The organism is Virgibacillus salinus (assembly GCF_900102415.1).
GTDB classification, from domain to species: Bacteria; Bacillota; Bacilli; order Bacillales; family Amphibacillaceae; genus Lentibacillus; species Lentibacillus subterraneus.
Map to the genome: position 1 here is coordinate 749,727 of NZ_FNKD01000002.1, position 115,343 is coordinate 865,069.

Annotated in this window: 114 protein-coding genes and 1 other annotated feature (2 of these 115 cut by a window edge); of the genes, 16 read left to right on the forward strand and 98 right to left on the reverse strand. The window is 36.6% G+C overall.

Going from position 1 to position 115,343, the window contains the following annotated elements:
- From rnc to sdaAB, 9 genes are all read right to left on the reverse strand, one after another.
- Positions 1 to 393: the 5' portion of a ribonuclease III gene (gene rnc / locus BLS02_RS10620; RefSeq protein ID WP_092492980.1), read on the reverse strand. It extends 291 nt beyond the left edge of the window; 393 of the gene's 684 nt are visible here — the first part of the coding sequence; it begins with the start codon at positions 391 to 393; the stop codon falls past the left edge of the window.
- Positions 394 to 495: 102 nt separating this feature from the next.
- Positions 496 to 732, reverse strand: a complete 237-nt coding sequence (gene acpP / locus BLS02_RS10625; RefSeq protein ID WP_092492981.1) for an acyl carrier protein — start codon at positions 730 to 732, stop codon at positions 496 to 498.
- 336 nt (positions 733 to 1,068) lie between these two features.
- Positions 1,069 to 1,809, reverse strand: a complete 741-nt coding sequence (fabG, locus tag BLS02_RS10630; protein WP_092492982.1) for a 3-oxoacyl-[acyl-carrier-protein] reductase — start codon at positions 1,807 to 1,809, stop codon at positions 1,069 to 1,071.
- Entirely contained in the window at positions 1,809 to 2,750 is a 942-nt protein-coding gene (gene fabD, locus BLS02_RS10635) for an ACP S-malonyltransferase (protein ID WP_092492983.1), read from the reverse strand. The genes fabG and fabD overlap by 1 nt, the downstream gene beginning before the upstream one ends.
- Positions 2,747 to 3,754 carry a phosphate acyltransferase PlsX gene (plsX, locus tag BLS02_RS10640; protein WP_092492984.1) on the reverse strand — a complete coding sequence of 336 codons (1,008 nt, stop codon included), beginning with the start codon at positions 3,752 to 3,754 and terminating at the stop codon, positions 2,747 to 2,749. The genes fabD and plsX overlap by 4 nt, the downstream gene beginning before the upstream one ends.
- Positions 3,751 to 4,332 (reverse strand): transcription factor FapR, encoded by a 582-nt coding sequence (gene fapR, locus BLS02_RS10645; protein WP_092492985.1) that lies wholly within the window; start codon positions 4,330 to 4,332, stop codon positions 3,751 to 3,753. Before fapR ends, plsX begins: the two co-directional genes overlap by 4 nt.
- A gap of 419 nt (positions 4,333 to 4,751) precedes the next feature.
- Positions 4,752 to 6,785 carry an ATP-dependent DNA helicase RecG gene (gene recG / locus BLS02_RS10650; RefSeq protein ID WP_092492986.1) on the reverse strand — a complete coding sequence of 678 codons (2,034 nt, stop codon included), beginning with the start codon at positions 6,783 to 6,785 and terminating at the stop codon, positions 4,752 to 4,754.
- Positions 6,786 to 6,799: 14 nt separating this feature from the next.
- Positions 6,800 to 7,675 (reverse strand): L-serine ammonia-lyase, iron-sulfur-dependent, subunit alpha, encoded by an 876-nt coding sequence (gene sdaAA, locus BLS02_RS10655; RefSeq protein ID WP_092492987.1) that lies wholly within the window; start codon positions 7,673 to 7,675, stop codon positions 6,800 to 6,802.
- 27 nt (positions 7,676 to 7,702) lie between these two features.
- Positions 7,703 to 8,365, reverse strand: a complete 663-nt coding sequence (sdaAB, locus tag BLS02_RS10660; RefSeq protein ID WP_092492988.1) for an L-serine ammonia-lyase, iron-sulfur-dependent subunit beta — start codon at positions 8,363 to 8,365, stop codon at positions 7,703 to 7,705.
- A gap of 256 nt (positions 8,366 to 8,621) precedes the next feature.
- Between sdaAB and BLS02_RS10665 the strand changes: the two genes are divergently transcribed.
- Entirely contained in the window at positions 8,622 to 9,905 is a 1,284-nt protein-coding gene (locus BLS02_RS10665) for an NCS2 family permease (RefSeq protein WP_092492989.1), read from the forward strand.
- 533 nt (positions 9,906 to 10,438) lie between these two features.
- Here BLS02_RS10665 and BLS02_RS10670 read toward each other — a convergent pair.
- Positions 10,439 to 12,103, reverse strand: coding sequence for a DAK2 domain-containing protein (locus tag BLS02_RS10670; RefSeq protein WP_092492990.1), 1,665 nt, complete (start codon positions 12,101 to 12,103; stop codon positions 10,439 to 10,441).
- Between the two features lie 334 nt (positions 12,104 to 12,437).
- Positions 12,438 to 12,800, reverse strand: coding sequence for an Asp23/Gls24 family envelope stress response protein (locus BLS02_RS10675; RefSeq protein ID WP_092492991.1), 363 nt, complete (start codon positions 12,798 to 12,800; stop codon positions 12,438 to 12,440).
- Positions 12,801 to 13,037: 237 nt separating this feature from the next.
- Between BLS02_RS10675 and rpmB the strand changes: the two genes are divergently transcribed.
- Complete coding sequence (rpmB, locus tag BLS02_RS10680) at positions 13,038 to 13,226, forward strand: 50S ribosomal protein L28 (protein ID WP_092492992.1); 189 nt, start codon at positions 13,038 to 13,040, stop codon at positions 13,224 to 13,226.
- A 204-nt stretch (positions 13,227 to 13,430) separates the two neighbouring features.
- On the opposite strand, the gene spoVM is transcribed toward rpmB, so the two are convergent.
- The 15 genes from spoVM to BLS02_RS10755 all read right to left on the reverse strand — a co-directional run bounded on the left by spoVM (position 13,431) and on the right by BLS02_RS10755 (position 29,871).
- The gene (gene spoVM, locus BLS02_RS10685) at positions 13,431 to 13,514 is read right to left on the reverse strand and encodes a stage V sporulation protein SpoVM (RefSeq protein ID WP_092492993.1); all 84 of its coding nucleotides are present in this window, start codon (positions 13,512 to 13,514) and stop codon (positions 13,431 to 13,433) included.
- A 120-nt stretch (positions 13,515 to 13,634) separates the two neighbouring features.
- A complete protein-coding gene (locus BLS02_RS10690; RefSeq protein WP_092492994.1) occupies positions 13,635 to 14,303 on the reverse strand; it encodes a thiamine diphosphokinase in 669 nt (222 codons plus the stop codon).
- A gap of 4 nt (positions 14,304 to 14,307) precedes the next feature.
- A complete protein-coding gene (gene rpe, locus BLS02_RS10695) occupies positions 14,308 to 14,970 on the reverse strand; it encodes a ribulose-phosphate 3-epimerase (RefSeq protein ID WP_092492995.1) in 663 nt (220 codons plus the stop codon).
- Positions 14,971 to 14,972: 2 nt separating this feature from the next.
- Positions 14,973 to 15,857, reverse strand: a complete 885-nt coding sequence (gene rsgA, locus BLS02_RS10700) for a ribosome small subunit-dependent GTPase A (RefSeq protein WP_092492996.1) — start codon at positions 15,855 to 15,857, stop codon at positions 14,973 to 14,975.
- Positions 15,858 to 17,864, reverse strand: a complete 2,007-nt coding sequence (gene pknB / locus BLS02_RS10705) for a Stk1 family PASTA domain-containing Ser/Thr kinase (protein WP_092492997.1) — start codon at positions 17,862 to 17,864, stop codon at positions 15,858 to 15,860. It abuts the gene before it with no gap.
- Positions 17,864 to 18,619: a Stp1/IreP family PP2C-type Ser/Thr phosphatase gene (locus BLS02_RS10710; protein ID WP_092492998.1), complete on the reverse strand. Its 756-nt coding sequence runs from the start codon at positions 18,617 to 18,619 to the stop codon at positions 17,864 to 17,866. The genes pknB and BLS02_RS10710 overlap by 1 nt, the downstream gene beginning before the upstream one ends.
- Before the next feature lie 46 nt (positions 18,620 to 18,665).
- A complete protein-coding gene (rsmB, locus tag BLS02_RS10715; RefSeq protein WP_092492999.1) occupies positions 18,666 to 20,012 on the reverse strand; it encodes a 16S rRNA (cytosine(967)-C(5))-methyltransferase RsmB in 1,347 nt (448 codons plus the stop codon).
- Positions 20,013 to 20,951, reverse strand: coding sequence for a methionyl-tRNA formyltransferase (fmt, locus tag BLS02_RS10720; protein ID WP_092493000.1), 939 nt, complete (start codon positions 20,949 to 20,951; stop codon positions 20,013 to 20,015).
- Positions 20,952 to 20,967: 16 nt separating this feature from the next.
- Positions 20,968 to 23,379, reverse strand: coding sequence for a primosomal protein N' (priA, locus tag BLS02_RS10725; RefSeq protein WP_092493001.1), 2,412 nt, complete (start codon positions 23,377 to 23,379; stop codon positions 20,968 to 20,970).
- The gene (gene coaBC, locus BLS02_RS10730; protein ID WP_092493002.1) at positions 23,376 to 24,584 is read right to left on the reverse strand and encodes a bifunctional phosphopantothenoylcysteine decarboxylase/phosphopantothenate--cysteine ligase CoaBC; all 1,209 of its coding nucleotides are present in this window, start codon (positions 24,582 to 24,584) and stop codon (positions 23,376 to 23,378) included. The genes priA and coaBC overlap by 4 nt, the downstream gene beginning before the upstream one ends.
- Positions 24,585 to 24,743: 159 nt before the next feature.
- Positions 24,744 to 24,950 (reverse strand): DNA-directed RNA polymerase subunit omega, encoded by a 207-nt coding sequence (gene rpoZ, locus BLS02_RS10735; protein ID WP_281243709.1) that lies wholly within the window; start codon positions 24,948 to 24,950, stop codon positions 24,744 to 24,746.
- Positions 24,947 to 25,567 (reverse strand): guanylate kinase, encoded by a 621-nt coding sequence (gene gmk / locus BLS02_RS10740; RefSeq protein WP_092493003.1) that lies wholly within the window; start codon positions 25,565 to 25,567, stop codon positions 24,947 to 24,949. The genes rpoZ and gmk overlap by 4 nt, the downstream gene beginning before the upstream one ends.
- A gap of 15 nt (positions 25,568 to 25,582) precedes the next feature.
- On the reverse strand, positions 25,583 to 25,843 hold the full coding sequence (gene remA / locus BLS02_RS10745; RefSeq protein WP_092493004.1) for an extracellular matrix/biofilm regulator RemA: 261 nt from the start codon (positions 25,841 to 25,843) through the stop codon (positions 25,583 to 25,585).
- 132 nt (positions 25,844 to 25,975) lie between these two features.
- A complete protein-coding gene (locus BLS02_RS10750; protein ID WP_092493005.1) occupies positions 25,976 to 26,857 on the reverse strand; it encodes a YicC/YloC family endoribonuclease in 882 nt (293 codons plus the stop codon).
- Positions 26,858 to 27,216: 359 nt separating this feature from the next.
- Positions 27,217 to 29,871 carry a calcium-translocating P-type ATPase, SERCA-type gene (locus BLS02_RS10755; protein WP_092493006.1) on the reverse strand — a complete coding sequence of 885 codons (2,655 nt, stop codon included), beginning with the start codon at positions 29,869 to 29,871 and terminating at the stop codon, positions 27,217 to 27,219.
- Between the two features lie 882 nt (positions 29,872 to 30,753).
- Here BLS02_RS10755 and BLS02_RS10760 point away from each other — a divergent pair.
- A complete protein-coding gene (locus BLS02_RS10760) occupies positions 30,754 to 32,460 on the forward strand; it encodes an Rqc2 family fibronectin-binding protein (RefSeq protein WP_092493007.1) in 1,707 nt (568 codons plus the stop codon).
- 36 nt (positions 32,461 to 32,496) lie between these two features.
- Here the strand turns inward: BLS02_RS10760 and BLS02_RS10765 are convergent, their stop codons facing one another.
- The gene (locus tag BLS02_RS10765; protein WP_092493008.1) at positions 32,497 to 32,919 is read right to left on the reverse strand and encodes an organic hydroperoxide resistance protein; all 423 of its coding nucleotides are present in this window, start codon (positions 32,917 to 32,919) and stop codon (positions 32,497 to 32,499) included.
- 193 nt (positions 32,920 to 33,112) lie between these two features.
- Positions 33,113 to 33,973 carry a LysR family transcriptional regulator gene (locus BLS02_RS10770; RefSeq protein WP_092493009.1) on the reverse strand — a complete coding sequence of 287 codons (861 nt, stop codon included), beginning with the start codon at positions 33,971 to 33,973 and terminating at the stop codon, positions 33,113 to 33,115.
- 113 nt (positions 33,974 to 34,086) lie between these two features.
- Between BLS02_RS10770 and BLS02_RS10775 the strand changes: the two genes are divergently transcribed.
- The gene (locus BLS02_RS10775) at positions 34,087 to 34,857 is read left to right on the forward strand and encodes a class I SAM-dependent methyltransferase (RefSeq protein ID WP_092493010.1); all 771 of its coding nucleotides are present in this window, start codon (positions 34,087 to 34,089) and stop codon (positions 34,855 to 34,857) included.
- A gap of 56 nt (positions 34,858 to 34,913) precedes the next feature.
- Here the strand turns inward: BLS02_RS10775 and pyrE are convergent, their stop codons facing one another.
- From pyrE to BLS02_RS10970, 39 genes are all read right to left on the reverse strand, one after another.
- Positions 34,914 to 35,528 (reverse strand): orotate phosphoribosyltransferase, encoded by a 615-nt coding sequence (gene pyrE / locus BLS02_RS10780; protein ID WP_092493011.1) that lies wholly within the window; start codon positions 35,526 to 35,528, stop codon positions 34,914 to 34,916.
- The gene (pyrF, locus tag BLS02_RS10785) at positions 35,515 to 36,225 is read right to left on the reverse strand and encodes an orotidine-5'-phosphate decarboxylase (RefSeq protein WP_092493012.1); all 711 of its coding nucleotides are present in this window, start codon (positions 36,223 to 36,225) and stop codon (positions 35,515 to 35,517) included. Before pyrF ends, pyrE begins: the two co-directional genes overlap by 14 nt.
- The gene (locus BLS02_RS10790; RefSeq protein ID WP_092493013.1) at positions 36,222 to 37,136 is read right to left on the reverse strand and encodes a dihydroorotate dehydrogenase; all 915 of its coding nucleotides are present in this window, start codon (positions 37,134 to 37,136) and stop codon (positions 36,222 to 36,224) included. The genes pyrF and BLS02_RS10790 overlap by 4 nt, the downstream gene beginning before the upstream one ends.
- Positions 37,133 to 37,885 (reverse strand): dihydroorotate dehydrogenase electron transfer subunit, encoded by a 753-nt coding sequence (locus BLS02_RS10795; protein WP_092493014.1) that lies wholly within the window; start codon positions 37,883 to 37,885, stop codon positions 37,133 to 37,135. Before BLS02_RS10795 ends, BLS02_RS10790 begins: the two co-directional genes overlap by 4 nt.
- Positions 37,882 to 41,082 carry a carbamoyl-phosphate synthase large subunit gene (gene carB / locus BLS02_RS10800; protein WP_092493015.1) on the reverse strand — a complete coding sequence of 1,067 codons (3,201 nt, stop codon included), beginning with the start codon at positions 41,080 to 41,082 and terminating at the stop codon, positions 37,882 to 37,884. Before carB ends, BLS02_RS10795 begins: the two co-directional genes overlap by 4 nt.
- Positions 41,075 to 42,175: a carbamoyl phosphate synthase small subunit gene (locus BLS02_RS10805; protein WP_092493016.1), complete on the reverse strand. Its 1,101-nt coding sequence runs from the start codon at positions 42,173 to 42,175 to the stop codon at positions 41,075 to 41,077. Before BLS02_RS10805 ends, carB begins: the two co-directional genes overlap by 8 nt.
- Complete coding sequence (locus BLS02_RS10810) at positions 42,168 to 43,451, reverse strand: dihydroorotase (protein WP_092493017.1); 1,284 nt, start codon at positions 43,449 to 43,451, stop codon at positions 42,168 to 42,170. Before BLS02_RS10810 ends, BLS02_RS10805 begins: the two co-directional genes overlap by 8 nt.
- A complete protein-coding gene (locus tag BLS02_RS10815; RefSeq protein WP_092493018.1) occupies positions 43,414 to 44,334 on the reverse strand; it encodes an aspartate carbamoyltransferase catalytic subunit in 921 nt (306 codons plus the stop codon). Before BLS02_RS10815 ends, BLS02_RS10810 begins: the two co-directional genes overlap by 38 nt.
- 13 nt (positions 44,335 to 44,347) lie before the next feature.
- Complete coding sequence (locus BLS02_RS10820; protein WP_092493019.1) at positions 44,348 to 45,730, reverse strand: solute carrier family 23 protein; 1,383 nt, start codon at positions 45,728 to 45,730, stop codon at positions 44,348 to 44,350.
- 158 nt (positions 45,731 to 45,888) lie between these two features.
- On the reverse strand, positions 45,889 to 46,431 hold the full coding sequence (gene pyrR / locus BLS02_RS10825) for a bifunctional pyr operon transcriptional regulator/uracil phosphoribosyltransferase PyrR (protein ID WP_092493243.1): 543 nt from the start codon (positions 46,429 to 46,431) through the stop codon (positions 45,889 to 45,891).
- 242 nt (positions 46,432 to 46,673) lie between these two features.
- Complete coding sequence (locus BLS02_RS10830) at positions 46,674 to 47,582, reverse strand: RluA family pseudouridine synthase (protein ID WP_092493020.1); 909 nt, start codon at positions 47,580 to 47,582, stop codon at positions 46,674 to 46,676.
- Positions 47,579 to 48,049: a signal peptidase II gene (gene lspA, locus BLS02_RS10835; RefSeq protein ID WP_092493021.1), complete on the reverse strand. Its 471-nt coding sequence runs from the start codon at positions 48,047 to 48,049 to the stop codon at positions 47,579 to 47,581. Before lspA ends, BLS02_RS10830 begins: the two co-directional genes overlap by 4 nt.
- 201 nt (positions 48,050 to 48,250) lie before the next feature.
- Positions 48,251 to 51,007 (reverse strand): isoleucine--tRNA ligase, encoded by a 2,757-nt coding sequence (gene ileS, locus BLS02_RS10840; RefSeq protein WP_092493022.1) that lies wholly within the window; start codon positions 51,005 to 51,007, stop codon positions 48,251 to 48,253.
- Positions 51,008 to 51,062: 55 nt separating this feature from the next.
- Positions 51,063 to 51,287 (reverse strand) — a binding site (T-box leader).
- A gap of 61 nt (positions 51,288 to 51,348) precedes the next feature.
- Positions 51,349 to 51,855 (reverse strand): DivIVA domain-containing protein, encoded by a 507-nt coding sequence (locus BLS02_RS10845; protein ID WP_092493023.1) that lies wholly within the window; start codon positions 51,853 to 51,855, stop codon positions 51,349 to 51,351.
- Between the two features lie 109 nt (positions 51,856 to 51,964).
- A complete protein-coding gene (locus BLS02_RS10850) occupies positions 51,965 to 52,741 on the reverse strand; it encodes a YlmH family RNA-binding protein (RefSeq protein ID WP_092493024.1) in 777 nt (258 codons plus the stop codon).
- Between the two features lie 11 nt (positions 52,742 to 52,752).
- Positions 52,753 to 53,028: a YggT family protein gene (locus tag BLS02_RS10855; protein WP_092493025.1), complete on the reverse strand. Its 276-nt coding sequence runs from the start codon at positions 53,026 to 53,028 to the stop codon at positions 52,753 to 52,755.
- A gap of 6 nt (positions 53,029 to 53,034) precedes the next feature.
- Positions 53,035 to 53,469, reverse strand: coding sequence for a cell division protein SepF (locus tag BLS02_RS10860; RefSeq protein ID WP_092493026.1), 435 nt, complete (start codon positions 53,467 to 53,469; stop codon positions 53,035 to 53,037).
- Positions 53,470 to 53,481: 12 nt separating this feature from the next.
- Complete coding sequence (locus BLS02_RS10865; RefSeq protein ID WP_175476799.1) at positions 53,482 to 54,159, reverse strand: YggS family pyridoxal phosphate-dependent enzyme; 678 nt, start codon at positions 54,157 to 54,159, stop codon at positions 53,482 to 53,484.
- A 27-nt stretch (positions 54,160 to 54,186) separates the two neighbouring features.
- Positions 54,187 to 54,996, reverse strand: coding sequence for a peptidoglycan editing factor PgeF (gene pgeF, locus BLS02_RS10870; RefSeq protein WP_092493027.1), 810 nt, complete (start codon positions 54,994 to 54,996; stop codon positions 54,187 to 54,189).
- Positions 54,997 to 55,049: 53 nt separating this feature from the next.
- Positions 55,050 to 55,325: a YlmC/YmxH family sporulation protein gene (locus BLS02_RS10875; protein WP_342729073.1), complete on the reverse strand. Its 276-nt coding sequence runs from the start codon at positions 55,323 to 55,325 to the stop codon at positions 55,050 to 55,052.
- 496 nt (positions 55,326 to 55,821) lie between these two features.
- The gene (gene sigG, locus BLS02_RS10880) at positions 55,822 to 56,601 is read right to left on the reverse strand and encodes an RNA polymerase sporulation sigma factor SigG (protein ID WP_092493029.1); all 780 of its coding nucleotides are present in this window, start codon (positions 56,599 to 56,601) and stop codon (positions 55,822 to 55,824) included.
- A 124-nt stretch (positions 56,602 to 56,725) separates the two neighbouring features.
- The gene (gene sigE, locus BLS02_RS10885; RefSeq protein WP_092493030.1) at positions 56,726 to 57,445 is read right to left on the reverse strand and encodes an RNA polymerase sporulation sigma factor SigE; all 720 of its coding nucleotides are present in this window, start codon (positions 57,443 to 57,445) and stop codon (positions 56,726 to 56,728) included.
- Positions 57,446 to 57,512: 67 nt separating this feature from the next.
- A complete protein-coding gene (gene spoIIGA / locus BLS02_RS10890) occupies positions 57,513 to 58,433 on the reverse strand; it encodes a sigma-E processing peptidase SpoIIGA (protein ID WP_092493031.1) in 921 nt (306 codons plus the stop codon).
- A gap of 448 nt (positions 58,434 to 58,881) precedes the next feature.
- Positions 58,882 to 60,015: a cell division protein FtsZ gene (gene ftsZ, locus BLS02_RS10895; protein WP_092493032.1), complete on the reverse strand. Its 1,134-nt coding sequence runs from the start codon at positions 60,013 to 60,015 to the stop codon at positions 58,882 to 58,884.
- A gap of 137 nt (positions 60,016 to 60,152) precedes the next feature.
- On the reverse strand, positions 60,153 to 61,436 hold the full coding sequence (gene ftsA, locus BLS02_RS10900) for a cell division protein FtsA (RefSeq protein ID WP_092493033.1): 1,284 nt from the start codon (positions 61,434 to 61,436) through the stop codon (positions 60,153 to 60,155).
- Between the two features lie 494 nt (positions 61,437 to 61,930).
- A complete protein-coding gene (locus tag BLS02_RS10905; protein ID WP_092493034.1) occupies positions 61,931 to 62,722 on the reverse strand; it encodes a cell division protein FtsQ/DivIB in 792 nt (263 codons plus the stop codon).
- A gap of 157 nt (positions 62,723 to 62,879) precedes the next feature.
- The gene (gene spoVE / locus BLS02_RS10910) at positions 62,880 to 63,992 is read right to left on the reverse strand and encodes a stage V sporulation protein E (RefSeq protein ID WP_425445157.1); all 1,113 of its coding nucleotides are present in this window, start codon (positions 63,990 to 63,992) and stop codon (positions 62,880 to 62,882) included.
- 73 nt (positions 63,993 to 64,065) lie between these two features.
- Entirely contained in the window at positions 64,066 to 65,415 is a 1,350-nt protein-coding gene (gene murD / locus BLS02_RS10915; protein WP_092493035.1) for a UDP-N-acetylmuramoyl-L-alanine--D-glutamate ligase, read from the reverse strand.
- Positions 65,412 to 66,380, reverse strand: a complete 969-nt coding sequence (mraY, locus tag BLS02_RS10920) for a phospho-N-acetylmuramoyl-pentapeptide-transferase (protein WP_425445158.1) — start codon at positions 66,378 to 66,380, stop codon at positions 65,412 to 65,414. Before mraY ends, murD begins: the two co-directional genes overlap by 4 nt.
- 54 nt (positions 66,381 to 66,434) lie before the next feature.
- The gene (locus tag BLS02_RS10925; RefSeq protein WP_092493037.1) at positions 66,435 to 67,802 is read right to left on the reverse strand and encodes a UDP-N-acetylmuramoyl-tripeptide--D-alanyl-D-alanine ligase; all 1,368 of its coding nucleotides are present in this window, start codon (positions 67,800 to 67,802) and stop codon (positions 66,435 to 66,437) included.
- Positions 67,803 to 67,804: 2 nt separating this feature from the next.
- The gene (locus tag BLS02_RS10930; RefSeq protein ID WP_092493038.1) at positions 67,805 to 69,274 is read right to left on the reverse strand and encodes a UDP-N-acetylmuramoyl-L-alanyl-D-glutamate--2,6-diaminopimelate ligase; all 1,470 of its coding nucleotides are present in this window, start codon (positions 69,272 to 69,274) and stop codon (positions 67,805 to 67,807) included.
- A gap of 231 nt (positions 69,275 to 69,505) precedes the next feature.
- On the reverse strand, positions 69,506 to 71,434 hold the full coding sequence (locus tag BLS02_RS10935; protein WP_092493039.1) for a stage V sporulation protein D: 1,929 nt from the start codon (positions 71,432 to 71,434) through the stop codon (positions 69,506 to 69,508).
- 135 nt (positions 71,435 to 71,569) lie between these two features.
- Complete coding sequence (locus BLS02_RS10940) at positions 71,570 to 73,780, reverse strand: penicillin-binding protein (RefSeq protein ID WP_092493040.1); 2,211 nt, start codon at positions 73,778 to 73,780, stop codon at positions 71,570 to 71,572.
- Between the two features lie 16 nt (positions 73,781 to 73,796).
- Positions 73,797 to 74,171 (reverse strand): cell division protein FtsL, encoded by a 375-nt coding sequence (gene ftsL / locus BLS02_RS10945; protein WP_092493041.1) that lies wholly within the window; start codon positions 74,169 to 74,171, stop codon positions 73,797 to 73,799.
- On the reverse strand, positions 74,168 to 75,148 hold the full coding sequence (gene rsmH, locus BLS02_RS10950) for a 16S rRNA (cytosine(1402)-N(4))-methyltransferase RsmH (protein WP_092493042.1): 981 nt from the start codon (positions 75,146 to 75,148) through the stop codon (positions 74,168 to 74,170). Before rsmH ends, ftsL begins: the two co-directional genes overlap by 4 nt.
- 59 nt (positions 75,149 to 75,207) lie before the next feature.
- Positions 75,208 to 75,639: a division/cell wall cluster transcriptional repressor MraZ gene (gene mraZ / locus BLS02_RS10955; RefSeq protein WP_092493246.1), complete on the reverse strand. Its 432-nt coding sequence runs from the start codon at positions 75,637 to 75,639 to the stop codon at positions 75,208 to 75,210.
- 267 nt (positions 75,640 to 75,906) lie between these two features.
- Entirely contained in the window at positions 75,907 to 77,532 is a 1,626-nt protein-coding gene (gene bshC / locus BLS02_RS10960) for a bacillithiol biosynthesis cysteine-adding enzyme BshC (RefSeq protein WP_092493043.1), read from the reverse strand.
- A 209-nt stretch (positions 77,533 to 77,741) separates the two neighbouring features.
- Complete coding sequence (locus BLS02_RS19420; RefSeq protein ID WP_092493044.1) at positions 77,742 to 78,125, reverse strand: DUF3397 domain-containing protein; 384 nt, start codon at positions 78,123 to 78,125, stop codon at positions 77,742 to 77,744.
- Positions 78,126 to 78,127: 2 nt separating this feature from the next.
- Positions 78,128 to 79,006 carry a 2-dehydropantoate 2-reductase gene (locus BLS02_RS10970; RefSeq protein WP_092493045.1) on the reverse strand — a complete coding sequence of 293 codons (879 nt, stop codon included), beginning with the start codon at positions 79,004 to 79,006 and terminating at the stop codon, positions 78,128 to 78,130.
- Positions 79,007 to 79,532: 526 nt separating this feature from the next.
- Here BLS02_RS10970 and BLS02_RS10975 point away from each other — a divergent pair.
- Entirely contained in the window at positions 79,533 to 80,009 is a 477-nt protein-coding gene (locus tag BLS02_RS10975; protein ID WP_092493046.1) for an N-acetyltransferase, read from the forward strand.
- Positions 80,010 to 80,364: 355 nt separating this feature from the next.
- Here the strand turns inward: BLS02_RS10975 and BLS02_RS10980 are convergent, their stop codons facing one another.
- The 4 genes from BLS02_RS10980 to BLS02_RS10995 all read right to left on the reverse strand — a co-directional run bounded on the left by BLS02_RS10980 (position 80,365) and on the right by BLS02_RS10995 (position 82,561).
- On the reverse strand, positions 80,365 to 80,847 hold the full coding sequence (locus BLS02_RS10980) for an RsfA family transcriptional regulator (protein WP_092493047.1): 483 nt from the start codon (positions 80,845 to 80,847) through the stop codon (positions 80,365 to 80,367).
- Positions 80,848 to 80,937: 90 nt separating this feature from the next.
- A complete protein-coding gene (locus BLS02_RS10985; RefSeq protein ID WP_092493048.1) occupies positions 80,938 to 81,693 on the reverse strand; it encodes an enoyl-CoA hydratase/isomerase family protein in 756 nt (251 codons plus the stop codon).
- Positions 81,694 to 81,808: 115 nt separating this feature from the next.
- Entirely contained in the window at positions 81,809 to 81,982 is a 174-nt protein-coding gene (gene rpmF, locus BLS02_RS10990) for a 50S ribosomal protein L32 (protein WP_092493049.1), read from the reverse strand.
- A 48-nt stretch (positions 81,983 to 82,030) separates the two neighbouring features.
- Positions 82,031 to 82,561 carry a YceD family protein gene (locus tag BLS02_RS10995; RefSeq protein ID WP_092493050.1) on the reverse strand — a complete coding sequence of 177 codons (531 nt, stop codon included), beginning with the start codon at positions 82,559 to 82,561 and terminating at the stop codon, positions 82,031 to 82,033.
- Between the two features lie 297 nt (positions 82,562 to 82,858).
- On the opposite strand from BLS02_RS10995, the gene BLS02_RS11000 reads away from it, so the two are divergent.
- The gene (locus tag BLS02_RS11000; RefSeq protein WP_092493051.1) at positions 82,859 to 84,070 is read left to right on the forward strand and encodes a nucleotidyltransferase; all 1,212 of its coding nucleotides are present in this window, start codon (positions 82,859 to 82,861) and stop codon (positions 84,068 to 84,070) included.
- A 61-nt stretch (positions 84,071 to 84,131) separates the two neighbouring features.
- Here the strand turns inward: BLS02_RS11000 and BLS02_RS11005 are convergent, their stop codons facing one another.
- On the reverse strand, positions 84,132 to 85,154 hold the full coding sequence (locus BLS02_RS11005; protein ID WP_092493052.1) for a SepM family pheromone-processing serine protease: 1,023 nt from the start codon (positions 85,152 to 85,154) through the stop codon (positions 84,132 to 84,134).
- Between the two features lie 214 nt (positions 85,155 to 85,368).
- Here BLS02_RS11005 and ylbJ point away from each other — a divergent pair, with 214 nt between their 5' ends.
- Positions 85,369 to 86,577, forward strand: coding sequence for a sporulation integral membrane protein YlbJ (ylbJ, locus tag BLS02_RS11010; RefSeq protein ID WP_175559487.1), 1,209 nt, complete (start codon positions 85,369 to 85,371; stop codon positions 86,575 to 86,577).
- Positions 86,578 to 86,617: 40 nt separating this feature from the next.
- Here ylbJ and coaD read toward each other — a convergent pair whose 3' ends face one another.
- The 8 genes from coaD to BLS02_RS11050 form a co-directional block, all read right to left on the reverse strand.
- Positions 86,618 to 87,097, reverse strand: a complete 480-nt coding sequence (gene coaD / locus BLS02_RS11015; RefSeq protein WP_092493054.1) for a pantetheine-phosphate adenylyltransferase — start codon at positions 87,095 to 87,097, stop codon at positions 86,618 to 86,620.
- Between the two features lie 16 nt (positions 87,098 to 87,113).
- Entirely contained in the window at positions 87,114 to 87,668 is a 555-nt protein-coding gene (rsmD, locus tag BLS02_RS11020; protein WP_092493055.1) for a 16S rRNA (guanine(966)-N(2))-methyltransferase RsmD, read from the reverse strand.
- A 476-nt stretch (positions 87,669 to 88,144) separates the two neighbouring features.
- Positions 88,145 to 88,420 (reverse strand): YlbG family protein, encoded by a 276-nt coding sequence (locus BLS02_RS11025; RefSeq protein ID WP_092493056.1) that lies wholly within the window; start codon positions 88,418 to 88,420, stop codon positions 88,145 to 88,147.
- Between the two features lie 68 nt (positions 88,421 to 88,488).
- Complete coding sequence (locus tag BLS02_RS11030) at positions 88,489 to 88,932, reverse strand: YlbF/YmcA family competence regulator (RefSeq protein ID WP_092493057.1); 444 nt, start codon at positions 88,930 to 88,932, stop codon at positions 88,489 to 88,491.
- A gap of 58 nt (positions 88,933 to 88,990) precedes the next feature.
- A complete protein-coding gene (locus BLS02_RS11035; protein ID WP_092493058.1) occupies positions 88,991 to 89,224 on the reverse strand; it encodes a YlbE-like family protein in 234 nt (77 codons plus the stop codon).
- A 10-nt stretch (positions 89,225 to 89,234) separates the two neighbouring features.
- The gene (locus tag BLS02_RS11040; RefSeq protein WP_254788755.1) at positions 89,235 to 89,624 is read right to left on the reverse strand and encodes a YlbD family protein; all 390 of its coding nucleotides are present in this window, start codon (positions 89,622 to 89,624) and stop codon (positions 89,235 to 89,237) included.
- A 239-nt stretch (positions 89,625 to 89,863) separates the two neighbouring features.
- Positions 89,864 to 90,928 (reverse strand): CAP domain-containing protein, encoded by a 1,065-nt coding sequence (locus tag BLS02_RS11045; RefSeq protein WP_092493059.1) that lies wholly within the window; start codon positions 90,926 to 90,928, stop codon positions 89,864 to 89,866.
- A gap of 235 nt (positions 90,929 to 91,163) precedes the next feature.
- The gene (locus tag BLS02_RS11050; RefSeq protein ID WP_092493060.1) at positions 91,164 to 91,592 is read right to left on the reverse strand and encodes a CBS domain-containing protein; all 429 of its coding nucleotides are present in this window, start codon (positions 91,590 to 91,592) and stop codon (positions 91,164 to 91,166) included.
- 157 nt (positions 91,593 to 91,749) lie between these two features.
- On the opposite strand from BLS02_RS11050, the gene BLS02_RS11055 reads away from it, so the two are divergent.
- Positions 91,750 to 92,115 (forward strand): YugN family protein, encoded by a 366-nt coding sequence (locus tag BLS02_RS11055; RefSeq protein ID WP_092493061.1) that lies wholly within the window; start codon positions 91,750 to 91,752, stop codon positions 92,113 to 92,115.
- Positions 92,116 to 92,292: 177 nt separating this feature from the next.
- On the forward strand, positions 92,293 to 93,351 hold the full coding sequence (gene ytvI / locus BLS02_RS11060; RefSeq protein WP_092493062.1) for a sporulation integral membrane protein YtvI: 1,059 nt from the start codon (positions 92,293 to 92,295) through the stop codon (positions 93,349 to 93,351).
- A gap of 33 nt (positions 93,352 to 93,384) precedes the next feature.
- Here ytvI and BLS02_RS11065 read toward each other — a convergent pair whose 3' ends face one another.
- The 7 genes from BLS02_RS11065 to cyoE form a co-directional block, all read right to left on the reverse strand.
- On the reverse strand, positions 93,385 to 93,840 hold the full coding sequence (locus BLS02_RS11065) for a DUF420 domain-containing protein (protein WP_092493063.1): 456 nt from the start codon (positions 93,838 to 93,840) through the stop codon (positions 93,385 to 93,387).
- A 73-nt stretch (positions 93,841 to 93,913) separates the two neighbouring features.
- Entirely contained in the window at positions 93,914 to 94,813 is a 900-nt protein-coding gene (gene ctaG, locus BLS02_RS11070) for a cytochrome c oxidase assembly factor CtaG (RefSeq protein WP_092493064.1), read from the reverse strand.
- A gap of 165 nt (positions 94,814 to 94,978) precedes the next feature.
- On the reverse strand, positions 94,979 to 95,302 hold the full coding sequence (gene ctaF / locus BLS02_RS11075) for a cytochrome c oxidase subunit IVB (RefSeq protein ID WP_092493065.1): 324 nt from the start codon (positions 95,300 to 95,302) through the stop codon (positions 94,979 to 94,981).
- Positions 95,303 to 95,305: 3 nt separating this feature from the next.
- Entirely contained in the window at positions 95,306 to 95,929 is a 624-nt protein-coding gene (locus tag BLS02_RS11080) for a cytochrome (ubi)quinol oxidase subunit III (protein WP_092493066.1), read from the reverse strand.
- A 1-nt stretch (position 95,930) separates the two neighbouring features.
- Entirely contained in the window at positions 95,931 to 97,784 is a 1,854-nt protein-coding gene (ctaD, locus tag BLS02_RS11085; RefSeq protein WP_092493067.1) for a cytochrome c oxidase subunit I, read from the reverse strand.
- Between the two features lie 54 nt (positions 97,785 to 97,838).
- Complete coding sequence (coxB, locus tag BLS02_RS11090) at positions 97,839 to 98,891, reverse strand: cytochrome c oxidase subunit II (RefSeq protein WP_092493068.1); 1,053 nt, start codon at positions 98,889 to 98,891, stop codon at positions 97,839 to 97,841.
- Positions 98,892 to 98,957: 66 nt separating this feature from the next.
- A complete protein-coding gene (gene cyoE, locus BLS02_RS11095; RefSeq protein WP_092493070.1) occupies positions 98,958 to 99,899 on the reverse strand; it encodes a heme o synthase in 942 nt (313 codons plus the stop codon).
- Between the two features lie 505 nt (positions 99,900 to 100,404).
- Between cyoE and BLS02_RS11100 the strand changes: the two genes are divergently transcribed.
- Entirely contained in the window at positions 100,405 to 101,313 is a 909-nt protein-coding gene (locus BLS02_RS11100; RefSeq protein ID WP_092493071.1) for a COX15/CtaA family protein, read from the forward strand.
- A gap of 183 nt (positions 101,314 to 101,496) precedes the next feature.
- Here the strand turns inward: BLS02_RS11100 and pyc are convergent, their stop codons facing one another.
- The 3 genes from pyc to BLS02_RS11115 form a co-directional block, all read right to left on the reverse strand.
- Positions 101,497 to 104,940: a pyruvate carboxylase gene (pyc, locus tag BLS02_RS11105; protein WP_092493072.1), complete on the reverse strand. Its 3,444-nt coding sequence runs from the start codon at positions 104,938 to 104,940 to the stop codon at positions 101,497 to 101,499.
- Complete coding sequence (gene ftsW / locus BLS02_RS11110; protein WP_092493073.1) at positions 104,928 to 106,115, reverse strand: putative lipid II flippase FtsW; 1,188 nt, start codon at positions 106,113 to 106,115, stop codon at positions 104,928 to 104,930. The genes pyc and ftsW overlap by 13 nt, the downstream gene beginning before the upstream one ends.
- Positions 106,116 to 106,376: 261 nt before the next feature.
- Complete coding sequence (locus tag BLS02_RS11115) at positions 106,377 to 106,658, reverse strand: Fpa/YlaN family protein (RefSeq protein ID WP_092493248.1); 282 nt, start codon at positions 106,656 to 106,658, stop codon at positions 106,377 to 106,379.
- 174 nt (positions 106,659 to 106,832) lie between these two features.
- Between BLS02_RS11115 and BLS02_RS11120 the strand changes: the two genes are divergently transcribed.
- Both BLS02_RS11120 and BLS02_RS11125 read left to right on the forward strand, forming a co-directional pair.
- Complete coding sequence (locus BLS02_RS11120) at positions 106,833 to 107,321, forward strand: hypothetical protein (protein WP_092493074.1); 489 nt, start codon at positions 106,833 to 106,835, stop codon at positions 107,319 to 107,321.
- 338 nt (positions 107,322 to 107,659) lie between these two features.
- Positions 107,660 to 108,262, forward strand: coding sequence for a YhcN/YlaJ family sporulation lipoprotein (locus tag BLS02_RS11125; protein ID WP_092493075.1), 603 nt, complete (start codon positions 107,660 to 107,662; stop codon positions 108,260 to 108,262).
- A 182-nt stretch (positions 108,263 to 108,444) separates the two neighbouring features.
- Here the strand turns inward: BLS02_RS11125 and BLS02_RS11130 are convergent, their stop codons facing one another.
- The gene (locus BLS02_RS11130) at positions 108,445 to 108,747 is read right to left on the reverse strand and encodes a hypothetical protein (protein ID WP_092493077.1); all 303 of its coding nucleotides are present in this window, start codon (positions 108,745 to 108,747) and stop codon (positions 108,445 to 108,447) included.
- 140 nt (positions 108,748 to 108,887) lie between these two features.
- Between BLS02_RS11130 and BLS02_RS11135 the strand changes: the two genes are divergently transcribed.
- Complete coding sequence (locus tag BLS02_RS11135) at positions 108,888 to 109,091, forward strand: YlaI family protein (protein WP_092493078.1); 204 nt, start codon at positions 108,888 to 108,890, stop codon at positions 109,089 to 109,091.
- Positions 109,092 to 109,126: 35 nt separating this feature from the next.
- Here the strand turns inward: BLS02_RS11135 and BLS02_RS11140 are convergent, their stop codons facing one another.
- Positions 109,127 to 109,432, reverse strand: a complete 306-nt coding sequence (locus BLS02_RS11140) for a YlaH-like family protein (RefSeq protein WP_092493079.1) — start codon at positions 109,430 to 109,432, stop codon at positions 109,127 to 109,129.
- A gap of 160 nt (positions 109,433 to 109,592) precedes the next feature.
- Between BLS02_RS11140 and BLS02_RS18960 the strand changes: the two genes are divergently transcribed.
- Entirely contained in the window at positions 109,593 to 109,763 is a 171-nt protein-coding gene (locus BLS02_RS18960) for a DUF5325 family protein (protein ID WP_175476801.1), read from the forward strand.
- A gap of 15 nt (positions 109,764 to 109,778) precedes the next feature.
- Here BLS02_RS18960 and BLS02_RS11145 read toward each other — a convergent pair whose 3' ends face one another.
- Positions 109,779 to 110,588 (reverse strand): inositol monophosphatase family protein, encoded by an 810-nt coding sequence (locus tag BLS02_RS11145; RefSeq protein ID WP_092493080.1) that lies wholly within the window; start codon positions 110,586 to 110,588, stop codon positions 109,779 to 109,781.
- Between the two features lie 161 nt (positions 110,589 to 110,749).
- Positions 110,750 to 110,941 carry a hypothetical protein gene (locus BLS02_RS11150; protein WP_092493081.1) on the reverse strand — a complete coding sequence of 64 codons (192 nt, stop codon included), beginning with the start codon at positions 110,939 to 110,941 and terminating at the stop codon, positions 110,750 to 110,752.
- Between the two features lie 208 nt (positions 110,942 to 111,149).
- On the opposite strand from BLS02_RS11150, the gene BLS02_RS11155 reads away from it, so the two are divergent.
- On the forward strand, positions 111,150 to 111,767 hold the full coding sequence (locus tag BLS02_RS11155) for a YktB family protein (protein WP_092493082.1): 618 nt from the start codon (positions 111,150 to 111,152) through the stop codon (positions 111,765 to 111,767).
- Positions 111,768 to 111,879: 112 nt separating this feature from the next.
- Here the strand turns inward: BLS02_RS11155 and BLS02_RS11160 are convergent, their stop codons facing one another.
- The 4 genes from BLS02_RS11160 to BLS02_RS11175 form a co-directional block, all read right to left on the reverse strand.
- The gene (locus tag BLS02_RS11160) at positions 111,880 to 112,152 is read right to left on the reverse strand and encodes a UPF0223 family protein (RefSeq protein WP_092493083.1); all 273 of its coding nucleotides are present in this window, start codon (positions 112,150 to 112,152) and stop codon (positions 111,880 to 111,882) included.
- A gap of 14 nt (positions 112,153 to 112,166) precedes the next feature.
- Positions 112,167 to 113,126, reverse strand: a complete 960-nt coding sequence (locus BLS02_RS11165; RefSeq protein WP_092493084.1) for an NAD(P)H-dependent flavin oxidoreductase — start codon at positions 113,124 to 113,126, stop codon at positions 112,167 to 112,169.
- Between the two features lie 194 nt (positions 113,127 to 113,320).
- Complete coding sequence (locus BLS02_RS11170) at positions 113,321 to 113,425, reverse strand: GapA-binding peptide SR1P (protein ID WP_092493086.1); 105 nt, start codon at positions 113,423 to 113,425, stop codon at positions 113,321 to 113,323.
- Positions 113,426 to 113,582: 157 nt separating this feature from the next.
- A complete protein-coding gene (locus BLS02_RS11175) occupies positions 113,583 to 114,470 on the reverse strand; it encodes a polysaccharide deacetylase family protein (RefSeq protein WP_092493087.1) in 888 nt (295 codons plus the stop codon).
- Between the two features lie 366 nt (positions 114,471 to 114,836).
- On the opposite strand from BLS02_RS11175, the gene BLS02_RS11180 reads away from it, so the two are divergent.
- Positions 114,837 to 115,343, forward strand: partial view of a glycine betaine uptake BCCT transporter gene (locus BLS02_RS11180; protein ID WP_092493088.1) — the beginning only. 1,002 nt of this gene lie beyond the right edge of the window; the window shows 507 of its 1,509 coding nt (coding positions 1–507); it begins with the start codon at positions 114,837 to 114,839; its stop codon lies off the right edge, out of view.

Sequence of the window (115,343 nt, forward strand, 5' to 3'; positions counted from 1 at the left end):
CTTATCCAGATACAATGCTCCAAGGAACGCTTCAAAAACGTCTGCCAATAAAGCTGGACGATCCCGACCACCTGTTTGTTCCTCACCTTTTCCTAACCGTATATATTCCCCGAAATTCAATTCACGGGCAAAATTGACTAAAGATGGTTCACAAACAATTGAAGCTCGTAGTTTAGTTAGATCTCCTTCAGCCATGCTATTCTGGTTTCGATACAGATATTGAGAAACACCTAATTCCAAAACGGCATCTCCTAAAAACTCCAAACGTTCATTATCCGAAAACGATTCTTCACGATGCTCATTCACATAAGATGAATGTGTAAAAGCCTGTCTGATTAAGTCATGGTCATTAAATGTAATATCAAGTTGTTCTTGCAACGATGAAATATTCATATCATTATCACCACTCTGTACTATTTATTTTGCTTAGCAAAAAATTAATCTGAAATATTAAATATACGGAAAGTCCCGCATTTGCGAGACTTTCAACTATATTTATGATTGAATACTGTTTATGTAGTTAACAGCATCACCCACAGTATTAATTTTCTCTGCTTCTTCGTCTGCTATTTCCATATCAAATTCATCTTCAAGCTCCATAACAAGCTCAACAACGTCTAATGAGTCAGCTTCTAAGTCATCTTTGAAAGAGGCTTCCATTTTTACTTTAGATTCTTCCACATCAAGACGATCAACGATGATATTTTTTACACGATCAAATACATCTGCCATAATACTTCACCCCCCTTCGAGGATAATATCTTTCATACACTTCGTGATCCTAATTCACTTTTCCTGATCCAGTTCATCGGGCTAGCGACTCATGACGTAAGCAATTGTCACTTGAGTACAAAACCCGTGCTCTACGGACTCTTGCTTACGCATGTCGTCGCTCAGTAAGCCCCATTCGCTTTTATTGATCCAGTTCCGTCTCCTAGCGACTAGTAGACTTCCTTCTCCTCCTTACGATAAGTCAACGTCGAATCGCATACGCTCTTCGCGTTTCCTTTATCTCATACGGATCAGTCCAGTCCATACGTCGCTGAACAGTCGCCTGCACTTTTCTTCCTACATTACCATTCCACCATCAATATGAATGGTTTGTCCAGTAATGTAATTGGCATCATCTGATGTGAGGAAACGTACAACTTTTGCCACATCTTCTGGTTCACCAAGTTTCGCTAATGGAACCATTGCAAGCATACTTTCTTTTTGCTCATCAGTTAGTTCATTTGTCATATCTGTTGAAATAAAACCAGGCGCAACAGCGTTAACCAAGATATTGCGCGATGCGAATTCTTTTGCAGTGGACTTCGTCAGTCCGATAACGCCAGCTTTAGCTGCAACATAGTTAGCCTGCCCCGGGTTTCCACTCACACCTACGATTGAAGCAACATTAACAATTCTACCGGCTTTTTGTTTCATCATCTGTCTTGAAACAGCTTTGGTACATTGGAATACTCCTTTGAGGTTAGTGTTAATCACTTGATCGAATTCATCTTCCTTCATTCGCATTATCAAATTATCCCGTGTAATTCCAGCATTATTAACTAAGATGTCCAAACTGCCAAATTGACTTACAACTTCTTTAACCATTGCTTTAGCGTTTTCTTCGTTTGCAACATCTGCCTGTACCTTAAATGATTTTACACCCAATTGCTTAATTTCATCAACAACAGATTGTGCTTTTTCTTCACTGCCAGAATAATTTACAGCCACATTTGCACCTTGTTTTGCTAATTCCAGGGCAATAGAGCGACCGATACCTCGTGAAGCACCAGTTACTAGTGCGTTTTTCCCTTGTAACATTACAAGTCCTCCTTATACCACGAAATAAAATCGTTTAACGATGCTGGATCCTGTACTGCAAATGTTTTAACGTTACGGTCAATTTTCCTCACTAAACCACTTAATACTTTACCATTACCTACCTCAACAAAGGCATCCACACCATCATCAATCATATTACGGATGGATTCTTCAAATCTAACAGGTGAATAAAGCTGCCTGATTAGTAAATCTTTTATTTCTTCCTTTTCAGTTACTGGTTGAGCAGAAACATTCGCATAAACTGGGATGCGTGCATCATTAAAATCTATATCATTTAACTCTTTTGAAAACTGCTCATTAGCTGTCTTCATAAGTCTGGAATGGAATGGACCACTAACATTAAGTGGTAAAACACGTTTTGCACCATTTTCTTTTAAAAGCGTGCTTGCTGTTTCAATTCCTTCTTTAGACCCGGAAATAACAATCTGACCAGGGCAATTTAGGTTGGCAATATCAACAACTTCATCTTCATCCAGATGTTGAAGAGTTTGTTTTATTTCCCCCTCAGACATACCAAGAACCGCTGCCATTGCTCCTTTTCCCATTGGAAACGCTTCTTCCATCAACTTACCTCGTGAAGCAACAAGAGGTAATGCTTCTTTGAAGGAAATCGAACCCGCTGCGACTAGTGCACTATATTCTCCAAGACTATGACCAACAGCCATGTCAGGCTTTATTCCTTCTTTTAAGAGTAACGTATGTACAGCAAAACCCGAAAGTAATAATGCGGGCTGAGCATTTTCGGTTTCTGTTAATATTTCCTTAGAACCATCGAACATAATAGTTGATATCTCTGAGTCTAAAAGCTGATCCGCTTCACGAAATAATTCTTGTATTTCAGTATATTCATCATAAAATGCTTTTCCCATGCCCACTGTTTGTGATCCTTGTCCTGGGAACATAAATGCTATTCGTTTCATTCGCTCTCCCCCTCCTCCAAATCAATGGATTCCATAGTAGTTTCAATTGTATTAGTTACGTTAAATTCAACCATATGTGCTGCCTGTTTAATTGCATTGTATACTGCACGGCGATTAGACGAACCGTGTGCCTTAATTACAGGTGCAGAAAGACCAAATAATCCAGCGCCGCCATACTCTGAATAATCCAACTTTCCTTGCAGCCCCTTCAAATCACTTTTCACCATTCCGGCGGCAATTTTTGTTTTAACAGAAGACATAAAGGTTTCTTTAAGCATCGAGAACATTGTCATTGCAGTACCTTCAATAGTTTTAAGTGCAATATTTCCGCTAAATCCATCTGTCACAACTACGTCAGCGGTTCCTGATAATATGTCTCGGGCTTCAACATTCCCAATGAAATTAATTGGGGCTTTTTTTAATTGAGAAAACGCCTTTTTCGTAAGCTCATTTCCTTTCCCGTCTTCAGTACCAACGTTTAATAATCCTACTGTTGGGTTAGTAATAGCGCGCACTTTTTCCGTATAAATGGATCCCATAATTGCGTATTGAACAAGATGATGAGCTTTTGCATCTACATTTGCTCCAACATCAAGTAATAAAAAGCCTTTTCCGTCTATTGTTGGCAATGTCGGGCTAAGTGCAGGGCGGTCAATTCCTGATATTCTTCCCACTACAAATAGTCCAGCGCTCATAAGGGCACCAGTATTCCCGGCAGATATACATGCATCAGCCCGATGTTCCTTTACTTCTTTACCCATTAATACAAGTGAAGAGTTTTTTTTACGCCGTACCGCTCGAACAGGTTCATCGGCAGCAGTAATTACTTCATCCGTATGAATAACATTAATATTTTTTGAATTGGTTAAATATTCGTTTATTTTTTTCTCATCACCTATTAAGTTTATCGTTAAATTTTCAATTTGGGAAACAGCATCCATCGCTCCTAAGACAATTTCCTTAGGTGCATGGTCGCCTCCCATGGCATCAATTGCTATTTTCATTTTAGATTGTCCCCTTTTTGATCATTTGAGCGATACATATGAAATAACCCAGTAAACACTTTTTCGTTTTCAACGAAGCTGTTCACCCGGACAACCGTTAAACCTTTATCGCTCACTTCTTCTACAAAGGCTTTAGCAACCACACGTTCTCCCTCATTAACCTGACGGGTAAACTTAAGTTCAGATTTTACTGTTAATGCAAGTTCATCATTAATAACGGCAACAGCAAGTGAGTTTGCTTGAGCAAACAAATGATGTCCCCTCGCTATCTTATTTCTCGAAAAAACATGTTCTTTATTGATTACTAATATTGAAATTGCCCGATTATCTAATTCCAAATCAATAATTTCCCCAATTACTTCATCTAAAGTTAGTGCTTTCACTGTTTCGTTCCATTGGTATGTCGCAACTGACTTAATACGCTCGCGAAGCTCAGGAATCGATAGTTCCATTCGGTCCAGACGAATTGTTTGAATACTAACATTGAATTTTTTTGATAAATCGTCATCAGTAATAAATGGAGTATTTTCAATCGTTTCTTTTAATAATCGCTGCCGTTCCATTTTACTTATCTTCATTTAATGGCACCATCCAAATAACAAAAGCGTAAGTGACCGTTTAGTGACGTATGGCCTGCGCCCGCGCATCGCGGGTGGGTCTGACGTTGCCGCGTATCGCGGCGATTTTAGTCGATCTTCCTTTACCTGAGATAAAGGCAACACGCCCCTTCATAGGGGTGTGCGGACGTTGGGAGCAAAGCCCGTTTTTAGTCGGCCATCCTTCGTCATTCGATTCGATGTTACCTTATCGTAAGGAGGAGTAGGAAGTCCACTAGTCACTGGTCACTGAAGCTGAACATGGCTTATTTATTAAGTTCAGTTATACACAACGCTTCCATTTTATAATATCCTAATAAAAAATGTGGTATTACTGCTAATACTATGACTTGGTACTAATAGTAATATATAATACCAAGTCTAAATATGCAAGTTAACAATTAATCGAGTTTATCATGAAGAAATGTATCGTTTTCCAAGTTAACTCTTAGTTGATAAAATTCACTATTTTCCTCCAGTAAATTCTTCTCAATTATTTCCTGCGCGTCCTGCCTGGCAGTTTCTAAAGCGCGATAATCATGAATCATATCTGCTACCTTGAAGTCTGGCAGACCACTTTGTTTTTTGCCAAAGAAATCACCCGGACCACGGAGCTTTAAATCCTGCTCGGATAACTCAAAGCCGTTATTAGTTTCAGTCATAATACGCATCCGTTCTTTTCCGACTTCTCCTTTTGGATCAGCAATTAGAATACAATAGCTTTGTTTATTTCCACGACCTACGCGCCCTCTAAGCTGATGTAACTGGGATAAGCCAAAACGCTCTGCATCATAAATAACCATAATTGTTGCGTTTTGGACATTCACTCCCACTTCAACAACAGTTGTCGAGACCAATACTTGAATTTCATTTGCTGCATATTGTTTCATGACCTCATCTTTTTCATCGGCTGTAAGTCGTCCATGCATAAGCCCAACTTTTAAAGAATTTGAATAAAATTCCTGTAATTGGTGAAAAAGGTCAACGGCATTTTGAATATCCATCTTGTCTGACTCTTCAATTAACGGACATATAACATAGGCTTGTTCACCTTGATTAACACGTTTTTCAATGAATCCGAGTACCCGATCAAGCGTATTTTCTTTTGTCCAGTATGTTTCAATTTCTTTTCTTCCTGATGGCATTTCATCAATTACTGAAACATCCATATCACCAAAGGCAGTAATTGCTAATGTGCGTGGGATAGGGGTAGCTGTCATAAATAAAACATCAGGATTTAACCCCTTATCACGTAGTGTACGGCGTTGCTTAACCCCAAACCGATGCTGCTCGTCAACAATAGCAAAACCAAGATTATCAAAGAAAACATCATCCTGAATTAGAGCATGCGTCCCTATAACAATATCTACCTCATGATTATCAATTGCGGCAGTCATTTCTTTTCTTTTTTTCCCCTTTACAGAACCGGTCAATAATACGATTGTCGCTTTATCACCGAACAATTCTGTAAGTGATTGATAGTGCTGCTCAGCCAATATTTCTGTTGGTACCATTAAGGCTCCTTGCTTACCAGCAGTTATTGCAGCGTATAGGCAAATTGCTGCCACTGCTGTTTTGCCAGAACCAACATCACCTTGTAAAAGACGATTCATTCGGTAGGGTGATTTCATGTCCGCCAGAATTTGATTTAATGATTTTTGTTGCGCATTGGTTAAAGAGAACGGGAAAGTATCAATAAATTCCTGGACTTGCATCACGTTATAGTGCTGAGCATTACCTTCTGTCGCCTCACGTTTAATTTTTCTTAATAACTGCATTCTTAGCTGAAATAATAAAAATTCTTCATATGTAAATCTTCGTCTTGCATGTTTTAGATCAATTCTATTCTTAGGAAAATGCATAGTAGTTACCGCACTTCGTCGTTCTGGAAGTTTATAAGTTTCCAAATAATAACTTGGTAAAATTTCAGTGATCTCAGCTCCATATTCGCTAATAGCGGACTGTATCGTTTTCTTTAATTTATAGTTTGTTACGTCACCCTTGAGCGGGTACATTGGCTGGATCGCAGTTTGTTCAGATGCCGGGCCTTTTTTATAATTATTGACAGTTATTTGCAGACGGTGTGCATCCCATTTACCAGTTAATGTAATTGTGTCACCTGCATTAATTTGTTTTTTGGCAAATGCACGGTTAAACATAACAGCCTTAATCGCTACATTCTCGACTTCTACATTAAAAGTTAACCGGGACTTTTTCTTTCCATAAAAAGTAAGGGAAGGCTCATTCACTACCCTTCCCTCGATTGTAACTTTATCTTCATGAATTAATTCGCTAAGAGGTTTAATTTCAAATACATCGTAGCGGTTGGGGAAATAATACAGCAAATCTTCCACAGTATGAAGATTCATCTCTGCCAGATTTCCTGCAAATTTATCACCTACCCCTTTTAATTGTATTACTGGATCGCTTAGCACGTTAATCACTCTTTCTAAACGGACATACCGAATATTTTCTCTTTTAATAGACGTCCTGTCGGGGTATCTGCTAGTCCGCCTTCACCTGTCTCACGCAAGCTTGATGGCATTTGCTTCCCAATACGGTACATGGCACCAATTACTTCATCACACGGAATTCTGCTTGTAACACCAGCTAAAGCCATATCTGCTGATACAATAGCAAGTGAAGATCCCCCAGCATTTCGTTTTACACAAGGCACTTCAACAAGACCCGCAACTGGGTCACAAACAAGACCAAGCATATTCTTCAGTGTCATAGCAAATGCCTCAGCTGATTGCTGCGGCGTTCCACCGGCCATTTCAACTATTGCAGCAGATGCCATTGCTCCTGCTGAGCCTACTTCTGCCTGACATCCGCCAGCAGCCCCAGAAATAAACGAATTGTTCGCAACAACAAATCCAAATGCACCAGAAGTAAAGAGATAACGTATCATTTGTTCACGCGTCGGATTCAACTGGTTCTTAACAGCAAATAATGTCCCAGGTACACAGCCTGCACTCCCGGCAGTTGGTGTTGCACAAATTGTACCCATTGCTGCATTCACTTCATTGGTACCCATTGCCTTACTAACAGCATCCATTAATAGATTACCTGATAGTGGAGTCTTTTCCTTCATATAATTTTGAATTAAAACTGCATCCCCGCCAGTTAATCCAGTAACAGATTCTACACCTTTAAGGCTATCTTCTACTGCTTTTTCCATCACTTCCAGATTCTTTTCCATTTCGGAATAAACTTCTTCACGTGATTTATCTTTTACTTCCATCTCTTGACGAATCATAATTTCAGATATTAAAACATCTTCCTTTTCTGCCATTTCTACTAATTCTGCAGCATTACGAAACATATGATGAAAACTCCTCTCTATTGCCGATTAGCTCACTATTTTTGAGATCTGGATAATATGATCAGCACTCTCTAACTCTTTTAAAATAGTATCTTCCACATTTTGGTCGACCTCAATAACCATTAATGCTTCTTTTCCAACATCTTTGCGGTTCACTTCCATATGTCCAATGTTAATCTCATTTTTAGCCAAAATTTTAGTTACAGAAGCAATAGCTCCATAGCGATCATTATGCATGATAAGAATTGCTGGGTGATTGCCTGATAACCGTAATTCGAAACCATTTAATTCAGTGATTTCTACTTTTCCGCCCCCGATAGATATACCTACAAGCTCAATTTGATCTGTATCATTTCCAATAACTAGCCGCGCAGTATTGGGATGGTCAACAGCCGCACTATCCTCAATAAATTGAACATCGATATTTTTCTCTTTTGCAGTTACCAATGCTTGATTCATTCGTGTATCATCTGTTTCGTACCCTAACAATCCACCAACTAAAGCAAAGTCTGTTCCGTGTCCTTTATAAGTTTTAGCAAATGATTCATATAAATGAATTCTTGCCCATTTTGGCTCTTCACCGAATAAGTTACGTGCAGCTTTTCCTATTCTTGCTGCACCTGCTGTATGTGAACTAGAAGGACCAATCATAACTGGTCCAATAATATCAAAGACTGAATTATACTTCACGAATCAACACCGTCCCCAAAATAAATTTATCTCCATTGCTAATTATAACAAAAACCCATCTAATAATCACCCGAGGGTTGAATTGAGCTTTATTTTCCTCAAGTCTAACTTACTGCTTGACTTCATTGACTTTTTTTGAAGGGGAACATATAATAACTATTTGTGGATTATACATTAAGAGTGTATTCATTTAACTATTGAGCACACTATATATAGTCGGGTGGGAGAGGGACAGTTAGAAATTTGAGGAGATTAGATGCCTTATAATAACAACACTGAGTTAGAAGCTACTAATGGTAAATGGCGAACAGAAATTGTTGCCGGTTTGGTTGGCTACCTTACTACAGTCTATATTGTTGCTGTAAATGGGTCTATCCTAAGTGAAGCAGGGATTTCACTTGAAGCTGGAATGCTTGCAACGATAATGGCAAGTTTTGTCGGAACAATTCTGATGGGATTATTTGCTAAGCTCCCATTGATTCTGATTCCTGGGATGGGGATTAATGCATTATTTGCCTATTCCATTGTCGAAGGTGCAGGATTAACGTTTCAAGAAGGCTTAGCAGTTGTAATGATTGCTTCTGTATTATTTATAATTACTGCGTTTAGTCGCTTAGGTGTCCTACTAAAAGAAGCAATTCCTGAATCATTAAAACATGCAATTACAGTAGGACTAGGCTTTTTCCTAATCTTAATAGGCTTAGAAAAAAGCGAACTTGTTATCAGTGGTGAGAACACCATTGTTGCTATTGGTGATTTCACTTCACCTACTGTCATCGTAAGTTTATTAACATTATTCATTGCTATATTTTTATTTATTAAGAATATCCCAGCTAACTTCCTAATTACGATGATAAGCGGGACTATATTTGCGCATTTCTTCGGTATTCTGGACACTGGAAAAAGTACTGTGAGTATTAATATGGGTGAAATGTTATTTATTCCATCATTTACAGCAGTTGATGAGCTTGCATTCTGGCTGGCAATCTTTCCTTTAGCGATGATTCTTATCTTCGAAAACATGGGATTATTGCATGGACAGCTTCATATGTTGGAACGTAACGACAGCTATAAAAAAGCATATCAAGTAACTGCATTCTCATCGCTTACTTGCGCATTTTTTGGTACATCACCAACTGTATCAGCGGCAGAAAATGCGGCTGTAATAGCATCAAATGGTAGGTCAAGAAAAGCTTCTGTAACAGCTGGATTACTTTTCTTAGCAACTATTTTTATTATTCCATGGATATCCATGATACCAAATGCTGCTATTAGCCCAATATTAATCATTGTTGGGGTTTTAATGGCACAGAATATCAGACACGTTCCATTGGATGATTTATCTGAAGCACTGCCAGCCTTCTTAATCGTCGCATTAATACCGTTTACGTACAGTATAGCGGATGGGATGGCATTTGGTTTTATTGCATACCCAATTGTTAAGCTTGCTGTAGGTAAACAGAAGGAACTATCTATCACATTAATTATTATCTCAGCATTGTTTCTGTTTGACTTTATCATAAAAATAACCGGAATTTAAAAGTAAGCAGTTCAATTTCACGTACAAAACGCAACTTGTACCATTAATTGAACTGCTATTTTTTTAATATAGTTGATTTCAGCTTTTGCAAACAATAAATCTTAACAAGTGTTTGATATAAACTGCAAATTAATGCGAGGAAATACTTGAGTGCTATGCCACCGCTCCAGAGATACATCCCGCTTTCCGCGGGCAACGCTTCAGTTTCCTAAGGGATCTTCAGCTGTCTCTTCGATGAGATGGGGCGAGTAATCGCATTCCCAGGAAGTGCCTTACTTAATCGATCATCCTTATATATTTTGCAAGCCTCTTCACTCAGGACGAACGATGGGGATTTCCAAGCTCGTCCACAGAAAATGGGTATATTTCAGTTGTACATTAAAGATCCACCATATCACCTAACATTTTAAAGCAAAATTTAGATGAGAGCTATATACCAAAATATAAAAAAGAGCATCAAATTGCTATCCAATTCAATGCCCAATTTACTCTACGTTTTTACTATTTGTGTACCACAAAAAGACGAGGCTTGTTTATTCTACTGAAAAAATAAACGAATAAATCGGCTGGTTTCCATTGTGTATTTCAATTTCCATATCTTCATACGTCTCTTCAATATACTTCTCAATTAATTCCACTTCTTCAGCACTTGCATCCTCACCTTGAAGAATAGTTAGAATTTCATCATCCTCTGTAATCATTTCATTCAGTAATAATTTAACAGTTTCTATTTTATCTTGATTGGATCCTTTAATCTTTCCATCTGCAATACCCATAAAATGATTCTTTTCAATTGTAATACCATCAATTTGCGTATCGCGTACAGCATATGTAACTTGACCCGTTTTAACCTGTGTACTTGCTTCTTCCATTGCTTCTTTGTTGTTCTTGATATCACTATCTGGATGAAAGGCAAGCAATGCACTTATCCCTTGTGGAATTGTCTTTGTTGGAACAACTTCAGCACTTACTTCAGCTAGTTCTGCAGCTTGCTCAGCAGCCATTACAATATTTTTATTATTTGGAAGTATAAGTACATTTTTAGCATTAGCTTTTTCAATTGCATTTGTAATGTCCTGTGTACTTGGATTCATCGTCTGCCCGCCTTCGATTACAACAGACGCACCAAGGCTTTCAAATAAAGAAGTCAGTCCAGATCCCATAGCAACAGTTACAATTCCATATTCAGCTTGCGCTTTTGGGGTAGCCTCTGTATCTTGGCTTCCAACAAGTGCTGTATGCTGTTCACGCATGTTTTCAATTTTCATATTAATTAAACTGCCAAAACGTTGCCCAAGAGTCATTACTGATCCAGGATATTCTGCATGAACATGAACTTTTGCAATTTCATCATCTGCCACAACAAGAAGTGAATCACCATGCTCACTAAGTTCATTACGAAATGTTTCTTCATCAAATGGATTTTCATTTAATTTATCTTCTTCAAACTTGACCATGAACTCAGTACAGTAACCAAATTCAATTTCGGATGTATCCATGAAATCTTGTGCAATTTTATGATGTTCAGCATTTACCATTTCTTCCATTTCTGCTGCATCAGCATCCTGTTCTGGTAATTCTTCACCTTTTAGAGCAGCAAGAAATCCTTCATAAATTGTTAAAAGACCTTGTCCACCAGAATCTACAACTCCCACTTCTTTAAGCACAGGTAAAAGATCTGGTGTACGTTTCAATGATGCCTTTGCTTCTTTAACGACTTCTTCCATTAAAGCGATTACATCTTTTTCTGTTTTCGCTTTGCTAATCGCTACTTTAGCAGCATCCTTAGCAACTGTTAAAATGGTACCTTCAACAGGTTTCATTACAGCTTTATAAGCAGTGTCTACTCCGCTATCAAATGCATTTGCCATGTCTTTGGATGATACGGTTTCTTTATTTTCTAATCCTTTAGCAAATCCGCGAAATAATTGAGATAGAATCACACCCGAGTTACCTCTGGCTCCCATGAGCAATCCCTTTGCAAATGCAGTAGCGATTTCCGACACATTTTCACTATTAATTTTCTTTACTTCACTTGCACCTGACGTCATCGATAAATTCATATTTGTTCCAGTGTCTCCATCAGGAACTGGAAAAACATTTAATGCATCTATTTTCTGAGCATTATTCGACAAATGGTTTGCTCCAGAGAGAACCATTTGCGTAAACGTTATGCCATTCAACGTTTGTACCTTCAAAATACTTCCTCCTCATTCGAAAAACTTGGCTTGTCGCCAAGAATTAATGGCGAAAGCCTTTATTTCACTTATACTTTATACCACTAGAATTAAAGTGAAAGAAAAGCGTAAGCGCCTCAAGATAATCTGGTGACTAATTTTTTCAAGTTAGTTTAACAATACAAAAAAGTAATTTGTGCGCTCTATCAAATGTTCAATAAAAAGCAGCTGTTTAGTTTTCCAAAGTTATCACATGTTAAAAAACTTGGCTTTTCGCCACGCTTTAATGGCGAAAGCCTTAGTTGTGCTTATGCAGTAAGAAAGTATTAATATTTCCTAACTGCTAATGAAAAGACTAATCCCTTGCGACCCGGACACCTTGAATGTAAATATTAACCGAGTCAATTGCCAATCCTAAGGACTTGTTTAACGTATATTTGACTTGTGATTGTACATTATGTGCAACTTCAGAGATTTTTGTACCATAACTAACAATGATATACATATCGATATGGAGATGATTTTCTTCCTGGCGCACAATTACACCCTTTGAAAAATTCTCTTTACGAAGAATTTCAGCAATTCCATCTCTAATCTGGCTTTTTGATGCCATGCCAACAATTCCATAACACTCTACTGCTGCGCCACCTGCAATTGTAGATATAACCTCGTTCGTAATAGTTACTTGACCATCATTTGTATTAAGTTCAATGGACATTAATTATCCTCCTTTAATACCCAATCATTATAAGAATATTTTACTACAAGCATATTCATTTTAAAAGCTTCAGACACACTTATGTAAAATTTTATCCTCTATAACAATGGATGATTTATATTGTTCTGTCAAGATATTTTTCTTTATATAATTCCCAATAACAATTGCATTCTAGCGATACATGTGATAAATTAATTAAGTAATTATATGACACATGTCAGAGTAGGAGGGATTACCATGGCTAGAAAATGTGTTGTTACTGGACGTAAAACTCGCAGTGGAAACCAACGCTCTCACGCTATGAATTCCAACAAACGTAATTGGAAGGCTAATGTGCAAAAAGTTCGTATTATGGTAGATGGCAAACCTAAACGTGTTTACGTATCTACTCGTGCCTTGAAATCTGGTAAAGTAGAGCGCGTATAAATATACCTGAGATCAGAACAATCGAACATTAGTTAATAGCTTAAAAGCATCCATTAAATTGGATGCTTTTTTAGTTAGTAAAAATACTTTTTTATTGCTAATTACAACTAAGAACTCCGCCATTAAAACAAATCCTTCTAACTTTCAACCTTGTCCAAAAAAAATGAGCTTTTGCCAAATGAATTGACAAAAGCTGATTTTACCCTATCTATCCTTTTTAAAAGTACCAATGACAACTCGAACAAATCCGCCGATAAACCTTGGGAGTTTAATAGTATAAAATTTCATGAGTTCTCCGCCTCCTCTGTATATTAGAAAACTTGGCTTTCGCCAAGCTTTATGGAGAAAGCCTTAGTTACACTTATGCAGGAAGGAAAATTCTAAACTTTTCTTCCTGTTAAACAAAGCTTACATTGGAATCGTATCTGACATAGCATCACGACTCTTTATTATTAATAGTATGCCTTCCTTATACGAAAAAGTACCATAATTTGAAAGAAGCTTGTTTGATATACAGAGAGTCGACCCCCACGTTATCGACTGATTTTGCAATGGATAATAAAAACCATTTAGCGTCAATCCTTTTACATACTGGGTATATGGAATAAAAGAAATATTCGGATATCGTTTATTCTGCTTTATTTCATAACTGCCGGGGAACGTTAATTCAAGCTGATTTTGAATATCAACAATAACTCCTTGAATACCCCGATTCATTATGGAGTAAAGTAATTGAATATTAATTAATGCATGATCGAGACGTCCTCCGGTTACACCGAATAAATAAATTTTTTCTGGCTGTAATTCATATGCCTTTGTTAGTGCAATTTCTAAATCGGTTTGATCCTTTTCAACAGGATAAACTTCATATGAATTTGCATATGCTTGTACAGTGTTTTTTTCTATATCATTTATAGAATCAAAATCTCCTACAGCATAGTCAAGCGGCATTTTACCTTCTGCTAGGGTTAGAGCACCTCGATCCGCTCCAATCCATACATCCACCGTGTGCATATATAAAGAAAGATCAGGAAGTAACTCCGTAGGTCCGTTCCCCATTATTGCAACATATGACATAACATCAATTCGCCTTCTCAATTGACTGTGTAATCTGATCTATTGCCTGACGTCGATTAGATTGCTTAAATATTGCACTGCCTGCAACTAATACATCCGCACCCGCATCAGTACATAGCTTTGCTGTGTCCCTGTTAACACCACCATCTACCTCGATTTCAAAGGACAAATTAAATTCATTTCTCCAATCAGCAACTTGCTCAATTTTTTGTACACCATGATGAATAAATGATTGACCACCGAATCCAGGATTGACCGTCATGATTAAAACCATATCAATTTCATGTAAAATATCTTTAATTGTGTCTACTGGAGTAGCAGGATTCAACACTACTCCTGCTTTTACACCATTATCTTTAATTAACTGTATTGTCCTGTGCAGATGTCTGCTTGCTTCCTGATGAACCGTAATTATTGAAGCACCGGCTTCAGCGAACATCGGAATGTACGCATCAGGATTTTCGATCATTAAGTGAACATCTAACGGTAATTTTGTTTTTGGCTTTATTGCTTCAACTATTAATGGACCAATTGTAATGTTTGGAACAAAATGACCGTCCATTACATCGACATGGATATAATCCGCCCCACCTTGTTCAACATTTTTTATTTCGTCTCCTAGTTTTGAAAAATCAGCTGACAATATGGAAGGTGCTATTTTTACCATAATTAATACCTCGGCTTTCTTGAATTAATTTCATTTAAAAAACTTATATAGTGCTCATACCGCTTATTTGAAATCTCATCTTTTTCCACAGCTTGTTTCACAGCACATTTTGGTTCTTTATTATGCATACAGCCTCGAAATTTACAGTAAGGCTTTAGCTCATTTATTTCTGGAAAGCATTCATCTAATTCATTTGCTTCAATTTCATTGAAATCAAGTGTGCTAAACCCAGGTGTATCAGCTACTAGCCCATCACCCACTTCTACCAATTCAACATGTCTTGTTGTATGTTTACCTCTTCCAAGACTCTTTGAAATATCATCAGTCTTTAATTGCAGTAATGGATTAATTGCATTTAAGAATGATGATTTTCCAACGCCGGACTGACCGGCAATAACAGATACATTATTGGAAAAATAACTTTCCAGTTTGCTTAATTCATTTAGGTTTTCTTTGGAAGACAGTAGTTCCACTTCATAGCCTATTTGCTGATACTCCCTTACATAGCCATCAATAAACTGTCGTTGCGATTCAGAGATAATATCCTTCTTCGTAACAAAAATGATTGGCTTAATTCCCTTCGATTCAATTAAGACAAGAAACCGATCTAATAACAAAGGATTAAAGTCTGGCATAGTAGCAGAACTAACAATGATCGCTTGATCAATATTTGCAACTGGTGGCCGTATCAATTCGTTCTTCCTTGGCTTTACTTCCATTACATAGCCCTCGTCAGGATTATTCTTATCAAAAACTACAAAATCTCCAACTAGTGGGGTTATGTTTTTTTTGCGAAAAACACCTCTTCCTCTGCATTGGTGCACTTCACCGTCAGACTTCACATAATAGAATCCGCTTATCGCCTTTATAATTCTGCCTTCTGCCATTTACTCACCTTCTACATCTTCATATCGAATCGATTTGTCAATATATACATTTCCATCACGGACAACTTTATATTGTGCAATACTATCTGGGTTTATAGTTAATGTAATGTTATATTCCTTGTCTTCGGTTATCGTTTCATCTATTGCAACATCTGATATCTTACGGTTTGCATCACCAATATAGATTTTAACACTCTGCTTTACTGGTTCATCCTGATTCTCTGACTCTTGACTATCGGGATTATAAACAACAGTAAATGTTTCAGAATGGTTTTTAGGTGGTTTTTCCTCAGCACCTTTCGAAATATACAATTTGACTGTATCACCTTTCTCCATTTCGGTTCCAGTTGTGGGGTCCTGGCGGATAACTTCGCCCTCAGATACGGTCTCTGAATATTCTTCTTCTATATTTGCAGACAGACCCTGGTCTTCTAAAGCAGTTATTGCTTCTTGCTCCGTCATTCCTTCAAGGTTATCCAAATAAATTGGTCTCTGCCCTTTACTTACTTCAAATATTACCTTTGTCTCACTTGGCACAACTTCTGTACCTGGCGATGGCTCAATTTGACCAATAATAACCCCGGGTTTATTATCATCAAATATTTCAAATTGTCTAAAATCCGTATATCCCTTAGATTCAAGTAGGGATTTAACCTGATTATAGTCTTCACCTACATAATCACCAAATGCCACTTTCTCTTTACCTTGGCTAACAAATATTGTAACGAGTGATTCTTCTTTCACTGTACTTCCGGTCTGTGGATTTGTTTTAATAACAATATCCTCTTCAACATCCTCTGAATACATTAACTCACGCTCAGTTTCTAAATTAAGATCTCTAAGTTCAGTTAATGCTTCTTCATATTCCATATTTGTAACATCAGGAATAACGACATCTTTTGGCTGGAAAGCAGAAATTATGAAGTAAGCTGCTATTCCTATTCCAAATAAGGCAAATAAAATAATGAAAAAAATAAGCCATTTTTTCTTTCGCTTTCGATTGCCTGTTTTAGAATCAGATTGATTATCATTATTATTTGTGAAATTTTTGGTACTTTCGTTTGCTTGATGGACAAGTGTATTATCATGCACATTATCTTGAAGCTGATTATCCGTAATGATGGGAATTGCTTTTGTTTCTTCTCCTGCTTCACTAGGCGGTACATACTTTTCTTCATCAATTCTATCCGGATCGAGTGCAGTTTCTAGTCCATCTTCTAAATCATATACCGTATCATAACGATGAAATGGATCCTTAGCAGTTGCCTTAAGAACAATATTCTCAACGCTTTGCGGTACATCAGGGTTAAACCTTTTTACGGAAGGCGTATCGTTTTGCAAATGTTTTAACGCTATTGAAACTGGTGACTGCCCCGAAAATGGTAAACGTCCTGTCAACAGTTCAAATAATACAATTCCTAGTGAATAGACATCTGATTTTTTGGTTGCCATACCGCCACGTGCTTGCTCTGGTGACAGATAATGTACAGAACCAAGGATTGAATTCGTCTGTGTAAGTGAAGTTGCACTCAATGCCACAGCAATGCCAAAATCAGTCACTTTAACCCGTCCATAAGAATCTATTAGAATATTTTGCGGCTTAATATCCCGGTGTACAATATCGTTAGCATGTGCATGCGAAATTGCTGCTGTCACTTGTTTCATAATATCCAATGCTTCTTGTACATCTATTGGACCATAACTCTGTATGTATTCTTTAAGTGTCATCCCGTCCACATATTCCATAACCATATATAAAATATGATCTTCTTCACCTACATCATATATATTTACGACATTTGGATGTGAAAGGCTTGTCGCTGACTGGGCTTCTCGGTCAAAACGGGCAATAAATTCTTCATCATTTGCATAATCCAATCGTAATACTTTAACTGCAACATCACGATTTAAAATCGTATCATTCGCTAAATAAACATTGGCCATCCCACCACCGCCAATAGTTTCGCCAATCTGGTAACGATCATTTAACAGGTGACCTTTTAACACTACGACTCACCCTCTTTCTCTGTTGAATCATGGTGTACAATAACAAGGGAGATATTATCCTCCCCACCCCGTTCGTTTGCAAGCTTAATCATCTCGTTACCTGATGATTCCAGTCCTTTTTCCAGTTGAGTAAACTGGAATAGTTCTTTATCTGTTACCTTATTTGTTAAACCATCAGAACACAGCAAAAGTTTATCGCCATGTTCCCAGCCAATTGATTTTGTGTCAGCTATAATGTTTATATCAGTACCCAATGCCTTTAATAATACATTTTTTCGAGGATGTTGTTCTGCGTCATCTTTACTGATTTGCCCCGATCGAACAAGTTCATTAACTAATGAGTGGTCCTCCGTTAACTGCTTAAATCCAGTTTCATTTAATATGTAACCGCGACTATCACCAACATGTGAAATGGTTGCAAAATTTTCTGTACAAACAGCTATAACTACGGTTGTCCCCATCCCCTGGCATTCTTCATCGGTATTTGCCTGTTCAAAGATGGAATTGTTTATTTCCTGTATTGATTTTGATAACCATACTTCGGTTTCTTCAGGAGAATTTAATTGATTACATTCCTCCCATTTTTTCTGAATAACTGATGTTGCCATCTGACTAGCTACATCACCTGCTTGATGTCCTCCCATACCGTCAGCCACAATTACCAGCATTTGATCACTTTGATTATAAAAGACTCCCCCGGAATCCTCATTGTGGTTTCTGATTTGACCCTTATCTGTAAGAAATTTTCCTTTCATCCTATCACCCCATAAAGCAGTGCTACTTTTTAATAGCAAATTTTTATTAAACCTTTGTAAGTCTTGTTAGAAAAAAGCCATCTGTGTAAAATGTTTGTGGATATATCTGCAAGCCCATCTCTGTAATCCCTGGTGAACCTGTTATCATTGCTGGCAAATCTTCAAACAAGGACGTGTCTAAGATGAAATCGGAGTTTTTCTCTAAAAAGGCCTCTACTACATCTTCATTTTCTTTTTTATCTACTGTACAAGTACTGTAGATTAACAATCCACCCTTTTTTAACAATGGTGCTATATGTTCTAGTATATCACTTTGAATTTCTGATAATTGGTAGATATCCTTTTCCTGTTTATTATATTTTATATCTGGCTTTCCTCGGATAACACCTAGTCCTGAACATGGGGCGTCAACAAGAATCCTATCAAAACTTTCTTTTGCATGTTTTTCTTGTAATTTTCTTGCATCGCCTTGTTTAGCATCAATTATCGTTAAATCCAATACAGCAGCTTTGTCTTCAATTAGTTTTGTCTTCTTGGCATGCAAGTCATACGCATCAATTGACCCTTTGTTTTCCATTTTTTCTGCGATATGTGTAACTTTACCACCTGGCGCACTGCAAGCGTCCAACACGTCCATTCCTGGTTTAGCATGAAGCATTTCTGCAACGAGCATGGAGGTTTGATCTTGGATTGTTAGATATCCTTCAGAAAATAACGCCGTCTTTAAAATATTTCCCTTATCAATAATGATTCCCTGGCTTGAAAATTCTGACTCTCGTGTTTCGAATCCGAGTTTATCTAGCTCATCCAACGCCTTTTGTCGAGAAATTTTTAGAGGCTGAACACGTACAGTTAATGCTTTTCTCTTAAGATTAGCTTGGCACATATCGCGTGTAATATCATTACCATACATCGAAATCCAACGCTCTACAAGCCATTCTGGATGACTTGTTTCAATTGAAATACGTTTAGAAGTACTTTCTATTGTAGATGTATCAGGTACTCCTTTTCGTTGGACACTTCTAAGAACACCATTTACAAATGAAGCAATTCCTTTATGTCCTCTCGTTTTAGCAATTTCAACAGCTTCATGAATAACCGCATGATCTGGCACTTTATTTAAAAAAGTCATCTGATAGACAGACATCCTGAGTACCATTCGGACCCACGGCTGAATTTTTTTCTTTTTATCAATAAAAGCAGCTAAATAATAATCTAACGTTAACTTACGCTGAATAGTACCATAGACAATTTCAGTTAAAAGTGACTCATCTTTTGGTTCAATTTTTCTTGACTTTATTTCATTATTAATTAACAAATGGCTATAGCCGCTATCCTGCTCAATTCGTAACAGCAAATCAACAATAGCTTTTCTTACTTGATAGTTACTCATTTAATCACCCATTTTTATGCCAGTTTTTATACGATCAGAAGATCCCTGAAGGTATTGCTTGACGGTCATACGTTTTTTACCTGCTGGTTGAATTTCAGTAATTCGAACTCCTTTTTGATTACCACATACTACTACAAAAGCTTCGTCGTCAATACCTGCAATTTCCCCTGGAGATCCTTTATATTCCGTATCATCCGGTTCTCCCCACCAGATTTTCATTACATTATTTTGATAAGTCGTAAATGCCACTGGCCAAGGATGCAGCCCTCTTATTTGGTTATAAACCGCATCATTACTCTTATTCCAATCTATTTGCTCCTGTTCACGCTTTATGTTTCTTGCAAATGTTGCTTCTTCATCATTCTGTTTAGTAGGTTGTATGCTATTATCGAATACTCGCGGCAATGTATCAATTAATAAGTTTGCCCCTGTTCTGGATAACTTATCATGCATTGTCCCAACATTATCCACTGTTGTAATTGGCTCAGGTCGCTGTGTAAGTATATCACCTGCATCAAGCTTTTCAACCATGTACATAATTGTTACACCTGTCTCTTCTTTACCTTGCAAAATAGCATAATGGATTGGAGCACCACCTCTTAATTCCGGTAATAATGAAGCATGCACATTAATACAGCCAAACTCAGGTGCCTTCAGCAATTCATTCGGTAACAGTTGTCCAAATGCTGCAGTTACAATTAAATCAGGCTCATATGCAAGTATTTTTGTATATTCATCTTTTAATTTTACAGGTTGAAGTACAGGGATTCCATGTTTTTCGGCTTCCGCCTTTACTGGAGTTGGTGTTATTATTTTTTTTCGACCTTTTGGACGGTCTGGTTGTGTCACAACTAATACGATTTCATATTCCGCTTGTACTAGTGATTGTAGAATTGGAACTGAAAAATCAGGTGTTCCCATAAAGACTATTTTTTTCATCAGCTAGTACTCCTTTCTACATCAATTGATACGGTTGCATGTCTACTGTAATCAAAAGATCATTTTTTCGAACCTCATCATCAAATTGACGAATAATTTTTCTTATTAATGTTCTTAAATTCGGTTCATTCTTGTATTTTATCATGCATTGATAGCGATATCTATCTTTCATACGTGCTATTGGAGATGGTGTTGGACCTAGGACAACTGTCTCCTCATTGCTGATATTGTTCAGAAGCAACTGAGCAATTCGCTGTGCTGTTTGAACGACTGTAACATGATTTTGATGTGAGACGGTAATTAATGTAAGAAAAACATATGGCGGATATTGAAATGTTTTTCGTGTACTCATTTCATTCTTATAAAATTGCATGAAATCGTAGTTACTTGCTAGTTCAATACTATAGTGCTCGGGTGTATATGTTTGGATAATTACTTCACCAGGCAAATCGTGTCTGCCTGCCCGACCGCTTACTTGTGTCAACAGTTGAAATGTTTTTTCAGAGGAACGAAAGTCTGGTAAATGCAACATTGAATCAGCCGTTAGAACACCAACTAACGTTACGTTTTCAAAATCAAGACCTTTCGCAATCATTTGTGTTCCTAATAATATATCCGCTTCTTTATCAGCAAATTGGTTTAGTATTTTTTCGTGAGATCCTTTTCTTCTGGTTGTATCGACGTCCATCCTAACGATTCTTGCTTCTGGGATCAACTGTGTCAATGACTCTTCAATCCGTTGTGTTCCAGTTCCAAAAAAGCGGATTAAGTCACTTTTGCATGATGGGCAATTTGTCGGCATTGACTCTTCATAAGAACAATAATGACACTTTAATTGGCTGCTGTTCTTATGGTATGTAAGTGCAATATCACAATGTGGGCATTCGTTTACATGACCACAGTCTCGACACATAACGAACGTAGAATACCCTCTTCTATTTAATAACAGTACAATTTGTTCCCCGCGTTGTATGCGCTGCTCTATATTCTCCTTTAGACTTCTTGAAAACATCGAACGATTTCCTTCGTGGAGCTCGTTTCTCATATCAACAATATTAACCTTAGGCATTTCTTTTTCATTCGTTCGTTTCGATAACGTAGCTAGCTTATATACACCCTTTTGCGCTCGTGCAAATGATTCCAGCGTTGGGGTTGCACTTCCCAATATAACTGGACAACGATGATTCTCACCACGGAAAATAGCTACATCTCGTGCATGATAGCGCGGCTGATCCTCCTGTTTATAGCTATTTTCATGCTCTTCATCAATAATTAGGATACCCAGATTTTCAAACGGAGCAAAAATAGCTGATCTTGCACCAACAACAACTTGAACCTCTTTTCGATGAATACGACGCCATTCATCATATTTTTCTCCGTTTGATAGCGCACTATGTAAAACTGCTACGTTTGAACCAAATCTACCTTTGAATCGTTTGACCATCTGTGGTGTGAGTGATATTTCCGGTACAAGTACAATTGCCTCCTGTCCTTTTTCAATCACATCCTGGATTGCCTGCAGATAAATTTCAGTCTTGCCGCTTCCTGTTACACCATGAATCAGAAAAACATCATGCTTTTCATCTCTAATATGTTCTTGTATAGGTACAATTGTCTCTTGCTGCTGCTCTGTTAAGGTCAAGGCAGTTGTCTGTTCAAATGATTTATCGTCATATGGGTTTCGATAGATCTCTTTCCTGTTTGATTTTAGCAATTCTTTATCTAATAACGTCTTAACAGTAGAACTAGTTGTATTAAACTTTTTGGTTAATACACTTTGTTCTATCTCCTGTTGGTTATCGATAAAAAAGGCAAGCAGTTCTTTTTGTTTTCTGGCATTTTTGGATAAATCCTGAATTGCTTCTTCCAAAAGGTGAGGCTCATGATTAGGCGCAATAGTCGTGACATGTTTTTTGGTTATTTTTGACTTAACAAGATAATTAACAACAACATCCCCATCCTGTACCGCCTTTTGAATTTGTGAATAGCTGACTGCTGAGCCTGTTAGTTCTTCATACGCCACAAAGTCCCGCCCTGCGAAAAAGGATTCCAGTTCATCCGATAAAGGACCATCTGTCACCCGCTCTAACTCTTTTTTATATTGTGCTTTCATAACCTGTGGAAGCATGGCCTGAAACGCAGTAATATATAAACTTAATGTCTGGTTTGCCAGCCATTTACCCAAGCCTATTAATTCATCTGTTAGAACTGGCGTTAAATCAAGGACATCACTAATATTCTTTAGTTTATCAAAAGATGATTCACCTGTTCGCCCGACTACAAACCCCATGATCTTCCTTGGTCCAAATGGGACAATAACGCGCATTCCTACCTTAAGAATATCCTGAAATTGCTCTGGAATCTTATAATCAAACGTTTGATTTATGGAACTGGCCGGAACATCTACTATCACCTTGGCTATATTCACTTCACTTCACCCTTTATATCACGGGCAATAAAAGCCATTAACTGATTAGCGACTTCATGCTTGGATGTTAAAGAAATCTCTTCTGGCTGCTCTAATTTATTTACATATGTGACAATATTTGTATCCCCGCCAAAGCCTGCTCCATCAACTGAAACATTATTTATGACAATAGCATCCAGGTATTTTTTATGTAATTTACTGATACCATTCTGAAGTGCATTTGATGTTTCAGCTGCAAATCCTACTAAAAATTGATCCTGCTTCACATCACCAAGGGATTGAAGGATATCTTTCGTCCTCTCCATTTCAATCTGCCAGTCATTAGGCTGCTTTTTCATTTTGTCACCATAAATTTGTTTCGGACGATAATCAGCTACTGCTGCCGCTTTAATCACAATATCATTTGCCTGAAAATGCTGATGCATTATCTCAAACATTTCTGCAGCTGTTGTTACGTCGATTCTATTAATATTTTTATTAGAGGTTTCAAGATTTACAACACCCGCGACAAGCGTTACTTCTGCCCCCATATTCGCAGCGGCTTCAGCAATGGCAAATCCCATTTTCCCAGATGATTTGTTGGTGAAGAAACGAACAGGATCAACCTTCTCCTGAGTAGGACCAGCTGAAACCAATACTTTTTTACCGGTAAATAATGTATCCCTTCCCTGGTGTTCTACGACAGCATCAATAATACTTTCCGGCTCTTCCAGTCGTCCCTTTCCAACGTATCCACACGCAAGATAACCTGCGCCAGGCTCTATAAAATGGTATCCCCATTTATCCAACAGCTTCATATTCTTAATTACTGCAGGGTGCGCGTACATATGAACATTCATAGCTGGAGCAATATAAACGCTGGCCTGAGTCGCAAGTAAAGTAGTTGAAAGCATATCATCAGAGACACCATTGGCCATTTTTCCGATAATATTAGCTGTTGCCGGAGCAATTATCGCAATATCCGCCCAATCAGCTATATCAATATGAGCTATTTTAGCAGGGTTTTTTTCATCAAATGTATCTGTATAAACAGGGTTCCTGGATAAAGCCTGAAAAGTTAAAGGTGATACAAACCTTGTTGCGCTTTCTGTCATCATCACCTTAACATTTGCACCTTGCTGTGTTAATTTACTTGTTAACGCACATGCCTTATATACGGCGATGCCACCTGACACTCCCAAAAGTATATTTTTATTATGTACCATACCTGCACCCCTTACCTGACTTAAAGTTACTATTCCTAGTTATAACATAATAATTAGCGATTATTAATAATGTACTCCCTATCAGTAATAGAAAATTTATACTTTCTCCTTTGCCAAACAAAACCCCCGCAATTGTCTGAATAGCGAGGGTCGTTGTGATTATTTACTATCTTCTTCTTTTACAAATAATTTTTCTGCGAGAATTTCTTCAAGTGCAACCCCAACAAGCTTATGCGATTTTGGGTTTTCGATTAACATATCTTTCGCATAACGCATTTCTCTTGCCCGTCTTGCTGATAAGGTTACAAGGGTATATTTTGATTTAATCTTTTCCTGCAGTTCATCAATAGATGGCTCTAACATCATTTCATTTCATCCTCCAATAGCTGTTTATATTGTTTTGCAATTCGATCCCGTTTACAATGCTCACTTTGAATAATGGACTGTATTTTTGAAACTGCTGAATCGACATGATCGTTTACGACAACATAGTTATACGCATCCATCATTTCAATTTCTTTCCGTGCTTCACGTAATCGCTGCAAAACTAATTCCTTGGACTCTGTTCCACGACTGACAATTCGATTCTTCAACTCTTCCAAACTAGGCGGGAAAAGAAAAATAAATACACCTTCCGGAAAATTCTCTTTTACCTGCATAGCACCTTGTACTTCAATTTCAAGAAAAACGTCGTGACCGTCTGCCAGTGTATCTTCAACATATTTTCTTGGAGTCCCATAATAATTATTAACAAATTGAGCATATTCTAACAGCTGTTTCTCTTCTATCAGCGTTTCAAACTCTTCTTTTGACTTATAAAAGTAATCAATGCCTTCAGTTTCGCCAGCCCGTTTTTCTCTTGTTGTCATGGAAATAGAATATTTTAAGTCATTTGCTTTCTCAAAAAGTTCTCGCCTAACCGTTCCTTTTCCTACACCTGATGGACCGGATAGGATAAACAATATACCCTTTTCATCAATCAAAATAGTTCCTCCTAGTCATTCATCTGAAATTTCTTCATGACTTAAAACACGTTGTCCAACAGTTTCGGGCTGAACAGCAGATAGAACAACATAATCACTATCTGTAATGATCACTGCTCTTGTACGTCGTCCATAAGTTGCATCTACAAGTTTATTGTTATCACGTGCCACTGTTATAATTCGTTTTATCGGTGCCGATTCCGGTGATACAATCGATATAATCCGATTGGCAGAAACGACATTACCAAACCCTATATTAATTAATCGTAAGCTCAAAATTGCTCCCCCTTAAGTATACTAGCCTTAGTAGCTTGTTAATTATGAAATTACTCCTCTTTCTATGATATAGCTCTTTCTCTCTTTATAATACGACTATTATAAGTAAAATGGAATGCAAAATTCAAATGTTTACTCTATATTTTGAATTTGTTCTTTAATTTTCTCTATTTCACTTTTCAATGAAACAATCCATACTCCGATTTTAGCATCGGTGGATTTCGATCCGACAGTATTTGCTTCCCTATGCATTTCCTGCATAATAAAATCCAGTTTACGTCCAACCGCATCATTTAGTTCTACTGTTTCAAAAAAGTGATCAATATGACTCTGAAGTCTAGTGATCTCCTCGGTTATGTCACCCTTTTCGGCGAGAAGCGCAATTTCCTGATGCATACGTGTCTGATCAATTACATCATTTTCACCAAGATAGTTGTAAATTCGAGACTGGATACGGTCACGATATTCCTCAATCACACTTTCACGACGAGTTTGCAGATGGGAAACCGTTTCTTGAATTTCAAGCATTCTATTACGTACATCCTTTAGCAGAAAGGCCCCCTCTTCTTTCCGCATCAACAGCAATTGTTCACACGCACGCTTCGTACTTGTTGTGATGAAATTTTTTAGTTCATCGGAATAATTCTCTGTCTCCTGAACAGAAAATAAATCAGGAATCTCCGGCATGATCGTAACTGGAATTTCTCCAGCAAGGTTATACCGTGCTTTAGCACTTTTAATTTGGTCTATGTATTTGTCCATCAATTCCCAATCAGTATAAAGTTCTTTTTGGACAAGTCCATCTCCCTGAACATTTATATATACTTCCATTCTGCCTCGTTGAAAGTACGATTGAAGTATTCTCTTGATTTTATCCTCCAGAAACAATAAAGAACGGGGAATTTTCGCAGTGAAATCCAAAAAGCGGTGATTCACACTCCGTATCTCTACGGTCACAGTCGTATTACCAAGGTGAAATACATCCTGACCATACCCCGTCATGCTCATTACCATATTTATCACATCCATCAATTAGAAACACTATATTTCCTTATTATAACAGTCCTTTACAAAAAAATAAAAACCCATCTATTATACTAATTCGATTTTGAAGTTAAACCAGTTGAAATGTAATTGCTATTGGTGGTTGCCGGGAATGTGCCCGCCTTCCGTGAAATCCTCGTTCTGTCGCTCTCTGTAGGAACTCGCCAGCCAGTGTTTTCGCAGGATGTCTCACAAATTCCCATCAAAGTTCTTCTGCTCATTCCATTTGATCTTTTCAGCAATATATTAAAAAGCGGTTCAATTACGGCTGCAAATTGCATTTTTGTACACCGTAACTGAACCACTTTTAACATTAAGGGCTCTGACAATTATTTTTTTGTAAACCCAAATAAAACAGTTGGAAGTGAGCTGAGAACAAGTATTAGCATCCAGTCTCTAACATTTAGAAATGTCGTATGAAAGATTGGCTGCAACGGCTCCCAATAGATAACAACAAGCAACAATAGAAGTGATGAAAGTACTGCTAAAACCAAATATTTATTTTCAAAAGGATTGCGGGCAAAAACCGAATTTTCACTTCGGCAATCGAACACATGAATTAATTGAGCCATTACCAATGTTGTAAATGCAATAGTTTGTCCATAAATTAAATTATCCGGGTTATCCTGATATGTCATCATAAACGCAATCAATGTAAAAACACCAATTAATATGCCACGACTGATTATTTTAAAGCCCAATCCCCTGGCAAATATTCCTTCTCTTGGATTTCTGGGCCCCCTTCGCATTACATCACCTTCTGATTGATCCAGTCCTAGTGCCATTGCGGGAAGTCCGTCTGTTACAAGATTCACCCATAATATTTGTACTGGTACCAATGGCAAAGGGAGTGCTAATAACATAGCAAAGAGCATAACAAGAATCTCACCCACATTTGACGCTAATAAATAACGAATAAATTTTCGAATATTTTCGTAAATATTTCTTCCTTCACTAATTGCAGATTTGATAGTAGCAAAGTTATCATCCATTAGTACTAATGAAGAAGCTTCTTTTGTTACATCTGTTCCGCTCCTTCCCATACTAATTCCAATGTCACTTGCTTTAATGGCTGGCGCATCATTCACACCATCCCCAGTCATTGCTACAATATGACCTTTTTCCTGAAAGGCTTGGACAATTTTTAATTTATGCTCTGGAGTAACACGAGCAAATACGTAAACCTGATCGATGACATTACGAAGTTCTGTGACAGACATTTGGTTTAGTTGGTATCCATCCAAAACCATTCCATTTTCAGGAAGCAGGTTCAGGTTAATCGCAATTGCACGAGCGGTTTTTTCATGGTCGCCAGTAATCATTACTGTCTTAATGCCAGCATCCCGACATTCCATAATAGCTGTTTTTACTTCTTTTCTTGGTGGATCCATCATTCCGCATAAGCCAACAAACGTTAAATCTTTCTCCAGTGTGGCTGAATTTAAAGGATCATCCTTTGAAATTGGCTTCATGCCTATTGCTATCGTTCGTAACGCCTTTTGAGCCATGTTGTTAATTTCATTGTCAATCGTTTGCTTGTCCTCTGAACGCAACAATTTGCGACCACCTTCACCTAAAAAGAAAGCAGAACGTGGCAATAATACGTCTGGAGCACCTTTCGTAATTAGAAACCGCATGTGGTTTTCATCTTCAATAACCATACTCATTCTTTTGCGATCAGAATCAAATGGTATTTCTTTTATAATTTGGAAATTGTCATTCACTTTTGGGGATAACCCAAGCTTTCTGGCAGCAACAAGCAATGCTCCGTCGGTTGGATCCCCGTCAACAAAGTATTTCCCTTTTTTGACTTGTAATGACGCATTATTACATAACAGACCATATAAGAGCATCGATTTAAGATTGGGGTAATCGCGGTCCACTTTTTCTTTATTTGCAAAAAAATCGCCCTGTATTTCGTAACCATCGCCCGTAACATATAAGTTTTTCCCATTTACATAGACTTCTTTTACCGTCATTTGGTTCTCTGTCATTGTACCAGTCTTATCAGAACAAATAACTGAAGCACACCCTAAAGTTTCCACTGCAGAAAGCTTTCGAACAATCGCTTTCTTCTTAATCATGCGCTGAACACCTAATGATAATGCAACTGTAACGATTGCAGGTAGTCCTTCTGGTATAGCTGCAACCGCTAAAGATACTCCTGCAAGAAACATATTATATAAAGGATGACCCTGATAAACACCTACAAAAACGACTAATGCCGTTAAAAAAAGTGCAACGACAATTAGAATTTTTCCCAGTTCTGTAAGCTTATGCTCTAATGGAGTGATAGTCTTCTTTGTCTTCACCATTAATGATGCAATTTGTCCCATTACTGTATTCATTCCGGTTCCAACAACGATACCTAGTCCGGATCCTCTTGTAACCAACGTTCCCATGAAGCCCATGTTGACCTGATCCTGTGCGTCAAGGTGGTCTTTACTTATTGCAGTAGCATGCTTCATTACTGGGAGCGATTCACCGGTAAGTGCCGATTCTTCTGTCTCCATGCTATTTGATTTCGTTATGCGTATATCAGCAGGAATCCGATCTCCACTGTTCATACGCAATACGTCACCCACAACCACATCTTGGGATGGAATCTTTTCCCACTTCCCATCACGGAGAACATTCGCCACAGGTGCAGACATTTCTTTTAGTTTAGCAAGTGATTTTTCTGCTTTTTGTTCTTGAAAAAAGCCAAGAAAACTATTTACTAAAACGATTACCATAATCGCTATTGCATCAACATATTCACCAAGTAATCCAGCAATTAAGGTTGCAGCAAGAAGAACCAGAACCATAAAATCCTGGAATTGTTTAAAAAAGATCAACCACTTAGATGTGTTTTTTTCAGTTTCTAGTTTATTTGCTCCGAATTCTTTTCTGCGTTGTTCCACTTGTTTTTCTGCAAGTCCGCGGTTTGTCGTAACATGCAATTTTTGTTCGACATGGTCTACATCTAATTGATACCATTTCACACTGCATTCCTCCAAATTCATCTACATGCACTATAGTTAAACGTAATCTTTATACGATATCTATGCAGACTCGTCCCAAAAAATGCTATAATTGAATCAAAAGCGGAAGTGCCCGTTTAAGAATGTATTTTACTTTTGGTTCTTTTTTTAAATTTTGTTGCTCTTTAACCCTTGCAGTTGATTATTTAAACTGTGTCTCAATGATATTTTCTTTTGTGACACTTTTTCCCGTTCTAATGATGGTGAGTGCCTTGATTCGTTCCGGCAAAATACTTTGCTTTCACCTCTCCGGGTACAAAGGCGACATATACTCCTTCTATCGCTTTCGTAGTATCTTCTTAGCCATGAGCACGGCATCAGCCTCCTCGTGATGCTAAGAATACTTCTTCCGGAGTCCTCGGAACGTGCTGTTCCCATAGGAGTCTACTTATTCTGCCTCCACCGGTAGAGTTCTTCTGATTAAGCGAGTATCTTTCCAGCTGGACTTAAAAAGAACTGCGTGTTTCTTTAAATAGTTTAAAAAACATTGCTTTTATCCACCAGAATATACATTTTGTTAATTTTCTAGATTATAGTTAGCAAAATCGAGCGTAGGAAATACACGAAGACTCCTGCGTGTCACCGGCTAAAACCGCTCACGTCCTGTGACCAACGCCGGTACTGGAACGTCCTGTTCGTCGAACCAACAGCTGAAGATCCCGCAGGAAGTGATTTTGCTTCCGAGGAAGCTGAAGCGTTGACTGCAGAAAGCGAAGTGTATTTCCGTAACGGTGTCATACACTCAAACCTTTTTCACACTGTGTCACAGTTTATAAATTTTGTGTCAATAACAACAATACTTTAAAAAGCAGCCTTACTTATTAGAAAGCAAGAGGTGATTACATGCCATTTGATGGAATCGTTACAAGAGCAGTAACGAGCGAACTAAATACAACCTTAACCCCAGGAAAAATCACGAAAATTTATCAGCCGACTTCGACAGAATTAGTTTTCACTATACGAAGTCACGGCGAAAACCATACATTGCTATTGTCGATTCATCCTGTATACGCACGGATACACATAACAAGAGATTCCTATAAAAACCCTAAAGAACCTTCGATGTTTTGCATGTTGCTTCGTAAACATTTATCCGGTGCAGTAGTTGAATCCATAGATCAATACGGAATGGAGCGAATTGTTACCTTTTCGATTCAAGCACGAAATGAAATTGGCGACATGACAACGAAAAAACTTGTGATCGAGCTAATGGGCAAACACAGTAACGTTATGCTAGTTGATGGAGAAAAGGGACATATCCTTGATAGTTTAAAACATGTATCTATCTCACAAAACCGATATCGAACAATATTACCCGGTCATGACTATAAACTTCCACCAAGTCAGGATAAGCTGAATTTATTGGATATTGACAAAGAAACATTTGTTCGAAAGCTTGATTTTAATGCCGGAAAAATGGATGCCCAAATCGTCCATACCTTAATAGGTGTTTCACCTTTAATTGCTAAAGAAATCGTCCATCAGGCAAAGCTTGGATCATCTGAGACCTATAAAGCCAGGTTTGAAGCCATACAGGAACTGATACAAAATAATAACTATACACCAACAATTTACCGGTACAAAAAAGAAGATTTTCATGTCCTCCCAATATCTTTTCTTGACGGTCAAGAGGAAGTCTTTTCAGACACTAACCACATGCTTGATAATTTTTATTCCGGTAAAGCAGAGAGAGATCGTGTGAAGCAGCAAGCAAAAGATCTTTATCAGTTTATAAAGAATGAAAAAGATAAGAATCAACGTAAGCTAAAGAAACATGAAAAAACGATCAAAAAAGCTGAAGGTGCCGACCGTTATCAATGGTTGGGCGAGCTGTTAACAGCCAATATGCATCAAGTAAAGCAAGGTGATCAATCAGCTACAGTAATCGATTATTATGATCCAAATCAAAATGAAATGATAATCGAATTAAACCCAAATAAGACACCTAGTGAAAATGCACAAAGCTTTTTCAAAACGTATCAAAAACTAAAAACTTCCATGAAAAAAGTAAAACAGGAAATTAAAAAGGCAAATAACGAGATTGCCTATTTAGAGCAATTGCTCCAGCAAATAGATTCCGCACGTGAGGCTGACATTGAAGAAATCCGAGATGAACTTCGTGAAGAAGGTTATTTAAAAAGGCAAAAACAAGGAAAAAAGAGAAAGAAAGAAGTTAAACCTGAACCAGAAAAGTTTATTGCAACAGATGGGACACCAATTCTTGTAGGGAAAAATAATAAACAAAATGAATATGTAACAATGAAGCTTGCACATCGTGATGATATTTGGCTGCATACGAAAAACATACCGGGATCTCATGTCATTATTCGTGATAAGGAGCCAAGTGAAGATACATTGCTTGAAGCAGCACTGCTTGCAGCATTCTTCAGTAAATCACAGCAATCATCATCAGTACCTGTTGATTATACGAAAATTCGCCATGTAAAAAAGCCGAATGGTGCTAAACCTGGTTATGTTACCTACGACAACCAGAAAACGTTATTTGTAACACCAGATCAAGCTACCGTAGAAAAACTAAAAAACGGATAATCCTGAATTGGATTATCCGTTTTACTTTAATTAGATTTAGGAAACTGCTTTTGGATTTAGGGTTACCTCAACATTTCCACGAGTTGCTTTGGAATAAGGGCACACTTGATGGGCATCTTCAGCCAATTCCTCTGCCTCTTCAGGACTAACACCTTCAATATTAATATTGAGAGTTACCTCAATTTTAAAGCCATCATCCTCAGGGTCCTTGCAAAAACTGACTTCAGCAGTAGTTTCTGAGTCAATCTTCTTTTTTTGCTTTGAGGCAACTAAGTTAAGCGCTCCGTCAAAACACGCTGAGTATGTTGCTGCAAAAAGCTGTTCTGGATTTGATCCTTTTTCATCTTTATTATTTGCCGGATTTACTAAGTTTAAGTCAATTAAACCGTCATCCGATTTAACATGTCCGTCACGTCCATTTTTTGCCGTTGCTTTTGATGTAAATATTACTTCACTCATCTTAAAACACTCCTTTGAGTACTATATATATATTATGTTCCTTTTTATTGTTCTTATTAAACATCTTAGAAAACTTGGATTATCGTCAGACACTATGAAAGCGTATTTTCCCTTAATACCCCTCATACATTGGAATGCAACCATCATGGCGAAAGCATTATATACCAATTAAGAAGGTATGATTTCTTAACTGCTAAAGGAAGTTTTCACTCAATACTGCAGAAATAAACTGATCCACTTGTGGTAATTTACGTACACCTTCCTGATAACAAACCCAGGTATCTCTAGTAACTCGCTCACCATTTAATTTCATAGAGATATGCGGAAACTCATCCATCATCGAATCTGAGACACTTTTTGGGAGAACGCCCATCCCGAGACCTTGCTTCATAAACTGTTTGCATGTTTCGATTTGATCAACTCGAATCGTTTTCACAGGTTTTATCTCATCCTGATGATGATAAAGCCAATTATCTACTAATTCATGCATGCTATCATCACTCTTAAATGATATTAGCGGGCGTTCTTTTAACTTATTTTTTGGAAAAGGTTCGGTATCAAAAATGTATAACGGATCATCGAAAAGATTCGTACAAACACTATCTTTTAACTTCTCACCACGAATAATGCATACATGGTAATTTTTATGGCCCCTTTTAATATCTTCACTAATACCAGTTACTAAATCAATAGCAACCTTGGGAAATTCTTTCGTATAATCTGCCAGAATTGACGGTAAAAAACGCTGACTCACAAGTGATGAGCAAGCAATAGATAGTGTTCCCTGAACTTCTTCGCTTGATTGTGCAAGCGAACTTTTAATTACTTCTTCCTGATCAACCACTTTTCTCGCATGGCTTAATATCATTTCACCGGCCGGAGTCAAAACTAATTTTTTTGGTGTTCGAATAAAAATACTTTCTTCAAAATATTCCTCTATGTACTTAAGTCGTTGGGTAACCGCTGGCTGTGAAATTAATATCGCTTTGGCAGTCCCGCGAATTGTACCTACTTCATTCAATTTTAACAGTAGTTCATAATCTTCTATTTTCATAATGGCTCCTCGTATGATAAGTATTTGTTATTACTTTATATTATAAACTAATATTGTACTTATTGCATAACAAAGCATATGATTAAAGTAGAATATGAAAAGAGGGTGAATCCATGCGAGAGAAAGTTGATGTAAAACGTGTCTTTTCGAAAAATAAAGAAGCCTATGTGACGAGTTCAACACATGCATTTGGTAAAGATTTATCATTAATGATTAACTGGCTGCAGCCTAAGTCAACGATGAAGGTTCTTGATATTGCGACTGGGGGCGGTCATGTTGCCAAGAATCTTGCTAATCATGTTGAAGAAGTTGTAGCTACTGATATTACCGAAGAAATGCTAGAGAATACAGCTCTGTATCTGGAATCGCATAAAAATATTTATTATGCTGTAGCTGATGCGGAAGACTTGCCATTTACAGGCGAAAATTTTGATATTGTTACATGCAGAATAGCTGCACATCATTTTCCCAATCCAGAGAGGTTTATTGCAGAAGTTAATCGAGTATTAAAGCCTGAAGGACAGTTTTTGTTAATAGATAATATTGCTCCAGAAGATTGTAAATTTGATCAATTCATTAATTCACTCGAAAAAATGCGCGATCACAGTCATATACGGTCACGCTCTTTAATAGAATGGAAAAACCTGTTTGTTGATCATGATTTATCTATTATCAAAGAACAAACCCGTAAGAAAGTGTTGCCATACCGCGAATGGGTTCAGCGCACATTGGATGATGATGAAACAATTCAACATGTAGGTCAATTTATTCTTGAATCAGATAATGAAACAAAGAACTATTTTCAGGTGGATACTGAGGATGACATCATCCATTCATTCGCCATTGATGAATGGATGGCATTGGGTGCTAAAAGAACAGATTAGTATAAGGAAGGCTGTCTAAAAGACTTTAAACCATTAGACAGCTATCAATAATAATTTTAAAGTTCATTCCGCCACTCCTGTAACTTTTTATTCTCATATTCATTAATAATGCCGTCTGCTAAAAGTAAATTAAGTATTTCATCATAGTTCGTAATCGTTTGGTGTGATAATTTCATTTCATCAAACTGCTTTTTGGCTTTCGTTAATCCATATGTAAAAATAGCGAGAACACCCAGTACATAAACACCTTCTAACTGAAGTGCTTTGGCTGAATCGATTGATGACCCACCAGTAGAAATCAAGTCTTCAATAACTACTGTCTTTTGTCCGTCTTCAACCTTTCCCTCAATCTGGTTTCCTTTGCCATGTCCTTTTGGCTTAGATCGAACGTAAATCATTGGCAGGTCCAGCTTATCAGCAATCCATGCCGCATGTGGAATTCCTGCTGTTGCACATCCAGCAATAACATCCGGTTTTTCGTCCATTTGCTCGATTAATTCAACAAATGCTTCAATGATTTTTGCGCGAATTTTTGGATAAGACATTGTCAGCCGATTATCACAATAAATGGGTGATTCGATTCCAGATGTCCATGTAAAATAACGATCTGTTCTTATTTGAACAGCTTTTATTTCTAAAAGATCCCTTGCTATATCATTACTTAATACCATTTCGCCACTCCTTCTGCACTTTCTCATATGCTGACTTTGGATCCTGTGCATTTGTTACGGTCCGACCAATCACGAGAAAGTCAGCTCCATTTTCCCTAGCAAGAGCCGGCGTTGCGATTCGCTTTTGATCGTTCCCATCAGATCCTTGCAACCGAATTCCGGGTGTAACAGTTAAAAACGATGAGCCACATACATCTTTAATTTCCTTTGCTTCCTGAACCGAGCAAACGACACCATCTGCTCCATTTTTATTTGCTGTTACAGCAAGCCGAACAACATTCTCATTTACACTTCCGCCAATATTTAACTCTTTATATAAAGAAGTATCATCCATCGACGTAAGAACTGTTACTGCAATTAATTTTGGTTCGTGATTCGAATCCCCAGAAATCAACCCTTCTTTTGCCCGTTTAATCATTTCACTGCCACCTAACGCATGGACATTAACCATATCAACTTCAAGATTCGCAATATTTGTCATCGCCTTCATTACTGTCGTGGGGATATCATGAAGCTTTAAATCAAGAAAGATGTCATGATTATCCTGCTTTAGATTCTCTATTAATCGAGGACCTTCCCGGTAAAATAGCTCCATGCCAACTTTTACAGGAACTCCTTGAAAATTATGAGCATCAATAAACGTTCTGGCTTCATTCCAGGTGGAAAAATCCAATGCTAGATACATGTTATTCCTCATACTCCATGCCCCTTTCCAATGGCATCCTTAACCGAATCGAATCCGTATTTTTGTAATACAGCTGGTAATTCATCAATTATTTCCGGACATGCAAAAGGATTTTGGAAGTTAGCTGTTCCCACGGCTACAGCATCAGCTCCAGCAAGCAAGAATTCCAGTACATCTTCAGTTGAAGAAATTCCGCCCATACCAATAATTGGTATATTGACATGCTGCTTTACTTCATAAATCATCCGAATCGCAATTGGTTTAATTGCCTGACCAGAAAGACCACCAGTTTTATTAGCCAATAATGGCTGCTTATTATCTAAATCGATTTGCATCCCTGTTACCGTGTTAATCATAGATAACCCATCTGCTCCTGCCTTTTCAACTGCCTTTGCCATTGCTGTAATGTCAGTAACATTAGGGGAAAGCTTTACATAGACTGGCAGATTACTAGCTTCTTTAACTTTTTGCGTTACCTCAGCTGCCATATCAGGATTAGTACCAAACTGAATCCCGCCTTCTTTTACATTTGGACAGGAAATGTTAAGTTCTAATGCGTTAACCGATTCAGCATGATTAAAAGCGCTCGCTACCTTCACATATTCTTCGAGGGAACTTCCGGCTACATTCGCAATGATTGGAACAGCATACGCTGCTATAAAGGGTATTTCGGTTTCAATAATTTTTTCTACACCAGGATTTTGCAGACCGATTGCGTTCAACATTCCTGATGTTGTTTCTGCAACACGGGGTGTTTTATTACCGTAACGTACTTCACCTGTTGCAGCTTTCATAATGACTGCACCAAGCTTTTTCAAATCATAAAATTCACTATATTCCCTGCCAAATCCAAAGCATCCGGAAGCAGGCATAACTGGATTTTTTAATTTTAAACCGGGTAAATCTACCGCTAAGTCTGTCATAATACCACCTCATCCGCTGCGAATACAGGTCCGTCCTTGCAAATTTTTTTATAACCGCCATGACTATCTGTAGGAATAACACATGCAAAACACGCTCCAACACCACAGCCCATCCGTTCTTCAAGTGAAATGTAACCACTGTGATCCTGCAATTGCTTTGTAACAGCTTTTAGCATGGGGATGGGACCACAGGAATAATACGTATCAAAATCTTCAATCTGATCCATTACACTAGTTACAAACCCTCGATATCCGTATGTTCCATCATTCGTCACGACATATGTTTTTCCTAGTTCTCTAAAATTCGCTTCGTAAAAAACATGTTCTTTCGACTGGAATCCTAGGACAGCTGTAACTTTGATTCCTTTCTTTTTAAGAGTCTTCCCCAGGTTGTATAGTGGCGGAATTCCAATACCCCCGCCAACTAACAATACTGAATTCAATTTACCCTCATATGAAAATCCGTTACCGCTAGGTCCTAACGCATCAATCGACATACCCGGTTTATATGCTGCCAATTGTTTTGTTCCATCACCAACTATTTTAAATAAAATCGTAATTTCATTATTATTGCGGTCTACATTTGCGATTGAAATTGGCCGACGCAATGTATGGCCATCAACCAACAAATGTAGAAACTGTCCTGGGATCGCAGTTTTGGCTACATATTTATTCACAAGTGTCATTTCAAACGTATCTAGCGCAATAACATCTACCGATTTAACAACCAGTTCTACTTTTCTCTTCATGAAGAAACTACTTTCTTACCTGTCATAGGTCTTGCACTAAAAGTAGTCGAATCAATTACATTCAATATGGCATTTGCTGTATCTAAGTTGGTTAAACAAGCAATACCATGTTCAACTGCTTCCCGTCTAATCATGAAGCCATCAGATCTAGGCTTAATTCCCGAAGTCAATGTATTGATGACAAATTGAACATCACCATTTTCAATGATAGATAAAACATTTGGTGTGCTAGATCCTATTTTTGCAACATCTGTAACTGGAATATCGTACCATTTTATAAATGAAGCTGTTCCAGATGTTGCATACAATTGAAATCCTAATTGATGAAAACGATCGGCAATTTCAATTGTTTCTTTCTTATCTTTATCTGCTATCGTAAGCAGCACTGCACCTTCCTGTGGTACAGATAACCCGGCAGCTATCAGTCCTTTATACAATGCTTTTTCCAGCGTTTTATCATGGCCAATTGCTTCTCCCGTTGATTTCATCTCTGGCCCAAGAATAGTATCAACACTACGTAGTTTTTCAAATGAGAATACTGGAACTTTAACGGATACAGCATCTTGCTCAGGCAATATACCTGACTCATATCCCATACTTTCTAATGTTTCCCCTAAAATGCATCTAGTAGCAATATTTGCCATGGTTACACCTGTTATTTTACTAAGGAATGGAATCGTCCTGCTTGCACGCGGATTCACTTCGAGAACGTAAACATCTTCCTCACAAACAATAAACTGGATATTAATTAATCCTTTTACATTTAACGATTGAGCAATTTTAACAGTTGCATCTAAACAATTTTCCTTAACAGCTTTACTAATTCGCTGTGGAGGATAAACTGCTATGGAGTCTCCAGAATGAACACCAGACCGTTCGATATGCTCCATAACTCCAGGTACAATAACCGTTTCACCATCACTGATTGCATCCACTTCCACTTCAATTCCAGTTATATAGTTATCGATTAATATAGGATGTGCGCTATCAGCCCCATTTGATTTTGCCAAATAGGCATTAAGTTCTTCATCATTGTAAACAATCTCCATCCGGCTTCCGCCGATTACATAAGATGGCCTAACTAATACTGGATAGCCAATATCTTTTGCTACCTCCACTGCATGATCTAATTTTGTTACCGATCTTCCTTCAGGTCTTTTTATTGAGAGGTCATTTAATAAATGTTCAAATTTGTCACGGTCTTCTGCTTTGTCGATTGATTCTAAATCTGTACCTAATATTTTCACACCACGACGTTCCAGCCCTTCGGCTAAGTTAATCGCCGTCTGTCCACCAAACTGGACAATCACGCCTTCAGGTTGTTCTAAATTTATAACATGCATGACATCTTCAAGTGTCAGAGGTTCAAAATAAAGCTTATCTGAAATACTGAAATCAGTTGAAACTGTCTCAGGATTATTATTCATAATGATAGCTTCATAACCCATCTCTTTAATAGCTAATACAGAGTGAACCGTAGCATAGTCAAATTCGATACCCTGCCCTATTCGAATAGGTCCTGACCCGAGTACTAGTATTTTTTTGCTATCTGACTGAACGGATTCATTTTCATCTTCAAAGGTACTATAGAAATAAGGTGTTTCAGATTCAAATTCTGCTGCACAGGTATCTACCATTTTATAAACAGGTTTTATTGCGTTTTCCATGCGAAATTCGTATACGTCATCAATTGTTACATTCCACAATCTCGCAATATGCGTGTCAGAGAACCCTTGTGTTTTTGCTTCTAGTAAAATATCCTGTGAAAGTTTATTAGCAGTTAATATTGTTTCCCAATCAATTAGCCGCTTAATTTTTATTAGGAAAAATCGGTCAATTTTTGTTAATTGAAATACTTCTTCAACCGTCATCCCTTTTCGAATAACTTCTGCTAAAACGAACAATCGTTCATCATCTGCTTTTTGTAATCTCGCTTGTAATTCCTCAACAGTCTTATTTGCTAAACTTGGCAGCCATAATTCCTCTGTACCTATATCAAGAGAACGAATTCCTTTTAATAATGACTCTTCAAAATTACGTCCGATTGACATGATTTCGCCAGTCGCCTTCATTTGGGTGCCAAGGTAACGATCCCCTGTTACAAATTTATCGAATGGGAATCTTGGGAGCTTGGTCACAACATAATCAAGTGCAGGTTCAAAACATGCATAGGTTGTGCCAGTGATTGGATTAATAATTTCATCTAATGTTAATCCTACAGCAATTTTCGCTGCCATTTTTGCGATTGGATATCCTGTAGCTTTTGATGCCAAAGCGGATGACCTGCTGACACGTGGATTAACTTCAATAATATAGTAATTAAAGCTATTAGGATCAAGTGCCAGCTGTACATTGCATCCACCCTCAATCTCCAAAGCACGAATTATTTTTAAAGATGCATTGCGTAACAATTGATATTCGCGATCACTTAAGGTTTGAGAGGGTGCAACGACGATAGAATCACCTGTGTGAATTCCAACTGGATCGACATTTTCCATGTTACAGACGACAATGGCCTGATCGTTTTTATCACGCATTACTTCATATTCAATTTCTTTAAATCCTGCAATGTTTTTTTCAATTAAACATTGATTAACCGGTGACAATGATAATCCATTACGGGCAATTTCTTTAAGTTCCCGTTCGTCATAGCACATCCCCCCGCCGGTTCCTCCTAGGGTGTAAGCAGGGCGCACAATGACAGGAAAACCAATTTCATTGGCAAAATCACATGCATGATCGACAGAATTTACAATCTGACTATCCGGTACAGGCTCATGAAGCTCATGCATTAAAGAACGAAATTTTTCACGATCTTCTGCTTTTTCGATTGCTTCGAGTGAGGTCCCTAGCAATTCAACACCATATTCTCCCAAAATACCCGTATTTTCTAATTCCACCGCCAAATTCAGACCTGTTTGCCCACCAAGTGTTGGCAATATTGCATCAGGCTGTTCTTTGCGGATAATCTTGATTAAGAATTCAACCGTTAAAGGCTCCATATAAACCTTATCTGCCACTGTATGATCGGTCATTATTGTTGCTGGGTTGGAATTAGCAAGAATTACGGTATATCCTTCTTCTGTTAAAGCTTGACATGCTTGCGTACCTGAATAATCAAATTCAGCTGCCTGCCCGATCACAATTGGTCCTGAACCAATGACAAGTATCTTGTTTAGATTCGTATTCTTAGGCATATGATTCCTCCTCACTTTTAGCTTTCGCATTATTAATCAATTGTAAAAATGCATCAAAAAATTGATTTGTATCCTCTGGTCCTGGTGAACTTTCTGGATGATACTGAACTGAAAATGCCTGAAAAACTTTGTGCCTTATTCCTTCAACTGTATTATCATTAAGAGCAATCTGCGTAAGTTCTAAGTCTGTTTGTTTTAATGATTCGTGTGTAACTGCATAACTGTGATTCTGTGATGTCATATATGTTTTATTTTTTTCCAGATCCTTAACCGGATGATTTGCTCCACGGTGCCCAAACTTCATTTTCTCCGTATCCGCACCACATGCTAATGCAAGAAGCTGATGCCCTAGACAAATACCGAATAACGGTACCTGTTCCACCACTGTTTTTATCATTTCAATCGATTCAGGAACATCTTTTGGATCACCTGGGCCATTTGTCAGCATGATCCCTTCAGGTTTTAATCGTAAAATATTTTCTGCCCCATAATTATATGGAACAACCGTAATATGGCAATCTCTTTTTGTTAATTCTCGTAAAATACCATGCTTCATACCAAAATCTACTAAAATAATTCGCGTGCCCCGTCCTGGTACTACATAAGGTTTAATGGTAGATGTTTGTTTTACCTGATCCGTCTGATATGGCAGTTTCTTTACTTTTGCGACCAATTCATAAGCTGAATCGTCGCTGTCCGTTATGATTGCTTTCATTGTCCCATGCCTGCGAATAATTTTCGTTAATTTTCTTGTATCAATACCGGAGATACCAGGAATATTGTTCGCTTTCAAATAATCATGCAACGTTTCGTCGCTGCGAAAATTTGATGGATATTCACATAATTCCTTAACAATAAATCCATGAATAAAAGGTGTAACAGTTTCAAAATCATCCCGATTAATACCATAATTACCAACTAAAGGATATGTCATTGTAACGATTTGGCCACAGTATGATGGATCAGAAATGACTTCCTGGTAACCTGTCATACCTGTATTAAATACAACTTCTCCTGTTGTGCTAGCATCACTGCCAAATCCTTCACCGTTAAATACAGTTCCATCTTCCAGAATAAGCCGACGATTAGTCATGTGAATCCTCCTTGTATACGATTTTTCCTTGAGCTATTGTTGCAAATGGAATGCCTTGTACCTTCCAATTATGAAATGGTGTGTTTTTTCCTTTTGAAAAAAATGAGTATTTATCTATGTGAGCTTCTTTCGTTAAATTGAAAATGGCAAGGTCCGCTGTAGTATTCTCTTCTAATTCCCCAAATGGTAAATTAAAAACCCCAGCAGGCTTTATGGTTAACCAATCTACTAATTGTTTTAATGTGATTTTATCCGTTAAGACTAGATTCGTATATAAGAGTGAAAAAGCAGTCTCAAGACCAACAATCCCAAAAGGAGACTTATGGAATCCTTGTTCTTTTTCTTCATTTGCGTGTGGTGCGTGGTCCGTTGCAATGAAATCAATTGTTCCATCCAACAACCCGTCCAATAAGGCGTTTTGGTCTTCCTCACTCCGTAGTGGGGGATTCATTTTATAATTAGCATCGTCTGTTTTAACTGCTTGTTCATTTAATAGTAAATGATGTGGGGTTACTTCGGCAGTCACATGGATGCCTGCCTTCTTAGCATCGCGTATTACTCGTACTGATTCTTTTGTGCTAACATGGCAAACATGATAATGACATCCGGTCTCTTCTGCTAAAAGAACATCACGAGCAATTTGAACTGATTCGCTTATCGAGGGAATTCCTGGGAGGTCTAATCGTTTACTTACATTTCCTTGATGTACTACACCGCCGTATACGATTGAATTATCTTCACAATGGGCAACTATTGTCATCCCGGAGGCTGCTGCTTCAGTCATTGCCTGAAGCATAAAATCAGCAGTTTGAACACCTACTCCATCATCGGTGAAAGCAAATACACCTAATTTGGAGAGTTCACTAATATTGGTTAATTCCTCACCTTTTAAATTACATGTAATTGCTCCATATGGAAGTACACGAACATGGGCGTCTCTTTTAATTTTTTCCAATAACTCATTTACCGTTTCAACATCGTCAGGAACAGGCGATGTATTCGGCATCGCGCATACCGTTGTAAAACCGCCACGTGCAGCTGCTTTTGTACCAGTCTCAATCGTTTCCTTATGTTCCCCGCCTGGCTCACGAAGATGGATATGTACATCGATGAAACCCGGGAAAACAAAGTTATTCTCACAATCTATGACTTCATCTGCTTCTTGCAACACTTTTGGTGCTATTTGCTTGATTTTCCCTTCATCAATAAATATTTCACATTTCTCTACATCATTTTTACTAATTAATCTTTTTGCATTTGTTAGGATTAGTTTCATTATGATAGCCCCATTCCTTTAATAAGATGATCATTATAGCCATTCGAGTATAAACACCATTTTCCATTTGTTTAAATATACGTGACCGCTGACATTCTACTAGTTCAGTGTCAATCTCAACCCCACGATTCACAGGGGCAGGATGAAGAATAATGGCATGGTCCTTCATTCTGCTTTCCCGTTCCTTGGTGAGGCCAAATTGCACTAAATAAGAAGTGGAATCATATTGCTTTGCTGTATGCCGTTCATGTTGTATTCGAAGTAACATCATGATATCACACTTTTCAACAGCTTCATCGATAGATATATATGGAAAATTCATGGTGTCATCTTTAAACCCAGGAGCTGCAGCAAAGTAAACGTTTGCTCCTAGTGTAGTTAAAGCGTATGCATTAGACCTGGCAACTCTGCTGTGTTTAATATCACCCACTATTACTACGTTTAAATTAGTGAACGTTCCAAACTCCTGATAGATAGTCAACAGATCAAGCATACATTGTGTTGGATGCTCACCTCTACCAGCCCCAGCATTTATCACCGGAAGCGATAGATTTGGAGTGAGTTCATCATACCAATTATCCTCCTGATGACGAATAACCAACAGATTTGCTCCAATCGCCTCACAGGTCTTTGCTGTATCATACAACGTTTCACCTTTTGTAACACTGGACGTTTCCATCTGAAAGTCGAGCGTTTCCATACCTAACTTTCTCTGAGCAACACTAAAGCTCATTTTCGTTCTGGTACTAGGTTCAAAAAAAAGATTAGCCACGAAAATCTGTTCTGGTAACTTTTCTTGTTGGAGCCGTAATTCTTCCGCTTTATTCAAAATAAGAAAAATATACTTGCTAGACAAATTTCTAGTCGATACAAAGTGTCGCATAACTCCTCCTTTTCTAAGCCACATGTTCTTTATTTTCGGATACATCAGTATCATCAAACATGGTTCCATTACCATAGCCGCTTTCTTTTCCAGGTAACAAAAGGTTTAACGTAACACCAATTAGAGCTGATAATGCCATACCTGCAATCTGCAGATTTTCTGTAACCTGTATGAAAGCACCACCAATTCCAATCACGAGAATCACTGATGAGATAATCAGATTACGCTTATCACTTAAATCAATTTGGTTATCAATAAGCATACGCAATCCATTTGATGCAATAATTCCAAACAAGAGAATCGATACCCCACCCATTACAGCTGAAGGGATAGAACTTATTGTTGCGGTGATAATCCCAGTAAATCCAAAGAACAATGCGAGGACTGCCGCTCCTCCTATGACAAAAACACTGAATACACGAGTAATTGACAAAACCCCAATATTTTCACCGTATGTTGTATTCGGAGGGCCACCAAGAAATGAAGCAATTATCGTTGCCACACCATCACCAAGGATAGAACGGTGAAGACCTGGCTTCTTGATGAAATTATTGCCGACAACTTTTGATAACACCATCTGATCGCCAATATGCTCTGCAATTGTTACTAGTGCAACAGGAACCATTATAAGAATAATCTCGCCACTTAGTACTTCAAAAGGTGAATAGTTAACAAACGGAATAATAAAATCCGGTTTTTGAAAGATTGCTGTGAAAAATTCTCCAATCGAATCTGCAGAAGTAATTTCTGCCCATTCAGCCTTGATTTCTGAAGTATCAACAATTCCTTGGAAGATAGAGAAAATATATCCAAATACAATGCCAATTAGAATTGGAATAAGTCCAAAAAATCCTCTAAGAAAAATGGAAGCAATAATTGTTACAGTAAGTGTTACTAGTGCTACCAGAAAGTGTGTACTGCTATATACTTGCTCATCTATTCCTGGAACATACATCGCCATATCAATAGCAGTTGAAGCTAGTCCTAGCCCAATCACAATGATGACTGGTCCAACGACAATTGGTGGCAGAATGCGCATCAGCCAATTCAGTCCCAGCAACCGGATGAATAACGCAACCAAACCATATACAATTCCGGCAAGAAAGCTACCAACCATTGCACCTTCGACTCCACCTGAAGCAGTAGCTCCAATAATAGGTGCGATAAATGCAAAGCTTGACCCAAGATATGCTGGAATTTTCCCTTTTGTAATCAGCAGATATGCCAGCGTTCCAAGTCCACTTGAAACTAATGCTACTGCCGGAGATAACCCTGTAAGAAATGGAACGAGGATGGTTGCTCCGAACATTGCAAATAAATGCTGCAGACTTAAAATAAGCCATTTTTGTGGTTTAGGTACTTCATTAACATTCAAAGCTACTTTTTCTTGTTTCATCTTCCATTCCTCCATTTGTTGGTTTTTGGTTAAAAACTGCCATTAAAAAACCTCTTTGCATAAGGTCGCAAAGAGGTATACGTGTAGTTACAATAAAATACACGTGTTCTCAGGGCAACCTTTTAAATCTCGCTGGATTTAGTTAAAGGTCTCATTATTTACTTTTCGTATATACTTACTTCGTCGTGGTTATCTTCTTCATGTAAGTTTACTACGATAATCTCTTTATCTGATGTTGGTATGTTCTTACCAACATAATCAGCTCGTATAGGCAATTCTCTGTGTCCACGGTCAATTAATACACCTAGCTGTATCTGCGTGGGTCTGCCGACATCCATTACGGCATCCATAGCTGCTCTGACTGTTCTGCCTGTAAATAACACATCATCAATTAATATTACTTTTTTCCCATTAAAGTCGACGTCAATATTGGTTTCCTTTAATTCAGGATCATGATTAGTTGTTGCTTTTTCTAAATCATCACGATACAACGTTATATCCAACTCACCAATTGGAACATTAATTCCCTCGATTTGATTTATCTTTTCCTGTAATCGTTTCGCAATGGGAATTCCTCTTGTTTTAATCCCTACTAAAAGTAAATTTTCCCCACCTTTATTTTTTTCAACAATTTCATGGGCGATTCTAGTTAGGGCTCTGTTCATTGCTGACTGATCCAGTACTTCCGTTTTTTTGTTCACTGCTGCACCTCTTTCTGTTTGAAAACTTGGCCTATCACCAAACCTTAGTTGCATTTATGCGTAAAAAAGGTTTTATACCTTCTTAGCCGCTAAAAAATCCCTTTTCTCCATAAGGAAAAAAGGGATTTAGATATACGTATCTCTACATACTTAATACGTTCCGCTTCCTTCTTCGCCTCACTGGACTCTGTTAAAGGATCTTTTATTCATTTGATTAATTATTACAAACCAGCTTCAATCTGTCAATACATTTTCTCCATTTGTGACAGTAATTCCTTGAAATAAGCTGGTGCTTCCTCCTCAAAAAATAGCCATTCATTTGTTCTCGGATGCTTAAAACCCAGTGATTTAGCATGCAATACCTGTCCATTTGTCTCCAACGTTTTTCTCCGTCCATATTTAGGATCACCAACAATTGGAAAATCTATATATTTCATGTGTACACGTATTTGATGAGTACGGCCTGTTTCCAGCTGGCATTCTACATGTGTGAAATTTTCAAATCGTCGTATAACCCTAAAATGGGTAACTGCTGGTTTACCACTATCTACAACACCCATTTTCTGCCTATCATTTTTGTCTCTGCCAATTGGGGCATCAATTAACCCTGTTTCATGTTCAATAACACCATGAACAACTGCTTCGTACTTTCGCTCAATATCTTTTGTGGCCATCTGTTCTGACAGATTTGTATGTGCGAGATCGCTTTTAGCAACCACTAGAAGTCCACTGGTGTCTTTATCAATCCGATGGACAATGCCTGGCCGTTCTACACCATTAATCCCAGATAAATCGTCACAGTGATAAAGTAACGCATTTACCAATGTGCCATTTTGGTGGCCAGCGGATGGGTGCACTACCATTCCTTTGGGTTTGTTAACAACAAGCAAGTCACTATCCTCATAAACTATCCGTAGTGGAATGTTTTCAGGTTTTATGTTTAATGGTTCTGGTTCAGGAATCGTCCATCTAATCTCATCCGCAGTTTGACATTTATAGTTGGGTTTTATAATTTCGCCATTTACTAATACAAGTTCATTGGTAATCCATGATTGGACCTGTGAACGGGACTCGCTAACCAAATTCGATAACAGCTTATCTATTCTTATTTTGTTTTCAGTTTCTAATACGATGTGTTGGTTTAAAGTCATTTTTGATTTTTTCCTTTCTTCTTTTCATCGATGAATGTTGCAATAAGCACAAGAATCACACCAACTACTAAGGCCGAATCTGCTATATTAAATATTGGATAGTCATATCCAACTAGGTTGAAGTCAAAAAAGTCGACAACTTCTTTTCGAAAAAGGCGGTCTATAAAGTTACCAATTGCACCACCTAAAATAAAACTTAAGGATATAGCCAATAACTTACTATCCTTTGCATATTTTTCCATGTAATAAACAACACCAATGATCACAATTACAGTAACGATATAGAAAAAAATCATTTGCCCTTGCAATATTCCCCATGCTGCACCACTATTTCGATGTGATGTTAGGTAGAAAAAATTCTCAATCACAGTTATTTGTTCCCCAATTTCCATTGTTTTTATAATGGCCCACTTTGATAGTTGGTCAACGGCTATAATAACAAGTGCAATTATGTAATATAAAAACATTTCATTTCCCCCAATTTTCATTTAGAAGACTTGGCTTATCACCAAGCCTTAATGACGAGCGCCTTAACTACTATGTAGTAAGAAAGTAGTTATACTATCTTATCTGCAAACAAACTATTACTTTTGCATTTTACCATAGATATAGCAAAAGCGCCTCTTCCTTGAAAAAATTCAAAAGGAACAGGCGCTCTTAAAATCAAATTATGCACTATAGTGTTCTTTTACTATATCTGCACATCGTGTACATAACTCTGGGTGATCTTTATCTTCACCAACAGTTTCTGAAGCAGTCCAGCAGCGTTCGCATTTCTCTCCGGGATGCTTTTCAACTGCTATATCAACGTAACGGTATTCAGAAGCATCAGCTGATTTTTCTGCAACAACAGCTTCGGAAACAATAAACAGTTGATGAACATTAGAGATTTCCTCTAATACTTCTTTAGTTTTCGGATCTTTTGGAACTAAGGTAATTCTAGCTTCAAGCGACTTACCAATAGTCTTTTCATTTCGAGCCTCTTCTAATGCTTTTAGGACATCATCACGAACTTTCATGAAGTGATCCCATTTATCCTGGGAATTTTCAAAGTCAGTAATTTTTCTTGGTTCTGGAATATCCGTAAGTTGAACACTTTCTTCTTCTACCCCAGGAATATATTCCCATACTTCATCTGTTGTATGTGGAATAATTGGCGTCAGTAATTTAACAAGTGTTGTTAAGATTTCATAGTATCCTGTTTGAATACTTCTCCGACGCTTATTATCTTGTGCCTCGATATATAGGACATCTTTTGCGAAATCCAAATAAAACGAGCTTAAATCAACCGCACAGAAATTATGAATTTGTGAAAAGATTGGTGAGTACTCAAACTTTTCATAATTTGCACGAACATTTGAGACTAAGTTTTGCAAACGATGAACCATATAGCGATCCACTTCTTCCATTTCACTTTCAGGGACAGCATCCTTTGCTGGATCAAAGTCTGACAGATTCGCCAGCATAAAGCGAATCGTATTTCTAATTTTACGATAAGCCTCAGAAATTTGTTTCAAGATTTCCTGTGAGATTCTAACATCTGCTTGATAGTCAACAGATGATACCCATAAACGCAAGATATCAGCACCTAATTGTTTCTGAACCTTAGATGGAACCATAACATTTCCTAATGATTTACTCATCTTTCGCCCATTGCCATCAAGCACAAATCCATGACTGATAATATTTTCATATGGCGCTTTACCTGTCACCGCAACAGAAGTTGATAGTGACGAGTTGAACCAGCCACGATATTGGTCACTGCCCTCCAGATAAACATCTGCTGGACGACGGTGATCCTCCCGCCCTACAAGGACTGCTTCATGAGATGAGCCTGAATCGAACCATACATCCATAATATCCGTTTCCTTGGTAAACTTACCGTTTGGACTATGTTCTGAAGTGTAGCCTTTAGGCAATAGGTCTTTAGCTTCCCACTCAAACCATACGTTCGAACCATGTTCTGCAAATACCTGTGAAACATGTTCAATCGTTTCATCGGTAATAATTGGTGTGTTATCCTCCCCATAAAATACTGGAATTGGAACACCCCATGTACGTTGACGTGAAATACACCAATCTTCGCGGTCACGAACCATGTTATGAAGACGTGTTTCCCCCCATGACGGATACCAATTAATCCGATTAATCTCATCCAAAATATTTTGGCGGAAATCTTTTATGGATGCAAACCATTGTGAGGTAGCACGGAAGATTGTTGGCTTTTTCGTACGCCAATCATGTGGGTATGAATGCGTAATAAATGTAAGCTTCAATAACGCACCAACCTCTTCAAGCCTTTCCGTAATCGGCTTGTTCGCCTGATCATAGAATAATCCTTCAAATCCTGGAGCCTCATTGGTGAAAACACCTTTATCATCAACTGGAGACAGAGCATCCAGTCCATAAGACCTCGATACATAAAAGTCATCTTCACCATGACCTGGAGCTGTGTGGACACAACCAGTACCTGCATCTGTAGTAACGTGGTCACCAAGCATGATAAGTGAATCACGTTCATAAAATGGATGCTTTGTAACAACTTTATCTGCTTTCTCGCCTTTAAATGTTTTAACTACCTCTGGATTTTCCCATTCCAATTCTTCGGTTACCGTTTCTACTAAGTCGGAAGCAATAATATATTTTTCATTATTAACAGCAACAACGGAATACTCAAGATCTGGATGTAAACTAATTCCAAGATTGGCCGGAATAGTCCAGGGTGTAGTAGTCCAAATGATGAATTTGTCTCCAGCATCAAGTACGCCTTTTCCATCGGTTACATCGAATGAGACATAAATGGATGGTGAACGTTTATCATGATATTCAATCTCTGCTTCAGCTAATGCTGATTCTGACGATGGTGACCAATACACAGGTTTAAGCCCTTTATAAATATACCCCTTTTTAGCCATATCACCGAAAACTCTGATTTGTGCTGCCTCATAATCTTTAGTAAGCGTGATATACGGGTTATCCCAATCACCCCGTACACCTAATTGTTTAAATTGTGTACGTTGATTATCAAGTTGCCCCATTGCGTATTCAGCACATTTTTGTCTGAAATCAGCAATACTCATTTCCTTACGCTTAATTTTTTTCTTTTTTGTCAGTGCAGTTTCAATAGGAAGTCCATGTGTATCCCAGCCAGGCACATATGGAGCATGATATCCAGTCATTGATTTATAGCGTGTAATAAAATCCTTTAATATTTTATTTAGTGCGTGACCAATATGCAAATCACCATTTGCGTATGGAGGGCCATCATGCAAAATAAATGATGGACGTCCTTCTGTTCTTTTTTGTACTTTTTCGTATAGTTTTTTATCATCCCACGCTTTTTGGCGCTCTGGTTCTTTATTCGGCAAATTTCCGCGCATTGGGAATTCTGTTTTTGGCATTAGCAATGTATCTTTATACTCCACTTGTTCATCCTCCTATACATTTCAATTTAATTAAAAAAAGCCCTCAAACATCCCCAAAAGGGACGAGAAGACTCGCGGTACCACCCTTATAAATTTAAAATATGCATATTTTAAATTCACTCGATATTCGTAACGTGAACAGACGCCCATTTCTACTTTAGTTGAATTCAAAATGGGTACTCAAGAGTGATTTTCTGAAGTATTACTGTATCAGGCTTCCACCGGTTCCCGACTCGCTAAACAGCAATTACATTCATACTGCCTCTATCATCGTAGTTTTCATTTGCATATAACATTTGTGTATAATGAATTATATGTAAAATTCCATAAAACGTCAAGGCTTATGATTCTTTATCTGCAGCAGCCTCAAGCTCTCCGCCAAACTCTGCGTCGAACAATTCTTCCCAGTCATCTGTACCTATCATTTCTAATTGAGCCTCAACAAGCATTTTTAAACGGGTTCGGAATACTTTAGCTTGTTTTTTTAACTCTTCAACATCCATTGATATACGGCGAGATTTATTAAGGGCTTCATTAATAATGCGATCAGCGTTTTTCTCAGCTTCTTTAATAATTAATTTGGATTCTTTAGTAGCGTTCCCTTTAACTTCTTCCGCTGTTTCCTGAGCAACCAAAATGGATTTATTTAATGTTGTCTCAATATTGGTAAAATGACCAAGCTTTTCATTTAACTGCTCAACTTTTTCTGTTAAATCTTTTTTCTCACGAATTGCCATCTCATAATCTTTTATTACCTGATCCAGAAATTCATTGACCTCATCTTCATCATATCCACGAAAACTTCTTGTAAACTCTTTATTGTGAATATCTAATGGTGTTAATGACACGTAGGCCACCTCCTTAAAAATTTTAACCCAATTATATATTAAAATAAATAAAATCCTATATTACGTCTTTATTCGACATAAAATAAAATTATCCTTCAAATAATCGAAATTAATTTAAAATAGCAGTAGTAATTCTGTGTTTATCTTTTTTTGTAAGCCCATTAATGCGAATAAGCTTACTTCTGCCCTTACCTCTCAAAGAAAGCATATCTCCTTCAGCAAGCATAAACTTCCCATCGTCAACTACTCTGAAATTAACTTTCACATAACGCTTAGCAATAAATTCTGAAGCATCTTTTCTGGAAATGTTGTAAATTGCCTTTAGAACGGCATCTAACCTCAATGCTGACACTGTCTGTTCTGTTTCTATCCACTCTGTTTCCTTTTTAATAATTGATGTCATCGGCTTTTCTACAAGCTTAATTGTTGCCTTCTTGATCGCTGTAAGATTTGCAAATACATATGCAGCTATTTCGTCCGCCACCACGATTTGAATCGTTCCATTATCAACGGTTATATCACCAAGTTTTTTTCGTTTGATCCCTAAAGATAAAAATGCCCCCATGACATCTCCGTGCGTTAAAGTGACAAATTTATCATGATAAGATGCTTGCATTAGTATGAGCTGAAAGGATTCATCAGTCACTTCTTCATAGAATGGGGCAATAATAGCACGCTTTCTCTCTGCGAATTCGCTGCCACCATTCTGATAAAGTTTCAATTCTTCATTGCTCGTCCCAATTAACATAGCAACAATTTGTTGTTCCCTGGGATCGAGAAAATCGGTTACCTTGTGCTGAAATGTTTTCTCAACTTGATCTATCCAGGACAATACATTATCTATAAATGGGTGCTCTTCTTTTCTGAAATGCTGATAAATATCCACGTTTATCTACCTTAAAACCAACCCATTAGCATATTGAATAATACAGGTAACCCATATGCTCGTGCGAAGAACAATACAAAAATCCCTACAATTGGTGATAAATCAATCATTCCAAGTGGTGGTATAATCTTTCGAAAAGGTTCCAGATACGGTTCACAAATCTTTGTCAGAAAACTACCAAACGCGGATTCCCGAGCTCCTGGAAACCATGACATAAAAATATAAATAATTAAAGCATAACTATAAATCTCAAGTGCATAAAATAATACCATATAAATTGATTCCATTAACGCCTACCATCCTTTTTCAAATTCGTCATCCTCGACAAATGATTCTGTAATTGTTCCCGACACATCTACATTCTCAGGGGTACATAGGAATGTTTGTGCACCTAATTTTTGTATATCACCACTAACGGCATATACTGTTCCACTTAAGAAATCAACAATACGTTTTGCCTGCTCATGATCAACACGTTGTAAATTGATAACTACAGCTCGTCTATTGACAACATTGTCTGCTATTTCCTGTGCTTCATTATAATTTCGTGGCTCAGACAATACTACTTTAGATGACGGTTGTTGCATACTAGCCAGGTTAACTACATTTTGATTCTTTCGTTTTAGATTACCAGCAGCATCTGGAACATTCTCTTCTGGTTGTTCCTCAAAGTATTCGTACTCGTCATCCATAGTAAAAAAAGTCTTAATCTTATTCTTCATACTCATTATTTCACCCCGCTATTTGAAAGATCCAACTAATTTTGAACCAATTCGTATATGTGTTGCCCCTTCTTCAATGGCAAGTTGATAATCATTACTCATACCCATAGATAAATACTTACAAGGGGCATGAGCAAGTTGCTCACTCCTAACTTCATCCCTCAATGAAGTAAGTTTTTTAAAAATGTCACGTAAGAATTCTTGGTTTTCCATATGTGGAGCCATTGTCATTAGACCTACTACCCTAATATTCTCAAAAATTGCCAACGAAGAAATAAATGAAAGAACATTTTCAGGACTAAGACCATGTTTGGATTCTTCACCACTTACATTTACTTGAACAAAACAGTCCATTGGGGTTGTCGCGCGTTTGTTAATTTCCTTCGCAAGCGACTTGCGATCCAATGAATGAATCGCATCCACTTTATCAATTATTTCTTTTACTTTTCGTGATTGTAATGTACCGATAAAGTGCCAAGAGGCTTGATCTTGTATGTAATTATATTTTTCCAGAAAACCTTCCAGCCGATTTTCGCCAAGATTTTTAATTCCAGCGTTTATCGTTTCTTCTGTTCGCTCTATTGTAACATATTTCGTGACGCCAATAATGGTTATTTCGTCGGGATTTCGATTACTTTTCTCGCATGCTTGTCTAATATTGCTTTTTATTTCATTCAGATTTGTTACTACTTCCATTATTACCATTGCTCCTCCCAAGTATAATCATGTTGCATAGCCAATATACCCTAGCATTCTACCTGTTTTACCATGATCACGTCGATGTGAAAAAAATAACTCATTATCACTGAATGTGCAATATTTTGTAACCTCTATATTATGACGAAGAACCCCTTGTTGTAAAAGGATTTCGACATTTAATTGCTTTAAGTCCAATAAATAGCGATTATTTTCTTTTGGAATGACAGTTTTTCCAATGTAACTATCTGGTATTTGTCCAATAACCTTTTCATCAACCTCGTAAACCTCTTGAGATATACATGGTCCTATTGTAACTAGAAGGTTATCTGTGTTTACTCCAACTGACTTAAACATATCCACCATTTTTTCACTTATACCGTGGACTGTCCCTTTCCACCCTGCGTGTGCTATACCTATATAACCCGTTTCCGGATCGAAAAAATACAATGGAACGCAATCAGCAAAAAACGCAGTGCACAAAATACCAGCGCGATTTGTTATAAGGCCATCAATGTCATTTAATGAAGACTGGTAAGATGCTGCACCCTTTCCTCTATCCTCTTCCTTAATAATGTGTACATTCGTGTGATGTGTTTGTTCCCCGGAAACCCATGACTCTAAAGGTATATTTATCTCCTTAGCTAAAGTCTGTCTATTCGCTAAAACATCTTCCTGATTATCAGGTACGTGCAAACCAAGGTTTAACGTATTAAACGGGGATTGGCTCTGTCCGCCATTACGAGTTGTAAAACCAACTTTTAAATTCTTATTTAATATCTGCCATTTATCAATTTGCAAATAGGCTTCTTCGTTATGCTGGAAGGTATCAGCCATATTAGTACCTCCTTGATATAGTATGTTAGCACTATCTTATCATAATTTCTCCATCATTCGATAAGCTTTTGTTCTGGATAGAGGGTTGGAGTATTCACGTCCCTTATTAGAATAACGTCTGAGCCAATCGTTTCAATATTGTACCATGGTATTACCAGCTCTCCAGGTTTCCCAAATAATCCTGCTTTTTTATCTTTCGCAATAATAATTAATGCTGTAATTTTACCGTTGTCTCCATTAATTTCTAAATCCGAAATATGCCCAAGCCTTCTGCCATCATTAATGACGATAACCTCTTTAATTTGAAGATCGGTTAACTTTATCATCATGACTCACCTGCCTTAATAATGATATATATGCAAAGAATTAGCAAAAAAAACTTGAAAGTTAGAGCAAAATTAAATTTCCTTCTATTTATACAATCGAATTTAGATTAGAAAAAGTAGCATGAAAAATAAAAATGTATTTATAACTTCGCTTATCACCAAGCTTGTATAGCGAATTCCTTAGTTGCACTTATGCAGTAAAAAGGGATTTATACTTTCTTGACTGCAAAAAAAGACACCAAACACAGTTGGCTTGGCGTCTGAATATATATAAAAGTAACTTTTAGCAAGTCAATCCTTACGTCTCTATTTTCAAAGTACGTGCTAGTACAGTTGTTAGCCCAAAACGGATTAGTTTTAAAATGTAACGGCGCTGCTTCCACTTCTGATCAGACTAGCTCCGTGGGCTAGTGACTAATGACGTAAGCAATAGTCACTTGAGTGCTCTACTGACTTTTGTTTCGCATGTCATCACTGACCAAACCCGCTTCGCTTTTCATCATTCAAACATTTGTTTGTTCATTTGGGAAATAGCTGCTTTTTCCAGGCGTGATACTTGTGCCTGTGATATTCCGATTTCATCTGCTACTTCCATTTGTGTTTTTCCTTGGAAAAAACGTTTATTTAAGATCATTTTTTCTCGCTCATTTAAACGGTACATTCCTTCTTTCAACGATAGCTTATCAACCCACATTGAGTCCTTATCCGAATCATCGCTGATCTGATCCATTACATATATAGGATCACCACCATCATTGTAAATTGGTTCGAATAAGGAAACCGGATCTTGTATGGCATCCATCGCAAAGACAATATCTGAATGAGGGATACCCATTTCCTCAGCAATTTCCATAGGAGTTGGCTCTTTTGAAGATTCACTAATTAACTTCTCCCTCACCTGTAATGCTTTATAGGCTATATCACGTAATGATCTAGAAACTCTAATCGGATTATTATCACGCAAATACCGTCTGATCTCACCAATAATCATCGGAACAGCATACGTGGAAAACCTAACATTATGTCCTAAATCAAAATTATCAATTGATTTCATAAGTCCAATACAACCTACTTGGAACAGATCATCAACGTACTCTCCACGATTATTAAATCGCTGAATCACACTTAATACGAGCCGTAAATTTCCATTAACAAGTTCCTCTCTCGCTGATATGTCGCCTTCCTGCATTTTTTTGAACAACTTGCGCATTTCGTCATTCTTTAGTACAGGTAACTTAGATGTATCAACACCACAAATCTCAACTTTATGTCTAGTCATTCTGTTCTACCCTCCCGGATTGGAGATGCTGTTCATGGACAGTATCTCCCCGTAGAGGATTTTTTATGCAAAGTTATTCAGTACAAAAATGGTCTAAATACACCTAATTTCTTGCCGCAGTATGTCAGACCATTTTATTGAATTCTTTTTGTAAGCGTCTAATAATTTTTTTCTCTAAACGGGAAATATAAGACTGAGAAATTCCTAACATATCGGCGACATCTTTTTGTGTTTTTTCTTCTTGACCTACTAAACCAAAGCGAAGCTCCATAATTTGTTTCTCTCGGGCATTCAATTGTGATAGGGCATTTTTTAATAAAGATTTATCCACATTTGTTTCTATATCCCTTGTAATTATATCTTCATCTGTGCCTAAGATATCTGATAACCTTAATTCATTACCATCCCAGTCTATGTTAAGTGGTTCATCAAACGAAATTTCAGATTTTAATTTATTATTTCTTCGTAAGTACATTAGTATCTCATTCTCAATACACCTTGATGCATATGTTGCTAACTTGATTTTCTTTTCTGGATTAAATGTATTGACAGCTTTTATTAAGCCGATTGTTCCTATACTAATCAAATCCTCAATATTTATACCGGTATTTTCAAACTTTCGTGCGATATATACAACCAAGCGAAGATTTCGTTCGATCAGCACTGCTCTGGCGGATTTATCACCTTTTGGCAGTAATTCAAGTAATTCTCGCTCTTCATCTTTTGATAATGGTGGAGGTAGTGCTTCACTCCCACCAATATAATAGATTTCGTCTGTTTTAAATCCGAGCTTAAATAAAAAATTGTACCACCATAAACGCATTCGTAATTTCCATAATTTCAAATTAAGACGCTCCTTTTAGCATTTATTTCATAATAATTAACGGGAATAGCTAACTTTGCAGAATATTTTATGCAGAATTAGCAGTTGCCATCTTTACAATTTGAGGATGTAATAGACAATGGTATGATTGATCCTTTGTCAAATCGGCAAATTGAATACCAATTAAGATTTTATGAGTAACAATCTTCTGGTCGTTATAAAAAATCACTATATTGTCGGGCTTAATAGCCATCATAAATGATCGATTACCTTCAACACCCTGAAAAGGGATAATATTAATACGGTTTTCCCAATCTTTTGGTAGCTTTTCAAAATCTAACTCATCATGAGCAACCTTCAACATTTCCCATTCAACTGAACTAAACCATTGTTTTAAAAAATGCTCATCACATATAATGACAGGTTTCTTTGTAAAAGGGTCTACAAGCTGGTTGCCGCTATCAATATATCCTGTAGTTGATTTACTTGTATTTCCAATTTGAATAGTTATAGGGCAAAGTTGATCATATCGAATCTTCTCTACTGCATGCTTGTCCATACGACCTTTGGTGAATATCCAGACTAATGGGAATCCAATAACGATAAATAACCAGCTAATCGGATCACCGTAGCCACTATTAAAAGTCAGAATACCATTTGCAGACAAACCAACCGGATTTTGAAGTAAAAAGTGAATCCCTATTAATCCACCCCCTATGGCAAATGTCGTAAAGTAAAATAGAAGAAGCAACTTTATCATTCGATAGATCGACCGAAATTGAAATGCACATAATATAATAATTATCGAATAAATCAGCTTTCCTATTACACTAGTAAAGAATGAATTCGGATAAAAAATAGATAACGGAACTAATAACGAAGCAATAAACGCACCAAAAATAATTCGAACCTTTTGTGTGCTGTCTTTTGCCAGGGCTTGAGTAAGCATTAAAAGCATCAAGTCCAAGAAGAAATTTAATAGCCAGACAGCATCAAGATAAATGGTCACTTCCTTCTTCCTTTCACCTTAATCGAATACCTTATTTAGAAGTATAGTTTGTTTAGCTAGCGAAGTCTGTCACTTCTTGTATGCAAAAATGTGCTAATTTTAACTACTTATCGGAGACTTTGTCGTCTTAAATGAGAGTAAAGGCGCAAGCGCCCATGTAGCAATGTACGGAATGCGCCCTTCGCATCGCGGATGGGTCGACGTTACCGTATAATCCGGTGGTGTTAGAAGATCTTCCTTTATTTCTTATCGTAGACACGGAGAGGAAGTTCACTAGGTGCTGGACGACGAGAACGCCACTTCCTGTGGTCACCGGCACTAGTACGTCCTGTATGTCGAGACGTGGCTGATTCGGAAATCCAATTATCAACAGCAATTAAATTTTATCGTTTCCTAAACAACAAAAAAAGCAACCAGATAATGTCTGATTGCTTTTTGAAATTATTATTTATTTGTTGCGATTACGATTTCTTAAGAATGTAGGAATATCCAATTCGTCATCCTGTGAAGTAGGACGGCTTTGCTGATTTTGTGCCCTTTCTCTAGGCATTTCATCGGTAGATTTGGACGCAGCATGTTGGTTATGATTAATAACCGGGCGTTCTTTAGGCTGTTTATTTACTTTTTGGTTCTCATCAAAACCAGTAGCAATTACAGTTACTATAATCTCATCTTTCAGGTTCTCATTGATTACTGATCCAAAGATTACATTCACTTCGTCATCTGCAGCTGAGGTTACCAAATCTGCTGCTTCCTGAACTTCATACAAGCTTAAATTTGAACCACCTGTTATATTCATAAGAATACCGTGTGCCCCATCAATAGAGGTTTCCAGTAATGGTGAAGAGATAGCTTTTTTAGCTGCTTCAGGTGCACGGTTTTCTCCAGTAGCAACACCAATCCCCATTAACGCAGACCCTTTATCAAACATGATCGTTTTCACGTCAGCAAAGTCAACATTAATCAAGCCTGGTTTTGCAATTAAATCAGAGATACCTTGTACACCTTGTCGCAATACATTGTCAGCTTCACGGAATGCTTCTAGCATTGGAGTATTCTTATCAACAATTTCCAATAAACGGTCGTTCGGAATAACAATTAGAGTATCTACACTGCTTTTAAGTGAATCAATTCCAGTTACTGCTTGTGTAGATCTCCTTTTCCCTTCAAATGTAAAAGGACGGGTTACTACACCAACCGTTAATGCACCAAGTTCTTTCGCGATTTGCGCAATTACTGGTGCAGCACCAGTTCCAGTGCCTCCACCCATACCGGCTGTAACAAATATCATGTCAGCACCTTGCAATACTTCTTCTAACTGTTCTTTATTTTCTTCAGCGGCTTTTTTACCAACCTCAGGGTTTGCACCTGCACCAAGTCCGCGAGTCAGTTTTCCGCCGATTTGTAATTTTGTTTCTGCCATTGATAGATTTAAAGCTTGTGCGTCTGTATTAACGGCAATAAACTCAACACCTTCAACTCCATGTTCAATCATGCGGTTAACAGCGTTGCTTCCACCACCACCGACACCGATAACTTTAATTGTTGCTAGCTGATCCATATTCGTATCAAACTCTAACATATTTCCGTTCCTCCTAATATGCAAAATTACAAGAGTTCTAGAAGCTAATTTATATCCTAGGGTCCTAGAGTATTAATATATATAAACATTAGCAAGAGGCCAGTTACTATTTATCATCGAACTGTTCCGCCTAGTGTTTAGTCAAAAAAATACTTAAACAAATTAGCCATTCCAGATTCTTTTTTCTTTGTTTTTGTTGTTGTTTCATCTGTATTTGTTGATTTTTTTGTACGTTTGGGTTTAGATTCATCCTGATTTACTACTACAGACGGATATAGTTCTTTTCCTTGTATTTTCGCATTACGATAGGCAAATTGCAAGATTCCTACTCCAGCAGTGAACTGTGGCTCTCTTACACCTATGTAATCAGGGATAGCCATGCGTACATTTGACTGGAAAATATCCTGTGCAAGTTCTAGAACACCTGGCATCTTCATTGTACCACCTGTTAGTACATATCCTCCAGGTAGTTGTTGGTATCCCATACGTCTGATTTCACGTTCTGCATAAGCATATATTTCCGCCAATCTAGCTTCTATTATGTCAGCAATTTGCAACTGGTTATGCGTTTGTGTATTATTACTGCCAATAATAGATGCCTCAAACGTTTCTTCTTCTTTTGCATCATCGAAAAAAGCATGTCCATAATTTAATTTAATATCTTCTGCCTCTTCTGTTGAAGTTCTTAACCCAATGGACAAATCCTTGGTAATGTTGTCGCCGCCAAGTGGAACTACACTGGTAGATACCAAGTGTTCATTTTCAAATATCGAAACTGTCGAGCAACCTCCACCAACATCAATAAGTGTCACACCAAGGTTTTTCTCATCTTTGGATAAAGCTACCGTTCCAGCCGAGAGTGGTTGTAAACAAATATCTGAAACCTGTAAATTAGCACGTTCCACACATTTTAAAATATTATGTAAAACTGTCTTGGAACAAGTAATAATTGTTCCCTCCATTTCCAGTCTTACGCCAATCATTCCTCTTGGATCTGTTATCTCATCTAAACCATCGACAACGAATTGTTTAGGAATTACATCGATAATCTCGCGTTCTGGTGGAATTGATATAACTTGAGCACCATCGATTACGCGTGAGATATCCTCATCACCAATCTCCCGGTTTTCACTCTGAACTGCTACAACTCCATGACATGGCTGTAATTGTATGTGATTCCCGTTAATACCTACTACTACACTATCAATTTGCATTCCAACCATTCGTTCCGCTTGTTCAACGGCATTTCGTATGGAATTTACGGTTTGATCAATATCAACTATTGCACCTTTTTTCATGCCATTCGATTTTGCTGTACCAACCCCAATGATATTAAGGGAGTCATTTAATACTTCTCCAATTATAACTTTGATTTTTGATGTACCTATGTCAAGACTCACTAGTACTTCACTGTTGTTCAAAGAAAGGCACCTCCTGATTCAGAAGCATCTGATTCAATCATTATTTCATCAGATGATTTCTCTTATTCCATTTTCTATTATTTGCAGTTAAGAATTTATAACTATTATTCTTACTGCATAAATGCAACTATGACTCTCACCATTAAAGCTTGTACTCCACAGTATAAGGGTTAAGAAAAGCAAAGTACGATTTTCATAAGAAACCCCTTTAACGAAAAGCCATGTTTCTAATTACACTATAATCTACTATTTTAAAGGAATATAACTAAAAAGAAAATATATATTAGTTAATTCAACAAAAAAGCTACTAAATCCTTCTATTTTATCGAGTTTTTATACTAATTTTTCCCAACTACCTTTCAATCAATTAAACATTTCAAACAATTGAAGTTCTTTATTGCTAAAACTTTTTTTGAAGCCACTCCATAGAATTCGTTAAATATATTGAAAATGTGACTTTCTTGTTAAAAAGATTTAGTCACTATATTACCCGATTATCCTTCAGTTTCATTCTGGATCTCATCTTCTTCTGTATCATCGTTAAACGATTCAAAATATGCACCTACACCAATATGAATAATCCCTTTACTTTCTGGTTTTAGCTGAGCAACGATGGATGGATATACATCCATCTTATCTGCAAAATTCCTAATTGTTCCATCAACCATATAGCCATCATTCATATAAAGCAAGATTTTATTCTGGTTATCGTCACTTGGTTTCCAGTGTATTTCTGAGATTAGATTCAATATGCTCTCAGGTAGTTTTTTTAATTCTGCAGTCATATTATCCAAATACGCCTCTTCACTAAAGCCAAGAATTAATGGCGCATCCCCGTTAGCTAATTTCTGCTTCATTTCAGTTAGAACTCTACCATTACCCAAGATTGGATAAAAACTGCCTTCTCTTTTAATATAGCCAACCTGATCGTACTCTTTAAGTTGAATTTCAATTGTCCAAGGTAGCTGTCGATTCACCTCTACGGATTTCACTACCGGGTTTTCTCTAATTGCCTGTACTACTTTTGATTCATTAATCATCCATATATTCGTATCTTTGGAGATATTGCTTTGTTGAATAACTTCCTGGTCTTTAGCAAATGAATTTCCTGATACGTCAATTGTTTTCACATGGCTTAACGGTGATTGAAGGTATACAATTATGGAGATTAAAAAGAAAAAAATAGAAAGATAAAATATGAGACGGCGATTTGCCTTTTTTTTACGTTCCTGTTTCAACATTGGAATGCGATCCTCAATTGAAACTACATTCTTTTTTTTCCCCATTTCTATTTCTTCCTTTATCAGAAAATTTTAATTAAATGAAAAGAGCGAAACGGCACTATATAATGCCGTTTCTCTTTTGTACATGAATTATATCACATAATAGATTTAAATATGTAGTAAACATTACCTAGATTGAAGTGTTTTCTAACAAAAATTATTATAGTTTGGAATATTTGCTGATATTTAGCAAAATACCAACAGAACAAAGCGTTAACGTTAATGATGACCCCCCATAACTAAGAAATGGGAGTGTTATTCCTGTAACTGGGATCAAACCAATTACTACACTTATATTAATCATTACCTGTATCGTTAGCATGGAGACAATTCCAAGCGCAAGAAATCGTCCATAAGCATCTGGTGCTTCAAGTGCAACCTTTACCCCTCGCCAAAATAATAACATAAATAGTCCAATTACAAATGTACCACCCAAAAAGCCCAATTCCTCACCTAATATTGCAAAGATAAAATCATTTTGCGGTTCGGGTAAATAGAAATGTTTCTGTAAACTATTGCCAAGCCCAACCCCTGTTAGACCACCTGGACCAATGGCATATAATGATTGGATAATTTGAAAACCTGTATCAGACGGATCTTCCCATGGATTTAAAAAGGCAGTAATCCGATCTATTCGATATGGAGCAGAAATAATCAACAGCAAGAACCCTGCTATACCAAGAACAGCTAATCCTAAAAAATGGGACAATCTGGCACCGGCAGTGTAAATCATCACCATACATGTAAGCACAAGCACAACACCTGTTCCAAGATCCGGCTGCAGCATGATTAGTCCAAACGATGTAAAAACTAAAAGAAGGGATGGAAAAAACCCCTTTTTGAAAGAGGTAATATACTTTTGCTGAACAGACAAATAAACGGATAAATATATGATTAGACCCAACTTCATAAATTCGGAAGGTTGGATACTAAATGCTCCAACGCCAATCCAGCTTTGTGCTCCACCACGCACCATACCAATTCCCGGAATTAATACAGCCAGTAATAACAAAAAGCACGCGAGCAATATGACTTTACTGTACTTCTTCCAGGTACCATATGGAACGCTCATAATAAAGAACATGGCAATAAGACCCACACTACAGAAGAGGAGTTGACGTTTTACATAATAAAATGAATCTGCATATTTGTATTCAGCCCACACAAATGAAGAACTATAAACTATAACGATTCCTATTAAAAGCAACGACAATATGACAGCCAATAACGTATAATCTGGTGCATACTGGTTTTTAAAAATTCTCCGGAACAAATAAACACCCCGTTTCCAGTTTGATCGGAAGGGGCGTTTATAATTTAATTAAGTATTGAATAGAAACAAGCCCCTACATTAATGTATGCACAGCTTGTATAAACATGTCTCCTCTTTCTTCAAAAGTGCGATATTGGTCCCAGCTCGCACATGCAGGGGATAATAATATGACATCATCACGCTCAGAAATACTGTAAGCTTGTTTAACAGCCTGATTCATATCATTAACTGTTAAAATAACTTCTACTCCAGCATCACTAGCAGTTTTTTTGAGTTTTTCTTTTGTTTCACCAAAAAGAATGACTCCTTTAACGTTATTCAAATATGGTATTAGATCATCAAATTCATTTCCACGATCAAGTCCACCAGCTAACAGGATTGTCGGTTGCTTAAATGAGGAAAGTGCCTTCTGTGATGCAAGTATATTTGTTGCTTTCGAATCATTATAAAATAGCCGACCATCTATGTTTTCAACAAATTGAAGCCGATGTTTGACACTTGAAAAATTAATTAGAACTTCTCGTATTCCTTCATTACTTGCACCACTTAACTTTGCTGCACTTATTGCAGCCAGAATATTTTCAAGATTGTGTGCACCTACTAATACAATATCGCTTTTATCAATAATCTTTTCACTCTTAAAATAGATGCTAGTTTTGTCGACCCAAGCACCCTCATTAAGCCGCTTTTTCAAAGAGAATGGTATCTTCATTGATTTTGCTGAGAGAACTGCTTCTGATACTACTGGATCATCAGCATTATAAATTAAAAAGTCATCCTCAGACTGATTTGCAAATACATTACATTTTGCTTCTTTATAATTTTCAAACGTCTTGTGATAATCAAGGTGAGCTTCAAAGATATTTAATAAAACTGCTATCTTTGGTTTAAAAGTTTTGACTCCCATTAATTGAAACGATGACAATTCCAATACCATCTTTTCTTCTTTTCCTAATGATTTTGCAACATCTGTTGCCACATATCCAATGTTTCCTGCGATTTTAGCAGACTGATTGCTTTTCACCAGCATTTCAGTTGTTAAAGTTGTAGTTGTAGTTTTGCCGTTAGATCCGGTTATACCAATAATCGAACTTTCTACTAAATTACCGGCAATTTCGATTTCAGTGATAATTGATATGTCTCTCTTTTTTGCCTCAACTAATATCGGGTTATCATATGGAATTCCCGGGTTCTTAACAACAATTTCAATACTATCCAAAACACAAAGAGGATGGGAACCTGTAATCACTTCTGCCCCCATCGACTTCAATTCATTAACAGCGTCATCGTTTTCATTTGCATTTTTATCATTTACACGAACTCTTTTCCCACTTTGTAATAAAAGCTTGGCAGCGGCAGTCCCGCTCTTAGCTAAACCTAATACAAGTACATGAGAATAAGGAAAATTATCTAAAGTCTTCAAACTATCCACACCTCAATATATATGCCTAGAGCTGCAAAAATAAGTCCTACTAGCCAAAATGTTGTTACAACACGCCACTCTGACCAGCCAAGTAATTCATAATGATGGTGCAATGGACTCATTTTAAATACCCTTTTACCTGTTGTCTTAAACGATATAACCTGAATAATTACCGAGAGCGTTTCGATTACGAATACGCCACCAATAATCACTAGTATTATTTCAAGTTTTGTTAAAATAGCTATTGCTGCAATCGATCCGCCTAATGCCAGCGAACCGGTGTCACCCATAAATACTTTAGCAGGATGAGCATTAAATACTAAAAATCCTAATAAGGCTCCAACTACAGCCAGTGAGAAGATTGTAACCTCAGATTGAGGGAACCCATACCATGCTAAAATGCCAAACGCACCAAACGCAATTGCGGCTGTTCCTGCTAGCAACCCGTCCAGTCCATCAGTCAAGTTAACAGCATTAGATGCACCTACAAGCATAAATATAATGAGTAATGCATATCCCCAGCCTAGTTCCCATTGAATTGCTGTGCCTGGTATATGGATATATGTCGCAAAGCCGTTATATTGAATAATAAAGTAAAATACAAGTGCGATAATAAGTTGTCCAAGCATTTTTTGTTTGGAAGTCAATCCTAAATTTCGCTTCATTGCTACTTTAATGAAGTCATCTAAAAATCCTAAAAACCCGTAGCCCACTAACACAAAAATAAGCAGCCACAATTCATACCCAATTGAGCCTGAGCTGAATTTACTTACCATAATAATCGAAGTAGCGGTCACACTAATAACAATCATTATACCGCCCATTGTCGGTGTTCCTGTTTTTTTAATATGTGATTGCGGACCTTCATCCCTAATACTTTGACCAAACTTCAGACGCCGTAAAAACGGAATAAAAAATGGTGATAGAAGGACGGTGATTAGGAAAGCTATTGCTATTGTCATCATTAATACATATATATTCACTGTTTCTCCTCCTCTTGCAACAACCGTCCATGCTAATTATGATGGATCTGTAAGTTTTTCAACGAATAATTCAAACTGCATACCTCTTGAAGCTTTAAACAATATAAGCGTATCCTTTGTTAAAAAGTCCTCCAAGGCGTTCAATAAATTTGTTTTCGATGTAAAATGGCTGCAACTTATATCTGATTTACTTTTATTTACGGTGGATGATATTTCTTCTGATTCATCACCAAACGTTAATAAAGCATCTACTGAATTATCAATACTTTCTGCAATCGATTGATGAAACAATTTAGACTCATTTCCAAGTTCAAAAATATCCCCTAGCACAAGAACTTTTTGCTTGAATCCTTCCATTTGTTTCACAACGTTTATTGCTGCTTTCATGGAAGTAGGCGAGGCATTGTATGCATCGTTTATTATAGAAACATCATTTTTACCCTTTAGCAGTTCAAATCGCATTGATGTGCGTTCCAACTCTGTCAATCCCTTTACTACCTTAGATTTTGGTATTTGAAGACGTTCGGCAATTATAATAGCAAATGCTGCGTTCAAGGCATGATGATTACCTAGTAAGGGAATAGAATACTCATTTCCATCTGAAAGCTGAAATTGTGTGTGGTTATATGTTAGCTTTATTTTCTTCACTACTACTTCATTGTCGGCATCAAATCCACATGTTATTACATTATCCCGTTTATGCATTTCTTCTAATAACGGTTCATCACCGTCGATAATAAGATAACCATTATGTTTCATTCCGCTAATAATTTCAAGCTTGGCTTTGGCAATACCTGCTCTTGATCCCAAGTACTCAATATGTGACTCACCAATATTAGTTATAACGGCAATATCAGGTTTTGCAATGTTCGATAGTGTTTCTATTTCACCATATTGATTCATACCCATTTCAACGATAAGTACTTCAGTCCCAGGAACCATTGATAGAATAGTTAATGGCACTCCGATATGATTATTAAGATTACCTTTTGTGTGCTGTGTATTAAATGTTGTCTTTATAACTGATGCCACAATATCTTTAGTCGTAGTCTTACCATTGGATCCCGTTATTGCAATTACAATAGGATTAATGTTATCTCGATAGAAACCAGCCAGCTCCTGTAACGCCTTTAATGTATCTTCCACAAAAAACACAGGGAAATCAGTTGGTAAAAAGCTAGGAAGTTGTTTCTCTTTTTTCCACAGTGCTGCGACAGCGCCTTGATCAAATGCCTGTTTTATATAGTCATGACCGTCAAAGTTTTCACCAATTATAGGAATAAATAATGATTTATGCGTTTTTTTACGACTGTCTGTTACTACCTCACCAATTTCAATCGGATCAGCTGCAACACCTTTGTAATCGCCAAAAATGGATGTAAGCCATTCTGTGGTAAATAACATTATCATTTCTCCTTTATTTTAATTGCTTCTTTCGCAACTTCCCGATCATCAAAATCGTATCTTATATTACCAATTTCTTGATATGTTTCATGGCCTTTTCCGGCGATTAGAATAATATCATCTTCTTCTGCTAGACTTACTGCGTGAAAAATAGCTTCACGCCTATCCTCTATTACCTCGTAATGACTTTCTTCAATCCCTTCAATCATATCATCCAAAATAGACTTAGGATCTTCTGTACGTGGGTTATCCGAAGTAAAGAAAACTTGATCAGCATATTCCAATGCAATAGATGCCATCAATGGACGTTTAGTCTTATCACGATCTCCACCACAACCAACGATAACGTACACTTTTTGTTTAGCAAAGCCCTTAATTGTCTGTAACACGTTTTCCAAAGAATCAGGTGTATGCGCATAATCTACAATTGCAGCGAAATTCTGATCACCATCTACTGGTTCGAAGCGGCCACTGACGCCTTTGATGTCTCCAAGCGCATCTTTTATGACCTGCAGCGGTACGTTTGCAGAAATTGCTGCTGCACTTGCCGCAAGCATGTTGTAGACATTAAACATACCAATTAACTGACTGTCAACTTGTATAGATCCTACTGGAGTGTTCATTCTAAATGATGTTTTCGTAACTTCGAGGTTTATATCAATTGCCATTACTTGTGCATCATTAACACATCCATATGTTACAACGTGCTGAGCGGTACTTCTTTTTAGCACACCATTGTTTGGATCATCCTCATTAATTACTGCATATTTCTTATGTCCGTCATTATAGGTATTCCCTAATTGGGCAAACAAAAGACTTTTTGCATGCCTGTAGTCATCCATGTTTTTATGATAATCTAAATGATCTTGTGATAAGTTTGTAAACACTGCAATGTCAAAATCACAGCCATAGACACGACCCATATCTAACGCATGTGATGATACTTCCATAATTGCTTTATCCACATTTACATTAGCCATCTGCCTGAATGTCTTTTGTAAAAACAATGCATCTGGTGTTGTATTGCTCACAGGATAGGAATCCGGACCAATTTTCATTTGAATTGTTCCTATTACACCTGTTTTCATGTCATTTTGATTGAAAATGGATTCCAACAGATAAGTTACTGTCGTTTTACCATTAGTACCAGTTACGCCGACTAGTGGTAACTTCTTAGTTGGAAAGTTATAAAACTTTGCTGCTATCACTGCTATTGCTCTGGACGAATCGGCAACAAGTATTGTTGGCACGGATGTGTCTACATTTTTTTCAGCTAAAATAGCCTTTGCCCCATTATCAACAGCCTGACTTATAAAATCGTGTCCATCAACCGTAAAACCATTAATACAAATGAATAGACTACCATCAGTAACTTTGCGGGAATCAACTTCTATATTATTGATCTCCACATTTTCAATTGAAGCAGTAGTTTCATAAAATGGTAAGACGGAAAGAATTTCTAATAATTTCATATAAATACATCCTCGTTTCAGTAGTGTCTCACATATGTATTCTAGAAGGCCTCAATTTTTAAGAGGGTACAATGACCCTCTTATTAAAATCTTAAACAGTTAAGAAAGTATAAATACTTTTTTGCTGTATAAGTGCAACTAAGGATTTCGCCACTAAGGCTAGGTGATAAACCAAGTGTTTTACATTAATTATTTCTTGTTCATTATAGCAAATATTTACCGTATTCACGATTAATTTTTATCAGATAGGTAAATTCTTATCTTTTCACCTTGCTCAACCTTCGTTCCCGGACTTGGTGCCTGGTCAATAATATAGTCACCAGAACCACTCGTCTCAATAGATAAATTGGTCATGTATTTGGTTAACTTGCTTTTATTCAGCCCTACTAAATCTGGCACTTCAACTTTTGGCTGTTCTGGCCACAAGTATTCTTTATCAAGTCCATCATCCCTTGGTTCTACCCCCATCGCACGCAAGCTGTCTCCAATAATAGTTCCTACAACTGGTGCAGTAACAACTCCGCCAAACTGAACAGTATTTTTAGGATTATCAACTGCAACATATACAACGATTTCAGGGTCATCAGCAGGAGCAAATCCAATAAAAGATACAACATAATTGTCTTTCAAGTATCTTCCTTCAGGTCCAACTTTTTGGGCAGTCCCCGTTTTACCGCCAACACGGTAACCATCAACATAAGCTGGACGTCCGGTTCCTTGAGCCACAACACTTTCCAATGCCTGACGAATTTCTTTAGAAGTTGCTTCTGAAATAATATTTTCTTTCAGGTTTGGCTCAACCATTCCAACTACCTTATTTGTTTGGGGATCTATCCATTCTTTTGCAATATAAGGTTCATATAATTTACCGCCATTCACTGCCGCTGCAACTGCCATCACTTGCTGAATTGGTGTTACAGAGACACCTTGTCCAAATGAAGTAGTAGCAAGTTCTACAGGGCCAACATTTTCAGGTTTGAACAGTATTCCATTTCCTTCACCTTGAAGGTCAATTCCAGTTTTCTTTCCAAAGCCAAAATCCTTAATATAACTAAACAATTTCTCTTCTCCTAAATTCATCCCCAAATTAACAAAACCCGGATTACATGAATTTTGAACAACTTCCAGATATGTTTGCTTGCCATGGCCACCGCTCTTCCAGCAATGCAGCTCAGTTCCACTTACAGAGATATCTCCATCATCATGAAAATGGTCTTTTTCCAAATCTACAGCACCTTCTTCAAGCGCTGCTGCAAGTGTAATAATCTTGAAAGTTGAACCAGGCTCATATGTGCTCCAAATTGGTAGATTTCGGTTGTAAATTTCCGGATCAACATCTTGATAATTCTCTGGATTAAAATTAGGACGGGAAGTCATTCCAAGAATTCCACCAGTATTCGGATTAACAGCAATAGCGAGAGCTCCGTCCGGATTATATTTGGATACAGCCAAATCAAGCTCACGTTCTATGATTGTTTGAACTTTTGAGTTAATTGTTGTTTTTAAATTTAATCCATCTTCTGGTGCCTTATATTCATCAGCAATTTGCTCCAGCTTTTTTCCCTTGGCATCTGAGTAGAAAGATAGACTGCCTTTTTCACCATCGAGCTTATCATTATAGTACATTTCCAATCCCATTAATCCTTGGTTATCAATACCTGCAAATCCTAATACGTGCGATAAGTAATTTCCATACGGGTAGTGACGTTTTGAATCCTTCGCAAGGTAAACACCATCCAAATCTAGCGTACGAAACTGTAACTCCTGTTCTTCTGATATCTTTCTCCCCTCAGGATGCACACGTGTATAGACGGACTTCCTGGTTACATATTCATACGCCTTTTCCTCTGAAATATTTAATATATTTGCTATCTTGGCGGCAGTTTCCTGGGGATTTTTAATTTGTTTTGGAACGACAATAACAGAGGGGGACGAGACATTCTCAGCCAATATTTCACCATTCCGGTCAAGAATGTTACCCCGTTCAGGCTCAAAGGTAATGTCCCTGCTCCAGGACTCATTTGCCAGGTCCATGAGTTCGTCACCAATAACAAACTGAACATATCCCAAGCGAACATCAATTATTGCAAAAAATAACAATCCAAAAAGAAAAACAGTAACTATTCTTTTTCTTACAGTCACGGCAGATACACGTTTCATTCTCCATCCCCTTTTCATAGGTAGGCTTGTATCCACTATATGAATGAAAAAAAATGAATAGAACACTGTTTATGTTAGAAAAAGCTTAGGTGCCCGTATAAAGAAGCCTAATTTATAAGACTAGAAAAGGCTTATTTATTGCTGGTCACTTGAATCATCTGTCTGTTCTTCGGTTTGTTCTTCATTAGATTCACTATTATTGTTTTTAGACTTAGGCGGCTTTAATTCGACTCCTAAATAGTCATTCTTTTTAAGAGTAGTACCTTTTTTAATACTTTGACTATTGACATATCCGTTTCCAAGGATTTCTATATCTAGTTGAAGTAAATTCGCAAATTGTAATACATCTCTTGTCGACCATCCAATTATACTAGGCATTGTTGGGTTATCCGTAATCAGCATAATACGATCATTAGGAAGCAGCTCGTCACCTTTTGCAGCACTCGCTTTTGTTATCGTATCCCCTGAACCAATTACAGTTATATTTATACCTTTAGCTTCTAAGGATTTTTTCACAGTCGCTTTACTCATACCTTCTAATTCCGGAACCTTGACGGATTGAACTGGTTTGGATTGGTCTTTGTCTGGATTAATATTCATGTAATGTAAACTGTTTTGCATGACATTCTTAAATATAAATGAAACAGGTGTTGAACCAGGAGTATTACCCTCTAATTCTGGTTTTTCAACCGATACATACATCATTAGCTGTGGATCATCTTTGGGTGCCATACCTAAAAATGAGAAAATATAGTTACCATGCCCGGTTAAGTAACCGCCTGCTTCAGATTCATATAACTGGGCTGTTCCTGTTTTACCTGCTACTGAATAATCCTCCAGTTTATAGGGTCTCCCTGTTCCAGGTTCTGATGAAACTACAGATTCCATCAAATCTAGCACTTGCTCCGATGTTTTCTCCGAAATAGGGTTTCCAACTACTTCTGGTGACTTTTTCTCCATTGTTTTTCCTGTAGTTGAATTTACTATTTTTGAAATAACATAAGGCTTGAGCATCTTGCCATCATTAGCAATTGCTGTCGCAGCCTTCATTTGCTGAATCGGTGTTACAGTACTAGCTTGACCAAAACCTGTAGCCATTTTATCACGTGGATAATTATACACAAGGTTTCCTGCAGCCTCATGTGGCAAATCAATACCCGTCTTCTGATCGAAATCAAAAGCATTAAGGTAATCCAAGTATTTTTCTGTGCCAATTTCTTCCCAGACTAACTTTGCAGCAGCAACATTCGATGAGCGTGCAAATCCTTCATCAAATGTTATTGAACCCCAGTTATTGCTCCAATCGTGAATAGGAGCTATATTATCACTAATCTGATAGCTGCTGGATTCTAACCACTTATCACCATTGTAGACACCTTCTTGAATAGCAGAAGCCCATGTGAATATCTTCATTGTCGATCCTGGTTCAAACGGTGTGGAAATCACATCATTATACCAATTCTTCACATTTGGATTATTAGGATTATAGCTTGGGCGATTACCCATAGCCAATACTTCACCTGTCTTAGGATTCATGACAACAGCGGTTATACGCTCTGGTTTATATTCTTTATCGACTTGGGTCATAACGTCTTCAAGTATTGTTTGAACTTTTTGATCAATAGTTAGATAAACATCCTCTCCATCCTCAGGCTGCTTAATAACTTCATTTGGATCTAGTAATTTCTTATTAAAATTATCACGTTGGTAAGAAATATGTCCGGCCTCTCCACTCAGCAAATCATCCATCTCATTTTCAATGCCGGTTACTCCATTGATCTTTCCATCCTTTTTACGAGCAAATCCAATAATGTTAGATGCAAACATACCATTAGGATAAAATCTTACCGCCTCTTTTTGAAAAGTAATACCTGACAGATTCAGATTCTCGATTTTTTCTTTTGTTTGCTGGGATAATTCTTTACCAACATTCCCGAACTCTACCTGAAATTGATCTTTTTTAATACCTTTTTCCAGTCGTTCTAGTAGATACCCTTGCTCAGTATCTAATAAAGGAGCCAGCATCTCCGCAGTTTCTTCCGGATTTTTAACATGCAGTGGCTCCTCTTGATCCTGAGTATATGATTCATCAACAATTGCTTGAATACGGAATGTAGGCCGATCATAAGCTAGCGTCATCCCATTTTTATCAAAGATTTTACCCCGCTCTGCATCCAGGGTGTATGATGCAGTTCGTTTCTCCTTGGCCCATTCATCCAGTGAAACGTTGTTAATTTCAGCGGTAGCCTGAATATATAAAAACCTACCGGCTATAATTAAAAATATACCGACAAAAATAAGAATCAGAATGCTAGACATGAAATGGGTTGTTTTATTTTTTTTCATAACATATCCACCTTGCTTAGTTGTTAAACGCAGTTGCTTGCTTCACTTCTGCATCTTGGATTTTCAATCCATTTTCCTTAGCAATTCTTGTAATGCGTTCTGGTCTGCTTAATTGTTTTTTCTCATATACTAATCCTTCGTTTTCAATTTGTTGTTTTTGTACGGTTTGCTCTAATGATTGTAATTCTCTGTTTAAAGTATCCGTTGAAGAAGAAAAAGAAACAATATAAATACATGCTATAATCAAACAAAATCCAATTACTGAATACAACATTTTTTCGCCTTTTGTTATCCAGCCTTTCTTATGTACCTTAACTGCAATTTGTTTGTCCTCTTTAGGTGCATGTGATGTATAAGATTGTTCCCAACTGCGAGCATGGCTTGCACTCATGATTTTTTCCACCCTTCTTCATATGTAAAATCTTCATTCCACTCATTAACTTTCTCAGCAATCCGTAACTTTGCAGATTTTGACCTGCGATTTAAATCCAATTCACCAGTACTTGGTAAAATCGGCTTTCTATTAATTAGCTTAAATGGTGCCTGGTGACCTTCAGGTATTATTGGAAGATTCCTTGGCACTTCCTTCGCTGTACTCCATTTCTTGAACGCTTGTTTACAGAGTCTATCTTCGAGTGAGTGAAATGTAATAACAACCACTCTTCCATTAATTTTAACAACTCTTGCAGCTTGGTGTAATGCATCATTAAACGCTTCTAACTCATCGTTCACCGCTATTCGCAATGCTTGAAAAATACGTTTCGCAGGATGCCCTCCCTTTCTTCGTGCAGGTGCGGGAATACCATCTTTAATTATTTCTACCAGCTGATGTGTTGTTTCAATTGATTGTTCTTTTCTGAACGCTTCAATTTTCCTCGCAATTTGTTTGGAAAATTTCTCTTCACCATATTTGAAAAAGATCTTTACCAGTTCGTTGTAAGACCACGAATTTACAATTTCATGTGCGTCAAGATCCTGGTTCTGGTTCATTCGCATATCAAGTTGTGCATCCTGCTGATAACTAAAACCTCTATCACCACGATCTAATTGTGGGGACGAAACACCAAGATCAAAAAGGACTCCATCAATATTATCAATATTATGTTTGGATAATTCTTCTTCTAAGTTTCTAAAGTTGGAATGAATAAATGTTATTCGATCATGATATTGATGCAGTCTTGATTTAGCTGCGCTGAGCGCATCCATATCCTGGTCAAAGGCAACCAATAAACCATCCTCCCCTAGATGGGAAGCGATTTGTTCTGAATGCCCACCGCCACCAACTGTACAATCAATATATGTACCATCAGGCTTTATAGCTATACCTTCCAAGGTCTCATCTTTCAAAACACTATAATGATCAAACATTGTCACACCTACTTTTAGAAATCTTGCCTCAATGCTAATATATTACTTCTTTATAACTGCTAAATATCAAAATCCATAAGATTTTCAGCAATTTCACTAAATGATTCTTCTGAGTCATTGAAATAATCTTCCCAGTTCTCATTTGCCCAGAACTCAATTCGATTAGATACACCAATTACAACGCACTCTTTATCCAACACAGCATAATTTCGTAGTGGCTGAGGAATATTTATTCTTCCCTGTTTATCAACTTCGCATTCAACTGCTCCAGAGAAAAAGAACCTTGTAAAAGCTCGTGCATCTTTTTTAGTTAGGGGGAGTTTCTTTAGCTTTTCTTCAAGTAACTTCCATTCGTCCATCGGATAGGCAAACAGACATTTATCGAGTCCACGGGTAACAACAAAGTTGTCGCCAAGCCCTTCACGGAACTTAGCAGGAACAATTATTCGACCTTTTGTATCAATGTTGTGTTGAAATTCGCCCATGAACATAAAGCTATCCCCACTTTCATATTTCATATGTTACCACATTCCTCCACTATTCACCACTCTATTTTTAACTTTTTTACCCATATTATCAAATTAGGTCTTTTGTTCCACATAGTACCGCTGATCATTGCTAAACCTCCGGAGAAAAAAGACAAACAAAAAACGTTGATACATCAGTATGTCTCAACGTTTTAGAGTAATTAATCCTGTGTTAAACACAACTATCCCCCACCATTTTATAATAGGTGGGGGATAGTGGGTGAAATTTAATTATATATAAATTAAGTGATGTTCCTGTTCAAAGGAACAAGATTCCTTTGCTAGCTGTTTTATAAAATATGGGCCGTAATCATTAATTAACGGCAGCGGGTTCCATGTCCGTTCCTGAAGTCCCTGATTTGGTCGCAAAGCTATTTGAATTTGATCGAATTCAATTAATTCTTTTTTATATTTCTCCTCTACTGCTTTAATAATCCGATCTTCAAGATATTCAATATCACATTGCAAATAATACAGATTTTTATCAGCTAACTCACCAAGGTCTGAGCGTGTATCTTTAGCAATTTTTCGTAAAGGGCTATGAGCTTTGTCAACTGCTTGTTTAATTTCGGAAGCGACCTGTTTTACTGGTGGATCACTCTGTGATGCCAGCCAGTTTCCCTTTATCTCTTCTACTCCATGATTAACAGCATCTTGTTCATCTATTGCATATTTACTTATTACTTTTTCCACATTACGATCGATGAATGTAAACGATAATCGTGGTATTACTGGCGGCATTTTAATACCCACAGCCTTAAATGCTGGTTTTAATATTGACCAATAGCCTACTTCACCTGGACCTCCAATAAATGCCAATGTTGGAAACAATAACTCCTGCATGATTGGTCTTGTAACTACATTATTACTCAATGATTCCGGATTATTTCTAGCAACATTAATCATTTCCTGGTTAGTCAGCAATACTTCATTTTGCTTTCCTTCCCAATCCCCATTCTCATTTCGTACAAGTAAAATTCGCTCATTATTTTTATGATAAAAAAGGTGTGCATCAGTAGGTTCAACATCCAAAGACACAGAATAGCGTTTTTGTTTAATTTGCTGCAATGCCTCGTGCACACCTGTACTGATTTCAGTCTGATTTTTAATCAATGTTAGAAAATGATCTCGTTCAAGCCTGCGCATTTTTGGATTACCAGAGTCAACTAGCACAATACCTTCTTCATCAAATAATTGATAAATGACACGTGCAAAAAAGTCCACATATGTACATGAGTTCTCTAAACAGTCTTTGATCGTTTGATAGAGCTTTTTCGTATACTGAGTTTCATCCATTTGTTCAAATAATCGATTCACCCATTGGTTTGCATAGGTTTCATCAATTGGAATATCAGACACGGATTGCTTATCCAATACCCTCTGCAGCAATTTGTATTTTTTCATGGAGGCTGTTTCCGGTAAAAAAATATGATTGATTTCATCAAAATCATGGTCTTCACCTGCAATCCAAAAAACAGGAATAACCGGTTTTTGAAGCTTAGATTCTTGTTGTTTAGCAAACTGTATAACCGAAATAATCTTATTTATCGTATACATGGGCCCCGTCAATAATCCCGCTTGCTGTCCTCCAATAACCACAACACTATCATCATTTTTCAGACGTTTAATATTTAAGTATGTAGATTCAGGAGCATTCCATTGCTGGTTAATTTCGAAAAGTGTTTCGGTAAGCTGCTTACGATCAAAATTTCTGTTTCGCAACGCTTGCAATCTACTTTGATAGGCAGCATCCGAATAAGGGTTGTAGTCAAAATGTTTCGTGATACTTTCTCTATTATTGCGATAATCATCTATTAGTGCATTTTGGTTCTGTAGTTTTATTGGATCGATCCGCATAGATCACATGCTCCTTTTAACGTAATGAAATATATCCAATATGTATTGTACATAAAACTGTCGCTAATTTCATTTAATCTGTTTTAACCCATCCATTTAATTAGGATATTTTCTAAAAGTTTGTTGTTTTTTAATGAAAAAGTGTTGCTTGGAAAATGAATGCTCATCAGTGAAAATATCCAGGACTGACAACTATTACTATAAGATCCTTAATAAGAAAAAATACGCAAATAAATACCAACAAAAACCAAACAAATATAGAATATTGAAAACAATAGAAAACAAATTCGCCAAAATAACTTAAACGCTTTACTGAATAAAACCTCGGTATAAATTTTCCAATGAACAATTATGATAATCGTATAGATACTAATTAATATAACCAAAACGATACCAAAAAATGATATACCAAAGACTTCACTTACTAAAGTATTAACGGCAATTATGTATAGTATAGCTGTCCAGTTGACAGCATTATGAAATGCTTTCCATTTATGGTTGTATATTTTCAAGGAGATTAAATAAACAATCCATGTAGCTATCACAGGAACTGTTATGATAAATCCTATAAAATAAATGATAAAATTCAACATGCCTATTCCTTAATCTCCTTCTGCTTTTCCATAGCCTTTATACTAGTATATATAAATGTCGTATACGGAATAGGGTGATTGCTTTGGTTTATTAAGTAACCACATATTGCTTCAATCTCCGTTTTTCTGTTTTCTTGTAAATCTTTTAGCATCGATGAAATATTATTTCCTGTTTTATCTGCAACTTCCTGAACCCGTTCCAATTGTTGATTAAAGTCTAACCCCAATACTAGTGATGCTTCACGACATAACTCACAAGCTATATTATGAATATATACGTTCTTAAAAATATCACCGTTTTTCAAATTGAATAACGATGTTAAAGGATTTATTACAGCATTAATAATCAATTTTCCCTGCAGTAAACTCTCCCAGTCTGATGAGCCTCTAAACGGAAACTGGTGTTGGTGTAAATTGTTTACAATGGGATCAAGATCATCTCGGTCACCCGAAAATACCGCAAGCTTAATAACACCTTTTCCAGTATGTGAAACGATATGGTCGTTCTTTCGCAGAGCTCCGTGTTCGACCACTCCGACTAGAACCGTCTGAGTCAATTTTTGCAGCAAATTAATATGTCCCATGCCATTTTGCAAAAAGATAACGGTGGATTCTATATTTGTCTGGTTAATAAATGGAATAACTTGTGAAACATGATGCTGTTTCACACAGACGAATAAATAATCTTCTCTATGCATCTCACTGATTAGAAGTGACTTTACTATTATTGATTTATTTGATTCTGGCGAAAAAATCCCATTTTCATTCAACGTTTTCTTTTGCTGCTCTCGCCTAACATAAATAGTCACATTATGCTTAACTGCTAAATGACTTCCAAGCAACAGTCCAGTTGATCCCCCGCCTATTATTCCAATATTCATATTCGTATTCGCCCTTCTATAATTTTCCTTTAAGTGTGTGTTCAAAAAGGAGGATGAAAATGACCGAGTCGGCTAAGGTCGCAATGTTCTCAAAAATATAGGACAATTTTATTCATGCGATGTATTTCAGAGTAGCTTCCCTTCCGAAAACATGAACACTAGTAAAAAACTTTACCGAACCTGCATCGTGATTATCTTTTCCATCCAACTTAAAAGTTAGAAACTCGGCTTATTGCCAATGCTTAATGGCGAAATCCTTGGTTTCGCTTTTGCAGTATTATCATTTCCTAACTGCTAAGCTAACGAAGAAATTCAATGCGTCATTTTTATCGGGCTTTTTGGACAACATCTTTAATTAATTGTAGCAGAATATATACCATTATGTACTTGAAGTATAATTTCCTCTTAATTTACAGTATAATAAAACTAAGATTATAAGTATCTGTCATTTCAATCTGAATTTTTTTATATTATAATAAAATTAAATGGAAAACCAAATACTTCTGATTTTAAGGGGGAAGATGTCATGAACCAAATTAAAGTTGAGAAGCTTTTAATTAATTATAAGACACTAGAAAAATTTAAGCGATTCAAGGAGTATGGCAACCAGGAACTATCTATGCTGGAAGATTTACAAAATAATATTGTCGAAAATGACAGCGAGTCACCATTTTATGGGATTTATCTTGGCAATAACTTAATCGCAAGAATGAGCCTATACAAGGTCACCTCTAAATATGATGCATATTTTGAACCGCCGCAGGATTACTTGGAGCTTTGGAAACTCGAGGTATTACCAGACTATAGAGGACAGGAATACGGTAAAGCCTTAGTCGATTTTGCTAAAAGCTATCAGTTACCTATAAAAACAAACCCACGAATTAATTCGCATGGTTTCTGGGAAAAGATGGGCTTTCAAAAAGCAAGATATGACATGGAACGTGACCTTGGCGAGAATCCGCTGATTTGGATGCCTGAGGGCGTAAAAGAAAAAGAAAACTAAAATAAGAACAAAAACGCAAGCGCCTGTTCAGCGCCGTATGGACTGTGCTCAGCGCTGCGGGTAGGTCGACGTTGCCGCGCAAAGCGGCGGTTTTAGTCGATCTTCCTTTTCCCCGAGATTAGATGAACTTGACTTATCGCCAATGATGGCGAAAGTCAAGATGAATCTTATGCTTGGAAAGCGAAAAGGATACACGAAGTTTCCTAGACAAAAATAAAGACATGAATGATAATTATTAATCATTCATGTCTTTTTGCGCTCCAGAAAATTATATATTGGCATATTATAATGAATAACTTCTCTTCAGAATTAGCCATGGCTAGTTTATACACTGTGTTTACTTGCACTCTTGTTGTTACATTTTATTTTCCTTCACCCAATTCCACAAGTTCCCCATTTCTCTCCACGCTTCTTCATAACGCTTTAATTGTTCTTTAAGTATCTCATTTTCTTTCTTTAAATTATTTACTGCCTCTTTCTCTTCTTGTTGAGACAATTGACTTTCACTAGTAAAATTAGTCCTCATTTTCTCCAACAGTAAAATCGCAGTATTAATTGGATCATCCTCTTGCATGGGTCTTGTTTCTGTATAATTCCATGATTTCTGTCGTCCGCCTTGTTTACGTTCTTCCTTAGCAAAATCAATAGCGTCCTGGTATTGCTTCCGAATTGAAGCATTCCAGCGAAAGCCGCATGCCGCTGATGTTCGTGATAGTTGTTTCGCAACTTCTTTAAACGCTTCAAGCTGGGTTTTACCTTCTCTAATATAGCGAAGAACAGTTTCTGCTAATATTATATCTTCATCTTGCGTCCATGCATCCTGACGTGTTGCATTCATAACATCCCTCCTTACACATTTGCTATCAATGTATGCAAAAAGTAGGAGTGATAGAATAAGTTTTACTATTTTTGTGAATAGTTTGTATTATTATCGTGATATGAATTGTTGAACAGCTTCCTTATGTTCCTGTGATTCCCATAACTTAGCGCAATTTCTAACCTCGTCATCCATTAATGCAGAAAAGCCTAATATAGATAGCTTCTTCCTATATTGCATTTTTAATATATTCATTTGATTTAACGACTTCGATAAATAAGGATTTAATAGTTTTTGATGATTATTCCATAATTCTTCTGAAGCAATTTTATGTAGCCAACCTTGTTTTTGTAAATAAGATGCATTATATACTTCTCCTTCCATCAGCCACTGATATGCAAAGCTTGGATGAACTTTCTCATATAAAAGTGCTCCGCCACCCCAGCCAGGGGTTATTCCTAATTTAGTTTGTACAAATCCAAATTTAGTGTTTTCCTTTGCAATTCTGAAGTCACAAGCAGTTGCGATTTCACATCCTCCACCTAACGCATCTCCATTTAGCAAACATATAGTAGGAACTGGGAAAGAGACAATTTCATAAAGAACTTCTTTCATTGGATACAACATTGAAAAAGCTTCATCAGTACTTAGTTCTCCGTGAAGATTATGTAAATCACCACCCGCACAAAACATCTTACTTCCTGCACCTGTGATTACTAAGAATTTAATCGAAGTTTGCTTCGCAGATTCCAGTACATTCTTAAGTTCACTAGCCATTTCATTTGATATAGCATTCAGTTTTTCAGGACGATTTAACTGTATTACACCGTAACCATCTTCATGTTTATTATATTGAATTGTTTCCATTATGAAATCCCTTCTTTTATCACTTATTCCTGCTCATCATAGCATAATTTGTAGTTTTACATATAAAAACAGATCACTAAGCAGTGATCTGTTAATTATAGGCTATTAGTACGATTTAATTGTTAACTACTTCTTTTCCATCATAATGTCCACATGATTTACATACATGATGTGACTTGGTTAATTCACCACAATTTGAACATTCTACCATGCCAGTTACGTGTAGCTTTTTATGAGTACGACGTTGATTTTTAACCTTTTTAGACGTTTTTCTTTTTGGTACTGCCATGACTTACACCTCCTTCAAATACGAAAGCAAAAATCAGAATTAATATTCTTATTCCTCTTTCTCGTTATCTTCAAGTAATGACTCCAGTTTTTTCAAACGTGGATCAATCTTCTTTTCGGTTTTTTCCTCTGAAATAAATTCCCAATCATTTCCTTTAACAGGAGTATGTCTTTTGGCTTCTTCATCATCCGAGAACACACGATAAGGAACCTCTAGTAAGATATTTTCCTTGATATAGGGGGTTAAGTCAAGTACTTCCCCATCAATAGGATGAATTTCATCCTCTGATTCTTCACCATCATAATAGGTTGATTCAGAAAAAATCTCAGTTGCCTTTATTTCAAAAGGATATGGAACATCGACTAATGTACGGGCACATGGTAAAATCATCTTTCCACTTATTGTAAATGAAAAAACAATTTCGTTCCCCTGATCGAATGCTGTACCATATACATGAGCAGAATCAATTTCACGTATATCATTATTCAATGCTTCCAACTCGGAAACATTAACCCAATCATCAAATGAAAAGGGTTCATTATAGGCATTATTCTTAATTTGACCTAATGTAAATTTCATTATTATCACCTCAAGGCAACAAGAGTTATTTTAAAATGAAAATGAACTTTTGTCAACATGTTTTCTTTACAGAATAAAATTTGTTTAGAAGTCTTAGCTTATTACTGAGTTTTGATGGCTATAGTCTTAATTGCACTAATGCAGATTAGAAAGTAGCAGTACTTTCTTAACCTCCTTCAAAAAAAAATATATATATAGTGTTCCCTTTCCTATTTCTGATAATCATATTTATGAACAATGCGTCTGGATAAGTTTTTTGATACAATTAATACCAACTCACATATAGGGGATGAACGTATGGAAGCTTGTGGTTTAATTGTCGAATATAACCCGTTTCATAATGGGCATGTATATCATATACAGGAAGCAAAAAGAGTCTCTAAAGCCGATTGCATAATTGCTGTTATGAGTGGATCATTTTTACAACGTGGAGAACCCGCAATTATTGATAAATTCCACCGGACAAATGCGGCATTATCAGCTGGAATTGACATAGTATTGGAGTTACCCTATCCTTACGCTGTTCAAAGCAGTGATTTGTTTTCCAAAGGTTCTGTACATACATTAAATGAGATTGGTGTGTCCAGTATCTGTTTCGGCAGTGAATCTGGTGACATATCCCGTTTTACTAAGAGCTACAAAGTCTACAATGAGAATAAGTTCACATTCAAAGAAACACTTAAAAGCTGTTTAAATCAAGGTCTATCTTTTCCAGAGGCAAGCAGAAAAGCATATGAGAAGATAGGCTTAACCACTTCGGAGATGGATTTATCGCAGCCAAACAATATACTTGGTTTTAGCTACGTTAAAACGATACTTGATAATAATCTACCTATTGACCCCTTAACAATAACACGAACGAAAAGTGGCTATCATGACAAAGAAATTACAGGGGCAATTGCAAGTGCTACAAGTATTCGAAACAAATTATTTACTGACCAGGTTATCTCAGCAGATATTAAAGACACCATGCCAGCAGAGACCGTAAGCCAGCTCCAACTATATAAGCATGATGCAACTACCTGGCATAATTGGGAACATTATTTTCATCTTGTTCATTACCGTGTTTTAACAATGTCACACCATGAACTTTCTGAAATTCATGGTGTTGATGAAGGACTGGAATATCGTATTAAATCTACTGCTAATGATGTCACTTCGTTTGACGATTGGATTGAGAAGATTAAAACTAAACGATATACTTGGACACGATTGCAACGAATATTTGCCCATATATTAACAAATACACCAAAAACAGATATGGAAGTTGCAAAAAATTCTTCATCTGTTCCATATGTCCGCATTTTAGGAATGACAGAAACAGGACAAACCTATTTAAATAGACAAAAAAAGAATATGGACGTACCACTGGTTGCAAATCTAAGCCGAACTACTGACCCAATGCTTTCTATGGAGGAAAAAGCCTCAAAGGCCTATTATAGTATACTTCCAGCTAAAAAGAAACGAGTCTTTCACAAGCAGGAACTGCAGCCACCAATATTAAAGTAAGGATAAAAAAGTCAAAGAAAAAAACCTGTTTTATGCTCCATTAGCATAAGACAGGTTTTTATTATTCCGATTCTATGTTTTGTAAATAGTTCAATGCATCCTCGAATGTATCTACTGGAACAATTTTCATATCGGTGTCAATTTCTTCTGCAGTCTTCTTCGCTACTTCATAGTTTGATCCTTCAGCTCCATTATCATTAGGAGCGAAGAAGATATCACAGTCTTCCTGATCAGCTGCAATTACTTTTTTGTCAATTCCACCAATCCGTAATACGTTCCCATTGTAGTCCACTTCACCGGTTCCAGCAATTTGATTCCCTTTTGTTAAATCATTTTCGGTCAATTGATCATAAATCTCCAAAGAGAACATTAATCCTGCACTTGGCCCGCCGATACTACCACTCGAAAAGTTAACTTTTGGATCAACTTTCACGCTTCGATCGGTAACAAGTCTTATCCCAATGCCAACTTTATTATCCGCCTCTTTAAATCTCTCAAGTTGAACTTCTTTTGTCAATTGCTTTTCACCACGTTCAACTTCTAAATTAATCGTATCTCCTGCTTGTTTATTTTCCACGTAATTTATTAAATCCTTGGATTCCTTAATCTCATTCCCATCAATTTCAGTGATACGGTCGCCCGATTCTAACTTCCCATCCGCTGGCATACCGTTAACAACTGCAACTACATATACTCCTTCATAATTAATTGTAATATCCTCATCAGCCGCTTTATAAGCTACTACCGTTGATGCCTCCTGTGAACTTTCCATCATCTGAAGCTGTGCATGAAAATACTCATTTTCTGAAACACCTTCTGGCCTAACTTCGCTAAGGGGGTAGATCTCATGATTGGGCAGTACTTTTGCCCACAAATATTGAACTGGGGTCGCTTGCCCGCCTCGGACCGTAACAAGATGCATGTCACCTTTACTATCGTATCCACCTTCAACATTGACAATTGGGTTAAGTGCATCAGCACCTCCAGGCTTATATACATAATATGGGAGTTGATATGTTGAAAGGAAAAATGCTATTGCGATTACAACTATTAAATAAATTATGTGCTTTTTTGTAAAGTTCACCGTAAAACCCCTTCCATCTTTCCAATTACATCATTTTAATTAAGGTGATAAAAAGTGTATGGCATAAAAACATGATGTATGTGCGTATATTGATATAGGCTCGTACAAATTAATTCTTTAACATGCTAATAAATTTAATATATCAAGCTAGAATCATTCTACTACTATCGAAAATAGAAGTACAGAGCTAGCTCATACTCTAGGGGGCTTTATGTTGACACAAAAAGTCAAAACAATACTACTATCAGGGATTACTGTTTTTATTGCATTTTGCCTAATTAAATATCCAGACCAATCATTTGAAGCTAGTATAAGAGGCTTAAAAATGTGGTGGGAAATTGTGTTTCCTTCATTACTTCCCTTTTTTATAACCGCTGAATTATTAATTGGCTTCGGCGTTGTAAGATTCATTGGAATATTATTTGAACCTATAATGCGACCGTTATTTAATGTTCCTGGTGTCGGAAGCTTTGCATGGGCAATGGGAATGGCTAGTGGCTATCCCACTGGCGCTAAAATATCGACACGACTTCGAGAGGAACGTCAGCTTACACAAATCGAGGCTGAACGACTCGTTTCATTCACAAACGCTTCAAGTCCTCTCTTTATATTCGGAGCAGTGTCAGTTGGTTTTTTCTACGATGTTAAACTGGGTATATTACTTGCTTCGGCCCATTACATTGGTAACGCACTAGTCGGTATATGCATGCGGTTTTACGGCAGAGAAAAAGAAAAGAATGTGGTGAAATCAAAAAAACAAAAAATTTCTATCATTTATGCATTTAAGGAAATGCATCGTGCCAGGATGAATGACCCACGTCCATTTGGACAAATAGTCGGGGATGCAGTTTTAACTTCGATTCAAACATTAGTAATGGTTGGTGGCTTTATCATCTTTTTTTCCGTTTTAACAAAGCTGATGTTTATCATAGGATTTTCACCAGCAATCTCAACCATTTTTGAATATATTTTACAATTATTTACGCTGCCAGCAGATTTATCCTTACCACTATTTTCAGGATTATTCGAAATAACACAAGGAGCAAGAGCAATATCGCAAACAGAGACCGGCAGTTTATTGGCTAAAATTATTGTAGTAAGTTTTATATTAGGCTTTAATGGATTTTCAATCCAAGCACAAGTTGCAAGCATTATAGCACCCACGGATATCCGTTTTTCGCCATATTTTTTCGCCCGTATTTTGCATGGAGTGTTTGCAAGCATTCTAACAGTTATTTTATATAAGCCATTATATTTGAATCGAACCTCTTTCGACTTTAAGGGGGTTCCTGTTTCAAATGGGATTCCACAAGATTCATGGCTGGCAATACTATATAACCTAAAAGAGCTTGGGCCAATAATAACCATTACATTTTTACTGATTGCATTCATTATTTTAAGCAATCGGTTAAGAAAAACATAAAAAAGATGTTGATCATCTCACTTATCAACATCTTTTTAAACTAGCTATACTTTTTCTTTAATGCTTTTTCTACTGCTTCAGGAACGAGATCCGAAACATTGGCTTTGTATTTAGCCACTTCTTTTACAATACTTGAACTTAAAAACGAATATTGATTATTTGTCATCATAAATAATGTTTCAACTCTTTCATTAAGCTTTCTGTTCATAGATGTGATTTGCATTTCATATTCAAAATCACTAACAGCCCTCAGTCCGCGTAATACTACTTGTGCCTTTTGCTGCATGGCATAATCAATTAATAATTCATTTGATTCATCAACCGTAACATTAGGTAAATGCTTTGTGGATTCCTCTAACAGAGCTACTCTTTCCTCGACTGTAAACAAAGGAGCTTTGGACTGGTTATTAAAGACGACAACTATAACGTTATCAAAAACACTTGCACCTCGTTCTATAATATCCAAATGCCCATATGTTACTGGATCAAAGCTGCCTGGACATATTGCTAATCTGCTCAATGAAAAGCTCTCCCTTCTATTCCTGTTTATAAATTGTAACGCCTATTGTACCACCGTAATTATCTTGTTTTACGACGGAAAAACGATCACTGTCACTTGGTAATTTGTCTACTATATCATGTTCACAATATATCATGCCATTTTTATTCAATAGTTGAAGTTTATCAATTTCATCCAACAATTTCCCATAGTTTACTTTCCTATATGGCGGATCTAGTAAAATCAAGTCAAATTGCAGGTCTCTTTTTGAAGCAGCATTCATGGCACGAAGTGCTTCTATTCTATACACTTCAACCTTATCATCTAATTTTAATGTCCTAACATTTTCATAAATAGTATGTATTGCTTTAGGATTTTTATCAACAAATATCCCTTTTTCCATACCTCTGCTCAAAGCTTCAATTCCTAATGATCCACTCCCAGCATACAGATCAAGAACCATACCATGTTCAAACAATGGCCCTAAGATTTGAAATATGGCCTCTTTTACTTTATCTGTAGTAGGTCTGGTAGTATTACCTGGCACCGCTTTCAATTGCCTACCTTTATGTACACCTGCTACTACTCGCATGTAACCACCTCAATAAATCATATTAATCCTAACAAAACAAAAGAGCAAGTTTATAATCTAATTAACTATAAAAAATAAAAGAGAGTGTATATAATTTATTACCATGTACATAATAGCATAGTGAGACAGCTAAGATTGCTTGGCTGTTTCAAAACACGGAGAAGACTTACACTTCCCCATAAGTTCTTCCTCCGGTTTCTCCTCTCCCTTTGCCTTTTTGTTTTCTAACAAGAAAACAAAGGGACCTGCAGAAAATATCTGCAGGTTTTCTTTTTGTAGTTAAGAAAGTACAAAATACTTTTTACTTCATAAGTACAACCAAAGCTTATCTATAATAAGGCTTTTACTTCAAAGAATAAGGGGGCTACGAAAGCAAAATACGCTTTCATAAGACTCCCTTTAACGAAATGCCGATTTTTCTAAAATTTTTTGACAAAACTAAACCTTTGCGGTCAAGTTATGTATCACCGCAAAGGTTAAATCCCCATTTTATAGTCATACTGTTTAGCCTTATCAGGTTTAGCGTTCTCATAATCTGTTTGTACAAATGGTTTATAAGAACGATCGATTTTCGACACGAAAGAAAGCTTTAGTAGCTTAGTCTCTATAGTTTCCAATTCAGATTGGTCTACATAAATCACTGCGTACTTTAACTTCCTTGAAGAATATATTAAGTGCCCATATCGCTTTATTTGTTTTATGTTTTTCATATGCTGAAACCAAACAATTAATCCTTGACGTTTCGTTATCATCGGATATCCTCGCTAACATTATGTTTGCAAATAAGTGTATCAGAATATAATAAATACATCAATATTTACTAGGATGCTTTACAGCCACAACCACTGCTTCCACTTCCGCAACCGCAGCCGCCATCACTTAATGCAGCTCCATCTTTCGGTGCTTTAATATCATCGCTCACACTTAAAGCAATATACTCACTTACCTCATCGAGTAACTTTTGCAAGTTACGTTCAGCAATCTTAAATGCTGCAACTTTGTCATTCATATCCATTTCACGTTTTGTAGAGCGTACTTCTTTCATAATTTGATTATAGTCAGGATGATACCTTCCAAAACGTTGAACGTCTTCATAATGACCTTTTGTATCTTTAAACGCCTTTATAAGCCGTTGAGCTTCATCATCATTTCTTACATTTTTAAGGGAATCTTCGTAGGCTTCCATAACATCTGACTTTTGAATCATATCACTGACTATATCAGAATGGTCAAGTATATCTACATATTCCATTGTACCAATCATTTTTTTCACCTCCACCTCAATCTTATCATGTAATTCCCTTAATGAAAACGTAATTTATTTAATCCTTCATTGCCCCTGCAAATTGAATTAGCATATTGACCATTTTCATCTGATCCCCAAATTTCTCAACTTGTTGAGGTATTGTTTTTCCATAAAATTTTTTTGATTCTTTTTCAAGTTCCTTGACCCTAGAAGGATCTCTTGAAAGGTATCGATACCAAGCAGGATTATAACGCACAAAATTAGCTAGCTTTGGATTTTGTTGCAAGTATTGATATGTTGATGTCTGCATCGTACCACCTCTAGTCCCTCCCCCAATTAAATGGATTATTTGGTTTCCTGAACTGCTGTGGAGGGGTTTTTGTTGTCTGAAATTGCCCTAATACATCTTGAATTGTTGTAATGGTATTACTTAATTGGTGTACTTGCTTTTGCACCTTATCTATATCAACATTTTCCGATAGTTTCATTAACTGGCCAAACAATTCTCCTTTACCTTCTTTTGACTTGCCTTCAGCCTCTTCCTTCTTGTAACTGTCCCAAACCGGATCATCTTCACCAAGTAATGCCCACTTCTCATAATACTCCTGCCAGCCTCTCCCGCTTTTACGGACTTCTTCAATAAGCTTTGGATGCTTATTCATAAATACTTTAAACTCCCTAACACTAGGGTGAAGCTTATCATCACTCACAGTTTTTCACCTCATCATAGTTATCTGTTACTAATTATTTTATGTAATTTAATCAAACACTGTGCGTAATAAAAAGCACAATACTACACTGTTTAAAGTCCGAAACAAGAATAAACGCACTAGTTCGTCCTGTACGGCGGAGCTGGACTTGGCTAATTCGGAAGTCCATTTATCCACAGCATTTAGACTTTATAGTACGCTTAATAACAAAAATACCATCCTATGCGTTTTTTCAAACCCTATTGTTTTTTCAAGAAGTTTTGAGTGTAATAAAATCGAAAGACTCCTACTCCTAAATGTGTATAATCCTCTTTCAGTAATGCCTCCCGGTGTCCTTCACTATTTAACCAGCCATGCATAGCTGATGGTACATCCGGATATTGTGCAGCAATATTCTCTCCGGCTGCTTGATAAAACACCTCTTGTGCTGCTAACCGTTCTTTTAAACCATCCCCATTCAAGGCATAATGAGAGAAGTAATTATTCTCAGCCATATCCTTACTATGAAGATAGGCAACCTCGCTAACGGTTTCATCCCATTTTAAAGAGGTTTCTCCATATTGATTTCGGAGAACATTTGTTATATTAAAAACCTGCTGTTCCATTCCCGTTTCTATCTCTTCCCATTTTTTATCTGAGTAATTAGGTTTTTCAGGCAAATCACCCCGATACTCCATTTCATAAGGACGGTGCTGTAACAATATGTCCGCAGATAACACACGAATAGATGACAATTTATTTGTAAACGTATCAAAATATAATTGCATAAATATATCATCTGTTAGCTTGACTAGTGGTCTTCCTTGTATTTCCTCATCCTTTAAGCGAAATGTATATGAATTAAGTTTCTTACTGTAAGACACCTCATTTGTAATAGACAGTTCTTTCTTCACCGATTCATAGTCTTGCCCGATTTCAATAGGTTCAAGCGACAAGTCATTTCCAACAGCATAGATTGATCTAATTTCATCACCGACTACTCCAAACTGAATATGTTGTTTTTGCTGATCCGTGTATACCCACCATTCATAGCCATATCCGCTTTGATCTCTTCTTACCGGCTCTCCGAATGCTTTAATTAATTCATCCGTTGATTTATCTACCCATTGAAAAAGATCTCCCTTTAAAGGAATAGTTAATCTCTCCTCAGGTATTTGCTTGGTCTCTAGCATATTCTTCTTTGTTTCAAAAATGCTGCTAAAGTCATCTATCGCCTGTTTGGGTGATAGATTATTTTTTTCAAAAAGATAATAGCCACCAATCAAGAGTAATACTAATAGTGCAACTACTTGAAAAAACCGCATAGACGCTTCCCCTTCTATTCAACCTTTTACTGTTAACTATATGTAAGAGATTCCAAGTACATTCTCTTTTCTCTATTTTTTTCAAAAAAATTGACCTTTCTTTAAAGTGTTTTTTATCCTCTACTTTGGAGTGTTAGCCTCAGTTCACTTATGTAGTAAGATTAGTTATGCTTTATTAACTATCTATTAAAAAACAACCGTATATGGATTATACGGTTGTTCTCATTATACTACATTAATGAAGTTCTGGTCGTTCAGAAATTTCCTCAAGAGCATGACCTGCAGCATCATTTGATTTATCCTCAAGTGAAAGATCCCCTAACGAAACAATGCCTACGAGTTTACCATTATCAACAATAGGTAAACGTCGAATTTGATTTTCAGCCATTAATCTACTTGCTTCCTCTACTGAAGTATCTGGCGAAGTGAAATGCAGCTTATCACTCATAACCTCTTGTACCTTTGTTGTGTCTGGCTTCTTATCAGCATACCCTCTTAAAACCAAATCACGGTCGGTAATTACCCCCAGAAGTTCCCGATCAGCTGAACAAACTGGAATAACACCAACATTCCTGTCTTTCATCTTCATAGCTGCATCATGTAACGTATCATCTTTCAGACAAACAACTATGTCCGTACTCATAATTTCTTTAGTAGCTTTCATTACACTTCCTCCTTAGCGAATTTTATAGTATCACTTATTATTCATTCCCAAATTTACAAATATCTTTCATATATCCGTTTAATTTTCTTTTCGATTGCAACTTGGGCTATTTAGTATTATTATTGTTATGTGAGGAAAAAGATGTGAGGTGGATAAAATGAGATTAGAAAATACTGGAATTGAAGATTCTATTGTTGATGTGAAACCATTAGATCACCTGATGGCAAAACACGCTTTTATTCGTGGAGGCCAGTGGGATTACGAACGTGTAACCTATGACTATAAAATTGGTTCCAAAGAAAAAAACATTACATATTATATTCGAATTTTAGGTTATGCAGTTGAGGGTGATGTCGACCGTGGTAATGCTGTTATTAAACTTTCAACACCATTACTTGGTAAACACTATTACCCACATGGTGTAGAATATGGCGAACAGGAAAATTTCCCTGAAAACTTAGTAGAACGTGCAACTAACCTTGTATCAAAAGTCAAAGAAGAAATTGAGATATATAAAAAATAAACAGATGAAAAATACAGGTATTTAATAATCATAAAACCAACTGCTCAGTAAATAACAGGCGCAGTTGGTTTTTTAATAACCTAAACCATTATGTTTAACTGTTCAAACCGTATAATTAGTGCTATATTTTTTATATACATATTTATCCTATATAAAGAAAGGAGACATCAATTCACATTGTTTCGATCTATATCAAAACGCCAATGGACATTAATCATCTTAACCATATTCCTAATACTGGTCTTTTACTTTATACTACCAGTCTCAATACCTTTAATCGTTGCATTAGTAACAGCATTAATCCTCAATCCTTTAGTAAGATTTTTACAACGAAAAGGAAGAATAAGCCGAAAAACATCAGTAATTATCGTGTTCCTGTTATTTTTGGTATTCATAGGGATTTCGGGGTCATTTGTCGTTACAAAAGCAGTTACCCAAGTTGTTAATTTTGTCGAAGATATTCCTACACACTTTAATGAGCTAAATAATGTTTACGCAGATTGGGAATCAGATTTTGAAAATTATACACAGAGTCTGCCACCAGAATTCACTGATCAGATTTCCGATAGTATACAGTCACATCTAACTAACTTAAGTAATGCAGCTAAAGAAAAAATCACCATAGAGAATATTGCACAAATCTTTGCCCAAGTTCCACAGTATTTAATCAGTTTTCTTGTTTACATAATTGCACTGTTTTTATTTATGCTCGAATTACCGTTGATTAAAGCAAAATTATATAATTTAATGACAAAAGAAACTGCTGAAAAGGTTTCCTTCATGAACAATAGACTTTCAAGCGTTGTACTCGGATTCCTCAAAGCGCAATTACTTGTCAGTGTTATTATTTTCCTTGTTACTTTATTGGGCCTATTTGTAATAGCACCTGAAGTAGCTATTATAATGGCACTTATTGTTTGGATAGTTGATTTCATTCCAATTATAGGGTCGATTATAATTGTTGGTCCATGGTCATTATTTATGTTCATCTCTGGTGATACAGTTCTGGGCATTAAGTTAGCGATATTGGCCATTATATTGTTGGCAGTACGAAGAACAGTCGAACCGAAAGTAATGGGAAAGCATATTGGTCTATCACCACTTGCCACACTTATTGCAATGTTTTTGGGAATAAAACTATTGGGTATTCTAGGTTTTATATTAGGACCATTATTCCTGATTGCCTTTAATTCAGCAAAAGAAGCCAAAATAATAAAATGGAATATAAAAATATAAAGTGTGCGAGCTAATACTGCTCGCACACTTTACTTATCCACCTAATATTGCTTTTAACATACTTGTTGTTTGACCACCATCATAAATAATGTACAAGAGTAAATAAACCATTACCCCTGTAATTGCACTAAAAAACCAAATCACACTTGTTACAGGTCCGATTTTTCGATGAATTTTTATTTTTCGCTTTAATGCTAATGTTATTGTCACGACACCAAAAATAGCCCCTGTTGTTGCCAGGAAAATATGGAAAATCAAAAAGATTGTATAGTATATTTTGATATCCTCTGGTCCCCCAAAGCTTGTATTTCCAATAAAGATAGTTCGTGATACATAAATTATAAAAAATAACAAGGCACTGATCGCTGCAGAAATCATCGTTTTTTTATGTGCACTTGCATTCCCTTTAATAATAAATCTCCATCCAAATGCAACTAAAACAGCACTTGTCATGATGAAGAAAGTGCTTATCGTTGGTAAAAACGGCATATTTACACTAATCCTTTCTATCCTTATGAAAGTAGCACAATTACAAAAGCTTCACATAGTCCACATGAATTCACTAACTATATTCGTTTTCGGGTAATGGATCGATTTGTAAGCTTTCTCGATTAAACCAGCCAAAAAAGATTCTAGCTAAGATTACACCATACGTGATTTCCTGTGATATCTTCATAATAATACCACCTAGTTGTTGGTCCTCTAATGTAGTCAACGGAGAGAACATTTCAGGACCCGATATGGCATATGTCAAACCTTGTAATACATCATTAGGTACACATAAAGCTAATGCCTGCATCCAAGCCCCATCCTGTGAATATGCGGCATAAATCGGTACATCGGCAAAAATAATCAATACACATGCTGGCGTGATTAAAACACCATTGGCGAAAATGTAAAATATTTTCCCAAGAGAAGGCATACGATTAAATTCTTTAACTGGTGTCAAAACAGGCCACCATACAATAAATGCTGCAATCAAAATAGTAACCGATATCGATGAATGTGCAATTTGTGATGACTTAGCAAAGTTGAATATGTCAGGTAAATGATACAATGAAAATAATGTGTTAAATAACAAAATCGAAATAAGTGGTTTTGATAGGAACGATAGTCCAGGCTTTATAACAGGGCTAAGAACCGCTTTCTCCCATAACCACTTCGGAATTCCCTTGATAATTAGAATAGGAAACACCAAATAATAAATTGCCATCTGCATCATGTGCGTCGTTAGCATTATGTGAGTAAGTAAATCTACTGGTGAACCTTTTACTACATATAACAAAAACAAAGCAATATAAAACATACTCTGTTGTTTTTTGGATGGTTTATCTCCGCCGCCAAACTTCTGACGGTATGGTCCAGTTATCAAAAAATAGACCAAAGCAAGACCTAATACAAACAAAAGAAAATATGGACTCCACAACGCACGAAAACCAAAAATCTGTAATTCCAACCACATAATATCTCACTCCATAAACGGATTATGTATCTTATTATAACGCATTTAAATAAGAATCACACATCTGTAATGTGACAATTTTTGAACAAAGAAAAGGATTTATAATTATTAAAGAGGCAAAAAGAAGATCGGGACTTTGTGTCCCGATCCGATCTCTTTTGTATCTTACCACCAAGTGATTACTACTAATCCCGCTATTATAAGTAGTGCTGCCATTATACCAGCATACATCATTAAGGATGGCATATCATGCCCCTTTTCTTTCATGTGCATGAAATAATAAAATTGAAAAGCTACTTGAATAACAGCTAGGATTAGTAACACTGGTATGACAAACATCTTTTGCATCATACCAGTAGCCACAATTACAAAAGCAATAATAGTGAACAAAATCATCAATGCAAATGTAATTAACTGTTTTTGCATCTCTAATTTATTTTTATGCTTTTGATATGGATTAACTTCGTTGGAATTGGTGTTCTCTGCCATTAATTAACCCACCTTTCCCATTAAATATACAACTGTAAATATAAACACCCATACAACATCGATAAAGTGCCAATATAAACTAAATACATAAAACTTTGGTGCGTTGTATAAGTTTAAGCCTCGTTTTGCGTTACGTATCATCAACGCCAAAAGCCACAGTAAACCAAATGTAACGTGTCCTCCGTGGAACCCTACTAATGTATAAAAGGCTGAACCAAATGCTGATGAGCGGAATGTGAATTCATACTCATGTATATAATGATTAAACTCATACAATTCACAACCTAAAAATGCAAACCCAAGTACAGCCGTAACGCCTAGCCAAAGCTGCATTTTCTTAAAGTTGTTGTTTTTCATATGATACATCGCATAAACACTTGTTAATGAACTTGTTAATAACAAAATGGTCATTATGAAAACAAGCTCTAAACCAAACAAATCATTTGTTGTTGGTCCACCAGCTGTTGAGTTTCTTAATGCAAGGTATGTTCCAAACAAACACGCAAATAAAACTGTTTCACCACCAAGAAAAAACCAAAAACCAAGAAATTTATTTTTACCCTCAAGGGTAGCCTTTTCTGGTTCATGTGGCATTGTTTCGGGATTTAAGGAATGATCGTGACTCATATTAGTCAGCCTCCCTTTCAAGTTCTTCTTTTGTAATATGGTAACCATGATCATCTTTTAATGATCTGATTAACATACAACCAAGTAATATACCCATACCTACAAATAATGGAATATAAGCCCAGGTATAGTTGACTTGATAAATGAAACCAAATCCGGCTATAAATAATCCAAATGACATAATGAATGGCAAGATCGATCCATTTGGCATATGGATATCCCCCAATGGTTCTGCAGGTGTCATTTTGCCTTTACCTTCTGTTTTTTCAACCCAAAGTGGGTCCAGTCCACGGACTAATGGGGTTTGTTTAAAGTTATAGTGAGCAGGCGGTGAAGATGTCGCCCATTCAAGTGTACGACCATCCCATGGATCATCAGGTACTTTTTCTCCCTTAACTGCTGTGTAAACAACATTATAGAAGAATATAATAACACCAATTGCCATTAAGAATGCACCAATTGTACTAATTAAGTTACCTGTATCCAAGCCTTGATCTTTTAAGAATACCCAGTAACGACGAGGCATTCCCATCAAACCTAAGAAATGTTGGATAAAGAAAGTTAAATGAAATCCAGTAAAGAATATCCAGAAAGCTATTTTACCAAGTTTTTCATTTAGGATTCGCCCAAACATTTTAGGCCACCAATAGTGCAGACCAGCTAAAATTCCAAAAACGGTACCACCAACAATTACATAATGGAAGTGGGCAACAACGAAATAAGTATCGTGGTACTGATAGTCAGCAACAACTGAAGCTACCATTACCCCTGTCATACCTCCAAGAGTAAATGTAGGGATAAATCCTAATGCCCATAACATTGCTGAGTTAATAGTTATACTACCGCCCCACAATGTCGCGAGCCAATTAAATATTTTAATCCCAGTTGGTACAGCTATAGCCATTGTCGCAATCGCAAAGATCGAGTTAGCTACAGGTCCAAGACCTACTGTAAACATATGGTGAGCCCAAACCATGAAACCTAAAAATGCGATTAAGATAGTTGCAAACACCATTGCTGTATAACCAAACAAGCGTTTTTTAGCGAATGTAGAGAAAATATCACTAAATAACCCGAATGCTGGTAATATCAGGATATATACTTCAGGATGACCAAATATCCAGAATAAATGCTCCCAGATAATAGTATTCCCTCCCAGTGCAACATTAAAGAATGCTGAACCAAATAATCGATCAAACATTAGTAGGAATAAACCTATTGTTAATGCTGGAAAAGCGAATAAAATTAATACACTTGTTATAAACGTTGTCCATGAAAACAATGGCATACGCATGTATGTCATTCCAGGTGCACGCATGTTAATAATGGTAACTAGAAAGTTAATACCACCAATTAGCGTACCAGCGCCTGATATTTGTAAACCGAGCACATAGAAATCAACACCATGTCCTGGTGATGTGGTCGACAAAGGTGCATATGACGTCCACCCTGCATCAGGTGCTCCACCTAAAAGCCAACTACAGTTTAAAATAAGCCCGCCGAATAAAAACAACCAAAAGCCCAATGAATTTAAAAACGGAAATGCGACGTCTCTTGCCCCTATTTGTAAAGGCATGACGGCATTCATCAAGCCTAATAATAACGGCATTGCCGCTAAGAATATCATCGTAGTCCCATGCATCGTAAGAATTTCATTATACAAACCTGCGCTGACAAAGTCATTTTCAGGTCTGACCAATTGAATACGTATAATCATGGCTTCCAATCCACCGAGTATGAAGAAAAATCCACCACCGAACAGATATAAATGAGCAATCTTTTTATGATCTACAGTGGTTAAATAATCCCATAGCACAGCGCCGAAGCCTCTTTTTTGAGTAGCTGCTATACTCACGAGTTAAACCTCCCTTTAACATCTTCCATCCCTTGATTTATATGTGTATATTTATTAATTTCCTGCACTTTCAGGTGTAACCTCAGACGGTTTTAATTGCATTAAATATTCAGCAATTTTACCAGCCTCTTTTTCTGAAACCTCAGGGTAATTACCAGTCATTTTATTTCCTGGCTTAATGGATTCAGGATCCACAATCCATTTAACCAAGTTTTCCTTCGTCGGATCTAAAATTCCGGCGATTTTAGAACGATCACCAAAGTTAGTAAGGTTAGGTCCTATTTGCGTTGGAGATGAACCAATCGCATGACAACTCATACAATTATTTTGCTGGAACAGCGACTTACCTTCCTGTGCAACAGCATCCTGTGGTTGAGTATCAGGATTTACATTTTTCATATCCTTTACCCACTGATCAAATTCTTCCTGGCTGACTACAATAACCTTGAAGTCCATAAGTGAGTGAGACGGGCCACAAAGTTCTGTACATTTACCCCAGTAAACGCCCTCTTCATATGCTTCGATATACATCTTATTCTCATTCTCTGGCAACACATCCATTTTCCCTGAAATAGATGGTACCCAGAATGAATGGTGTACATCTGAAGATTTCATGGATAAATAAATCTTTTCGCCAACTGGTACATATAAATCCTGACTGGTTTGAATTTCTTGCCCTTCATAATTAAAATGCCACCAATATTGGTTACCAGTAACTTGAATGTTCAATCCATCTTTTGAACCGGAATTATCCGCTAAATCAAAAGTTGCCGTTACAGTAGGCACTGCAATAATGATCAACAGGATAATTGGGATAACTGTCCAGATTGTTTCAAGTGTTTTGTTACCTTCAACTTGCTTCGGAATAAAGTCCTCTTGACCTTTTTTCTTACGATAGCGCAGCAGAACTGCTACATATATAAGCATTACAACCGCAAAGACAAACAGCATTACAACTGTCGAAATAATAATTAAATCCATAGAGGACTCTGCGCCATACCCTTTGGGTACAAGAGCAGTTAAGTTGTCTTTACCACATGCTGACAACACTAGTGCTAACGAGCCTAACAGAAAAAATGCTCTGAATCTTCCCATCCAACCTTTCATGTATTCATACCTCTCTTTCTCTTTGTAACTTCCTTATATATTAATTTTGTATAAGTAAGGACTAGTTTAACTAAACGGGAAATCAAATGTCACAATTACCATCAGTAAAAATACGATGGTTAAGTAATTTAAGGAATATATAAATATCATATTCGCCCATTTCAAATCATTCTTCGTAAAAAATCCACTAATACCAAGTGCTAACCACCCAACATTCAATAAAGTTGCGATTACCATAAAAGTTGTTCCTAATGATGCTAAAAAAAATGGTAGTGGCAATAAGCATGCAATGTAGACGACAATTTGTCGTTTTGTAAATTCAAACCCATGTACAACAGGGAGCATTGGTATGTTTGCAGCCTTATATTCCTTTGATTTTTTCATAGCTAAAGCCAGAAAATGCGGCGTTTGCCATATAAACATAGTAAGGAACAAAACAAAAGCTACCATGTGAAGACCTGGGTCGATAGCTGCCCACCCAATTAATGGGGGGACCGCTCCGGAAATACTACCAATTGCTGTGTTTAAGGTATATTTGCGTTTGGACCACATTGTATACAGAACAACGTATGTAAACCAGCCTATAAATCCAATAAACGCTGCTTCAACAGTTGTGAACAATAAGAGGATAAGTCCCAATGTGGTAGAAGAAATGCCTAAGAGCAGAACATTTTTTAACGATATACTTCCTGTAACTGTCGGACGTGTCTTTGTTCTCGACATAACAGGATCAATATCTACATCATACCAATTATTCATGATACAACCACCGGCAATAACAAGAGCACTTCCAGCCATAGTTAATAGAAAAACTTCCCAATTAGCTGCAAAAGTACTGTTTGTAAAATAAAGAGCCAACCAAAAACCGGTAAATGTCGTAATTAAGTTAGAATTTACAATTCCTACTTTAATGAGTGACTTTAGATCAGCAAGTAAAGTAACATCCTTTTCCTTTGCTGCAGCTGAATTACCAATTAGAGGTGAAGAAGTTGTCTCCACTTTATTCATTACATATATTCCCCCCTTCTAAACCCAACAAAAGGCACAAATAATTTCTAGGCATACTACTTATCATACCTAAGTATTCCCAATAGTATCCTACATAATTATTCTAATTGTACCATGGAATTGAAATACAATCTATTTACTACATTACTTGATTTCACCTTTTCAAACCTCCAAATGTGACAGTTTTGTGAAATAGAGGTCTAAAATAAAACAAAAGGCTTTTAAAGCCTTTGTCCAGTAAAATATAAAATATGTAGTTTTCCCATAGCGATGGGCATAGTGAATTGAAGCTTAGCAAATATCCCCTATATTATTTCTAGCAAACAAATCTCGACAATGCAAGAGTTTTTTATTTTTTTATAGTGAAAATGATAATAAGCCATGATAAGATGACAATTGTGTGATTTTTACTATATGTTTAGCGTTTTTCATTGCTCTATTAACATAGAAGTATTAATATTATTCTATTGAGGTATATTTACTTGACATAAAGTGAGGCAGTCATATGATTAAAATGTTAAAATGGCTCTCTGTAGTTTCTACATTGGGCATGGTATTTGTGTTAATGGGGGGATCCCTTGTTACGAAGACTGAATCTGGCATGGGATGTGGAGCAACTTGGCCACTATGCCATGGAGAATTCGTACCATCCACTATTACGCCAGAACTTGTAATAGAGCTTAGTCATAGATTAGTATCTGGAATTATGGGTGTCACTGTATTGGCTTTATCCATTTTGGCTTGGAAGTTTATTGGTCACATTCGTGAAGTGAAATTCCTAGCCTTTTTATCATCGTTCTTCTTGGTGCTCCAAGCATTAATTGGTGCAGCAGCGGTAGTATGGAATCAATCGGATTTTGTTTTGGCAACGCATTTTGGTATTTCACTTATATCATTTGCATCACTGTTTTTGCTGATGCTTTTAATATTTGAAATAGATCAGAAATTCGATGCAAAATCGTTAATCATTCAAAAGAAACACCGTATTGAAATTTATGCACTGACGATATACACATTACTTGTTGTTTATACAGGTGCATTGGTTAGACACGCCAATTCTAGTATGGCTTGTGGCGACTGGCCATTTTGTTCAAATGGGTCACCATTTTCACTAGCTGACTATAACTTTGAACAGTGGGTTCAGATGGGGCATAGACTAGCTGCTAGTTTATTATTTATTTGGACGGTTGTGTTATTTATAAAAATCATGAAAAATTACCGAACAAATCGGGTCATGTACTGGGGTTGGATTACAACAGTCTCTTTAATAAGTCTGCAAGTCTTCTTTGGAGCTATGATTGTCTTTACAATGTTGAACCTGGGAATAGCATTATTACATGCGTTTGTAATTTCCTGCTATTTTGCAATGCTTAGTTATTTCATATTGTTATCAACAAGAAGCGCAAAGCATTAGAAAACTTGACATTCATTAAAAGGGTTCTTATGAAAGCCTATTTTGCTTTCTTAGAACCCTTTTACTTTGGACAATAAACCTTGTTTTTAGATAAGCCCAGATGCACTTGTGCTTCAAGAAAATAAATATACTTTCTTGACTGTGGAATAAAGGGTAATGGACTAGTCCATTACCCTTTTTAAACTATTCAAATTCAATTAGTAGATCATTAACTGCTATCGCTTCACCATTTTTTACGTAAATATCTTTAATGACACCTGTATATGGAGCTTGAACAGTTGTTTCCATTTTCATAGCTTCATTAATTAGTAAATAATCACCCTTTTGGACTTTTTCTCCTTTTTCACAGAGAACTTTAACAACTGTTCCAGGCATGGTTGCACCAATTTGTTTGTCATTACCTTGATCAATCTTTGGCTTTGTTATAAGTTGCGATTTTACATTTTCATCTTTAACGATAATTTCTCTCGATTGACCATTCAATTCAAAATAAATGACACGGGTACCATCTGACCGCGCTTCAGAAATAGATACCAACTTTACAAACAGCGTTTTCCCTTGTTCAATCTCGACCTCAATTTCCTCACCTAGCTTCATACCATAGAAGAATGTGAGTGTATCGAGAACCGACATATCACCATACATTTCGGTAAACTTATGGTAATCCATAAATACTTTGGGATATAGTGCATATGAAATCAAGTCAAAACTTGTTACCTGGCGATCAAGGGTTTTAAATAATGTTTCCTTTAATTGGGTGAAATCAATCGGATCTAATAACTCACCCGGTCGTACCTTAATTGATTCTTTTCCTTTTAAAATAATCCGTTGTAATTCTTGTGGAAATCCTTGATACGGCTGACCAATATAGCCCTGTGCGAATTCAATTACAGAATCAGGGAAATCAATTGATTCTCCTCGTTCATATATTTCATCTTCGGTTAAGTCATTCTGAACCATGAATAATGTCATATCCCCTACCACCTTAGATGAAGGTGTGACCTTAACAATATCCCCAAACATATCATTTACTTGTCTGAACATCGTTTTAACTTCATTCCAACGATCCTCAAGTCCTACCGCTTTCGCTTGTTGTTTTAAGTTACTATATTGTCCACCTGGCATTTCATGAGTATAAATTTCGGTATGTGGTGCTTTCATACCACTCTCAAAATCTTGATAGTAATTTCTAATACCTTCCCAATAATGTGAGATTTTTTCATAGGAATCGATATTTAATTTAGGTTGACGTTCTCTTCCTTCTAATGCGTGATATAAAGTCTGCGCACTTGGCTGTGATGTCAAACCAGCCATTGGACCACTGGCTACATCAACCGCATCTACTCCAGCATCAATAGCTCGTGCATACATATAAATACCATTACCGCTTGTATCATGTGTATGCAGATGGATTGGCAAATCAATTGTCTCTTTTAAAGTTGAAATCAATTGATAAGCAGCTTCTGGTTTTAGCAAGCCAGCCATATCCTTTATCCCCAATATATGTGCACCAGCCCGCTCTAACTCTTTGGCCAAGTTGACATAATAATTTAAATCATATTTCGTACGACCTGAATCCAGTATATCACCTGTATAACACATAGATGCTTCGGCAATTTTATTATTTTCCCGTACTGCCTGAATAGCAGGTTTCATTCCCTCAACCCAATTCAGACTGTCAAATATACGGAAGACATCAATTCCAGCAGATGCACTATTTTCAACAAATTCACTTATTAAATTATCAGGGTAATTTTTATAACCTACCGCATTACTTGCACGTAGTAACATTTGAAACAAAACATTCGGCATTTTTTCACGAAGTTTTATTAATCGCTGCCAAGGGTCTTCTTTTAAGAAACGATAGGATACATCAAATGTTGCTCCCCCCCACATTTCCACAGAAAAAAGCTGGGGTAATAAACGCGCAGTCGGCTCGGAAATCTTTAATAAATCCTTTGTTCTGACACGAGTAGCTAATAAAGATTGATGTGCATCGCGAAAGGTAGTGTCTGTCAGCATCACGTTATTTTGTGCTTTTAACCACTCTGCTAAATATTCAGGTCCATGCTCATCCAAAATCTGTTTTGTCCCCGTCGGAATTTCATCCAGCTTATTAATTTTAGGTACAATTGGAGATGCTAATGACGGTTTCTTCTTTCTAGCAATACCTTCAAATCCATTAACTGTAGTATGGCCAATATAGGAAAGCATTTTAGTTCCACGGTCTTTTCGCTTCGGAAATACAAATAACTCTGGTGTCTGATCAATAAACGTTGTACTGTATTCTCCAGATAAAAATTTGCTATGTGAGATTACATTTTCCAAGAAAGGAATGTTTGTTTTTATTCCTCTAATCCGGAATTCTTTTAAATTTCTGACCATTTTTTGTGCAGCTTGTTCAAATGTCAGTGCCCAAGTTGACACCTTTACTAGTAAAGAGTCATAATGCGGAGAAATAATCGCACCCTGGAATCCATTTCCGGCGTCCAAGCGTACACCAAATCCTCCACCAGTGCGGTAAGCCATAATCTTCCCGGTGTCCGGCATGAAATTGTTTAATGGATCTTCTGTTGTTACACGTGATTGAATAGCATATCCATTGGTCACGATTCTATCCTGGTCAGGAATACCAATTGACTTGTTATGAATATCTTGTCCTTCAGCAATTTTAAGCTGGGTTTGGACAATATCAATTCCAGTTATCATTTCTGTAATGGTATGCTCAACCTGAACACGTGGGTTAACTTCAATAAAATAATAATCATCATCTGTTACTAAAAATTCAACAGTTCCCGCATTTATGTAGTTAACATTTTTCATCAGGTCTACTGCTGCTTCACAGATCTCAAGTCGTAAATCATCTTGTAATGAAACACTTGGTGCCATCTCTACTACCTTTTGATGCCTGCGTTGTATGGAGCAGTCTCGCTCATATAAATGAACTGTATTTCCATGTTTGTCCCCAATAACTTGTACTTCTATATGTTTTGGGTTTTCTATTAACTTCTCAACATACACTTCGTCACTGCCAAATGCTGCTCTTGCCTCTGACTTAGCACGATCATAGGCTTCTGACAGTCCACTTTCATTACGGACGATACGCATACCACGGCCACCGCCGCCAAGTGATGCTTTAATAATGATTGGATAACCATGTTTTTTCCCGAATTTTCTTACGTCATCTACTGTTGTTACTGGCCCATCAGTACCTGGAATAATTGGAAGGCCAGCGTTTATTGCTTGCGTTCTAGCTTTCACTTTATCGCCAAACATATTCAAATGCTCGCTTGTTGGACCAATGAAAATTATTCCCTCTTCTTCACAACGCTTAGCAAAATGAATATTTTCTGAAAGAAATCCATAGCCTGGATGTATCGCATCAATACCTACATTTTTTGCAAGTTCAATTATACCTTCAATATCAAGATATGCATCGATTGGCTTCTTCCCTTCACCAATCAAATAAGCCTCATCAGCTTTATAACGATGGTAAGAGCTGGTGTCTTCTTGGGAATAAACCGCAACAGTACGAATATTAAGTTCAGTACAAGCTCGGAAGACACGTATAGCAATTTCACCACGATTTGCAACTAATACTTTTTCAATACGTTTTACCTCACCCATGTTTTTCCTCCTCTATTTTTAAATACATTTGTTTCAGGTTCTTCTTTTGTACTTACAGGTATTGGTTGTTCTTCTTTTTGCTTATTTGATTTTGCAATGTTATTCATTATTCCCATTGATACCATCATAACAAGAAGCGATGAGCCACCATAACTCACAAACGGCAATGGTACCCCTGTGATCGGTAAAATTCCACTTATTGCCCCGAGATTAATAAATGCTTGAATTCCAATCATCGAGGAAATTCCTATCGCTAATAGTGCACCAAAACTATCGGAGCATTTTTTGGAAATAAAGAATCCACGCAGAACAATAATAGACAACATACCCACTACAATAAAGACCCCTACAAAACCTAGTTCTTCAGCTATAACTGCCATTATAAAATCAGTATGAGGTTCTAGTAAATAGCCAAGCTTTTGAACACTCTGTCCCAAACCTTCACCAGTAAGTCCACCAACACCTATAGCTAGATATGACTGAATCAGATGATACCCATCGTCTTGCGGGTCTTCAAAAGGCTGGTAAGCCCCATCAAATCTGGCAATTCGCTCTTCAGTCACCATATTTGGTACAGCAAAAGCGACTAAAGCCAAGCCTACCAACACAAGAATGGATAAATGTTTAAAGTGAATTCCGGAACTGAATATCACAGAGCAAGCAATCATAAATATAATTGCTGCTGTTCCAATATCAGGCTGCGAAACAATGAGACCCAATATTACTGCAGTTAATATTAAAGGTGGAAGCACTCCTCTGTTAAACTCATTAATGTACGATTGTTTTTTAGAGTATACAGAGGCAAGATACATAATTAATCCTAATTTTGCAAATTCAGCAGGCTGCATACTGATGAATCCAAAATTGAACCACGATCGGGCACCGTTAGCTTCATTTCCAAAAATACTAACTCCCACCAATAATCCAATGATAATTAAAATTATCAATTTCATCAACTTTTGGTAATATTTATACGGAAAAATGCTTGTCACAACAAACCCTACCATAGCTAATGAAAACCATTGAATCTGCTTAATCAGATAATGTGAACTTTCATTACCTTCTACAACAGCGATTACCATACTAGCACTGTAAATCATTACTATCCCAAACATTGATAGTAGTATTGGTGTAATCATTAACGTAAAATCATAACTCTTTAATCTCTGTATCATCTTTCTTCTCCTCAACATATGTATTAGTAACAATAGTTGAAATAGAAATTTTTAATAGTATAACATAATTAATATAATTGTGTAACATATTAAATTCCTACTTCTATTAGATTAGAAAACTTGGCTTTTCGCCAAGCCTTAATGGCAAAAGCCTTAGTTGCACTTATGCAGTAAAAGTATTTATACTTTCTTAACTGCTTAAATAAAAAAACCTTGCCATTATCCAATTAGGCAAAGTTTTTGCTAAGTTGTAACATGACATTACACCGAATTTTGTGCTGCTTCATGTAATATATTAAGCTGCCTTTCTAAATTCTCAAGTACTGCTTTACCTTCATGCTCGCTGATCAAGTTTAAACGCACAGCAAAATCGATCTCCCTTGAAAGACCAAACATTTGTGTATCCAAAACCTCTTCATATAAAGGACATTGTGGCATCGTTAAATTCTCAATTTGAACTTCTATTAGCCTTCGTATTTTATCAGCATCAGCCTTTAGAAGGGCATAGGCTTTTTCACGATGAGTTTCAGTCACCTCAGGAATCAAATATATCCCCTCCATTTAAAAGACTTTCTTCTATATTATATTATCGTTTGAACCATGAAAATGCAAATGATATTAAGGTAAATTTAAAATTAATCAATTAATCATTTATAGTGAAAAATTTAAGAATGTCTGCTATTCTTGATAAAGATAATTTTTGAGAGGTGGTTAGACATGATAGTCCCGATTATTGGAAATGTTACATATTCAATCACACTAGATCCAACCGTATGGATCTTTGATGATAGAAAAATACTACTAGAAGAAGCATTCACGGAACGAGAAAATGTACAAGTTGAGGAAAATGAACTTGAAAATGCATCGAAACGTTGGAGTAGAGCAGTTTATCAACAGAAAATAAATCCACCAGTTAATAAAAGCATATCCCGATTTGAACGAGAAAAAATACTAGAAAACTCATATGTAATGCCAATTAATGAGTTTGTGGATCATGCCGAAGTAAACGAAAATGCTACAGACGTTACAATCGTAACAAGTAAGGGAGATGAACATATCTCACTAGAAGCTTTGCAAAGTTGCTATTTACTATTTGCTGTTGATGGAAAGCCCCTAAAAGAAGAAGGACCTGTTCACTTATTTTATAAGGACGGTTCCAATAAAGATAATCCTATTACAGGAATTGAGAAAATAGTTATTAATTAAATGATGAAGCTGTTTACATATTATATGTAAGCAGCTTTTTTAGTAGTTAAAAAACTATATATTTTTTCTTACTTAATTAGTGCAACTATTGCTTATCTCTCCAAAGTATAAGGGGTTCAAACAAAGCAATATAAAGCTTTCATAAGAATCACTTTAGCAATGCTAAGTTACTAATACGAGTTCTTTTTTGAAATGGCATATAACAGAAAAGTCTTTCTCCAGAGATTGCAGATTTCTCTTAACCTTGCTTTTGTACTTTTGAATGTATATTTTACAGCATTCGACTCAGAATAATAAGACAGTAATTCCGTTTGTACATTTTTAAAGGAGGAGTACACATGTTGTTACGTTTAGGAATACTGTCTTTAATGAGTTTTTTGTTTTTAAATGGCTGTCAGCAAAATGAGGAAGAAGATCAATCCTTATCAACTGAAAAAGAAAATAACCGTATTGTACAGGTAGAAGATTCTGACCCCAGAGAGAAACAAAATCCCACTAACAGACAAATCTCTACCCATTTAGCAAATATTGCAAGTGAAGTACCAAATGTCAATGACTCTGCATCCATAGTAGCAGGTCCATATGCTGTTGTAGGTATAAATGTTGATAAAGATTTAGACCGTTCACGTGTTGGAACTATAAAATATTCCGTTTTGGAAGCATTACAGAATGATCCATATGGAAAAACAGCAGTTGTTGTTGCTGATGGCGATGTTGTCGAAAGGCTTCGTATGATGGGAAACAAAATTAATCAAGGACATCCTGTACAGGGAGTTGTTGACGAACTTTCAGCAATTGTAGGTAGATATATGCCAGACTTTCCAATTAATGATGATCAACCACAGGAACCAGATCAAAACAAAGAAATGTTGCCAAAAGAAGATCAGGAAGAGTTGGATGATATAGAGGAAGAACAATCAAATCATCAGAACAATGAATAAGAAAAAAAGCGTAAGTGGCTGTTTAGCACAGTATGCAGTGTGCCAGCGCACTGCAGTTGCGTTACCGTACTTTGCAGCGGGTCTTGGCATTCAAGCCTTAGTTGCGCTTATGCAGTAAAAAAGTATTTATACTTTCTTACCTACCAAAAAGTGCTTCCCGAAGAGGATAGGAAGCACTTTTCTTATTTCATATTAATTTCTTCACTTTCTTTTTCCTTAACCTCATTATAATAGTCTACTCCAAATTGGGACCCTTCTGATACCATTTTAGCGTTTTCCAGTTGTGCAGTATCCTTGTCCTCTGTTTGATCTGGAATACCAGCATCTTCTAAAGTAGAATTAGATTTATTTGTATCTTTTACTTTATTGGTTATATATCTTACTTTATCTTTTAGTTTATTTTTGTTTTCCTCTTTATTAAGGATAACACCCATAATTCCTGCTCCGATAGCTCCAGCCGCTGAAGCAATATATCTTTTTCGCATCTAATCACCCTTTCCAATTTATATATAGTTTAATAATTAGTATGTTCCCCACTTATTCTCTTATAAAACATTCACTTTAATACAAAAGAATGTCATGTTATAGTTAATAGGTAAACAGCCTAATTTTTAGAGGTGATGAGATGCAAGTACAATGTGTGTTATGTGACACTATAGAAGATATTCAGGATAGTTCATTGCAAGCTAAACGGTTAAGAAATCGCAGAATCCATATGTATTTATGTCAGCAATGTGATCAGCGGATATATAGTAACACAAAAAAGAGACATGAAACTGGAAACTTCCACTTATATGAAGGGAAGAAACAAAAAAAGGATTTAATATAGATAAAAACTCCCAAAAATGGGAGTTTTTTGTCTTTCTATGATTTACTTTTTGTTTTTCTCTCTTGATACAGTCTGAATCTGTATATTCCTAAAATCAGTGACATAATAAGTAAACTCTCTGTAATAGGATAACCAACTATACTAAAAAACGTTATGATTATCGAACCAAATGCTAACATTAAATAAACCAAAAAAGATTTTAATATTGGTAATTTGCGAGCAAATCCTAACTTGTATGCAATTGATGCAAAAATAAAATTTAAGACATAAAAAATTATTAGTTCATGACCATGATAATTATCTACAATAAAATCATATAGCAAACTAAAATTAGTATCCATCCATATCCTCCATTACCAGCAAACATTAAAACTCATTTTCTATCATACTAAATCTTTTTGCTATATGCTAGTTATAAATTTGTCTGATTTCTTAAAATTAATTTTTTGAACAATACCCGGAATTAATATATACTAGTTCAAGTAAAAAGAGGTGTAATTTATGAAAAATATTAATATTCCCATGCTATCGTTAGCGACATTGGTAATTCTCATGTTTGTTCTCGTCGGAATTTCCATTGCATTTCGCAATGTTTGGTTTGTCTTATTATTTATACTGTTAGGTTTCGGATTTATGGGATACGGATTATCACTCAAGCGAAAAAGAAAGTGACTTCACTAATTGGAGTCACTTTTTTCCTTTCAGCATATAATCATCTACAATAGCACTTTTTATAGCCGGATTACATGTTAATATCGAATTTTTTTCAAGCATGTTAACTTCTTCGCCATAGATAGTTGTCGTCACGCCTCCTACTTCATTAACAATAACTATTCCTGCAGCAATGTCCCATGGAGATAAACTCATTGTTAAGTATCCATCCATTATTCCCTCTGCAACGTAGGCGAATTCAAGTGCTGCAGAACCATATGTTCTAGTGCCCCTAATTGTTCTTACAAAATCCTGCATCACCTGTTCATCCACTAATCTATTTTCACAAAGCCAAAAGTGATTTAAGCCAACGATAGACTCCAAAAGGTGCTTTTTATTAACAAGGCTTGGTAAAGCATCATCGTTTTTAAATGCACCTTCATTGCGTTTGGCGCTATAAAGCACGTCAGCCATTACATCATATATAAAACCAATTTCTCCTACACCTTCATGATAAATACCTACAGATATTGCAAAATTTCTCTTTTGATGGACGAAATTCATCGTCCCATCAATTGGGTCTATTATCCAGACGGTCCCGTCAAGTGTTTCCAGTTGATCACCATACCCTTCCTCACTAATTATAAAGTGATCAGGATATGTTTTTTTAATATTTGATACAAAAAAGTTTTCTGTATTTTGATCCATAGTTGTTACCAGGTCATTTGGATTGGATTTTGTATTAATCTCCATCCGATCATGCATTTTTTCTCTAATCGTATTGCCTGCTTGAAGTACCCATTCTTTTGCTTGTTTGTATATTACATCACGCATCTCCAAATTCATTTATAAGCCTCCATTACATTTCATCTATATCTATGATACCAAATTGGATGCGTTGAATCATTTTTTTAATCTGGTGATTATAAACTTATACATACAAATGACCCCAATATTGTTCATAAACTATCAATGAACATATGTAAACATGGGGTCATTTTCCATTATTAATCATTTTCAATCTCCAACATTTGCAATCGTAATTGCTCTAAACGTTCTTTTGATTTTATCATTTCAATTTTATCGTTGGCTTCCATTGCATCGTGTAGCGTTACAAGTTCATAATCAATTTCCATTCGAATAACGGGCAATTTTTCTTGTGCTTCTTTCTTTCTCAGTGCCTCCATTACATATTTCACTTTACCCACAACCTTTCAGTTGGCTTTTATTATATATATGATATATTTTCCCAAATAGTTCATGGTAAATAGTAACTTTTGATTTTACATTCCCCAATTTTCAATCTTTTTAAACATTGTTCGCGGGGTATAACTTGACTGAATCCTATTTTTACTTAATAATAATTATTATAATCTATGATGGTTCACCTTAGAAAGGATGATTTATATGGTATTTAAGGGATTTACGGAAAAAGATTTTAATATCTTTACGATTGATGGCCTTGATGAGCGAATGGAAGCCATCAGAGAAAACATACAGCCAAAATTTAAGGCTCTAGGTGAAGAACTGACTGAACCTGTTTCAGAAATGACAGATAGTGAAATGCATATACATATTGCACAGCACCTAAGACGTACAAAGAACCCGCCTAATGATACATGGATGGCATTTTGTCATAATAAACGAGGTTACAAGAAACATCCGCATTTTCAAATCGGATTATTTGATGACCATTTATTTGTATGGCTTGCATATATTTATGAACTGCCAGGAAAACAGGAAATGGCTAAAACATTTTTAAAACACATGGAAGAGATCAAACAGACAATTCCAGATGATTATGTTGTTTCCTTGGATCATACCAAAAAAGATGCGACACGTTTTGATGAGATTAATTTGGAAAAGGCGCTTACCCGCTTTCAAAATGTTAAAAAAGCAGAATTTCTAATTGGCAGACATTTCAAACCTGGTGATCCGGTTTTGAAAGATGGACAGGCATTTTTAAAGGAAGTTGAAGATACATTTAATAAACTGATACCTCTTTATAAAATCTCAATGAATTAATAAAAGCACGTATGAGCCTTATTAGTATTAGAAAACTTGGCTTATCGCCAAGACTTTAATGACGAAAAGCCATGACTGCCAAAGTAAAAGACCCTTCATAATGAAAGGTCTTTTACTTATTTATTGTAATTGTTTTTTGTTCAGATTCTCTAGCTTTTTTTACAACAGGATAACTTGCATATCCCGAAGCCTTTTCAAAGTCCGCAAAATAGGTCTTCTCTTCACTTTTAGATGGTACAATATCCTTGAATTTTCGGTATGCTGCTAGAATTTCTTCCCGTTTAACTTGCTGTTCATATGATTGTTCTATCAATGCAAAAAAATTAACAACATCAATAATTTCCTCTTTTGACCAAGATTCGTCTAGCGGGTAATGATAACTCATTACTGTTAATCACCTCAATCTATCCATTTTTCCTTAATGATATCAGCTTCACTAATCATCGAATTAATTAATTCTTTCACAGTAGGAATATCCTGGATTCTTGCTGCACCTTGACCAGCCCAGCCAAATCCTTCTGTATCCTTACCTTTATGGATGTATTGTTTATTAGCTTCCCCACTTATGTATGTTTTAAGTGCCTCGTAATCACCACGCTCTTTCTCTATACCTAAAATTTTGTCCGTCCATGGATTTTTCAGTGCCCTTGCCGGGGTTCCTAAAGTACGTTTTATTACGACTGTTGAATTTTCGTCAGCTTCAAGTAGTGCCTGTTTATATGCAGGATGTGCATCAATACATTCTTTTGTCGCAATAAAGCGTGTACCCATTTCAATACCTTCAGCTCCTAATGAAAGTGCGGCCATCATACTTCGTCCATCCACAATTCCTCCTGAAGCGATCACCGGGATAGAAACAGAATCAACAACTTGTGGCGTTAATACAAACGTACCAACATCACCACGTCCAAGGTGGCCTCCTCCTTCTTGTCCAACTACCATGACTGCGTCTGCGCCTAGCTCTTCTGCCTTTTCAGCTTGCCTGCGCGCAGCAACAAGCACAAGTTTCTTGATTGGAAGATCTTTTACCATGTCAAGCACACCTTTTGGATTTCCACCAGTTACTGATACGACTGGTACTTTTTCATCGATAGCCACTTGTACCATATCCTCAAATGACCGCCCATGTTGTCCAATAGCAAAATTAACACCAAAAGGTTTATTTGTCATTGTTTGCACTTTTCTTATCTCATTACGTAATTCATCTGGACCAGGTAGACTCATTGCCGTTATTTGCCCCAGACCACCAGCATTTGATACTGCTGCCGCTAAATCAGCATATGCTAAATATGCAAGTCCCCCCTGAATAATAGGATATTCAATTTCCAATAGCTCTGTTACTTTTGTTTCCCACCTCAATATAATCACCTCTTTTTCTTGTTATTCTATCATTTAATAATTAGTAATTGCTAATACAATATATAACCATTAAAATCTTGGCTTATCGCCAAGCCTTAGCTGCACTTATCCAGTAAGAAAGGATTTATACTTTTTTAACTGCTAAAGAATAAGCTGCACGGATATCCATGCAGCTCTAATGTATCAATATTAATTTATTTTTTATTACAAGTCGGACATGAACCATAAAGAGTAGTTACTTTTTCATCATCATAATGGTCAATTACTTTCTGGCAATCTTGACAAACGATTGTCCCCACCTGTCCCAACTCCTTTTCCAGTTAATTATAACACTGTATTGTTATTATAATGTGTCATAATTAAAGAATCAACCCCTAATTAGTATAACATATTACACTATATATGTTTTTGTGAATTAATAAACAGCCAGATATTAAAATACCTGACTGTTATATGTTACTCTTCGGTTTGTATTAATGAAGGGTCTACCATTTCATATCCCTTTTCTCGTAGTCCAGTTACAATATCTTTCAATGCCTTAGCCGTCCATTCGTGGTCGTGCATTAGTAAATTGGCACCAGGCTTCAGCAAACTGTAGGGAACGTCCACTTCAGGCCCTTCACCTGTTATCATCGCCTTTTTCAATTTATCAGCATCCATGTATGGCTTAAAATAGTCATAACCGTACGTCCAATTCATTACGACCATGCCTTCATCTTTCGCTAATTTTTTTGTAAAGTCGGTGTTCTCACCATATGGGGCTCTGAAAAACTCTGGTTTTTCTCCAATAATCTCTTCAACTCTATCATTTAATCTAATAATTTCCTTTTTCTGTTCTTCCTGAGACGAATCTGGTAAAGAAACATGATTATATGTATGATTTCCGATTTCGAAACCCATATCATGAATTTTCTTTAGAATTTCTTCTTCCTCAGTAGTATCCAGAAAATGTCCATTCACAAAAAAGATCGCACTCGCATTCAATTCTTTTAACGTTTTAGCCATCCCTAGTGAATATGTATCTGGCGCATCATCAATAGTTAACAATACTACCTTTTCATTTATACTATCATTCAACGGCATTATCGAAGACGTTTCCTCATTAATTATATACTGTGCTTCCAGCGGCTTGTCATCTTCAGGTTCACTCATTTCTTCTTGTTCTTTTTCTGCATCTTCCTTCTCGCTATCTTCTTCAGCTTTTACTTCCCCATCAACATCATCTGTTTGTTCCTTAGTATTTTCCTGACCCGGACTTTTATCATCCGAATCGATTGCTTTACTTTCCTCACAAGCTGTAACAAATACAAGTAATACCAACAATATCCATATCAATTTTTTCATTGCTGTCCCCCTATTATATGCGTATATGACATTGTTTTAATTATATATGATATCAGTGGGTAATGACCATACTTTTTTCGGCAGATAAGAAAAAATAAAAATTCTTAACTGCATAAGCATTCGCGACATAATTTTAACAAATGTTGTAGTTTTCTAAGAGTCACTGTTTAATTTTTCCTTGTGTGGGAATACGTAAAAGGATATATAGAGAGAATTATATTAAATCTAAGGGAAACAATAAGCATATTGTACTAATTATATACGAAAGAATTGAACTATTTATTATCGTATGTTTCAATACGTAAATGTGCTTTATTCCTTCAAACATACTTTGTGAAAATAATCTACATAGAGAGGAATGTTCATATGAAAAAAGTGACAAAGGTATTCTACATTTCAGCCATCGTCGCAGTATTATTTATTATTTGGGGAATCCTTCCAAATAGTAATATGAATGATGTAACAACAGAAATCCAAGGGGATATAGTAGACAAATTTGGCTGGTTCTACTTGATGAGTGCAACTGCATTCTTGGTATTTGCAATCTATTTGGTTTTTTCCAAATATGGAAATATAAAACTTGGAAAACCAGGGGATAAGCCTGAATATTCCTATTTAACATGGTTTGCGATGCTTTTTAGTGCAGGTATGGGAATTGGATTAGTTTTCTGGGGTGCTGCTGAACCATTATCGCATTATCATTTGCCACCATTTGGAGAGCCTACATCAAATGAAACCGCTAAAACTGCTATGCGTTACAGCTTCTTTCATTGGGGGCTGCATCCATGGGCAATTTACGCCACAATTGCTTTAGCACTAGCATATTTTAAATTCAGAAAGCAATCTCCAGGAGTTGTAAGTGCAATTCTTGAA

What these genes read in the sequence shown, in the direction of transcription:
- BLS02_RS10775 (WP_092493010.1), top strand. Translation starts at nt 34,087, where the DNA reads ATGCGAGAGAAAGTTGATGTAAAACGTGTCTTTTCGAAAAATAAAGAA.
- BLS02_RS10855 (WP_092493025.1), bottom strand. Translation starts at nt 53,028, where the DNA reads ATGGAATCAATTTATATGGTATTATTTTATGCACTTGAGATTTATAGT.
- BLS02_RS11145 (WP_092493080.1), bottom strand. Translation starts at nt 110,588, where the DNA reads ATGAATTTGGAGATGCGTGATGTAATATACAAACAAGCAAAAGAATGG.
- BLS02_RS10935 (WP_092493039.1), bottom strand. Translation starts at nt 71,434, where the DNA reads ATGAAACGTGTATCTGCCGTGACTGTAAGAAAAAGAATAGTTACTGTT.
- BLS02_RS11160 (WP_092493083.1), bottom strand. Translation starts at nt 112,152, where the DNA reads ATGAGTTATCATTACCCGCTAGACGAATCTTGGTCAAAAGAGGAAATT.
- ctaF (WP_092493065.1), bottom strand. Translation starts at nt 95,302, where the DNA reads ATGGCAGAGAACACCAATTCCAACGAAGTTAATCCATATCAAAAGCAT.
- BLS02_RS11100 (WP_092493071.1), top strand. Translation starts at nt 100,405, where the DNA reads ATGATTAAAATGTTAAAATGGCTCTCTGTAGTTTCTACATTGGGCATG.
- rpe (WP_092492995.1), bottom strand. Translation starts at nt 14,970, where the DNA reads ATGGTAAAAATAGCACCTTCCATATTGTCAGCTGATTTTTCAAAACTA.
- BLS02_RS10970 (WP_092493045.1), bottom strand. Translation starts at nt 79,006, where the DNA reads ATGAATATTGGAATAATAGGCGGGGGATCAACTGGACTGTTGCTTGGA.
- pyc (WP_092493072.1), bottom strand. Translation starts at nt 104,940, where the DNA reads ATGGGTGAGGTAAAACGTATTGAAAAAGTATTAGTTGCAAATCGTGGT.
- BLS02_RS10820 (WP_092493019.1), bottom strand. Translation starts at nt 45,730, where the DNA reads ATGAAACAAGAAAAAGTAGCTTTGAATGTTAATGAAGTACCTAAACCA.
- BLS02_RS10690 (WP_092492994.1), bottom strand. Translation starts at nt 14,303, where the DNA reads ATGTCATATGTTGCAATAATGGGGAACGGACCTACGGAGTTACTTCCT.
- BLS02_RS10975 (WP_092493046.1), top strand. Translation starts at nt 79,533, where the DNA reads ATGAACCAAATTAAAGTTGAGAAGCTTTTAATTAATTATAAGACACTA.
- spoVM (WP_092492993.1), bottom strand. Translation starts at nt 13,514, where the DNA reads ATGAAATTTTATACTATTAAACTCCCAAGGTTTATCGGCGGATTTGTT.
- rsgA (WP_092492996.1), bottom strand. Translation starts at nt 15,857, where the DNA reads ATGGCAGAAGGCAGAATTATAAAGGCGATAAGCGGATTCTATTATGTG.
- BLS02_RS10860 (WP_092493026.1), bottom strand. Translation starts at nt 53,469, where the DNA reads ATGAGTATGAAGAATAAGATTAAGACTTTTTTTACTATGGATGACGAG.
- lspA (WP_092493021.1), bottom strand. Translation starts at nt 48,049, where the DNA reads ATGTTTTTATATTACATAATTGCACTTGTTATTATAGCCGTTGACCAA.
- BLS02_RS10940 (WP_092493040.1), bottom strand. Translation starts at nt 73,780, where the DNA reads ATGAAAAAAAATAAAACAACCCATTTCATGTCTAGCATTCTGATTCTT.
- BLS02_RS11045 (WP_092493059.1), bottom strand. Translation starts at nt 90,928, where the DNA reads ATGCGGTTTTTTCAAGTAGTTGCACTATTAGTATTACTCTTGATTGGT.
- BLS02_RS11000 (WP_092493051.1), top strand. Translation starts at nt 82,859, where the DNA reads ATGGAAGCTTGTGGTTTAATTGTCGAATATAACCCGTTTCATAATGGG.
- BLS02_RS11035 (WP_092493058.1), bottom strand. Translation starts at nt 89,224, where the DNA reads ATGCAGACATCAACATATCAATACTTGCAACAAAATCCAAAGCTAGCT.
- sdaAA (WP_092492987.1), bottom strand. Translation starts at nt 7,675, where the DNA reads ATGTTTCGTAATGCTGCAGAATTAGTAGAAATGGCAGAAAAGGAAGAT.
- BLS02_RS10930 (WP_092493038.1), bottom strand. Translation starts at nt 69,274, where the DNA reads ATGAAATTATTAGAAATTCTTTCCGTCTTACCATTTTATGAAACTACT.
- BLS02_RS10805 (WP_092493016.1), bottom strand. Translation starts at nt 42,175, where the DNA reads ATGACTAATCGTCGGCTTATTCTGGAAGATGGAACTGTATTTAACGGT.
- acpP (WP_092492981.1), bottom strand. Translation starts at nt 732, where the DNA reads ATGGCAGATGTATTTGATCGTGTAAAAAATATCATCGTTGATCGTCTT.
- BLS02_RS11125 (WP_092493075.1), top strand. Translation starts at nt 107,660, where the DNA reads ATGTTGTTACGTTTAGGAATACTGTCTTTAATGAGTTTTTTGTTTTTA.
- cyoE (WP_092493070.1), bottom strand. Translation starts at nt 99,899, where the DNA reads ATGAATAAAGTGGAGACAACTTCTTCACCTCTAATTGGTAATTCAGCT.
- BLS02_RS11155 (WP_092493082.1), top strand. Translation starts at nt 111,150, where the DNA reads ATGGTATTTAAGGGATTTACGGAAAAAGATTTTAATATCTTTACGATT.
- BLS02_RS10710 (WP_092492998.1), bottom strand. Translation starts at nt 18,619, where the DNA reads ATGAAAGGAAAATTTCTTACAGATAAGGGTCAAATCAGAAACCACAAT.
- fmt (WP_092493000.1), bottom strand. Translation starts at nt 20,951, where the DNA reads ATGAAAAAAATAGTCTTTATGGGAACACCTGATTTTTCAGTTCCAATT.
- coaBC (WP_092493002.1), bottom strand. Translation starts at nt 24,584, where the DNA reads ATGGTACATAATAAAAATATACTTTTGGGAGTGTCAGGTGGCATCGCC.
- rpmF (WP_092493049.1), bottom strand. Translation starts at nt 81,982, where the DNA reads ATGGCAGTACCAAAAAGAAAAACGTCTAAAAAGGTTAAAAATCAACGT.
- BLS02_RS10980 (WP_092493047.1), bottom strand. Translation starts at nt 80,847, where the DNA reads ATGAATGCAACACGTCAGGATGCATGGACGCAAGATGAAGATATAATA.
- BLS02_RS10795 (WP_092493014.1), bottom strand. Translation starts at nt 37,885, where the DNA reads ATGAAGAGAAAAGTAGAACTGGTTGTTAAATCGGTAGATGTTATTGCG.
- BLS02_RS10875 (WP_342729073.1), bottom strand. Translation starts at nt 55,325, where the DNA reads ATGATGATAAAGTTAACCGATCTTCAAATTAAAGAGGTTATCGTCATT.
- pgeF (WP_092493027.1), bottom strand. Translation starts at nt 54,996, where the DNA reads ATGGCTGATACCTTCCAGCATAACGAAGAAGCCTATTTGCAAATTGAT.
- BLS02_RS10865 (WP_175476799.1), bottom strand. Translation starts at nt 54,159, where the DNA reads ATGGAAGTAGTAACAAATCTGAATGAAATAAAAAGCAATATTAGACAA.
- BLS02_RS11140 (WP_092493079.1), bottom strand. Translation starts at nt 109,432, where the DNA reads ATGGATACTAATTTTAGTTTGCTATATGATTTTATTGTAGATAATTAT.
- BLS02_RS19420 (WP_092493044.1), bottom strand. Translation starts at nt 78,125, where the DNA reads ATGTTGAATTTTATCATTTATTTTATAGGATTTATCATAACAGTTCCT.
- BLS02_RS11120 (WP_092493074.1), top strand. Translation starts at nt 106,833, where the DNA reads ATGATAGTCCCGATTATTGGAAATGTTACATATTCAATCACACTAGAT.
- BLS02_RS10905 (WP_092493034.1), bottom strand. Translation starts at nt 62,722, where the DNA reads ATGGGGAAAAAAAAGAATGTAGTTTCAATTGAGGATCGCATTCCAATG.
- fabD (WP_092492983.1), bottom strand. Translation starts at nt 2,750, where the DNA reads ATGAAACGAATAGCATTTATGTTCCCAGGACAAGGATCACAAACAGTG.
- BLS02_RS11025 (WP_092493056.1), bottom strand. Translation starts at nt 88,420, where the DNA reads ATGATAACGAAACGTCAAGGATTAATTGTTTGGTTTCAGCATATGAAA.
- fabG (WP_092492982.1), bottom strand. Translation starts at nt 1,809, where the DNA reads ATGTTACAAGGGAAAAACGCACTAGTAACTGGTGCTTCACGAGGTATC.
- BLS02_RS10770 (WP_092493009.1), bottom strand. Translation starts at nt 33,973, where the DNA reads ATGAAAATAGAAGATTATGAACTACTGTTAAAATTGAATGAAGTAGGT.
- BLS02_RS11065 (WP_092493063.1), bottom strand. Translation starts at nt 93,840, where the DNA reads ATGCCGTTTTTACCAACGATAAGCACTTTCTTCATCATGACAAGTGCT.
- BLS02_RS10750 (WP_092493005.1), bottom strand. Translation starts at nt 26,857, where the DNA reads ATGGTAATGAGCATGACGGGGTATGGTCAGGATGTATTTCACCTTGGT.
- BLS02_RS10810 (WP_092493017.1), bottom strand. Translation starts at nt 43,451, where the DNA reads ATGAAACTAATCCTAACAAATGCAAAAAGATTAATTAGTAAAAATGAT.
- pyrF (WP_092493012.1), bottom strand. Translation starts at nt 36,225, where the DNA reads ATGAGGAATAACATGTATCTAGCATTGGATTTTTCCACCTGGAATGAA.
- mraY (WP_425445158.1), bottom strand. Translation starts at nt 66,380, where the DNA reads ATGATGACAATAGCAATAGCTTTCCTAATCACCGTCCTTCTATCACCA.
- rpmB (WP_092492992.1), top strand. Translation starts at nt 13,038, where the DNA reads ATGGCTAGAAAATGTGTTGTTACTGGACGTAAAACTCGCAGTGGAAAC.
- rpoZ (WP_281243709.1), bottom strand. Translation starts at nt 24,950, where the DNA reads ATGATGTTAGAGCCATCTATTGATGAACTGCAGGAAAAGATTAAATCA.
- BLS02_RS11175 (WP_092493087.1), bottom strand. Translation starts at nt 114,470, where the DNA reads ATGAAAAAATTGATATGGATATTGTTGGTATTACTTGTATTTGTTACA.
- BLS02_RS10760 (WP_092493007.1), top strand. Translation starts at nt 30,754, where the DNA reads ATGCCATTTGATGGAATCGTTACAAGAGCAGTAACGAGCGAACTAAAT.
- BLS02_RS10985 (WP_092493048.1), bottom strand. Translation starts at nt 81,693, where the DNA reads ATGGAAACAATTCAATATAATAAACATGAAGATGGTTACGGTGTAATA.
- BLS02_RS10815 (WP_092493018.1), bottom strand. Translation starts at nt 44,334, where the DNA reads ATGCGACACTTTGTATCGACTAGAAATTTGTCTAGCAAGTATATTTTT.
- ftsZ (WP_092493032.1), bottom strand. Translation starts at nt 60,015, where the DNA reads ATGTTAGAGTTTGATACGAATATGGATCAGCTAGCAACAATTAAAGTT.
- mraZ (WP_092493246.1), bottom strand. Translation starts at nt 75,639, where the DNA reads ATGTTCATGGGCGAATTTCAACACAACATTGATACAAAAGGTCGAATA.
- ftsW (WP_092493073.1), bottom strand. Translation starts at nt 106,115, where the DNA reads ATGATACAGAGATTAAAGAGTTATGATTTTACGTTAATGATTACACCA.
- ftsL (WP_092493041.1), bottom strand. Translation starts at nt 74,171, where the DNA reads ATGAGTGCAAGCCATGCTCGCAGTTGGGAACAATCTTATACATCACAT.
- plsX (WP_092492984.1), bottom strand. Translation starts at nt 3,754, where the DNA reads ATGAAAATAGCAATTGATGCCATGGGAGGCGACCATGCACCTAAGGAA.
- carB (WP_092493015.1), bottom strand. Translation starts at nt 41,082, where the DNA reads ATGCCTAAGAATACGAATCTAAACAAGATACTTGTCATTGGTTCAGGA.
- BLS02_RS10790 (WP_092493013.1), bottom strand. Translation starts at nt 37,136, where the DNA reads ATGACAGACTTAGCGGTAGATTTACCCGGTTTAAAATTAAAAAATCCA.
- BLS02_RS11055 (WP_092493061.1), top strand. Translation starts at nt 91,750, where the DNA reads ATGAGATTAGAAAATACTGGAATTGAAGATTCTATTGTTGATGTGAAA.
- ctaG (WP_092493064.1), bottom strand. Translation starts at nt 94,813, where the DNA reads ATGTGGTTGGAATTACAGATTTTTGGTTTTCGTGCGTTGTGGAGTCCA.
- BLS02_RS11130 (WP_092493077.1), bottom strand. Translation starts at nt 108,747, where the DNA reads ATGCGAAAAAGATATATTGCTTCAGCGGCTGGAGCTATCGGAGCAGGA.
- BLS02_RS10925 (WP_092493037.1), bottom strand. Translation starts at nt 67,802, where the DNA reads ATGTTATTTACCACAGAATGGCTTACATCCATTTTTGGCGATTACAAA.
- rsmD (WP_092493055.1), bottom strand. Translation starts at nt 87,668, where the DNA reads ATGCGAGTAGTAGCAGGTGTACATAAAGGTAGGCAATTGAAAGCGGTG.
- BLS02_RS18960 (WP_175476801.1), top strand. Translation starts at nt 109,593, where the DNA reads ATGAAAAATATTAATATTCCCATGCTATCGTTAGCGACATTGGTAATT.
- fapR (WP_092492985.1), bottom strand. Translation starts at nt 4,332, where the DNA reads ATGAAGATAAGTAAAATGGAACGGCAGCGATTATTAAAAGAAACGATT.
- BLS02_RS10675 (WP_092492991.1), bottom strand. Translation starts at nt 12,800, where the DNA reads ATGTCCATTGAACTTAATACAAATGATGGTCAAGTAACTATTACGAAC.
- bshC (WP_092493043.1), bottom strand. Translation starts at nt 77,532, where the DNA reads ATGCGGATCGATCCAATAAAACTACAGAACCAAAATGCACTAATAGAT.
- BLS02_RS11135 (WP_092493078.1), top strand. Translation starts at nt 108,888, where the DNA reads ATGCAAGTACAATGTGTGTTATGTGACACTATAGAAGATATTCAGGAT.
- BLS02_RS11080 (WP_092493066.1), bottom strand. Translation starts at nt 95,929, where the DNA reads ATGAGTCACGATCATTCCTTAAATCCCGAAACAATGCCACATGAACCA.
- coxB (WP_092493068.1), bottom strand. Translation starts at nt 98,891, where the DNA reads ATGAAAGGTTGGATGGGAAGATTCAGAGCATTTTTTCTGTTAGGCTCG.
- BLS02_RS10665 (WP_092492989.1), top strand. Translation starts at nt 8,622, where the DNA reads ATGCCTTATAATAACAACACTGAGTTAGAAGCTACTAATGGTAAATGG.
- rsmB (WP_092492999.1), bottom strand. Translation starts at nt 20,012, where the DNA reads ATGAGTAACTATCAAGTAAGAAAAGCTATTGTTGATTTGCTGTTACGA.
- BLS02_RS11050 (WP_092493060.1), bottom strand. Translation starts at nt 91,592, where the DNA reads ATGAAAGCTACTAAAGAAATTATGAGTACGGACATAGTTGTTTGTCTG.
- rsmH (WP_092493042.1), bottom strand. Translation starts at nt 75,148, where the DNA reads ATGTTTGATCATTATAGTGTTTTGAAAGATGAGACCTTGGAAGGTATA.
- sigG (WP_092493029.1), bottom strand. Translation starts at nt 56,601, where the DNA reads ATGACTAGACATAAAGTTGAGATTTGTGGTGTTGATACATCTAAGTTA.
- BLS02_RS10765 (WP_092493008.1), bottom strand. Translation starts at nt 32,919, where the DNA reads ATGAGTGAAGTAATATTTACATCAAAAGCAACGGCAAAAAATGGACGT.
- BLS02_RS10830 (WP_092493020.1), bottom strand. Translation starts at nt 47,582, where the DNA reads ATGACTTTAAACCAACACATCGTATTAGAAACTGAAAACAAAATAAGA.
- pyrE (WP_092493011.1), bottom strand. Translation starts at nt 35,528, where the DNA reads ATGGTATTAAGTAATGATATAGCAAGGGATCTTTTAGAAATAAAAGCT.
- BLS02_RS10995 (WP_092493050.1), bottom strand. Translation starts at nt 82,561, where the DNA reads ATGAAATTTACATTAGGTCAAATTAAGAATAATGCCTATAATGAACCC.
- BLS02_RS11030 (WP_092493057.1), bottom strand. Translation starts at nt 88,932, where the DNA reads ATGATTGGTACAATGGAATATGTAGATATACTTGACCATTCTGATATA.